The following is a 115,343-nucleotide window of genomic DNA, read 5'->3' as shown; positions in this document are numbered from 1 at the left end:
TGTTAAATTCACTTCTGAGCGAGTTAAGTAATATTGAGGCGGTTGAAGATGGAAAGGAAACAGTGAGAGCCTGTAATAGCAAACGCTATAATCTTTTGCTTCTCGACTTGCAAATGCCGCAGCTTAGCGGACTGGAAGCCGCACAGCAGATACGCCAGCAATCCATGTTGAATAAGCTAACCCCCATTGTAGTTATCAGTGCCAGCGGCAATGACATGAATAAAGATAAAATGAAAAAGGCAGGCGTAGACCTTTGTCTGCAAAAACCTATTGATGAAAAGCAATTATTGACTCATCTGCTGCGTTTACTGAAAAAATCAAAAAACCAGGCAATTGACTGGCAATTATGCGTACAAAAGGTATCCGGTAATCAGGCTTTGGCTGAAGAATTTTTAAATCGCTTTGTGGAGGAGCTGCACAAAAGCCGTGTCGAGTTTTTTGAGCTATATAACAAACAGAATATCCAGGGCTTACAGAATGCAGCCCATAAACTATACGGAGCCTGCTGCTTTTGTGGCGTACCTCATCTGCAAACTCAGGTTTCCAAACTGGAAAAACAGGCTAAAGAAGCGAAAAAAATTGATGAAATGAAAACTGCTTTTGCTGAATTAATCCGCAATATTGATGAAGTCATCGATGAATATGATAGTCTTTACGCCACTTAACACGTAATTATTTAGGGAGTCCTAATGTCAGTGAAAAATGCAATTTATGCACAATCCGGGGGAGTTACCGCAGTTATCAATGCATCGGCCTGCGGGGTCATTCAAACTGCGCGTCAACATCCTGAAAAAATCGGCAAAGTATTTGCCGCCAAAAACGGCATCATTGGCGCTTTAAACGAAGAATTAATCGACACCTCACTTGAAAGTGATGAAGCTATTGCCGGATTAATGTTTACACCAGCCGGTGCATTCGGCTCATGCCGTTATAAACTGAAAGACAGCGGCTCGGAATATGAGCGCCTGATCGAGGTGTTCAAAGCCCATAATATCGGCTATTTCTTTTATAATGGGGGCGGCGATTCTCAGGATACGGCCAATAAGATTGCCAGGATGAGTAAAGAGATGAATTATCCCATTACCTGTGTCGGCATTCCCAAAACAGTAGATAATGATTTACCCTTCACAGACAACTGTCCGGGCTTCGGTTCTGTCGCTAAATATGTCGCTGTTTCAACGATGGAAGCAGGTTTTGATGTTGCCTCAATGGCCGCTTCCTCGACAAAAGTGTTCATTCTTGAAGTCATGGGACGTCATGCTGGCTGGATCGCAGCCGCCAGCGGACTGGCTTCACAAAAACAAAACGAGCCGCCACACATCATTTTATTTCCCGAAAACGTTTTCGATGAACAGAAATTTCTCGCTAAAGTAGACGCCTGCGTAAAAGAATATGGCTATTGTGTAGTCGTGGTGTCGGAGGGAATTAAGAATCAGGAAGGAAAGTTCCTGAGTGACGCCGGTCTTCGCGATGCGTTTGGACATGCTCAGCTAGGTGGGGTAGCGCCTGTGATTGCGCAATTGATAAAAAGCAGTCTGGGTTACAAGTATCATTGGGCGGTCGCTGATTATCTACAACGCGCAGCGCGTCATATAGCATCCCAGGTTGATCTGGAACATGCTTATGCCTTGGGCAAGGCTGCTGTTGAACTTGCAATTAACGGGCACAATGCCATTATGCCAATCGTTAAAAGAGAACAGGATTCACCCTATCGCTGGTCAATCAGTCATGTTCCATTAAGTGAAGTGGCTAATCAGGAAAAAGCCATGCCTGCGGATTTTATCAGCGAAGACGGTTTTGGGATTACCGAGGCGTGCCGGCGTTATCTGAGTCCGTTGATTCAGGGTGAAGCCTATCCCCATTATAATAATGGCCTGCCTGTTTATGTTCGATTGAAGAATCAGCTTGTTGAGCAAAAGTTATAACCAGTTACCACCGTGCCTGGGTACTGCGGCTTGGCGCAGTACCCAGGAATGTTCTAAGGAGATTAGAAATATATCAGCTGGTTTGATCTGGTAACACAAGCGTCTCGAAATTACTCACTCTGCCCAGGAGTAATACTTCTCCCCTTCTCCAACTCTGCAGGCTCCTCTTTATCTAATTTCGTAGCAGTTTTGAAAACACCGACTGCTCCAAGAGACTTGCTTTGCTTATATTCGTAATAATTAACATCGGCTCCCAATTTACTAGCAACATATTTTATTCCATTGCCGATAGCTCTGAAAAAGTTTTTGAGTTGTTCTCCCCAGCCAATTCCAAGTTTTGGACTGGCAATTTCTATTGCATTCTTGCAGCTTTGCTTGAATGTTTTCCCCGCATCATTGATTAGTTCCTTAGAGTGATTAGCACCCACAGCACTAACTAAAGCTTGCTGGTATTGGCTAAAAGCATTATCCAGGCTTTGTATTAGAACGCTTGCGGCTTTAAACGCCTCTGGCTGCGCTTTCTGATCAATGGCAGCCAGTTCTGCTTTTAAAGTTGTCAGTGCATCTTCAATTGGTTTTAAAATGGAGTTAATTTCCAGGTGAGATTCCTCTAGTTTCTGTCTGGCAGCCTCCTTCTCTGCTTCCAAAGCTTTTTTCTCTTCCTCCAAAGCCTCTGCCTTGACTCTCTGAGCCTCTGCTTCTGCTTCAGCCTGCAATTTTCCTGCCTCCAGGTCTTCGAGCTCTGCCTGTTTTTCTCTTGCACTTTTTAACTCGACAATCTCCGCTCTTAATTTTACAAGGTCCTCAACTATCTTGTCGCGAGCTGCCGATGCTTCGTCACAAGAGAGAGATTGCTTTCTCTGGCTTCCCTCAATTTGCTCACATTCAGCCTGTAATTTTCTCTTTTCAAGAACAGCATCCTCTTTATTGAAATCTAAATCGACTCTCGCCAATTTGCTTCTAACATCATCAAGAGTCTCTTCTAAACCTTTAAGTTCCCTTCTTCGTCCTAAAAGGAACGCATCCTGTTGTTTCAACTCTTTTTCTTTTACAGAAATATCGTTCTGTTTTACCCGGATTCTATCATCATATTCTTTTACGCTAGCCATTTTTACACCCAATTGATCGATATTCAATCATATAAGTATAATGTAAAAATCAATTTCTTGCGGTTGAGGATTGAACATCGGTTCCATTGCCATTAAGTTAAGGACTTTTTCTTTCCCGCGAAGGGGGAAATCCATTCCTCAATTGGCATTATAGCTAGCAAAGCGATGGGTCCCCGCCTTGGCGGGGAAGACAGTTTAATATACAACTGAGCTTAATGGCGGGTGACGAGCCCTATCCCAACCTGGGAGAGGGGTTTTCTCATGAGAACTAAGGATTGGCTCTAAAGTCAGCATTCTAATTAATGCTATCGACAACTCGCAGGCCTGTATTTAGCTAATAATGTTCCACCCGTACAAGTCCAGGTCAAATCGCCATTCGCTTGCAGGGTTGGTTGTAAAATAATGGTTCCATTACCAGCAGCAGGAGTGTATGTCACTGTAATCAAGCCATTATTTCCAATAGTAATCGATGAGACATTCGCAGTGGCTGCAGGGGATACATAACCTGTTGCAGCCTGTGTTGCCGGTAAAGCATTGCGAGTTATAGTGGTTTCTGAAACCGCGTGTTTTGCAGAAGATGCCAGACTTAATCCTTCGACCACTCTGGCGCGGATAGTGTAATCCTGATAAGCAGGAATCGCTATGGCAGCTAAAATTCCGACAATTGCTACGACAATCATCAATTCGATTAGTGTGAAACCTTTTTCTTTGTTGTTCATACCAAACTCCTTATGCAATAAAACGGAGGATCCTGAAAATGCAGACGGGAATCTTGAAGATTCCCGCCAAAATAAGCTAGTGACTAGGCTCTGCAGCTTGCAGGACGATATTTAGCGAGTAAAGTTCCGCCAGTACAGGTCCATGTCACATCCCCATTTGCTTGCAGGGTTGGTTGCAGAATAATTGTTCCTCCACCCGCTGCAGCAGTGTAGGTAACCGTTATTATTCCGTTGGCGCCAATGGCAATGGACTGTACATTCGTTGTTGCAGCAGGGCTAACATATCCTGTAGCAGCTTGTGTAGCCGGCAAGGCATTATTGGAAATTGCCGTTTCGGCGACCGCCGCTTTTGCAGAGGAAGCTAAACTTAATCCCTCTGTCACTCGAGCGCGAATCGTATAGTCTTGATAAGCAGGGATTGCAATCGCTGCTAAAATACCTACGATAGCCACAACAATCATTAACTCAATCAATGTAAAACCTTTTTGCTTCATGCTACTCTCCTTCGATTAATTTCAGCATTCTGATTTAACTAAGCAAATTAAATGCCAGTCTTAAAAAAGATTGATATTTCAAACATCTATTATTAATTCAAATGTAGAGCAACTTGTCAAATGGAAATCTGGCAATAATTTTTTATAAAAATGGACCAATCCAGTCACTAAATGACATAGTTTTCAGTTGTAAATGGATTATAATTGTTGCACCCCCTTTTTTAACTGGCAACAATGAATCGTAAATTTCGTATTGAATCTATTTTAAATCGGGAGCTTCCTGTTTATCACATGGAAGTTTTAGATGAATCCAGCCAGCATCATGTACCAGAGGGAGCAGAAACTCATTTTAAGCTTGTTCTGGTCTCTGATTCATTCAAAGGCCAATCGAGAATCGCCCGGCATCGTTTAATCAATAAACTGTTAGCTGAAGAGTTTAGCCAGGGTCTGCATGCGCTCAGTATGCATTTATTCACTGAGGATGAATGGAAAGAACGACAAGGGGAAACAAGCAATTCTCCTCATTGTCGGGGAGGATTCAAGCATGGCTGAATCCATTTACTGGCAAACCGGCATTCAACTTCCAGTCAAATCGCGCGGCTTTCATTTGATTACAAACGAGGTCATTGAATCGATGCAGGCGGCACCGAGGATTAAAACTGGCCTGGCCAATCTCTTCCTTCAACATACTTCCGCTTCGCTGGCGATAAGCGAAAATACCTGCCTGGATGTACCATTAGATTTGGAAACCCATTTTAATCGCTTGATTCCTGACGATGATCAATTGTTTCGTCATACTCTTGAGGGTTCAGACGATATGCCAGCTCATATTAAAAATGTGATGCTTGGCTCAAGCCTTACCATTCCACTAAAGGACGGGCGGTTATTGCTGGGTCGCTGGCAAGGAATTTACCTTTGTGAACACCGGAATCAGGCCGGTGCTCGCCAATTAATAGTGACCATTCAGGGCTGCTAAGCTGATTTAAGTGTCATTGCGAACTTACAATTGCTTCACTTTGTTCGCAAGACCATAAAATCAGGAAGGTTTTAATTCTGCAGCCTGCTTCTGTTCCTCTTCTGGCGTATTTAAAATAGCAGTCCCCAGATTTACTCCATCCATTACGCTCAGCACATAATTGACGCTATCAGGAAGGCTGCTGCACATTGTTAATGCGGAGTAATCAGTTCCCAGCGCCATTCCATTTAATATGACGCTTGAAATATAAGCCAGCGTGCTGTTATTGTCGCGAAGACCCATAGCAGTAACCAATTGCACCAGCATTTTAAAGGCTAATTCGCTGCCCTTTGCATCTTCACTGGCTAGCAGGTAGACTGCAGCGGCTACTGTTGCTGCAAGATTGAGTCTCTGCAAGGCGGCCCGCCAGGAACTATTTGCACTAAAAAAACCAGACATGTTGAACTCCTGTTAATATAGAACCTCCATTAAACATCATGAAAAAAAGAGATACAAGCATTCGGATTTAAGTTTTTTATATGGAATTTTAAATAAAATCAGTTTCTTCAAAAGGCTCAATCCCCTATAATGTATATCTTTTTGTCAATCTCTGTTGTTGGAACTTTTTTTAATGAAAGCCTGGTCCTCCGAAAAAATATCTGTGTTAGCACTTGTACTCTTAATTACAGGAGCGATCGATAGTATTCGTAACTTACCCGCAACAGCCCTTTTTGGCTCCAGCCTGATATTCTTTTTCAGTTTTTCAGCTATTGTATTTTTAATTCCGGTGGCACTGGTATCCGCCGAATTATCCTCGACCTGGTCAGAAGAAGAAGGCGGGGTTTTTTCCTGGGTAAAACATGCCTTTGGAGAAACTCTCGCTTTTTTCACCATATGGCTGCAATGGATCAATACGATGGTCTGGTATCCGACCATTCTCTCGTTTATCGCCGGCACGCTGGCCTATCTGGTTAATCCTGCTTTGGCTCAAAACAAATACTATCTCATCGCAGTCATTCTGACAGTGTTTTGGTCTCTTACATTGCTGGGATTAAGCGGTCTCAAAGCCTCTGCCCGTTTTGCCAGTTTTTGCGCCATTTTTGGAATGATTATTCCTATGGCCTTTATAATTCTGCTGGCAATTATCTGGCTAATTAAAGGCCAGCCGATTGCGGTTGATTTAAGCCCTGCTCATCTTCTTCCTCACTGGGGAGATACTCAATCCTGGGTTTCACTAACGGCTATCATGACGTCTTTTCTGGGGATGGAGCTAGCTGCAGTCCATGTCCGAAATGTGGAATCGCCTCAACATAATTTTCCTAAAGCCATGTTTTTTTCAGTGTTGCTGATTTTGTCTACCATGATTTTTGGCTCCCTGGCGATTGCCTTTGTCTTGCCGCAAGACCAAATCAGTCTTGTCGATGGTGTTATGCAGGCATTTAATAATTTCTTTCAGGCTTACCACATGACCTGGCTAATGCCGCTGATTATCGTCATGCTGCTTTTAGGCAGTCTCGGCGGAATGGTGAACTGGATTATTTCGCCCGCCAAAGGCCTGTTACTGGCCGCTGATAACGGTTTTCTCCCTCATTGGCTTTATCGGCTGAATAAACATGGGATTGCTTCCCGAATTCTGATTCTGCAAGCGATTCTTGTCACCTTATTGTGCAGTGGGTTTTTATTATTTCCGAGTGTGAATGCCATCTATTGGCTGTTCACCGACTTAAGCACTGAATTATATATTATGATGTACGTGTTCATGTTTATCGCCGCCTGGCGTTTAAAAAGTAAAGCCGCAGGCATGCCGAGAACCTTTCAGATTCCTGGCGGTAAAGCAGGTTATTATGCAACCTGCCTCCTGGGTCTAATCGGCTGCTTCATTACCTTGGTCGTAGGTTTTATACCTCCTGAAAACAGTATGGATATTGGCGGTGCAGATCGTTTTCGCCTTGTTTTCAGCTGTGGAATATTACTAATGATCTTTCCTGCTTTTATTCTTTATCTGAGGCGTCGAATCCTGCTTGCCAAGTGAGTGATAAAGCAGTGTAGGTTGGGCACCTTTGCCCCGCAAACGGCTTGAACCAATCCCGAACTCAATGTTGGGCCAAGGGCCCAACCTACATGTAATTGCAGAACTCCCTAACTTAATGGCCATCATAAATTTACACTTCAGTTACATTTCTTTAATATTTTCTTAAGAATCGGATGGTAATTTGTGATCACTTGAATGAGTCTTGAGCTTCCAAATGCGTAGAAACAACTCAAAAAAACCCAGACAAGTCATTATTCTCTCCCCTGATACCGACGAAAACTGCAGCCAATCTGCTGAAATTGATGAATTAATGAAGCAGTTCCACTCCCTTGCAAAAATACATAGGAATCTTAAGCTGGAAGATGCTGTTTCCAGGGTGGCTGATAGAGAATTCAGTTTAAATCAGTACGTCACTGCCTTTCAGAAAATGACAGCCAAAGCCAATAGTCTCATTGAACAAATCCTGATGCATTATCGAAACCGAATTGATCATCCTGCCTACCATCAGTCTCTCATCAAAGAAATCACTGAGACCATCCTGCAATTACAGAAACTGGCAATCCAGCGTACTAGCCTGCAGAATGCAATAGAGCAGCGGTTCGCGCAAGTATTCCCTGATACCAATAATATGGATGAACTGCAGGTTCATAGAAAGTTGGCAGCCGAAGCGCTTCAAAAGCAGTTGGACAAATTCTTTCCAAGCATTTTTATACTCAGGATAGGGAATAAAAAAGATCCGACCAGTAGCAAACTTACCAAAGAGTTAATTAATTTTCTGAATGATACCTTTCTCTTACTCAAAGACAAAACTACCGGTTTGAATATGGAAACTGTCAAGACATTAGAGCGTTCAGTTTATGCTCATCTTGGAGTAAAGAGCTGGTTTATGAAAACAGCAGCCTCTCAAAACACCAGTGAATTGATTGCCAATCTGTTTTACTGGCAAGGTCAGGAATCCATAGTCACTTTAAAAAAGCAGCTAGTCGCTCTGCATCATCTGAACACTAAAATTGCTGCTTTTCCTCTTCACGCTATTAAGGAATTTGACATGCTAAGCCAACTCACTGAACAAAATGAACAAACGATTAAAGCGCATGCCCTGAAATTACCCGCAGAACTCAGTGAGTTTTCCAGGGACCTGAATGAGCGGCTCAGATTTTTTAGCAGTGAAGACAGCGAAAAACCGATTATTGCTAAAGCCAGAACAAAGCGGCCTCTATTGAATGAATGGTTAAATCAAGTCGATGCCATTCTGGCAACCTATCAGCAGCAATGCAGTCAGCTAGCGCCATCGCTATCCGCATTAGAACGATTGCAATCCATTTGCGAACAGCAGGAAATCTGTATACAGGCACTTCAGAATATTGAGAGGCTGATGGAGCAGTACCGGCCTGAACACTCGATGCTCAAACAAAAGCTTAGTCTTGAGTATGAATCTCAAAAGAAAATGCTTTTTCATAAGCTTAGTCAAAGCATTCAAGAGACGAATCAAGCCTTACTATTAATCAGGGATAAAGTAACGGTCGATTTCGAACTTTCAGAAGCCCGTTCATTTTGCGAGAAAATTTTGCAGCAGCAACAACCACTCTATGCGCTAAGAATGCATGCCGATTACATTGCAAACAAATTAGAGAAGCAGGTAAGTGCCGTAAAACAGCTGATTAAGAATAAATGGCAGCCAGATCTTCAGCAGCTTTATGAGGCCTATTATACTCCTCATTCCGGTTACACCCAGTACAGTAAAACTAACCCCTGTCAACCATTGCTCGAACAGCACTATCTGGCAATGGCCCGACAGAAGAGGAGTTTGGATAAGCACTGGAGAAAGCTGGAAACAACAGGGGGTGCTGAAATACGAGCCTGGCTTGGCAATCTCCAATCGCATCGTGATGAACTATATTATGATATCCAGTATAGAAATTCTCTGGAGCGTCAGGCGAAAATTATCCAGCAACGCCTGGAGCATCCTACTTATCAGGCTTCCATTAAAATCATTAATGCCCTGGATAAAGAGATTATTCGTCTTTTGCAAAAATACAGCCCTAAAATGCGGAATTTTTGCAATGAAGAGGAGCAATCCATGCTGGCTGATATCACACAAAATCCGGATTTGTGTCTTGAAAAGAAAGAATTCAGTGATGATGAGAACATCATGTATGACAAAATCGATCGCCGTATCATGAAATTAATTAATATTCGCTTACTCTTTATTAAGGAAAATAATAGCTACATCAGCATCAACCCTCATCTGACTGATCCTAGGCAATACAGGGAGGCTTTAATAAAACATGTGAATGACCATCTTCATAATGGCAATATGGAACATTATTCTGACGGCACACGTCATTCTTTTACGCAATGGATTAGAACTTATGTGCTCAGGCCACTACAAACCACCGCAATTGGTACCTATGATTATTTTGCCAAACGAGACAATAAGCACCAATTCTTTTATGCGACTCCCGGCGCTTCTTCGACTGAGAAAAACCTGATTGCATTGGGCAATGAAATGTCCTCGGAGCTGGCATCGACAGCTCCAGCGGCCTGACTCTTTATATATGAAAGGTCCTCCCCGCCAATGCAGGGAACCATCTCCGGGCTAGCTATAATGCCAATTGAGGAATGGATTCCCGCCTTCGCGGAAAGGGGTTGTTGCGTGAATGGAACCAAGCGACTTATCTGTCGTCTTTGCGAACGAAGTGAAGCAATCCAGATCGGAATTTGAACAAAGCAAGGAGCAATTGCTTCGCTAACGCTCGCAAAGACAGTTTTTTGTCCACCTATCTTCATTTACGCAACAATGCCTCGCCTATTCTGATTCAAGCATCTGCCAGGCTGCATCGAAATCTTCTCGGGTATTAATATCCTGTCTGGGTTTTACGCAGGCCTGCTCTATGCGAATTTTATGACCTGCCCACAAAACACGTAGCTGCTCTAGTGACTCCGCCACTTCCAGAGGAGCAGGCTGCCATTTGACATAATCAAGAATAAAGGAAGCTCGATAGGCATATAAGCCAATGTGGCGAAACACATGCTCCAATGAATCCTGATTATCCCTGTTGAAAGGAATCGCGCTTCTCGAAAAATACAGGGCGTTATTAAATTGATCGCGAACGACTTTCACCACATTGGGATTATTTAATTGCTGGCTGGTTTCTATCGGCCAGCAAAGAGTCGCCATTGGCGTTTCAGCCTGTTGTAAACTGGCGGCTACCTGTTTTATTAACTCAGGATGAATGAAGGGTTCATCCCCCTGCACATTCACAATGATATCCTGAGGCTGATAGTTATTTTTTTTAACTACCTCGGCAAGGCGATCGGTACCCGTTGGGTGAGCACTATCCGTCATCATCACCCGAGCTCCGAAACCAGACGCATGATTGGCAATTAACTCATGGTCTGTGGCGATAATAACAGAACGAGGCTGTGCCAGAAGCACCTGCTCGTACACTCTCTGAATAATTGTTTTACCGGCCAATTCCAGCATCAGTTTGCCTGCAAGCCTTGATGAGCTATACCGTGCGGGAATAATGACATGATAATCAGGACTCACAACTGCTCCTTTTCTTCCAGGGGGATTAACCGCCCTTCCTGCTCTAGCATAACCGGTATATCTCCGCGGATAGGATAGGCAATTCGATCAAAAGCGCAAATTAATTCCTCATCTTTCAGAATCAGTTTGCCCTTGCATAAGGGGCAAACCAGAATTTCAAGCAAACGTTTATCCATTGAGACTCCTTACTGAGTAATCTTGTTACGGATATAAACTGGGGCGGCTGCTGCGACATCCACTGGCACAATCTTTCCCGCCTGAACCAGATGAATCATTGACAAGGCATCAGGATAGGCTTCAACCTGCCTGCTAATAATTTTACGAGTGGCTTCCGGCATAAGAGGCAAATAGGGCTCAAAGCCAATACCTGCTATAACGACTGGGGTTTCAGAATTCAGATAGATTTCACCAGGGTCAGAAACCTGCTCCGCCGCCGACTCATCCTTAAAAAACCCCCAATAAACCTGCTGCATTCTGGCGTCAATCATCGCTATAACCGGGCATTTGCTGTCAAGGCCTCCAGAATGACGTACATTCCAGGCAATGGCCTGAAGACTGCTTACAGGAAATAAAGACAGATCATGAGCATAAGCTAAAGCTTTGGCTATTGCACAGGCAATTCTTAAGCCGGTAAAGCTTCCTGGCCCCTGTCCAAAGACAATACCATCTAACTGATTAAGGCTGAACTCATGCTCAGCAAGCAATTGCTGAATCATAGGCAGCAGAGTTTGAGCATGTTTTCGCTGAACGCTTTGTTCAATTACGGCATCACTTCCGTCAATGCTGAGTGCTACAAACGCATGGGTAGTGGACGTATCAATGCTCAATAATTTCTTCATCTAATGCCAACTGTTCAATAAAACTTAATACGGTTTTCTCATCGCGAGTTTTACGAAGACTGGGCAAACTGGAAAATATTTGCCTTCCATAATCCCTGCCTGTGAGACGAGGATCGGCTATCATTAACACCCCTCGATCATCAATATCACGGATTAGCCTTCCTACGCCCTGCTTCAGAGCCAGTACCGCATTGGGAAGTGAGAGCTCATCAAAACCGGATAAGCCCTGTGATTTCAGGTAAGCCATCTTGCCGCGAATCACCGGATCCGTAGGGCTGGCAAAGGGTAATTTGTCAATAATAACACAGGACAACGCACTGCCCTTCACATCAACCCCTTCCCAAAAAGTGGCCGTACCTAACAACACGGCATTGCCCAATTGGCGAAAGCGGGCCAATAGTATTGGTTTGGCCTCGTCTCCCTGAATGAGCAGCGGGTAGTTTAATGTATTGCCAAGCAACTGAGCAACCATTTTCAGCGCTCGGTGACTGGTAAACAGAAAGAAACAGCGGCCTTTGCAAGCATTGATAACAGGCAATGCTTTTTCCAGCAAAGACTCATAATAACGACTATGTTTTGGATCGGGCAAATCCCTGGGTAAATACAATAAAGCCTGTTCCTGATAATTAAATGGACTGGGTAGAATCATTGTTTCAGCATTCTCTAATCCCAGTGGTTTAAGAAAACAGTTAAACGAAGACTCAAGCGTTAAGGTAGCCGAAGTAAAAATATAAGCCGCCTGTTGCCGGCTGATTAATTTCCTAAACGACTTAGCCACTTCAAAAGGAGTCGCATGGCAGGTGAGGCTGTGTTTAAATCGTTCAATCCAGCGAATAAATGGCTGGTTGCTATCACTGATACGCAGAATAAGTGACTTAAACTCTTTTAATCGCATCAGACAATTGCCGATTCCTTTCTGCTCCTGACTCCCGGACTTCTCAATCGCCGTGATGAAATCATCCAGAATGGTCAGCAGAGAATCCCAGGATTTTTTAAAGAGCGGCTGCCTGATAACCTGTTCCCAAGGCATTTTTTCGTCTTCCCTGGCAATGGCTAAAAGCAATTGATCAATTGTTTTATCCAGTTCAATAGTCAGTTCCTTGAAAGGCTGATTGGGCAGATCAAGAACCGGCCATTCAAGCATCAACTCATTGGCTGCGTCAATTAATTGTCTGGTGCTAAATCGCTCACTATTAAACAAAGCGGCTATTTCAGCGAGCTGATGTGCTTCATCAAAAACGACCACCTCTACTCCTGGCAGCAGTTCGCCAAAGCCTTCTTCTTTCAGTTGCGAATCAGCAAAAAACAGGTGATGGTTGATCACCACCAAATCAGCATCCAATGCTTTTTTTCTGGCTTTTACCAAAAAGCAGTCTTTATAGTATTCGCATTCACTGCCCAGGCAATTATCCGCTGTTGATGTCGCATAGGGCCAGACGGCGGCATCCTCGTTAATTTCTGGTAATTCAGAACGTTCGCCAGACTGTAGTAAGGGCAGCTTTTCGCGGATGAAGATTAAATCATGTACCGCCTGCGGGTGTGAAAAACGTCCTTCCTGAGCATGCAATTCGGTTCGATGCCGGCATATATAGTTGGCTCGTCCCTTTAAGTTCTGAACCTGCAGCGATAAGCCTAGGGCTTTAATCAGGTTGGGCAAATCTTTTTGATATAATTGATCCTGCAGTGTTTTGGTGGCTGTAGAAATCAGTGTTTTTTTACCGCTTAACAGACAGGGAACAAGATAGGCAAAGGTTTTTCCTGTTCCAGTACCCGCCTCAGCAATCAGTATCGAGCTTTTTTCGATACTCTCTGCAATAGCAACGGCCAGATCTATTTGCGCAGTTCTTGCCACAAAGCCGGGAATGGCAGTTGTTAATCTGCCATTTTCACTAAAAAGCCGTCGACAATGAGCAATGGGATCGCTGTTTATTGAAATAGTACTCACCAGTCTTTTTGTAAATACTGAAGCTTATCTTTCACATCTTCCCAATCCTTTGCATCTGGAGGACCGTCTTTTTTCACAGTAATATTAGGCCACTTTTTGGATAGGTCGGCATTCAATTCCTTGAACTCTTTTTCTTCATCCGCCAGGTCATCTTCAGACTTTATGGCCTCCACAGGACATTCCGGCTCGCAAAGCGCGCAATCGATGCATTCATCAGGATTAATCACAAGAAAATTGGGGCCCTCATAAAAACAATCCACAGGACAAACTTCAACACAATCTGTGTACTTGCACTTGATACAGCTTTCAGTAATTACGAAGGTCATTTCTCGTCTCTCAATAAAAATGATGCTTATTAAAACATAGAACTTACGAATTAATCCAGATAAAGAAGCGGGCCCTCAGGCACAATCTGGGTCGGATTAATCATGCGGTGACTGAAATAATAATGTTGCTTGATATGTTCAAAATTCACCGTTTCGGCAATTCCAGGATAATGATACAGGCGCTTAAGATAGGCAAATAAATGAGGATAATCCATAATCCGCTGACGGTTGGTTTTAAAGTGCCCAAAATAAACGGCATCAAAACGAATCAGCGTCGTAAATAACCGCCAATCCGCTTCTGTTAATTGTTCACCAACCAGATAATTGCGGCCTGATAAATGCGACTCCAAAAAATCAAGCGTATCAAATAACTCGAGAAATGCCTGCTTATAAGCATCTTGTGACGTGGCAAAGCCGCAGCGATATACGCCATTATTGACTGTGTGGTAAATGCGTTCGTTGATTTGATCAATATCAGCACGAAGGGCCTGAGGATAAAAATCCTGCGTATCCCCTGTCAGCGCATTAAAGCTGCTGTTAAATTGACGGATGATTTCTGCCGATTCATTTGAAACGATCGTTTCTTTTTGGGTATCCCAAAGTACCGGCACTGTAACCCGGCCAGTATAATCTGGAACAGCCTTGGTATAGAGTTGATGAAGAAATTTGCGATTATATAAGCGGTCGCCCGTAGCACCCAGGCCGCTCTTTAATTCCCAGCCATTTTCCAGCATATGGGGATGAACTACCGACACCTCAATCAGGGAGTCAAGTTTTTTTAACTTCCGGAAAATCAGTGTTCGATGAGCCCAGGGGCATGCTAAAGAGACGTATAAATGATATCTCTTGGCCTCGGCGGGAAATTCAGCCTTTGGATCAGGACTAATCACCTGATGAAATTTAACATTCTCGCGCTTGAACTCACCTTTATTTTTACTGGTGTCATACCATTGATCCTGCCACTGACCGTTTACTAATAATCCCATAGTAATCTCCTTGATAATTATTAGCCCAGCAAGAAGCTGAACCCCTTGGAAATTTCCGCCAGACTGAATTTATTGAGGAACAATGAAAAGCTCATCCAGGCACTTAAAGCGGCCAAATCCCGAAAAGGCGGCGGCAGATAGACCGGAGGGGCTAAAAGTTCATGATTCCGTAAATCTCTCAACAGAGGGATATCGTCCAAAACCAGTTTGCCGCAAAATAACAGCGGAATTGCGTCAACCCGCTGCTGGCTGATAGCAAAACGGATAAAATTATAAATAAGAACAAAGCCTTTGGAATAGGATAAATCCTTGGTAAATGGTCCGCCAGTGGGTGTACTACCGCGAAACACCCGCACAGCATGATTATAACTATCCTCTTCTGTCAGGCCGCACTCGAGAAAATAACGATAAATATCAAGAAAATCAGCACCCTGGCGCACTTTGTCCAGCGCGATTACCCGATTGGTAATCTTGCGTACCCGTCCAGGGTAAGAAGAGAATGTCACAATCTCGGTAATGACTGCCAGTCCTTCCTGAATAACCGAACTGGAAGGAGATCCCTTGGACAGGAAAAAACAATAAGGCTGCATGGAACCATTCAGGGTAGTACCGACATGCACCCAGCCTTCATGCACCTCGAGATATTTCAAATCCCGATCGCTGAACATGGCATGCTGGCTTAATTTGATATTGTCGGCGCCCGCTGAGGCATCAGCGACCATGTCATCACTGACAACCACTGTCACTTTACCGGGATGCTGGTCAAAATAAGAGCCTAAACGGGTCTCCAGAATTTGCTGAGCCTGGAATGGTGTATGACGCTTTAAGTCCGCATCAGACTGTAATTGAACATCGAGAGCGGTTAACACATCAAACAGCAGAGTACCCAGTTCGGACAGACGCGGGCCGCCTGAATAAAACACATCATTGGGGCTGCCATATAATTCCATCGCAATTTCGCTGAAGGCCGGGGTGCCTCGCACCGCCAGCATCTCCACCGCGCGGCTGTATTCTTCGCATTGGCGTTTGATTAATCGAGTTACAGGAGAATATTGACCCAGGCTATTATTGGAGTCGCGCAGGATTAACCGGAACTCTTCTTTTTTTTCCTGCACATCAAAGGGGAGCGGCTTGTTATCATAGTAGGTTTTATCAACCAGAGGCAATTTTCGGGCTTTATTTTCAAAAAACTCCTTTTTGATCGTATCATCCCATTTGATACTGTCCAGGATACGAATTTTACGCTGTGCTTCCACCATACGCTTGGACAGCTCTTGAATCACTGTTAATTCGCTAGATTCACTGGACATTTAGTCAACCCTCTCTGTTAGCCTGCTTGTGCACCCGCTTCTATTGGCGGAACAATACTGACTACTGCATTTTGTTTTTGATCAGGCAAATCATAAAAATGACTGATATTATCACTGGTCAGGGGCGATGGTACGTTAAGTGATGGTCCATTTTGACTCCTTAAATACAAACTTTCACCATTACTGGCATAGCGTGAGCAAGAAGAAAGCAGCACCATTATTACCATAACTATAAAGCATTTTTTCACAACTATCCCCATTAACTTAAAGAAAAAACAACAATTTTTGAACTTTCTGACCCACATACAATCAATAATCGCAAATATCAGGACAGGCGGTTTCATTTTTTGAGTCAGCGATTAGTGTAGCCTGTTTGATACTTAAAAGTAACACACCCTAACCTCATTTTAAATTAACTGAAGCTCCTGAAGCGCTTTCTCCAGTTCCTCATGATAACTTTCTGACAGAGGGGTCAATGGCAGGCGCAATTCATTTTTGAGTAAATTCATTTTGCTTAAGGCCCATTTGGCAGGAATCGGGTTTGCTTCACAGAATAATAATTTATGTAAGGGCATCAGCTGGTCATTATAGCGAAGGCAAGCTGCCTGATCTTCATCAAAAGCAGCATCACACATTTTAGCCATTAACCGCGGAGCAACATTGGCCGTTACTGAAATAACCCCTTTTGCGCCCGCCAGCATCCAGCGCGCGCCAGTTTCGTCATCTCCGCTGTAGACATCCATGCGAGATTCACACAAACGAAGAATCTGCTGCAGACGGGTCATTTGCCCAGTGGCTTCTTTAATACCGATGATATTCGATATTTTATCCAGTCTGGCCACTGTTTCTGGCAAAAGATCGCAGGCCGTACGCCCGGGAACATTATAAAGAATGATAGGAATGGCAACATTCTCAGCCACATGGCGATAGTGCTGGTACAGACCCTCTTGAGTCGGTTTGATATACGCCGGTGTCATAATGAGGGCAGCATGAGCACCGCACTCCATTGCCATGCGTGTCAGTTCGATGCATTCTCGAGTGGCATTGGCAGCGGTTCCCGCAATCACCGGAATGCGCTCACGTGCCTGCTCAATTACCGTTTTAATCACCAGATGTTTTTCTTCTTTGTTTAAGGTACCCGATTCTCCAGTGGTGCCTGCTGCGACTATGGCATGGGTTCCTGCGGCAATATGAAATTCAACCAGTTCGCGCAGGGCTTTTATATCGACCTTGTCGTCAAGCAAGGGAGTGGTCAAAGCAACTATACTACCTCGAAACATAATATCCTCATTTTTTTAGGAATAATCTTGCCAATACTACTGGGGGAATTAGTTTTTCTCAAGATTTCTTCAATCATCCCAGAGGTAATTTTTAATCAACATGGTTAAATTTGAGCTATTATGATAAAGAAGGAATCTAAAAAGATGAGGAAAACATCATGAAAAAAACCTTACCCATTCTAGTGTTTGCGGGAGCTTCTTCCCTTATGACAGCCTGTACTAACACTGAAGTAGGAACCGCAACCGGAGCCGCTGCGGGAGCCGGTCTTGGTTATGCAGTCTCAGGTGGAAGCGGCTGGGGATCTGCCATTGGAGCAGGTGCGGGCGCTCTGGTAGGACATCACATAGGCCGTGAACAGGATCGACGTTATTATTATAATCGTTATTATTACTACTAATACGATCGTAGAATAAGAGTTGGTTCAAAGGTTTGTCACGCAACGCCTTAACAGTTTTCGATATGAACTGTGAAAGCAGACGATTGTTTGAAATTTAAACCTGCTTTCACAGATATTCAACTCTTGTTTGTGGCGGAATTCCTGCATACAAAACTAATTGAGCCCGTTCTTTCAAGATACGCTTTTTCAATGCTGGCAAAATCCTCAGTGTTTAACTGGCGGCGCATTTCGGCTATCAAATCATTTTGGGTAATATGAAGCCTGTTCATCGTATCCGTTTGAAACTCGCCCTGATTAAAGAGCAGATAACAGCGCCCTTTCAGAACGTGTTCACATACTTCAAAATTTAAGGTAAGCATGGCGATAATCCGGTGCAGCAGCATCAGACTGAATGTTGCTACCAGAGTGGACATCAAAGTAGCTGACCCATTGATACCTCTGCTGATTAATCCCCCCAAGATGATCAATAGAAGATAGTCAAACGAGGTTTGTAGATTAAAACGTCGATTTCCGTAGCGCAAAATTATCGTACTGATCAAAAAAAGGATTGCCGCCCGAATTATCATGTACAAATAAGCCTGATCCTCATTAATGTGTTCTATAACCATCATCCAATCCATTTGTGCTCCTGATTAATCATTCAATTACATTATTGGTTTTAACATAAGCCATTGCATCACTACAATCCGGCTAACAAATTAAGTTATTGAATGGATGCGCTAATTCAAATTACTGCTATACTTCTTCACAGACCATTTTACAAGGATTGTGTTATGAAACTTCAGAATAAAGTTGCTATTGTTACCGGGGCCGCCAGCGGAATTGGAAAAGAAATCGCACTGCTTTATGCAAGTGAAGGCGCAAAAGTAGTCATCGCCGATTTAAATCTGGATCAGGCAGAGCAGGTCGTTAGCGAAATAAAGTCCAAAGGCGGCGAAGCAATGGCAGTCGCTATGGATGTAACGAATGAGCAGCAAGTCGATGAAGGAATTGAATCGGTTGTCAAAAAATTTGGCAAGATTCACGTTCTGGTAAGCAATGCCGGTATTCAGATTATTGAATCAGTCGATAAATTATCATTGGCCAATTGGAAAAAAATGCTGGCTATCCACTTGGACGGTGCATTTTTAACCACCCGTGCCTGCCTGAGACACATGTATGCTTCAGGTGAGGGCGGCAGTGTTATTTATATGGGCTCGGTCCATTCCAAAGAAGCCTCCAAATTAAAAGCACCTTATGTGACTGCCAAGCATGGCCTCTTGGGTTTATGCAAGGTCGTGGCCAAAGAAGGCGCTGCCTATCGTGTTCGTTCTAATGTCATCTGCCCAGGCTTCGTGAGAACCCCGCTGGTGGATAAACAAATTCCGGAACAGGCCAAAGAATTGGGAATCAGCGAACAGGAAGTGATTAAAAATGTCATGCTGAAAGAAACCGTCGATGGGGAGTTTACAACTGTTGATGACGTTGCCAATACAGCTCTTTTCCTTGCGGCATTTGAAACAAACGCACTGACCGGTCAATCCATTGTAGTCAGTCATGGCTGGTTTATGGAGTAAGCCCTTACAGTAAAAGGAGTTTAACATGAAGGAATCTGAAGTAAGAGACAAGGCCTTTGCCATGCCTTTAGCGAGTCCCGCCTATCCGCGGGGGCCTTATCGATTTAATAATCGTGAATATTTGATCATTACCTATGAAACAGACATTGATCTGTTAAGGGAAGTAGTTCCGGCCCCCCTTGAAGTAACCGAGCCGCTCGTTAAATTTGAATTCATTCGCATGCCTGACTCTACAGGCTTTGGAGATTATACAGAATCGGGACAAGTCATTCCGGTTAGCTTCAAAGGCAGGAAGGGAGGATACACCCATGCCATGTATCTTGATGATTTGCCGCCAATCGCCGCCGGACGCGAAATCTGGGGCTTTCCCAAGAAACTGGCTAATCCCAAATTGTACGTAGTTCAGGAAACCTTAATGGGGATTCTTGACTATGAAACCACACGTATCGCAACGGCCACTATGGGTTATAAATACGAAAGCCTTGACCATAAGAAAATTCATAGTTCAATGGTCAGTCCTAACTATTTGCTGAAACTCGTTCCTCATGTGGATGGTACTACACGAATCTGTGAACTGGTTGAATATGAACTGCAGGACGTAGTCATCAAAGGGGCCTGGTCAGGACCTGCTCAGCTGGAACTATTCCATCATGCCCTGGCACCGATCGCCTTATTACCGGTAAAGAAAGTCGTAAATGCAGTACATATTCTGAGTGACTTGGTCTTACCTTACGGGAAAGTGGTATACGATTACCTGAAATAAGGAACTATATGCTGATTTTAGTTGGATATCTGATTATTCTGGCAAGTGTTTTTGGCGGGTTCGCGATGGCTGGTGGTCATTTAAAGGCAATTTTTCAGCCGATTGAATTACTGATTATTGCCGGTGCTGCGATTGGATCGTTAATTGTGGGAAGCAGCCCGGCTGTTTTGAAATCGATTGGGAAAGCACTGCCTGCTGCTTTTAAAGGCCAGAAAGCGCCTAAAGCAGTGTATATGGATTTATTGGGGTTGATGTATGCGTTGCTCAATAAAGCCCGGCAGGAAGGCCTGATGTCACTCGAAGCGGATATTGACGATCCACAGAACAGTACAATTTTTAGTAATTATCCGAAAATTGCGGCGAAACACCACATTGTCAGTTTTATCTGTGATTATTTTCGTTTGATAATCACTTCCAACCTGCAGCCTTTCCAACTTGAATCACTGATGGATGCTGAGATAGAGTCGCATCACCAGGAAGAGATGATCCCGGTGAATGCGATTACCAAGCTCGCCGATGGCATGCCCGCCTTTGGTATTGTTGCCGCCGTGCTTGGCGTAGTGCACACGATGGAATCGATTAACCTTCCCCCCGCGCAGCTAGGGGTTCTGGTCGCGCAGGCGCTGGTAGGTACTTTTCTCGGTATATTGCTGGGTTATGGTTTTATCGGGCCTGTAGCTCAAGCAATGGAGCAGCGTGCCAATCAAACACAAATTATGCTGAATTGCATTAAAGTAATCATTCTGGCAAGCCTGCATAATAACCCCCCTATTATTTCACTGGAGTTTGGGCGAAAGGTTCTATTCAATAATGACAGACCGTCATTTAATGAGTTGAGCGAGGAAATCAAAACTCCTAAAACAGCTTAAATTCGGAAAAATTACCTAAATGGCTAACAAAGAAGAAACCCCACCCATTATTATAAAGAAACGTCATGGGCATAGTCATGGGCATCATGGGGGATCCTGGAAAATTGCCTACGCCGATTTCGTTACCGCGATGATGGCCTTCTTTCTGCTCATGTGGTTATTGGCATCACTGAACAAAGCCCAGAAAGATGGCTTAGCCGAATATTTTAAGCAGCCTTTAAAGATATCGCTTATAAGCGGCGATAGCATGGGTTCCCGAGAGATAACCGTAAAAGGCGGTGGTGACAATTTAGAGAAGAAAGATGGCCAGATTTCTGGTAACAATCAACCGGCCAAGTCAGGCCAGCAATCCACCGCCGGCAATCTCAAACAGGAAGAAATGAAGCAGTTGAAGGAGCTGCAATCCAACATCATGCTGAGCATCGAAAATGATCCTGCTTTAACTGAATTAAAAGATCGCATGCTAATGGACGTGACTTCGGAAGGCCTGCGGATACAATTGATTGATAATGACGATAAGCCTATGTTTGGGTTAGGCAGCGATGAGATTGATCCAGCGATGGCACAGATCCTTGCGAAAATCGCCGTTTTGCTAAACTCTGTTCCCAATAAAGTAACCATCCAGGGACACACTGACGCCCATCCCTATCATAACCCGGAAGATCTGGAGCAAACCAACTGGGAGCTTTCAACGCAACGCGCCAATACAGCAAGACGTGCCCTGCTGAAAGCGGGGTTAAAGGAAGATAAAGTAATGCGGGTTACAGGCTATGCATCCACCGTTCTGCTGGATAAAAAAGAGCCGCTAAATCCCAAAAATCGACGTATCAGTATTATTGTGATGAAGAAAAATGCTTCCGCTAAAATATTAGAGGAAGATTAGTTTTGTGAACGATTTTATTTTTAGACTCTATTTCATAACGAGGACTGTTCCAAATCATGGATAGATTTCCGCCTGCGCGGAAATGACAAAGTTTGTATGAACCTGATGGCGAATTACCTGTCAGTTCCGCTCAGACTGAATAAACCGCTTCGTCAGGGAGGTTAATACCTGTTTGCTGTTCATCCTTATCCGGTTGAAAAAAGCTCGCTCGATTGTTCTTATCCTGATCGATATTATTTACAACCAGTCTGGCGTTAGCTAAAGCTATTTCTCGATCAATCTGAGAATATAATTCTGCGCTATTAATATATTCATTACCAAACCCTTTTTTGCTTATATTAAGATGAATACCGCTACCGATTTGACTGATGTAATCTTGCAGCTTATCTTTTTGCAAAGCTGAAACAGGAACAAGATCGGCAGGCCTTTTCTTTTTATATTCGTTTAGCAGCGCTACTACTAAACATCCGATAAGTGGTGTTATAAAACTACATGTCATCAATGTGCCGAAAGCGTTGTTTAAATTATGTCTGTTTGTTTCATCATCAACATATTGATAGGTCGTTGAGTTTAAAATATCACACATTGTATCCATTATATTTAAACATGCCTGAATATACAGATCTGGGCATACCAAATTTTCCAGAGGCGAATAACCTGCTTGAGTGCAGTTAGCCAGGGGCTTGGAACCAAAATTAAGAAAGTTGGGATAGTAACCCACACACCCCAAAGAAGCAGGCGTGCATCCATCATCATCTAGTGCCATAAAATCGAATCTTTTCCTATATAAAAGTTTATTATCTTCCCAGTAAGGATTAAAAAACTTATGATTTAGTCGACCGATTGCCCCTCCCCATACAGCAGTTAAAGCAAGGCTGCCCAACAAAGTTGAAGCTTGCCACCTGAAATAGGATTTTTCATAGGCACGCTCCATTTCCAAAATCTCTGCTTTAAGTTGTTGTAATTTTTCAACATGTGTCAGCAAATCCTGTTTTTCAGAGATTGGGATAACAGAGGGTAATTGAGGTTTTATATCTGGATTTTCCACATCTATTTTAGAATAGCTATTTTCTTCAGTGGGTTTAAAAAAACCTAAAAATCTGCGAAACATGAATTATCCTTATAACCGCTTGCTTACTTATTTTTTAGGCATTCTAGCTATAAGGATTACACTAAACAATATAAAAGCTCTAAAGTCAGCGTTCTTGCATGTTTCTTAGTCTCTTGCCTGCAACAGTTCCTGCAAAGGTTTCGGGAGCATGGACTGGAGTTTTATTCGTAATTTATCTTCGTTTTTATGCCATAAGGTCCCCAGGTAAATAATCAGAAGTCCAATGCAGGCCAAAGCCGCAGGAAATCCCAGGCTGTCTTTAAACACATTCGATGCCAGATGCCCCAGATAAAAAGCCACACCGATGCCTCCGAAAATCACAAATACCTTACGGTTCAAAACGACACCAATAATGATCATCACTAAATTAATACAGAGATAGAAAAATTTCGACAGCTCGCTGTCGGAACTTTGGCAGGTGAGACCTCCCCAAAAAGCAATAACACCAAAAATATAAAGCCAGAATGCATAATCCGCTGAATGACGCGAACGAACATCTACCCAGAAAGCAATCAAAACTATAACCAGTCCAAAATACATGGAAATAATGGCTCTGAATTCAAAATCCATAGAATGCGGATCAACAATCAATGCCGCCACATCCATCGAGAGATACCACAGGGTTACGGCGATGGGCATAATCATGAAAGGATAACGGTAGAGCCAGGCCATGATAATTCCCACAATTAATGTGCCTGCTTCCATATAAATCCAATGCCATTGAACCCAGTAATGAAATTCATTATATACACTGTCATCAGGCCACCATCCCATGCCTTTTTGTAGCCCATAAATAGCCAGCGGGGTTAGAGCGACAACAAAGGTTGCACAAATACCCGCTGGTATCGGAAAGTTCTTTTGGGCGAGTATATGGGCCAACCCCAGACCGACTGCTGCATAGAGCAGTGAAACATAAAATATACCCATGCCGCCGTAGTGTTCCCAGCTGACATTCATAAAAATGGTCATGGCCCCAATAGCGATTAAGCCGCCCAGGTAATAAAGAACATTGGTGAAATCAAAATGGGGTTCGTGTGCGGACTCTGCCTTGATAAATTCCAGTAAACGACTCGCCTGGTTTTCATCGATGATTTTTGCCTCGACTGCTTTTTGTAAAAGCCTGCCTGAAATTTTCATAGCCCCTCAAAGTGAACTGAGCTTGTCTAAATAAATTATAGGTGGCTTATAAGCGTTTGAAATGAAATCCAAAAAAAATTTAATTAAAATTATTTAACTGTGAATAAAATGCTGAAAAATAGCCAAAGCAGCAGACAAATCAGCCAGGTATAACGAAAGGGAAGTATTGTTTTACGCTTGCGTAATGTGATAAAAATAAATGGAGGCACGAGAGTTAAAATGAGAAGAAATAAAATCTGTACAGTTTCAGCGGCGAACTGTTCAAACGGAAAAAAGGATGCGATATAACTCATAGCGCTATGAAATGCATATTTATTGATCAGTAATATCCAGACGATCCAATCTTCATAAAGGGCTACGATGCATGAAGCAATTAACAAGGGCAGGATGAGTTTAACACCAGGAATTGCGAAAATTTTCTTAACGACGCCGCCAAACTCCTCCGCAAAAAAAACAATTATTGCCGAGCAAAACACAACCAGTGCCAAGGTTAATAACACAGTGCATTTCTCCAAAACGATGGAAAATTGATATTAATCAACTATAACTCTGTTGCGGCTTGCTTATCAAGGGGCAGTGTCATCGCACGATCACCTAACCCGCTACGTACCGCGACTTAACCTCACTGGCTGATTCAATCAAAGCTGTTACAAGCATTCCTGTATCCCTCGGACAAGCCGAGGGACGTAGGGGCTCTGCCCTTAAGTTACGGAATTATTGTAGGTTGGGCCACTCCAGAACTCAATGTTGGGCCAAGGGCCCAACCTACATGCTGCGGACAGCCGAGGATCCAGAAGACTCATAAAAACACTAACCCTCCAACTCCTCCCATCGAGAATATAATTTCGTGAGCTCAGCTTCATCTGCTTGAAGCTGCTGACCAAATAAGGCAATCGCCTGGGCATCCTGTTGGTAAAAATCAGCTTCCGTCATTTTTAACTGCGCTTCAGCAATTTTAGCCTCCAGCGTTTCAATCTGCTGCGGCAATTGCGAAAGTTCACGTTGCTCATTAAAACTTAGTTTACTGGAAGTGTTGGTCCGTTTTGGTGAAGTCTTCGCTGTTGAAGCAGCGGAGGCAGACTGTCGCTGAGCTTTCTTTTGCATCTGGTAATCATCGTATCCACCTACATACTCGTTAAACTGCCCTTCGCCTTCCCATACCAGCACACTGGTCACTACCTGATTAATAAACGCGCGGTCATGGCTAATCAAAATTAAGGTGCCGGGGTAATCTACCAGCATGGTTTCCAAAAGCTCCATGGTCTCTATATCGAGATCATTGGTTGGTTCGTCCATGACCAGAAAATTGACCGGTTTAGCCAGTAATTTCGCCAATAACAGACGATTTCTCTCGCCTCCGGACAAACTGGAAACAGGCTGATTGAAACGCTCCGAGGGGAACAAAAAATCCTTCAGATAACTGGCAACATGTTTTTGCTTGCCATTGATGCTGACATGATCCGCCCCATCCGCAACGTTTGCCATCACGGTCTGTTGCTCGTCCAATTGCCTTCTGAGCTGATCAAAATAGGCGACCGCCAGCGATGTGCCTTGTTTCACTCGACCTGAATCGGGGGTCAATTCACCAAGAAGCAGGCGAACAAGTGTGGTTTTACCACAACCATTAGGTCCAATAATACCCAATTTATCACCCCGGGAAAGCAGCAGCGAGAAGTCGCGTAGAATTGTCTTACCGCCTATCTGATAATTAAGCTTCTCTGCTTCAATGACCACATTCCCCGAGTGAGCAATCTCAAGATTAATGCCTTTGACTTTACCCTGCTGGTTTCGGCGTGCTTTATACTGTTCCCGCATCGCTTTTAAAGCACGAACCCGGCCTTCATTGCGAGTACGTCTGGCCTTGATACCAGTACGAATCCAGGCCTCTTCTTCCGCTAAACGCTTATCAAATAACTCATTATGACGCTGCTCGGTCACCCGCATTGCCTCACGCCGATCCAGATAGGTTTCATAATCACATTCATGGGTGTAGAGTTTGCCGCGATCGATTTCTACTATGCGATTGGAGACAGCGCTAAGAAACTCCCGATCGTGAGTTACCAGTAAAACGGCTCCCTGATAGCTTTTCAGATAAGATTCCAGCCATTCAATGGCTTCCACGTCAAGATGGTTGGTCGGTTCGTCTAGCAGTAAGAGATCAGGATTGGCAATCAGTGCCGCTGCAAGCAATGCCCGTCTTTTCATCCCTCCAGACAATTTGTCCATTCTTGCAGAAGGATCAATACCCAGACGTGAAGCCATTGTATCAACTCGAGGCAAAAGATCCCAGGCATGCAAATTGTCCATTTGCTGCTGGCAACGAGCCAAAGCCGATAAGTCCTCGCCTTGAGACAAATGGTAGAATTCGGCTAACACCTCACCCGTTTCTCCCAGACTTTTTACCAGAAAATGATACACTGTTTCATTATCATGCACAGGAACTTCCTGCGTTAATCCGGCAACTCTAAGACCGCTAAGACGGTTTATCTGTCCACTATCGGGCAGCATCTCACCCTGCAATAAGCGCAGCAAAGAGGATTTGCCTGCCCCATTTCGCCCCACCAGGGCGACACGATCCTGGGGCTGGATTTGCCAATCGGCTTCATCAAGCAGCTTGTTGCCACCCACATTCAAGATGACCTTGTTTAATGTCACAATGCTCATGTATTTCTCGTTTTATAAATCTAAGCCGTGGGGAAATGCCTTACTGCTCATCCGATTTCTTAATCACTAATGTCTTGTTTGTCTGTGTCAGGCTAAAATGCGATAACACATTCATACCCATCAATAACATATCATCCTCGGCACCTAAAATAATCACGGCTTTAACATCATATAAAGTAAAATGACCGAAAGAGAGTTTATTTACCCGTGTCAGTGAGCCATCAACGGCTCCTTTTGCAGTTTGCATACGGATTGGATAGCGCCCGCTTAAATTTAAATCCCGCGCAACTTTTTCTGGTATCGCTAACAGTGTCGCCCCTGTATCAATGATAAAATGGACAGGTTGACCATCTATTGCGCCATCGATGCGATAATGCCCCTGTGCATCCGCCTTGATGATCACCTTGCCTGGATGGCTTTCAACACGCCCTTTATCAGATTGGCCATGGTAATAAAAAAATATAAACAGCAAACCAAAAAGGAGAATCCAGGTAATAATAAACATCCGACGCCCGGTTTGGGCGTACTGATTATTATCCACTGAATTATCCTGTAACAGACTTATTAAGCACCATAATGCCATCCATTTCGACCTGGGAGTTACGCGGCAATGCTGACACGCCAATAGCAGCGCGAGCAGGATAAGGCTCGACAAAAAAGCGGCTCATTGCTTCATTTACCAAAGGAAAATGATTTAGGTCGGTCAGATAGACATTCAATTTGACAATATTGGCCAAGCTTCCGCCTGAGGCCTGACAAACGGCGGTTAAGTTATTTAACACCTGATCGATTTGCAGTCGAATTTCGTCACTACATAAAACACCGGTCGCGGGATCCAATGGGATTTGACCGGAAAGATAAACTGTGTCGCCGCAGCGGATAGCCTGACTGTAAGTTCCAATAGCAGCCGGAGCCTGTTCACTATGAATTGATTGCATTCTCATTCCCCTTGTTTTTTTCGATAAAGGCGCATGACGACATTGTTGGAACGAAGCCTTCTCATCACACGCGCCAAATGCGTTCTGTCACGCACACTGATAGAAAAAGTAACGGCATTGTGGCGTCCATCGCGAGGATCCACATTAATATTTCCAATATTGGATTCCGCTTCGGCAATCGCGGTTGCCAAGGCAGCGAGAACACCTCGCTGGTTGGCCACTTCAACGGTAATATCCACCCAGAACTCACCCTCAACCTGCTCATCCCAACGTAAGGCAATGAACTGCTCAGGACTGCGGACATGATGAATCAGTGGGCAATCACTGGCATGTACGATGATTCCCCGCCCCTGCTGAAAGCGCCCGACGATGCTATCACCTGGAATGGGCTGACAGCATTCGGCAAAATGAACCACCATTCCCTCGGTTCCCTTAATGGCCAGAGGGCGGCTTTTACCATTTTTATCGAGTTCGGCAGGCTCCGGGCGAACCACCAGACGTTTTGCAATGACCATCGGCATTTGATTGCCAATACCAATAGCATAAAGTAATTCTTCAGCGGATTTATAATTTAAATCATGGAGTATTGCCTGCAGGGATTCGGGAGGTACTTTGGCATAATCGGAAGACAATTCCGCAAGTGCCTGCTCCAATAAGCGTTTCCCCATCACAATCGACTCATTATGCTGCTGGCTTTTAAGGAAGTGACGAATATTGCTTCTCGCTTTCCCGGTAACCACAAAATTAAGCCATGCTGGATTGGGATGAGCCCCTGGAGCTGTGATAATTTCTACCGTCTGCCCATTCGTCAAGGGAATGCTTAAAGGCACCAGACGGCGGTTGACCTTGGCAGCCACACAGCTATTACCGACACCAGAATGTACTGTATAAGCGAAATCAACCGGAGTGGCTCCTTTGGGAAGCTCCATGATATGGCCTTTGGGGGTAAATACATAAACTTCATCCGGGAACAAATCAATTTTAACGTTTTCAATAAACTCAAGAGAGCTCCCGGTGCTTCGCTGCATTTCCAATAACCGCTGTACCCATTCACGGGCACGAAGCTGTGCCTCGTTCACTTCCAGACCAGCGGATTTATAAATCCAGTGCGCCGCCACCCCGTTTTCTGCTACTTTATCCATATCCCGCGTACGGATTTGTACCTCCAGAGGAACACCAAATGGGCCGAACAAAGTGGTATGCAGGGACTGATAGCCGTTCGCTTTGGGAATACCAATATAATCCTTGAATCGTTGCGGGACAGGTTTGTAAGTGCGGTGCAAAGCCCCCATCACACGATAGCAGGCATCGATATCTTCGGTGATTACACGGAAAGCGAACACATCAGTGATTTCAGTAAAAGAGGCCTTTTTCTGGCGCATCTTTCGATAAATACTGTATAAATGTTTTTGGCGGCCGAATACATGCTCGTAAGGAATATTTAACTGTCTGAGGGCTTCTTCCAAATCATGTTCTATTTTTTGTGTGAGCTCACGGCGATTGCCCCTTGACTTCTCAACGGCTGATTTAATTGCGCGAAATCGCATGGGATAGAGCGCCTGAAAACCTAAATCTTCCAGGCCCACATAAATAGCATGCATCCCCAGCCGATTAGCAATAGGCGCATAAATTTCAAGGGTTTCAATTGCAATGCGTCGACGCTTGGACGAAGGCATCGCCCCAAGAGTCTTCATATTGTGATAGCGATCAGCCAACTTGACAATGATGACGCGAATATCCTTCACCATTGCCAGAACCATCTTTCTAAAATTTTCAGCCTGGGCTTCCGCGCGGGACTCAAACTTGATTTTAGTCAGTTTGGTGACACCATCTACAAGGGCAGTGACTTCCTCACCAAACAACTGGCTTAGCTCTTCCTTACTGATGGAGGTATCCTCGACCACATCATGCAACAGGGTTGCCATGATAGTTTGATAGTCGAGACGCATCCGGGCGAGTATCAGCGCAGCGGCTACTGGATGGGTAATATAAGGTTCACCCGATCGGCGCATCTGCCCATGATGGGCTTTTTCCGCAACCAGATAGGCCTGATGGCACTTTTCAACCTGCTGTTGCTCAAGATAATGTTGAAGCTCTTCGTGTAACTCCTTAAAGTAGCTCACAGAGCACTCCCTTCGCTTAAAGCTGAAAAATTGTATTGCAACTGATACTGCGATTTGAATTAATCTTTATCCAGAATATCTGGTTTTACTAATCCAGCCGCAATTTCTCTTAAAGCCACAACCGTCGGTTTATCGTTTTCCCACTCCACTAAAGGTTGCTCGCCGCGAACAGCAATTTCACGCGCTCTTTTGGTTGCAACCATCACTAATTCAAAGCGATTCGCAACATGCTCCAAACAATCTTCAACTGTGACACGTGCCATTAGAACCCCCACAATACAAGTATTAAGTTATAGCATCAGACGAAATAGTAAGCCTGAATCCATTTCACCAAGGCCCGCAGTGACGATCTTAAGCTTATAACCAAAATAATCTATTTTACTTCGATGCTAATAAGAAGGAAAGTAATTTTGCAATCTTTACTGATTGCCGCTGTATGTTTAAGCGATTGGCAAGCACAATAGACCTCAGTTCATCGGCCGCGACCTCGAAACTGTCATTGACAATCAGATAATCAAATTCAGAATAATGGCTCAATTCTTCCTGTGCCTGTAACATTCGACTCCCAATCACCGCTTCATTATCCTGCTTACGGTTTTGAAGCCTTTGTTTGAGAGTTTCCAGCGAGGGCGGGATGATGAATATGCTGACAGACCCAGGAAACAGTCTTCTGATTTGCTGCGCCCCCTGCCAGTCGATATCCAGTACCACATCGATGCCCGAAGCCAGTCGGTCTTTAATCTGAATCACTGAAGTACCATAATAATGGTTGAAAACTCTTGCGTATTCAATGAAAGCAGAGTCATCAATCATGCGCAGAAATTCGCTTTCCGAAACAAAAAAATAATCGACGCCATTTTTCTCGGCCGGACGCATGGAACGGGTAGTATGCGAAACAGATACCTCAATATCGGGCATGCTGTTAACAAGCTCTTTCACGAGACTGGTTTTTCCCCCGCCTGAGGGGGCCGCTACAATAAATAAATTTCCTGTGCCATCATTCGCCATTTATCTTTACTCTATATTTTGAATTTGTTCTCGCATTTGCTCGATTAATACTTTCATTTCTACCGCAGACTGCGTCATTTCAATGGAATCAGATTTTGAGCTCAGTGTGTTTGCCTCGCGATTTAATTCCTGCATTAAAAAATCGAGCCGTCGTCCCGCGGGCTCTTTTGCATTGAGACTGTTATTCACTTCATGGATATGTACCGACAATCGTTCCAGTTCCTCGGTTACATCCATTTTACTTAAAAGAATCGCCAGTTCCTGTTCAATTCGACTGCTATCCACTTCCAGATTCAGACTCTGCAATCGAGTCAGCAGTTTATCGCGGGCAAGCAAGCTGTTCTTCTGAGCAAACTCGCGGGCTTTCCCAATCTCGGTTTTTAGCCGTGAAAGTTTATCCAGTACATGTTGATGCAGTGCCGCTCCTTCCGCAGATCTCATTAACTGCAGTCGTTTTAACGTATGATTGAACAGGTCTAAAATCGAAGCCGAATATTGCTCAAGAACAGGTTGCTCTATGTTTACAACTCCAGGCCATGCCAGCACCTTTGACAAACTCATATCATTGGCCAGATGGTTATCACTGGATAGTTTTTCAGCCGTACTCACTAAAGCATTCAATAATGGCTCATTAACTGCAATCGTTTTTTCAACACCGGAATTATCCTGATGTTTTAACTGACACTCGAGTTTACCGCGGCTAATCTGCCCTCTAAGCATTGTTCGCAGGTCATTTTCGAGAAAACGCCAGGCTTCTGGCAAGCGAAAGGAAACGTCCATATACCGATGATTTACCGAACGAATTTCCCAGCAAAAAATCATGCCGTCTACTTGAATCTGCTCGCGTGCAAAAGCGGTCATACTATTAGTCATAATCGAGTTTTACTACTAATTCTTTCTGAGGATGGCCGACTATAAACTAAATTTGTACAAATGCAAGTCTGCGTGCATCATTAGGAAGAAAGGGGTATACTTTGCAATTTTATCGAGGAGCAAGCCATGCGCCCCAGCAATCGTGAACCCAATCAACTTCGATCTATTCAGTTGCACCGCAACTATACGCAGCATGCTGAAGGATCTGTACTGGTAGAATTTGGCCAGACTCGAGTTATTTGTAATGCTTCAGTTATAGACGGTGTTCCACGGTTTCTCAAGGGAAAAAATCAAGGCTGGATTACTGCAGAATACGGAATGTTGCCCCGGGCCACTCACAGCCGCTCTGACCGGGAAGCCAGTAAAGGCAGACAAGGCGGCCGAACCCTTGAAATTCAGCGTCTGATTGGCCGCTCGCTTCGCGCCTGCTTCGATCTTAAAGTGCTGGGTGAAAATACCATTACCATCGACTGTGATGTGCTTCAGGCTGACGGAGGCACAAGAACAGCCGCCATTACAGGGGCTTGTCTTGCATTAAGAGACGCGCTGAACTGGATGGTTAGCCGGGAGAAAATTAGAAAAATGCCGGCGTTCACCTATGTCGCAGCAGTGTCTGTAGGCATTTACCGCGGACAATCCGTGCTGGATCTGGACTATGCAGAAGACGTGCTGGCTGAAACGGATATGAATGTCGTTATGAATGAGGCCGGTGACTTTATTGAAATACAGGGCACCGCAGAGGAAAACAGTTTCAACCGCGCTCAATTAAACGGCATGCTGGATTTGGCTGAAACCGGGATAAAAGAATTAATTAGTCTGCAGAAGTCAGCATAGTTCGGATAGCATCCAGGTTTTGCGGTTTTATTCGCAGACTCGAGGAATCTTGGCAAGGATTCCATGATCCGGCGAACAAGTCGCAGACGTAAGTATACAGGGTCGACGTAGGTCACCGCCGATGCGTTACAGAAATTTGTCATTCCCGCACAGGCGGGAATCCATTTCTTAATTGGCATTATAGCGAGCTCAGAGATGGATCCCCGCCTGCGCGGGGAGGACAGTTTATACAATGTATTGACCTAATTTGCAGGTCGAGAACGTAAGCATACAAGATTGTATAAGCCTGCAAACTTTGCTACCCTGCCCTTTTTGTTTTCGTTGATCAAAAAATGGATATTCTGGAAGTTAAAGCGTTAAAAATTGCCACTCGCATTGGAGTTCATCACTGGGAACAGCAAATTAAGCAAAATCTGTTTATTGATATCAGCATTCCCGGCGACTTTAGTCAATGTAATGACGATATTAATAAAACGATTGATTATGACGCGCTCTGCCGAAGCGTTACTGAATATGTTGAATCCAATTCATTTCAATTAATTGAAACGGTTGCAGACCGGGTAGCTGCTTTAATTAAAGAAGAATTTAAGCTGGAACAGGTGGTCGTTAGCGTAAGCAAACCACATTCTGTAGCCCACGCCAACGATATAAGAGTGACAGTCAAACGCTGAAAAATAACCTGCATGTACTTCAAGTATCCGGCCCCATTTCAAGATGGGGAAAGAGGCCGGTCATATCTCAGATTCTTTTCGATATTCTTTCTTCTTCAGGAGGATTCCTCCTTATCCCCTCCTTCGCTTCCACAACCATTTTTGCAGTTTCCAAAGGCGGCACTTTCAAGGTGATATTTCCCTTCTTGTCTATCCAGTTTAAATGAGTGATGCTGGCTCGCGTTCTATAGCCTTTTTCATACAGTGCGTGGCGAAAAATCTCTTCGAGACTGGCATTTTTATAATCAATATTGGAACGGTACAAGCTGCCAAAAAAGCTGTTTTTATCTTTAGCCAGACGTGTGCCGTATTCCTGGATGAATTGACGCCGTAATTCACTGATAGTGGAGCTGGCTTCTTTTCGCTGGCTTTCGGCCAGAAAATCAGGCGCAATGAAATTGTATTTAAACTGGTATTTCAGATAGAAATGATGGGCAAGAAGAGCATGCATATCGGCTGAAGGATGAATAGTATCCCAGAAAATGTAACCTTTTGCCGGAGAGCTGCCGTTTTCATTGTAAAAATCCTCGGAGCCGTAATATGGTGTACTCACCTTCTCCGGATCAAATCCCCACTTCAGAGGATGCTGAATTATATCTGTAAACAGTGAATTGATATCAAAGCATTCAATTGAACAATTGGGGTAGCGAATCTTTAATTCATTACAGGCTAGCCGTAACTGTTCATTAAAATAAAGCGAGCAGGATTGAGCATTATCTCTCTCATATTCACTTTTTTGCTGATACATGGGAGTAAATGACAAGTCCGGCAGGTTAAATAAAATAAAGTTGGAGTAGCCTTTTTTTATCAGTTCCTCAACATTCTCAACTCTGGCTTTTAATGCTTTTTTAGCTTCACCTATGGTTGGACGCTCATTCACTGTGATTAAATCATTGGCTCCAGACCATTCAATAACCAGGGTTGATTTTTTCTGTGTATTCGATACCTGATGAGTTTCGTCATATTTAATCATTTTCTCCCGCATTTCTTCCAGCGTAGAAACTACCATTCGATTAAAGAAACGGCTTAAACTTGAGCTTGGAACCCAGCTATAATCATGAGCGCTTAATCCTCCTTCGCTGTAATTTCTAACGAAATCAACTCCCTTATAGCGGACTACCAGATCATCATCCAAATCATAACTATCCTGAACATGTGCTCGAACCTTACTATCATGGGCAATCACGGCGTCGCTGATGTCAGTCGCATCCATTTTATATTCTTTACCCACCTCTTTGATGATGAAATCTTCAGCAATGCCGGCGCTCAGATGATCACTCCAGGCATAGCCATTGGTGAACCGTCCATCTGGTGATTTTTTGTCCAAACCAGTTATCCAGCTCATAGGAATACAACCCCATAAATATTTATTCGCAATAGTGCCACGGTCGGTCAGGCTGTCCCCCATTAATACAAAGTATGAAATCTTTTCCGGGCTCATGTTTTCTTCCTTGTTGTTATTTTAATCCTTTAATACAGAATGCGTTCCGAGGCTCGCAGCGGATGCCCAAATGATAATCAGAATGACATTTAAGATTCATATCGACATATTTTGGATTAGCCTTAGGATTGAATGAATTAAAGAGAGTGTTCATTAAACTGTGTCATTACTCACAGGCACGCCGTCATTTGAGAATAGGATTAATTGACAATCCATTTGATTATTTTTAGAACATTTTGCATTTACAGATTATAATTGACTATAGGTTTGTATCGAATTTCCCGTGCAATGGATTGCAGAAAATAACAGGACGACAATGCGACGATTACCCTTCAAAAAATCAGCTCTGGTGTCGATTGGAATAGAACTTGAGTTTCAATTAATCAATCCGAGAAGCTGGGGTCACAAATTTTGCTCAAAAGACATCATCCGGGATGTGCACGGAAGTAATTTTGAAACGCGTATTGTTCCGGAAATTACTCAGAGCATGATTGAAATTAACTCCTCAGTGCATCAGTCGGCTCAGACCATGCTTGACGAGTTTTCAGAACTGCAGCAATATCTTTTACAGGAAGCCGAGCGAGTCGGCGCTTATATTTGCGGCGGCGGCTCACACCCCTATGAGCGCTGGTCAAAGCAAAAAATTTTTCCAGCGAAACGTTACAAAAATCTGGCCAGAAAATACCGTTACCTTTCAAAAAGAGCCACTATTTTTGGTCAGCATATTCATATCGGCTGCACCAGCCCCGAGGATGCTTTGTATCTGACACATGCCTTGGGTCGATATGTTCCGCAACTCATCGCAATAGCGGCATCGTCTCCATTTTACCAGGGTGTTGACACCGGCTATTGCTCCTCCCGCTCCAGTATTTTTAGCGCCTTTCCCTTAAGCGGTGTAATCCCTTACTTAATTAACTGGAATGAGTTGTCTGAGTACTATTATAAATTTCGCCGACTGGGAATAATTGGCAGCATGAAAGATTTTTACTGGGATATTCGCCCCAAACCTGAGTTCGGCACGGTGGAAGTCAGAGTATGCGATACGCCATTAAGCCTTGGTAAAGCCATTCAAATTGCGGCTTATTTACAAAGTCTGTCACTGTATCTTCTCGAAGAACGTCCCACTCAAGTCAGTCATGATCTGTATTTTTTATACAGTTATAACCGCTTCCAGGCAAGCCGTTATGGTTTTGAGGGCGACATCATTGACTCCGATAATGGTCAGCATTATCTGCTTCAGGATGATATTCTCAATACGCTAAAAAAAATAAGGCCGCAAATTGAGTTTTTGAATAATCAATATTTTATGAATCTCCTCCAAAATGATATTCTTAACAAAATCAATGATGCTTTTTTGCTGAGGAAAGTTTTCAAGGAAAGTGGTTCTCTGAATCAGGTGGTCAAACTCCAGTGTGAAACCTGGAATCAGAAACTTGATAAATATTGCAACGAGGATCTTGATTCTCAAGAATGAACTAGCATAATGTCGATTTGGCATTTTAAATTACAGTTACCAGGGAGTGGTTATGAGTTCCAAAATTACTGCACGCGGCCAGGAAATATTAAAAGACCCCTTATTAAATAAAGGCACCGCTTTTACTGAAGCTGAAAAAGACTTGTTTGAGCTGCATGGACTTCTTCCCTGCAATACCGAGAGTATTCTCGAACAATTGAGACGCAGCCGCGATGCCTACGATGCCAAAGATACTCCTCTTGAAAAACATATCTACCTGAGAGCGTTGCAGGATCGCAACGAAGTCCTTTTTTATCGTTTTGTCCTGGATAATTTACTGGAAGTTTTGCCCATAATTTATACCCCTGTAGTAGGTGAGGCCTGTCAGCAGTTTCATCGCATTTATCGTCAACCCCGCGGTTTGTTCATCAGCTATCCGGAACGGGATAGAATGGAGAAGATTCTTTCGACTGTTGCGAAAAATAGACGGATTGATGTGATCGTTGTGACTGACGGCGAACGAATTCTGGGATTGGGTGATCAGGGCGCTGGCGGTTTGGGCATCCCAATTGGAAAATTATCGCTTTACTCCGTTTGCGGGGGCATCCATCCTGCACATACATTACCTATTGTATTGGATGTAGGTACCAATAATCAGGAAAAGTTTAATGATCCTGAGTATTTGGGCTGGCGTCATTCTCGTATTACTGGCGAAGAGTATGATCAGTTTATCGATCAATTTGTGCAATCCGTCAAAAAATGCTTTCCAAATGTACTGCTGCAGTTTGAAGATTTTGCCCAACAGCATGCCTATCCGATTCTCGAAAAGTATCGTGACCAGCTCTGTACCTTCAACGATGATATTCAGGGAACAGCCGCAGTTGCAGTAGCAGCTATCATTGCTGCAACGCGTGTTTCGGGTGTCCCATTAAAAGACCATCGTATCGCCCTGCTGGGTGCCGGTTCAGCTGGCTGCGGCATCAGCGAGCAATTGGTGCAGGCAATGATTAATCAGGGGCTGAGCGAATCCGAAGCACGATCTCGTTTTTATCTGGTTGACAGAATGGGTTTACTGCAGGAAGGCTTGGAAAATATTCTGCCCTTCCAAAAAGGCTTTGTTCAATCCAAAAACAGATTAAAAACCTGGACGGTTCAAAACAGTCAGCAGATTAATCTCCTTGAAGTAATCAATAACGCCAAACCGACTATCCTGCTCGGCGTTTCAGGACAGCCCCAGCAATTCAGCGAGCCCATGATACGCAGTATGGCGAGTTACTGCGATCGCCCTATTGTATTCCCACTCTCCAATCCCACTTCACGAGCTGAGGCGACTCCACAGCAAATACTGGAATGGAGTGCGGGTAAGGCCCTGGTTGCTACAGGAAGTCCATTTGATCCGGTGTTAATTGGTTCTCATCCCATTGAAATTTCCCAATGCAACAATTCCTATATTTTCCCAGGTGTAGGCTTGGGCGTCGTCGCTGGAAAGGCGCGTCGCGTCACCGATAAAATGATGATGGCCGCTGCAATGGCATTAAGCGATCTGTCTCCGGCAATGATTAAGGGTGAAGGCGCTCTCTTACCTGATCTTCGAGTCATTCGGGATGTAAGCCGACATATAGCCAAGGCGGTGATTCTACAGGCTATTAAGGAAAACCACGCGGATAAAATTAGTGATGCGGAAATTGAAACAGCGATAAAAGAAACCATGTGGTACCCTGAGTATGAGGTATTTACGAAGTAATTCCATCCTGAATACAAGCCTCCCGGCTTGTATTCCCTACCTTTTTTAAGAGGATTTAACTATGCGGCGCCAGTGGTATATTGGATTCGGGCTCATCCTGCTAAGCTTTATTTTTTTCCTAATCATGATGCACGATACCATCTGGTGCATTGTCTTTCTGGTACCAATCATTATCGTGGGAATCTACGATCTGATACAAACCAAACACTCCGTTCTCAGAAACTTTCCGGTCTTAGGTCATTTCCGGTTCATTATGGAATTTTTAAGGCCTGAAATTCAGCAATATTTTATTGCGGATGACCAGGAAGAGCTTCCCTATAATCGTGAAATCAGAAGCATGGTGTATGAACGGGCAAAAAATGTGCGTGATACGATTCCCTTCGGCACCAGCCGTAACATTACACAGGTCGGTTATACCTGGGTTTTACACTCACTCGCTCCCAAACATGTGTCAGAAGTTGAACCCAGAATTGTGGTCGGCGGGCCTGACTGCAGCAAGCCTTATAGTGCCTCACGTCTGAATATCTCGGCAATGAGTTATGGTTCCTTATCGCCTAATGCCATCATGGCGCTTAATAAAGGAGCAAAACTGGGGAATTTTGCTCACAACACCGGTGAAGGTGGTTTAAGCCCCTATCATTTGCAAGGCGGCGACATTATATTCCAGATTGGTACTGCCTATTTTGGCTGTCGGGATGAAAATGGCAATTTCGATGAAAAGGAGTTTATCGCAGAGTCGACTCGCGAAGAAGTCAAAATGATTGAAATCAAACTCTCGCAAGGGGCTAAGCCCTCGCATGGCGGAATTTTGCCCGCAGCTAAAGTGACTCCGGAAATAGCGAAGGTGCGTAAAATTAAAATCGGAGGCGATATTCTTTCTCCGCCAGCCCACACAGCCTTTGATTCCCCGCGTACATTATTGGAGTTTGTAAAACATTTACGACAATTATCCGGAGGCAAGCCTGTAGGTTTTAAACTCTGTATAGGCAAACGCCATGAGTTTCTGGGTATATGCAAGGCAATGCTTTTAACCGGCATTACTCCTGATTTCATTACAGTTGATGGCGCTGAAGGCGGTACAGGAGCCGCACCGGTTGAATATACCAATCGAGTGGGAGAGCCTTTGGAGGCAGCTTTGGTTTTTGTCCATAATGCTCTGGTCGGCGTTAATTTACGGGATAAAATCAGAATTATATCCAGTGGGAAAGTAGCCAGCGGCTTTGATCTGGTCGCCAATATTGCGATGGGAGCCGACATGTGTAACGCGGCACGTGCCATGATGTTCGCGGTGGGCTGCATTCAGTCAAAACAATGCAATGCCAATACCTGCCCTACCGGAGTCGCCACACAAAACTTAAGGTTACAGCGTGGACTCGTGGTCGAAGAGAAACAATACCGTGTGTTGAATTTCCATAATAATACCGTCAGGAGTTTTCTTGAGATGGTAGGTGCTATGGGATTATGTAACCCCAGCGACTTATCGCCAGAATATCTGATGAGACGGGTCAGTGCGGACTGTGTTAAACCCTTTAACGAAATCTATGATTATTTAACACCCGGACAATTGCTTGGCGAAGAGATTCCGGAATGTTTCAAAAAACACTGGCTAAAAGCAGATCCTGAGCGCTTTTAGCCAAATACGATATGGGAGAACGTCAAATGAAAAATGCTGGCGTTCTCAAACGATTATGTAACTCCCCAGCTACGTCATCCTGAGCGTAGCGAAGGATCTCAAACTGCTTGGAACTGAGCCAGATTCAGGAGATCCTTCACTGCGTTCAGGATGACGTACCTGGGGAGTTAAACGATTACTTATTAATCCAGACCTAACAACCTGGCCCTATCATCCTCATTAGTATTCACCAGACCAACATCTGCAGCCCGATACACATTTTCAAGCACATCCTTATAAAACTTTGTAGTAGAAGGCTGTCGGCCCTGCCGAGGATTATCCAGTGCTTCCTGGGCGATATCCTTAATCTGCTCATACAAGTCGTATAAATCATTTTCCGTTTTGTTTTGTTTGGCTTCATAAGTATCAATGGCTCTTGCCATTTCAGCGACTCGATGAGGTACTCTCAATGTTCTACCGTCGACATTTATATCCACCCCGCCTCGAATGAACAAGAAACCTGGTATGCTCCAGGGTTTGCTGCGAATTAACTGTTTGATGTTTTGAATCGCATTATTGTGCAATTCCTGTTTTTCGTCCAAGGCTTTTGTTCGCTCTTCAAAATAAGCTTCTACACCAGGAGCTTCTGCATCAGGAATGCGCGTGCTGAAATACTGATCTAATGCAGTTTTGTTAGTAATTACCTTTTGTAAATCCATAGAAATTGCCATTAACTCCTGAGGATTAGCGATATCATCAGTAATCAAGGGATTAAATATTTTGATGGCCAAATTACTATATAGATTTTGTTGATGCTCTACGCCTTTTTTTGCAGCGATACTTCTAATAATGTTTAGTATTTCTACTGTTTTTTGATCAAACACATGTTCTTGGGGATAGACATGTTTATTATTGCTATTTTGATAAGCCGTTTTAAACGTATTATCTACATCCAGCTTTTTGATCAGCCTAAATAATACACCAGCGAAGAAATCTCCACTGGCCGCTCGAATAAATTCATGACCTTTGGCCTCAAAACAAAGATCAGTCATACGAGTAATGAACTGGGAAAGATTGTCTGGCGTGAGCTGCTCAGCAATTTCACTGGCGAATGCTTCTCTTTCGGATTTCGGCATTGCACATAATTCATCATAGAATTTTTTGTCCAGATAAGGATCATTTAAAAATTCAATTTTATTTGACGACTTCTTAAAGCGGCTGAGCTGGGACATGATTGACCTTATTTTTACCTAGATGCCTAATATTATAACTTAAGTAACATTCTAAAAACAGACCCACCTAAAATAAACCAATTCATTTTGTAACTCCCCACGTCATCCCGAGCACAGCGAGGGATCTCCCTATTGGAAAAGATTTCGAGAGTGTTCATTAAACTATGTCATTACTCACAGGCACGCCGTCATCTCGAACGCAGTGAGAGATCTCCGAATGCTGGCACAAACCAGGATTTGGGAGATCTCTCACTGCGTTCGAGATGACGTGGGAAGTGAATTATTTTCTACTAGACTAAATAGTAAGCAATCTACTTAACTAACTTACATGCCCAGATCATCCAAAGGTTTCATCGCGATTGATATAGACGGAACAACTTTAGTAGAAAAAATTGACAAGAATCCTCTTTATGGCCTTCGCAATAAGCAGAGTCATATGAGACAGGTATTACTGGAATATGTTCGCAGAGCTCAGAAAGAAGGCTATGATATCCTGATATTGACTGCCAGACCTGGCTTTGTGGATAGAGGATTGCAGGCTTTGAGTAGCTATTTAGGAACAAAACCCACCAATGAAATTGTCAATATTCTTGAAGCCTATGATGTCCATAATGTTGAAATAGTACGTGCGCCGGCAGGCCTTAAAGGCCATAAAATGGCTGAAATTCTTCAATTATATCATCAGGAGGGACATAATGACGCCATTGGCCTGCTGTTTGATGACCAATTGAAGCAAGTGAATGATGTGATCGCTCAGAATAATAGTAAACTAGTCGCTATTGATATAAACAGCGCGGCTGATCTTGACAAGTTCTGGATTGAAACGAAAATCCCTGTCACGGGTCGAAACCCTTTTCATCCTGAAAATCTGATAAAAAATATTAAAGAAACTCACCCTGAAATTAGCTTACTGTATAAGAACATTGAGCAAATAAGGTTTCCCAAAGAAGCTGAGTTAATCAAGAAAATTGTCGATGATTTATCAATACGTATCTACGAAGCAAAGCATAGAGCCTATCATCCCGAAATCAATTGGGTTAATAATGCGATCACGGGGATTCATACAATTATTAATAAGCTGAGCAAAGATAACCCCCATATTCGACAAGCTGAACTTGATGCAATTAGCCAGATAATATTTGGTACGGATGATCTATCAAAAGTTGTGCCCAACTCCCAAATAGAAGTATTACTGCAGGATCTCATGATCGATTTAAAAGATTTCGCCCTGCGTGATGAACTACTCAGAGCACTGACAGATTATCAGTCTCAGTTTCAATCCAATGCTCATGTTAGAGAACACCCTGGGTTGCTGATTGAAATTAATCGCCTTAATCAGCTTATTGATACCTTACAAATCTACCCCCATGCAAGTGAAGCCCTGGCCGCTTTTGCAAATACACTGCAAAAAAATGAATCGGAGTATTCTACTTCATTATGGTGGCAACCCGTAAACAATCTGTTAAGCCAGTCGCTCACGGTTAACCCGCTCGCCAACATTAGTAAATCGCATCAGTTTAAACAGAGGATAAGCGAGATGAAAGATGATTGTATACCCAATGAAGGTTCAGGCTTAAAACTTTGACCTGCCATAAATTGCCAATGTGAATTTCTCTTAATCATAATGAAACCTTTGGCGACAAAAATTTTCAAAAATATGAAGAACATAGCTTGATCAAATGCGCCACTCTAATATAATTAAATTGACCTTTTGAAACTGTAAGCAAGCTTTAACTGCGGCTCACAAAGTTCCGAAGGAGTAAATGTTGCCAGATACTGTTTCTGGTCCTTAACTGTGTTTCAAATTCTAAACTTTTTCAAAGGAAGGATTCATCATGAAAAAATCAACTTTAGCCGTGGCCGCATTACTGACTGCCCTTTCAGCTGCTTCTGTTGTTCCTGCTGCCTACGCTGATTCAACTACTACTCAAGCAAGTGGCTGCGCTGGTTGCAAAGGCTGCAAAGGTTGTAAAGGCTGCAACGGATGCAAAGGTTGCAAAGGTTGCAATGGCTGCAAAGGTTGTGGCGGCTGCAGCGGTAGCTAATATTTTTAAAGGAAGCGGAAACGCTTCCTTTTTTTTCTAGCGTGTATTTATGTCTGAATTTTCTTTACCTTATTTGAGTAAAACGAAACAATCCCGCCTTTTGGCCTATGCGTCTCAGATTCTGGAAGCCCAGCAACAGATGACCACTGCCAAAGGAAAAAACATTATTCATTACACTTTACAAAAGAAGCGTCGTCATGAATCGATGAGCCATTATCCCAAGGGAGATCGTATTGATCGCCAAACGGGAGCTCAGTATTTTTATCATTGCCATCGTGAAGATTATGAAAGCATGGAGCATGGCCATTTTCATTGTTTCCTTCGTTATAAAGGGATCCCCGCCAAAATAACTCCTACTCCTTTATCCGATTGGGATAAAAACATGGATAACCCGATGACCCATATCGTGGCTATTTCCATGAATTGCCTTGGTCAGCCGATACGCCTCTTTACCGTAAACCGTTGGGTGTCCTCCGAGATTTGGTATGATGCAAAACACGTGTCCAGTTTCATCAAAAAATATGAAATGACACTGGAAGATGACCCCTACTGGATGATTCTGGATCAATGGGTTGAAGGCATGCTTCATTTATTTGAACCTCAGATTGTCTGGCTGCACCAGGAAAGAGATAAGCAAATTGCCCGTATCAAAGCAGAGGATCCCGAGTCTAATCCCTATGAAGATCATCGCTATGAAGAGCTTTCCTACATTGACATTGACCTTTCCAGCCAGGTTCAATGGGTGTTAAATGCAATCAATCAAAGTGAAACCCCTGCGGAAGTTTAATCTTTTTAATGTATGGATCGCGTAGGTCGGGCGCTTCGCCCGACGCTCGTTTTTTCACGCAAATGGACAAATTAGACACAGCCACTTGCCCAGGGAAATGTCGGCGAAGCGCCTGACCTGCATAATATTAATAAGCTAATGACATCTCCTTTTGTTTTACTGTATAATAGTCGTTCTACTTTTTGCTTCAGGTATTATGAAATGAAAAAAATCGTCGTAGTGTAAAAGAAAACTAATTCATTTTTCACAATGAACTGCTTTTTTAAAAGCAGATATGTTTTATTTTATAAACTTCGAGGATTTTATGAATTTTATTATGCCGCCTGTGTGGCTTATTGTACTTATCGCGGGTTTACCCCAACTGTCTGAAACAGTTTATACGCCCTCCCTGCCTGTCATTGCGCAGAGCTTGCATACCTCTGCGTCAATGATGGAATATACGCTTACCATTTATCTATTCGGCTTTGCCATTGGCACGCTGGTATGGGGAAAATTCTCCGATCGATTTGGGCGAAAACCCGGAATTCTACTGGGACTGCTGATATTCATCATAGGCTGTACGGGATGTTACTATTCGACAACTATCAGCGGGTTAATGCTCAGTCGTTTTGTTCAGGCCTTTGGCGGAAGTATCGGCAGTGTCCTGGGACAGGCAATTTGCCGGGATGCCTTTCAAGGCAGTGCCTTAGGTAAAGTCTATTCTATAGTCGGCAGTGCACTGGCTGTTTTCCCTGCGGTAGGTCCTGTCGTAGGTGGGCTTATTGCAGAAAATCTTGGGTGGCGAAGCATTTTTACGGCTTTGACGTTTTTTAGCTTGCTGCTAATCATTCTGGTAGCGAGAAAACTGCCTGAAACGCATCTGCCGGAGCAACGCGCCCGGATTTCAATTGCCAAAGTGGCTATCCAATTACTGAGTAACAAAAAAGTGATGGGATCCGCACTTCTGGTGGCAGGTTGTAATGGCATTTCATTTAGTTATTTTGCTGAAGGACCTTTTTATTTCATCAAAATGCTAGGTTTGTCACCCAGTCAATTTGGTATGAGTTTCATTGCCATTGCCATAAGCACCATGTCAGGCGGTCTCCTGTCCAAATATCTGCATGCCTATCGTTCTTCCGGCAAAATCATGCAATACGGCTTAATGATTATTTTGATTGCGACGATAATATACAGTTTTATCGCTGTTTATTTGCATCTTTCTGCAATGCTGATGATTATTCTGAGCCTGGTAATGCAAATGAGTATTATGTTTGGTGTTTGCATGGTCACGACCAACGCCCTGGCGCTCGCTCTGACTGACTTTAAATGGTGTATTGGCACCGCATCCAGTGTGTTTGGTTTCTTTTACTACTGTTTAATTTCCGTCTTTACTCTGGGAATGGGATATTTTCATAATGGCACACTGCAGGCAATGCCCTTATATTTTTTAGCCATCGGTCTGTTCATGTTTTTAATAGAAAAACGGCTGATTAAGAACTAACTTATTAAATTGAAGTCGCTTCCCCGCGAAGGCGGGGAAATATCTCTGAGCTATTTATAGTGCTAATTTAGGAATGAATCTATTATTAATTTTATCTATGATTTTGATAAAAATTATTGATTATGAAAATGCGTTTATTTGCCTTAAGCTGTATATCACTTTTTCATGGAAGAAATCAGATGATCCGATTTTTAAAATGCTTGGTTTTCTGCTTACTATTTCAGAATGCAGCAGCCCAGAGTAATTTTTATTCATATACTGACGTTGGCGAAGGCCCTGCGCTGGTATTAATTCATCCTTTTCCTGCCGACCAGGACATCTGGAAAGCCCAGAGAGAAGGACTAAAGCACAGATTCCGTGTGATCACTGTGGATTTATGGGGCTTTGGTCAGTCTGGTGAGGTTAATGGTAAGGCGGTCTCTATGAATGAATATGCCGAGGAGATAAGGATGGTTCTTGATCACTTGCAACTTCCCAATGCGATTGTTGGCGGGGAGTCAATGGGTGGTTACGTTGCACTGGCTTTTTTAAAAAAATACCCCCAACGCGTTAATTCCCTGCTCTTATCTGGCACGCAATCCATTGCAGATAACGAGGACACAAAAACACAGCGCGAGCTTGCAGCCCAGGAAATCTTAAGCAATGGCACTTCGTCATTTATCCAGGCATTTATCAGCAAAGCACTTTCCTCGCAGGCGTCGGAACCAATAAAGGCAGAGCTTCTCGAAATTCTCGAATCCCAGAAAGCCACTGCCCTGGCCTCGGCATTACGCGGAATGGCGCAGCGAGAAGACACTTCCTCCATTCTTGCAAGTGCGGAAATCCCTGTGTTAATTCTTAGTGGAGAATACGATTCAGTCATCCCTCCACGGCAAAGTGAGAATCTGCATGAGATCGCCAGAAATAGCGCATTGGTAATAATTGAGAATGCCGGCCATCTGGCCAGTCTGGAACAACCGCAGCAGTGGAATCAAGCGGTGCTTGATTATTATGCTTCGTTCGCAAAGACGACAGGTTATGAACTTAATAAAGAAAAAGATTAGCTCCTCTTAGGGAGCTGCTCTTCTATACGCTTAATCATGTAGGGAAAAAATGGATTGGATGAAAGTCGAAGAATTGAGTCCAGACTGACGATAAGCACTTGCCGTTCACCATGCGAAGCAATGGTTCCTAATTGAACACCATAGTCCATTGAATCAGGAAAAAGACCATACAGACTATCGTTCATTGGAAAAGGAATTGCAACATGTGATAAAGAATAGACATCACGCGGATAAGTCAATCCTAGAGGAAGAACACGTTCATTGACAGTTCCAGCATTAGTAACGCGCTCAACCACATCAACACTGTCATTATTCGCATTAGTGATAATGACGCTGCGGTAGTTTCGCGGAGGAGCATTTAGTAGCCTTTCCACTGCAGTATCAGCTGAAGGACGTAATAAAAGACCCAATTTTGAAGCCCTGTTCAAATCAAATAATACTAATTCGCTACCATTTGCTGGAAGATTCGCATAAAACGATCGGATTATCGCGCGCGTACTGACTGTAAAATCCATCACAGATTGGAAGGTCAATACAGGAGGCAGTTCAATTAGTCGATCCTCTTTAGCAAGGCGTATGATTTGTTGTTGTAATACAGTAGTTAAACGATGAGACTGACTTGCCGCATTAACCGGAAAAGAGTTGTATTTAAATGGATTGAACTCAGGAAGTATATTGAGCCAGGCTGCTTTTGCAAAGGGGGGCAAAATCGCGGGCAGTGCAGCAAATCCCGCAAAACGCGCGAAGCGGGTAATGCCAATCATTGGTGAAATTAAAACTATCCTGTCGGGTTTTGTTAATTCTTTATTTTCAAGAGAATCAAGCGCATATTTTAATGCCAGTGCACCGCCATTTGAAAAACCCACAAGATGGAGAGGCTGCGATGGACCTATGCGCCTTCGCGCTTCACGTACTGCTAACCGGGTGGCCGCCAGCCAATCTTCCCATTTCACATCAGTTAAGGCAGCCGGTACTGTGCCATGAGCTGGCAGTCGAATTGCTATTGCAACATAGCCATGAGCGACATATCGTCTGGCTATGTGACGCAGGCTATAAGGTGAATCAGTCAACCCATGCAATAAGACTACAGCGCCCACAGCTGGACCCTGGGGTTCAAGGATATAAGAGCGATTCCAGTCAGTAGAAAATTTTTCGGGATAAACCGGGCTGCCGGAGAAATATCGATTACCGGGGGTATGCTGTTTACTAGTTAATTTTTCAGTAACTTCAGCGCGCACGGCATCAAAAAGAGAGTTTTCTGTGTCGGTGTATTGTAACCAGTTGAGCTTATCCAGTTCTTTAGCATGCTTTTCCTTTGGAACATAAGTATGCCATAGCTCCAAGGCAGGACCCCGCTGTAGCTCAAATATTCTTAGCCCTAATAATATTAAAAGGGATAAACAGACAAGCTTGGTTAGTGATTTTAACCATGTAAATAATTTAACTCTCATTGAAGGGACTCTTTGGGTATCACATCCAGGATACATCCATCAAGAATATCATTTAGCTATGTTGCTTTGGAATCTCTTTAAGGAAATGTGGAGCCCCAGGGCCCTCTTTTTGTAAATTGAGATATTTCTCAAGTGGCGCGCATACAGTTTCTTAATGATCAATTGCCAAGTCAAAGCTACACTTTAGGGTAAGGATAGTTGCAAATTCAGGAACAGGAAGTTCCAGGAATAAGGAAACAGCGCAAGGACGCGCTGGTCCACAAGGATGTGGATTTGCAACTTCCACACCTCTTTCCCCCTAAGCAGCCCGAGTTGAGTTATCAGCCTCTACAGGAAGACAGGCGTCCACCAGTTCAATATGGTGTTCTTTCAGAACTTCACCCAGAAAAATCTCTCCTACCGTCTGGAAACGACGAATAGAGTCAGTGACCAGATATTCGATATTTCCTGGAGAAGCAGAGTCTGTTTGCAGATGATGCGAATACAATAACTTTTGAAAAGCATATGCAGTTGCCTCGGCAGAATCAACCACCGCGACTGATTCGGGCAGCAGCGTCGCAAGCAAGGGGCGAAAAACTGGAAAATGAGTACAGCCTAGCAGTAAGGTATCCTCGTTTTTGAATTCAGACAGATAATAGAGCAGCGCTTCGCGTGCTACCGCATTATTTACCATCCCCTCTTCCGCAAGCGCTACCAAAACGCTGCAGGCACGCGCACTGATAGTCGCCTGGGGAAGCTGTTCAGTAATTAAGCGTTGATATGCATTGGAAGCAATAGTGGTCTCGGTAGCAAACACAGTAATTTGCTGGTTTCGCGTGGCGGCAACCACCGCTCCCGCTCCAGGCCGAACCACTCCAATCACCGGTATTTCGGTAAACATGGCCTGCAAATACGGCAAGGCGGCAGTGGTTGCTGTATTACAGGCAATCACTAGCGCCTTGATTCGTCTGGCTATCAATAATCTTGCCATCTGCACAGCATATTGCTGCACAGTTTCCGCGCTTTTCGTTCCATAAGGCAAACGGGCTGTATCCCCCAGATAGATGAAAGACTCTCTGGGTAATAAGCTTTTCAAGGCACGCAAAACGGTCAGTCCGCCCATCCCTGAGTCGAATACACCGACTGGCAAATTATTATTATTCATGTTGTCCTTAATTGCTCTTGTTATGGAGAACCAACCGAAGGGCTTTGAGGCCGATTGGCATTCTCTTGTTCTAAGTCCTTAAGCGCACGTCCATCCTGAATAGCCGTTTTATACATGTTTCCAGAACTAGTGACCTGCTTTTCCACAGGCTTCAAATCAGCCTGCGCCTTTTCCTGTTGGATTACCATCTTACTAAATCCCTGAGTTAAGGCTTTAAATTCAGGGTTGTTTTTTATTACTTTATAATTGGGGTCACTCCATACACTCGATCTTGGCGGAACATAAGCAGTAGTACCCATACGGATGCAATCTTCACTGATTTTAAATCGAGGATGCAGCTCTCCGACAGCCAGTAAAGCACCATACAATAATCTAACCTCATCGGCATTATCACCGGTCAGCAAAAACGGATGATCCTTATCAGGGGCTTTCGCTAAACCAGTAAGAGCTTTCATAGCCATAAATATGGCAACTTTCTCCATTTCACCTTCAGTACGTTTCTTACCAGGGGTTAAGGGCCTAGGAACTAAAGTCAGTGATTTTGAAGGATTATATGCCTCTTCTCCCTTGTTGGTTTTAGGGGCCATATCCTGCGGATAGCGTCTTTCGAGTATGGTACTGTTAGTGATGGTGACCGTACCATCATTGCCTTTGGCCTGGTGCTCAAGAATATAGGGCCGGACTTTGCCGACTGGAACCTTTTTCTCGATTTCATAATCCTTAATCTCCACCCCGATATCTAGCTGTAAAGCCTGACTATAGTTGGCCTGTTTTCTTTGCCCGTCTTCCTTCTTAATCAGATCATCAAAAGTACTGATATCTTCATCTTTGCCGACCTTTACCTTAAATTCACTGAACTGGATTGTATACTCGCCTTTTTTCGCTTCTTCAGCGGCTGCCAGCAATCCTTTTTGCATGCGTTCATCAGAGGCATTGGGGTTACCCTTCAATACATCCTCTATTTTGAGATACATATCCAATTCGGCTTTAATCTCGTTATAAGCCTTGGTAAGGAATGCTTTTTCTTTCGTAATTGCCTTGGCTTTTTTGCTATTAAGATCATTGTCTGGTAATGATTTGAGCTGCTCTTCAATCAGGGCCAAATGTGCTTTAAGTGCAGGGATTACAATATTACACATTTTTTCTGTGTTTATCAGATCCTCTTCTATTCGCACCGCATTGGTTTTAGACAATCCTTCAAATGCGGGATCAAGCCAGAGGGCCTCCTGTAGCTCACTGAAAGATTTTAAATGAGAATGGCCGGACTCTTTCTGCAAATTATGAAGCTTATCGAGATTCTTTTGAACTTCAAGATGGCTAGCGGTTATGGCAGTGCTTAGCTCTTCAAGACTCATGTCTTTGAATTTATCGCTCTTGATGCCCTGAGTCAGGAAACTATAGGTGCTCTCGGTCAATTGCTGGTTAAACTCAGGCGGCATTGCTCCGTTTAAAACAGCATCATTATTGATCAAACGAAGTAATTCAGCCCGATCCTTTGCTGCACCCAGATGCGTACACAATTGCTGAAACTGATTCGCTGTAAATTGCTGGTTTTTGGATAAGCCCAGCATAAAATCAGCAACTCTTTTCCTGCCAGCGGGATTTGCGCCATTCATAAAAGCGCGTAAATCCTGATTATGATCATGCTGATGTGAAATGTTATTCTTGGGATCATGCCGATTTAAAGCGCTTCTATCGTCATTGTAGCCGAAGGCTTGATTAAAGACTGCTTCTTCAACATGCCGATTAGCCCTTTCCAGAATTTCCCAAAGCTTTTTTACTGAAGCAGCAAATGCCGGTGGCTGTCCTGAAAGCTCAGCCGTTGTTTTAGAATCAATGTATTCATTGATACTGCGCACCAGGCTGGGGTCAATTTTTACGTTGAGGGCTTTTAAGGTATTCGCAATCGCGGCATTATGAATCTTGTGGAATAGCCCAAGACTTGTGTTTTCCTGAACCAGTGCATCGACATTCAGATGCTTGTCGTTCAGCAAATCCCTGATTTTATCAGCGTCAGTCCGGCTAGCCAATAATGAAATCAATTCGCCATTGGCAGCAAGGGAAGCCTGCTTTTTTGGTGGAAGATTCAGTATGACTTTTTTCAGTTCCGGTCTTTGATCAAGCGAAGCCCCGAGGATATTCTCGGCTCGAATAATCATGGCTCGTTCAGCGGCAACCTTTTGAACCGCCTGCATACGAGCTGGATTCACCCAGTCCTGGCGATTAATATGCAGAGCGCCTAAAGCCAGCTTAAAGTCTGCTTCTGTAATATCAGGCTTGGTTAAATTAACCAACAGATTCAAATCAGCATCAGCAGGGTATTTATTTAGCAAGGCCTGAATCAGCTCTGCTTCAAGATTCTGCGCATCGTTCTGACTTAGACCAGGAAGCACTGTCCGCATCAGATCCGGCAAGCCCTCCCAGCCATTTGCCCCTACAATCCGCGACAACTCATCGTAATTCCTGGTCGCCAGAAATTGCGGCATTTGGTAAAGATGTGCATAGGCACGAATCTTCAGATTATAGGGAGAATTCAAATCGTTATCGATCAAATCATTGGCTTTATCGTGTCCCAATACTGCAGCAACTGCCGTTTTCAATTTGTTAGTATCATCGGCGGCTATGATTCCATTTAAAAGCCCTGAATCGGCATTCTTCAGGGTAGCAGGCATTAAACCGGCCAGAGCCATTTTGCGTGTTTCCATTAAGCGCGCCGGATCACTGAAATAATCCTTGAACGATTGCAATTCCTCAGGTTTAGGATTGGCGGATAAGAATTGCGCAGCGTAATTGGCAGAGGTATAGGCGGGATCAAGCAGGGTGGCCAAACGATCAGCATGTACCCTGGCCTGCTCCCAGTCTTTGTCCGTCTGCGGTGTTTTAGGCAGTAAATTACTGCGAACATGAGCAATAGTACTCAGTTTTTTAATTTCTTCTAAATTGGTAAAGGCTTCACAGACCGATTTTTTAGCCGGTGTATTTAAACCAAAAGCCGAAACAGTCTCCAATACCTGAGAGAAGTCTTTCTGCGTTTTTGCCCTGGCCAGCGCTTCAAGGGCCGCCACATCATTCATCGTTGCAATTTTATGAGTCAGAGCTTTACTGGCTGCGGCTTGCCGGAAGCTGTTTATAGTGCTCTGGGTGACTGCTTCGACAATATACTGATTCAGCGCATCTTTATTACCTGCCTGGCTGCCATACTCATTGGCTAACGCTGCTTGCAAATCGCCAAGTATGGTCATTCCGGCAAGTTGCAATAATGTATCTTGCCGCTGCTCTGTGTTCAGCCTAGCTTTGAGATATTCTCCCCCCATCACGCCACGAAGTGCTTTTGCATCTTCAGCGACTACTTTCCCATCATAAGGAGCCCCAAGATGAGCAGCGAAATCAGCATCATCATTTCGTTGAATCATATCAAGCAGAGCATTGTGCTGATCTTGCTGACTTGCCAGAAGCCGCGCCTTGGCTTCAAGCGCTTTAAGCGCGAGGGAGTGTGTAATTTGGGCACCGACTCCCTCAGTAGTCATTTTATCAAGAGCAGGCTGGGGAATTTGCCAGTTCTGAAGCACGCGCCGAAATGCCGCATCATCATCGTCATCAATTGCCTGCAGCAAGGCATCTAATTGCGCGGAATCGTCGCTTGCTTTCAATTTGGATTCGAGATAGTAAGTCTGGGCAGCCAGGCTGATTTCAGCAGCTGCGGGATTGGAAATGACCCCCTCATTGCTGGCATCCCAGGGCAATTTTGATTTGGTCAGATCGCCAAAGTGGTTTTTATAAGGGTCTACTACCAGTTGTCTGCGTAATTCGACAGGATTATCGAGAATGAATTTTACGAGATGGCTTTCATGAATACCTAAGCGGCTAATCACCCGTTGTTTGGCAACCTGCTTGTACAGATCAACAAAATTGGGAGCCCCATTATTATCAAGATCATCAACCTCATCAACTAAGCCATTCTCTTTCCAAAAGTCCTTATGAGCCTTAACCGCCGCCTTAAAGGCGACTGGATCATTCGGATCAGCCGCAAAAATGGCATCAAGTGCTCGCTGGGCTTTTTCATGTTTTTCTTTATTATTGTTATGATGTAGTTTCTTTATGGCATCTTGTAATGTCTGATTCTGAGGCATGTGAATACTCCAATCGCAATTCTTTCGTCATTTTAACTATAAAAGCTTAAGAAGTCCTTAATATCGTATTTTTTAATTACTGTAAGCCAAGGCATGCAGATAAGTCACCGGGCCGTCTTACATTTTTACTAAAATCAACTATTCTTATCAGTATAGCAAGTGAATGGATCAAATAAGAATGAAAACAACAGCTCTTTTACTTGTTTTAATCCCCGCTATCAGCCTGGCGCAAGGCTGTATTATTGGCAATCCCCCTTCCAAAGCACGTTATGTCTGCATTGACGGGCGCTCTCTTAGCTGCACCGGCAAAGGCTTTGTCTGGAATGCCAAGCGAGGATGCTTTTTAAGCCGGCTGCCCTGCTGCGCTTATGAAGCGGAACACTACGGCTATTATCCGAATCCTGCGCGCATGTATAGAGCCTATGAACAATGCCGGGTTGATTATCCATTTCGCCTGGGCGAGATGCAGACTCATTAGGTGGTCAGGAACCCTCGGGAAAGTCTTCCTGGATGGTTAAATCCTGAATGTCATCAAGGCTTTTTTCGTCGGTCAGGCGGATTTGTAATCCCACGTTATTCTTGGAATCAGCAAAGCGTATGGCATTGTCTTTACTGATTTTTCCTGCTTTGTAAAGATCAAATAAGGCCTGATCAAAGGTCTGCATACCCTGTTCCCTGCTTTTAGCCATCACCTCTTTGATTTCATCTACTTTTCCTTTTTCAATTAAATCAGCAATATAAGGCGAATTGAGCATAATCTCGACTGCCGGTACTCTTTGTTTTTCGAGACCGGGTACGAGGCGAAGAGAAATCACGGCCCTTAGATTCAGCGAGAGATCAAGCAGCAATTGCTGTCTCGCGTCATCGGGAAAAAAATTAAGAATACGATCAAGAGCCTGATTGGCATTATTGGCATGCAGAGTTGATAAGCACAAATGTCCGGTTTCCGCATAGGCAATCGCATGCCGCATTGTGTTACGATCGCGAATCTCACCAATCAAAATTACATCAGGCGCTTCGCGCATGGCATTCTTAAGAGCTGACTCATAACTAAGGGTATCAAGCCCCACCTCACGCTGATCAACGATCGATTTTTTATGGCGGTACAGGTATTCAATGGGATCTTCAATGGTCAGAATATGACCTCTATGATTGTCATTTCGATAGTCGATCATTGACGCCAGTGTTGTCGATTTCCCGGACCCGGTGGAGCCAACGACCAATATCAGGCCGCGCATTTCAAGAATGATCGATTGCAGAATGGAAGGCAGTTGCAACTCTTCAATACTGGGTATAATCCCTTTGATATACCGCACCACCATAGCGACTTCACCGCGCTGGCGAAACAGATTAATTCTGAAACGGCCAACTCCGGTAAGAGATATTGCCATATTCAGCTCCATGGTGGCATCAAATTCCTTTCGTTGCTCATCGTTCATGATAGAGGAGGCGATTTCAGCCATTTGCTGGGATTTTAAAGGCGATTGACCAATCGGGGATGTGATGCCTTCAATCTTGATATGAGGGGGAGCGCCCACACTAAAAAATAAATCTGAAGCGCCGCGTTCAACCATCAGTTTGAAAAAAGGTGTGATATCCATATTCATCCGATTTTTTTCTTTTTTTATTATTTTAATTGTAGATAAATGAAATGAATTTAACCAATCTAGTCTAAAATTAAATAGAAGACTGTCGTTAATTTCAGTCTTAACTAATTAACTTGTCTCGGTTTTTCAAACCTTGGCTGTCATCAGGTTTAATACAGGAGACATGCTAATGAAAAAACGCAAAGACGATGCGCTATCATTACATAATCCCAGATTGCTATGCGCTTCCTATTACGCATTTCTTGCTGTTATCGGTACCATCCTGATTGATGCGTTTCTGTTTTTAATAGGATTTGAGCAAATCCTGCCTGTTTTTCTGGCCGTAGCTCTGGCAGGTTTTATCGCCTGCGTCTTTGGATTTCTATTTGGCAAACGAATAGTGCATTGCCCAAGGCCTTATCCTTTGAAAGTGTTTCTGTATGGCTTTTTCATGGTATTCGCAGCAATGCCGTTTTATGATTTTCTTTTCCTCTACTTTCTCAAAGAATATGATACCTATTTCAGTATTGTTCCCCATTCTCCAGACTGGCTGAGCATCTATTTTTTTGTTTTGAGGAACAGCATTATCATAGTAGGATGGTGGCTGGCGATTTTATCCGGGTTTGCAGCGGTATATTTGCGTGGTCATTTGGTATACATTATCCTGCATAGCGAAATGGAACAGCGTGATTTCCAGCTGAAAAGAAAAACGATAAGCAGACAAAAAAGATTATGAACTCAACAAGTGAACCAAAACCAATCAGCGCTCGTTTTGCAGCCGCTGTTTTCTTTGGCATTTTTGCCTTTCTATTTCTGATATTTACTCGCTATACCTTGCTCCCCTTAAAAGCCAGCCAGGGCTTTCCCCTGGGATATGCCTTACTTGTTGTGCCATTTATCGGTATTCTGCTGGGCGCTTGGTTTGGAAATCAGCTAGCCAAACCTTCGCGCTGGTGGAGGCCTTTTTTGTTTGGAATTCTGTTAGCCTTCGTTTATCTGCTAATTATCAGTCTAGCCGTCCTGGTCAATTCCTATTGGAATGATCCTAATTTCGCCAGGCTCTCAGTCAAAGACTATATGGTTGTTTTTGGCGCAATTTTTTTGTCGGCCACTCTGATTATCGGACTTTGGCTAATTCCGGTTACCGCTTTGGCAGCAGTGTATTTTAATAAACACTTCTTTCCCGGTTTACGCGCAGTGGACAAGCGCCGACACAAGGAACTCTGAAGCGGATGATTGCTAAAGACAAACTGTTTGCCCTGATGGCAGACGGCGCTGTGGTTATAACGCCGACCAAGCGTCTTTCGATTGAACTTTTAGAGCAGTACTTTCAGTTTCATACCAGCAACACATTAAAAAAACCGCTTTGCATGCCTTATCAGGATTTTCTGCGCATGCAATATAACAGAATGTGTTTTGATAATTCTGATAAAGCTCATCCTTTATTATTGAATAAGACCCAATACGATTATCTTTGGCTAGATATTCTGAAACAGCAGACTGAAATTCCCCTGCACACAGGTCTGATTGATGCGGTTAAAGACGCATGGGCCAAATGTCAGCGCTGGAAACTTGATATCAATCTCAGCACATTTTCTCAGACTGCGCAGACTCAAGCTTTTGCAAAATGGTCTCTCCTGTTTCAGCAAGCTCTGGATAAAATCCCGGCTATCGTCGATGAGCAATTGGCGGATTATCTGGCCCTGGCTCTTAAAAGCATTCAGTACACAGCCAGCATCTGGGTTTGCTTTGAGGAATACACTCCACAGCAAAAGAATTTACAGATTAAATTAGAGAGGCTCGGCGCTAATGTGCTTCATACTACATTAAACCCCGCCACAAGCGCCACCAGTCTCTATCAAGCCAAAAATGCAAGCGATGAATATGAGGAAATGATTGCCTGGGCAAAAACCCAGCTTTCTGAAGCAAGGCGAATTGGGATTGTCGTACCCTCTCTGGAGACTGAAGGCAGAAAACTGCAGCGGCTGCTTCAGAACAGACTGCCCGATATACCTTTTAGCATTTCGCTGGGCAAGCCCTTGAGTGAATATCCACTTGTTGGGCATGCCCTTCAGTGGCTGAAACTGGATTGCCAGACACTTAGCAACCATCAGGCTCGATTGCTGTTATATTCACCTTATTTACATCAATCCAGTAAAGAATTTCTTAAGCGGGCTCAGTTCATACAGAACAGCGCTTCACTTCAGGAAGAGAGGATAGACTGGCATTTCTTTTTAAACGAACTTCAGTACAAGACGCCAGGATTATATAAAACCCTTTCTACAATCGAGACGTATCCTCAATCAGCCTCCCCTTCTCAATGGCTGCAGCATTTTAAGAACAGGCTGAATGATATGGGATTTCCGGGTGATCAGGCACTGGATTCGGAGACGTATCAGTGCCTGCAAAAACTGCTTCATATCTTCTCTGAATTGAAACAATTGCAGCTTTTTAGCTCTAGTTTAAGCCAGGAACAGGCACTTGAGGCATTGCATTCCATAGCCTCCAATACTATTTTTCAACCCAAAGCGGAAAAAAGCGGCCTGCATATAATGGGTGTACTGGAATCCTCTGGGGCACGTTTTGATGCGCTATGGGTGACTGGTATGACCGATGAATGCCTGCCGAAGAAAATTAAACCTTCTGCCTTTATCCCTTTGGAATTTCAAAGGATTTACACCAGCTCAGATTATGCCTTGCGACTGGCAGAAAAACAGTTCGACTCATTTCTGCGAAATGCGCCGCTGGTTGTCTTCAGCTACGCCTCTATTGATGAAGATAAACCCCAGCTTCCTTCTCCTTTGTTAAAAGACACGGTACAAAGAACCGGTCAGGGTGCTAATAATATCAAACCTCTGATTAAACTTGAAAAGATGGAGGAGACCTATCAGATTCCTCATAGCAAGCCACAAATCAAAGGAAGTACTGCTTTATTGGCTAAACAATCCAAATGCCCTTTCCAGGCTTTCGCAGCTCATCGTCTTCATGCTCAGCAAGGCCAGGCTGCCTTTGATGGCTTAAATCCACTGGAGCGCGGGCAGTTAACTCATAAGGCTCTTGAGTATTTTTGGCAACAGGTTATCGATCAGGAACGTTTACTTGCTTTAAGCGAAGAGGAACTCGACACATTAATTACCAATTCCATTGACTCTGCCATTGAACCTTATCGGCGACAGAGAGTGTATTCTTTTTCACCGCTGATACAGCAAGTAGAGATTAAACGGCTGCACCGTTTACTGTCTCAGTGCCTCGAATGGGAAAAAGAGCGTCCTGAGTTTAAAGTGGAGGCTCTTGAAAAGGACTTTAGCTTAACCCTGCAAGGTATTGAGTTTAATTTGCGTGTAGACCGAATAGACCAATTGGCTGATGGAAGCAAATGGGTTATTGACTACAAAACCAGTATACCCTCCAGCCTTCCCTGGAATGAAGAACGACCGCGCGAACCCCAGCTTTTGGTGTACGCTCTGCTGGATCAGGCCATCAATACCCTGATTTTCTCGGCACTCAAAGAAGGACAGCATGTCTGTAAAGGCTTAAGCGAGAACGATTATGAACTGAAAAATATCCAGAGTCTTTCCGAAGAACACTCCTGGGCAGAAGCGAGAGCGTGCTGGCAAGAGTCTCTCGAACAACTGGCCAAAGAGTTTGCAGAAGGTTTCTGCCCTCCAAAGCCTGTCAATCGTTCGGTCTGTCAGCAGTGTAACTATGCCTCGCTTTGCCGGATTAACCACCGTTAAAGCCTATTGCAAGTCTTTGATTTATCTTTTAAGCTTTTGATTTTTTGGAAAAGGATTTTATCTGATGCCCACCTCTGCCAAATGGCTTTTCCCTTTGCTTGTCGGATTTGGAACAGCCGCGTATTCTGACCATCCCTCGAGTTACATGCCAGTCGATATTAAAGAAGACTTTCAGTCGATTATGAAGCGAATGGTTGATCAGAAAGAAGCGGTTGAAAAAAAACATGCTGATTTGCTCGAACAGCGTTATGACCTGAGTAATAAACCAGCAACCGGCACCACCATGACTGGCGGGAAGCCGATTCAGGAAGGAGTCCGGGTTAAATTACCCGCTGGTCTGACCTGGGAAGCCCTGGCAAAAATGACCCCGGAAGAGATTAAGGAAAAAGGCGTATACCCTCTGGGTTTTCTGCCACTGCCCCACCCCAATCACCCGGAAGGCGGGATGCTATTTCCAAAATTTGTTATTGATGAATTCAATAAACAGGAACAACGTGATTTAACCCGCTTTGATTTGGATTTCGATATTCCCGATCATTTTCTACCCATTTTTCCTGCACCGATTTTTCTGACAACCCGTCCCGATCTTGGCGATGTTTCCAAAGGAAAATTGGTCAATATCAATAACTATTATGAATTGTTTAATGGTCTTTTAAATCCAAAACAACTGGAAGGATTGCGATTGCTGGTAACCCCTTTCCCGCAGCAGCAATTTAATCAGACAGAAGACAGACGAACAGTAGCCCCTAGCCGCGGCGTTGCCTGTTTCGACTGCCATTCTAACGGCCATACCAATAAAGCGACCCACCTGGTGGGTGATATCAGACCTCAGGAATTCAGACATCGGATTAACACGCCCAGTCTGCGCGGCGTCAATATCCAGCGTTTATTTGGCTCGCAAAGAGCATTAAAAACGGTGGAGGATTTTACCGAATTTGAGCAGCGAGCAGCCTATTTTGACGGGGATCCGGTGATTGCTACCAAGAAAGGGGTGAATATTCTCGAACGGGGCAGCCAGGTTCATTTTATGTCAGAGTTTCAGGAAATCCTGGATTTTCCACCCGCTCCAAAGCTGGCAGTAGATGGGAAACTGGATCCTGCCAAAGCAACCGCAGAAGAGTTGCGCGGCCAGGAGCTCTTTTTTGGTAAGGCACAATGTTCAACCTGCCATATGCCTCCCTATTACACTGATAACACCATGCATAATCTGCAAACAGAGCGCTTCTTTAAACCGGTTATGATTAATAACATGATGGCAGTGGGTGACGGACCGATTAAAACCTTTCCTTTGAGAGGTATTAAGGATTCTCCACCCTATCTGCATGATGGCCGCTTGCTGACCCTGGATGACAGCGTGGAGTTTTTTAATCTGATATTGAAACTGCAACTCAATGATCAGGAAAAGAAAGATCTGGTCAGCTTTATGAAAGCCCTCTAGCTATCCCTGCTATTGTAGGTTGGGCCCTTGGCCCAACAAACGGCTCGCACCACTCCAGAACTCGATGTTGGGCCAAGGGCCCAACCTACAATTAATTGCTAATGGCGCTGCCTAAAGTCTGCGGCAGAGTATTTACAGTAACATCCGTTGCCAGGGCCTGAGGTATATACGCAAATAGCGGATTTCTCTTATCAGAGCTATACCCCATCGAAACACCTGGGGTATTTTCAAATACACTCACTTTAGAAGGCTGAATATGAACTCTTTTTGCAAACTCATCCGCCAGAGAGTGAACAGTGACTTTGTTCTTCAGTTGTTCTAACTGAGAGGTAAATCGGTCAAACTCACCCTTAAGGTACTGAGGTGAATGATCAGGAAAGCTTTCAGCAATATTCTTTTTAAACCATTCTGAAACCTGCTCTTTCACTTGAGTTTCGCTTAAACCTGCTTTTTTAGCATAGGTCTGGATGAGATCATCATAACCAGTTGCCAGACTACCCATTTCCTGAGTATTACTGAAATGCAAATCACTCACACCCATGTACAGGAATCGGGATAAACATAGCTGTCGCTGCAGCCAGTTCAAAGGCATATTGTTATGAACCACGATAACCGATATATTATTAGCGCCCTGCTTCTTTAAGTTACTAATGGCCTGGCACAGGGTATTGCCAGTCGCGGTTTCATCATCAGTAATTAAATACCTGTCCTGTGCATTAATACCCAGCTCACCCGCATTCATATTATTGATCAAAGCACTTGTGTCCTGATGAGAATCCCGCTGCTTTTCACCCAGCACGCGTGATGAGCACAATTTATCACCCAAAATGCTTTGCAAGTGCTGAGTCAGTTCATTGGTTCGTTTGGCCGCCCCAGCATCCGGAGTCACCAGACGTAACTGACCTTGTCCCGGATTACTGAGCCATTCTGTAGCAACCCGGGTAGCAAGAATGGTCAGTGCGGGTACTGCCGAGCCCCTTATTTCTTTGCCTGTGTATGTTCCAGATAAAGTATGATTATCATGACACTCCGCGGTAACCACATTATTTACCCCTGCCGCCTCAAACAGTTTTCCATTATGCTGAACATAAGCGCCAGTTTTTCCCTTTGGATTATCTTCTGCCTTATCCGACCTGGCGCTAAATTGGTAGGGATTAATCAGGTTGATATGCAGGGCGCCGCGTAAATGTGCCTGCCTTGCAATCATCGCAGCTTCAAAAAAGCAGGGGGAAGCGCCATTTTTCTCGTATTCGGCCGACACCGTAAAATCATCAGGATTAGGGCGTGTGGATTGCACAATAGTCACTACCGAGCCGGCGATAACAGCCTCGTCAGGAATTGTGGCCCCGATTCCAGCTCCATTGATGCAGTAGAGTTTAATTTCCTCACCATTCTGACGAAGATGTTCCGCGATTTCTTCAGCTAAAGGCCGATTGGCTGAACAGCAAATTAATACATGTCCCTGTTTTTTTTCAGGAACCTCAAGACTTACCGGCGCACCCTCACAGACCCTCTCCATGAGCTTACTATGAGATAAATTGAGTTTTGACCAAACGGCATTTAAATAACTTCGTCGAGTAAAATGAAGTACTTTAGCGTCTATAGTTGACTCGCTCGTCTGGTTAGCGGGTAACTCCAGGTAAGATGATAGTTCGCTTTTGCTGACCTGGTATTCTTCAGGCTTTGAGTGTTGGGATACTTTAAAAGTGATATTTGCGTCAATATGATTTTCATCCAGAATACCCTGATAATTCTTATCATAATAATAAAGCTTATTGGCACCGCTGGCCTTGAATAATTTAATCAATAGTAGATTAAAATCATCAGGATATAGCACTGGATGAAATTGCTCGGGTAATGCAAGGGTTATTCGCTCGGCGCCATGCTCATGTATTGCGCGGCAAAGCTGCAATGCTTCATGAAGTAAGACTGACTTCGCATAGGTACCCGAGGACACCCCGACATGGATATTGATGTTCTCACCGCGAATGGCAACATTCGGGGATAGAACAGAGAATGCGTCGCCGGTTGAAAATACTTTGAACTGGTTACGCGCGACTTTTTGGGGGTCAATATTCCATGCTTCTACTGGACAGCCATGATTATAAAAGTTAATAAATTTGCTGGACAATGTTTTCGCAACTGGAAAAAAGATTCCGCGACGAGCAAAATTTTTGATGGGACGATTATTGCTAAGATTCAATAAGCGGCTGATAGTAAATTCCTGCGTATCCCCTTCAGGGTTTTCATTATGCATAGGTAAAGCCGAAATAGCTTGTCCATCAGTATTAACAGGGGTTTTAACGGAAGGTTGCATGCTTGTCTCCTCATGATTGAATAACGTCATGTTAATAATCTCGGAGATTTAATGCACTCCGTCCTGGATACGGGGTTGTCAGGTCATTTACACATCAAGCACTTTTTGAATCATCTCGCGTTTAGTACTGACACCCAGTTTTATTTTTACCTGATTGATATACTCCTCTACCGTACGGGGTGAAATCGAGAGTGCTCTGGCAATCTCCTTGGCTGTAAATCCCTTCACAGTATATTCCAGACACTCCTGTTCTCTCGGCGTTAATGAGGCATCTTCCAGATTCAGTTTAATCGCTGGGTTATCAGAGGTTTTTTCAGGCAAAAGACCTGCATCGGTCAGGCGCATGATGGCATCCGCCAGTGAATGCTCACCTAAAACAATCGATATTCCCAACGTACCCTGTAATTGACAAGCCGAGTCATAACAGGGAAATTTTACGGATAAAAACTGCAGTGATTTACCATCCAGACGCGTATTAAACTCATCAAAAAATTGAATGGTCTCCTGTTTTAAAATCGATTCACAATTATCCAGCAAATGTCTGGCACTGTCTGTGGATACATCGAAAATTGTTTTCCCCACTGCCTGCTCGGGTGACTTGTAACCACAAACTGCGGCCCCTATTTCATTGATTTTAACTGTGGCGCCTCTGGCATCCAGCAAATAGACACTGTAGGGAAGATCAAATAAATCAGCGAAACTGAGCAGCAGTTCAGGGCTTTTATTTTCCATGTTATAAAGCATTAAACCATTTTGATGTTTCGCAACGCCAATAGCATTTAATTCAATAGAATTTGGGAAATAAGGTTTCACATTTTTCTCGTAATGGAGGGAACAATCTTGGCACAGTCTGGTATTCTAACAAATAATGTATTGAGCTGGGTAGCCTCGCATATGATCTGGCACAATACAGTGGATAGGAATAGATTCCCGCATTTGCGGGAATGACAAACTCCTTTCATCAATAACATCTACTTTAAAGTCATCTCCGGAGAGTTTTCAGTAGGAAGAATGGTAAATTTTTTATTTATCTCATTTAATGCCCGATCTTTACGTCTTTCAGCAAACTGTTCTGCTGTTTCCTGAATGAGCTTGGTAAATAATGTGGTGGTTGCAGCACTTGAAGGAACTGCAGGAGACCTCGATAGCGGCTCAGGCGTGACCGGCCAATTACTTACAACATCTCCATTACCTTTCACAAATAATTGAGCCTGCGAGGTATTCCTGAAATAATCTTTGGTAAATTGATGATAAGCAGCTATTAACCCTGAATTTCGGTCGTTCAGAAGGTGAATGTTGTGAGCTATTTCCATGACAAACCGGGCGTCATTATATTCGCTGTCATCTACACTGATTCGATATAGCCACTGCTTTAGATGGCGATGAAGATTTTCAAAGTCCCTATCTTCCAAACCAATTTTTTGATAATTCAGAATCATTTCTTCAAATGATTTACGGCACAGATCACTGACAGGCATTCCCTTACTCCATCGATGTGTTCTTTTTCATTAAATATCAAATTGTGTAAATTTACAACCAAATTGGCTGTTTTAATTAGAAATCGTTCAATAAAGTGAACATAATCTATTGATTTTTTAAATTTTTATTGAATAATGAAAGGTTTATTTTCCAAGTCATTATGCATCATCTAATTCTCGGTTATGGCTATTGCGGATTCTATCTTGCGCAGCATTTATTAAAACAGCATGGGGAAGTCACCGCGGTTTCCAGACATTACGATCCTGCATTATACCTTCCTGGTTTACAGCATGTAGCCGGCGATTTGCTCGATCTCGATATCGAGCAGAAAGAAGAGTTGACCGTCTATTATCTTATTCCTCCTCCTCCCTCTGGAGATTATGACTCGCTTCTTCAGGACTTTTTAAGTACTACAAGCTTAAAGCCCACTAAAATTGTTTACTTCGGTTCCAGCGCTGTCTATGGCAACCATCAGGGTAAATGGGTGGGTGAGCGTGCTAAATGTCGTATACAGCATGACAGGCAACTAAGACGCCTGGATGCGGAACAGCAATGGAAACGCTTTGCCAGAAAAAACAAGGCAGCGTATGTTTTGCTGCGTATTGCCGGAATTTACGGACCTAATCGACTGCCAATAGAAGCAGCGCGCAGCCAGAGCCCCCTTTTATTCCCACAACAAGCCCCTTATACTAATCACATACTAGTCACCGATTTAGTTAAAATTGCCTCACAGCTTGCTGCCAAAAGCAATGTGCAGGGTATTTTTAACATCGCAGACGGGCATCCCAAAAAGATGGGCGCATTGCAGCAACTGGTGGCTCACCATCTCGATTATCCAGCGGCCTCTTTTCAAGCCTGGAATGAGATCTGGGAAACTGCCAGTGACATGAAACGGGAAATCATGCAAAGCTCCAGGCGATTAAGTATAGAATTACTAAAAAAGGAATTAGGGAATGATTTAGTGTTCACTCCCATGACAGCAGGCATTCTTCAAAGTCTGTCATTAATGGCTTAAGGATCATCATGAATATACTGGTTGCAGGAGCTTCCGGGCTTATTGGAAAAAAGCTGGTTTCATCTTTTTGTAACGAGCATCAGATCACTGTATTGGGTCGTAATCTGAAAGCTCTGCAAACGCAATTTCCCAAGCCAGTTAAACACTTGTCCTGGGAACAGCTCGATAATGTTGATCCGAATAGCTTTGATACCCTGATTAATCTCTGCGGCAGAAATATCTCATCCCTTCGATGGAATAATACCATTAAGCAGGACATCATTAATTCACGCGTTCAATCCAATCGCACCCTGGTCAATTGGCTATTAAAATATCAGGCACATCCCCACTACTTCTGCGCCAATGCCGTTGGAATTTATGGTACACAATCACAAAATGACAGCCAGGCCTTTGACGAAAACAGCGCTATTGACGATGAAACACCTCATGATTTTCTAAGCGAGGTGGGCATCCGCTGGGAACAGTCTTTACAGGCAGCCATTGAAGCAGACATACCCGTGACCATCACCCGCTTTGGGGTGGTTCTATCGCCAGATGGCGGCATGTTAGGTCAGCTTGCCCCGGTTTTTAAATTGGGGATTGGAAGTATTTTAGGCAAAGGCCAGCAAGTAATTTCCTGGGTCGATATGCAGGACGTTATTGGGGCTTATGAATTCCTCCTCGCGAATCCAGGCATAACGGGTCCGGTGAACATTTGCTCTCCCGAGCCCGTTACTCAGGAGATTTTTGCAAAAACATTGGCACGCGTTCTGAAGCGCCCTCTTTTATTTCGGATTCCGGCATGGGTTATCAAACTGCTTTTCGGTCAAATGGGGGAATGCCTTCTGCTCAGCGGACAAAGAGTTCTCCCTAACCGCCTGATGGATAATGGTTATCAGTTTCAATATCCTGATCTGGAGGATGCACTGAAACATCAACTCATAAATAAATAATTTACTCACATTGATTATTTTTTTACCAAATGCTATATTCCCCCTCTTCGGCTTCGTCTAATCCATAACGTTTATGACCAGAAAACATTCTCATAAAAAACGCAATCGCCAACTTCAGACAAATACTAAAGCAAAAACTATAAAAACCCGTTCAGCCCCAATTGAGAAAGCCAAGGAAGGTAATGAAATCTTTATTTGGGCAAGTATGCTCACCTTACACAAAACGACTTACGGGGTTCTTGAGAAAAACCACCGGGATGTTGCCATTCTTGATAATACTTTGGCAAAAATCAGAAACAGGGAATGGGCGGCACTAGATCTGGAAGTACTGGCCGGTACTAATCCCAAAATCTACAGCGTTCGGATGAACCACTCCGACAGGCTCTTGCTAACCACCGAAATACTCAATGCCAAACCCCGCCTGCTTGTTTTAGAAGTTATTCTTAATCATAAATATGAAACCTCACGTTTTTTAAAATCCCAGGTCTTAAAAAACTATTTGCATAACCACAAAGATCAGCTTTGGGAAAAAGTAAACGCTGAGGATTTGGAAAGTACCGGTCTGGAAGAATTGATTCCTGAGCACCCAAGATTCAAGCCGGTAGAATACCATCACCGATTTATCGAGTTGAGCGAGCTGCAGCAATCTGTCTTTGAACTTCAAACCCCAATTCATGTAGAGGGTATACCTGGCTCCGGTAAAACGATTCTGGCTGAAACCTTTATCAGAGAAAAGCGCTGGCAAAACAGAGGGTCGCAACAGCCCATTATTTATCTTGCCAAATCAGCGGCGCTTGTTAATCAGGTCAGAGATAAATTATCGGAGTTAATTGATAATACTGATCCCGAGCTCCCTCCCGTCTGGGTCATGACCTATGAAGAATTCGCAGCACTGGATGTACCAGCCGATGAAAATGCACCAAAGCGAACTTTGTTTACTGAAAAAGAAGCGGATAATTTCTTTAAAAGCTGGTACGACACGTTCTATACAGAACAAAAGGTATTGGCAAAAGCGAATCAACAGAGTTTGCATCCATTCATCGCTGATCCGGTCAGACTTTATAATGAATTCAAATTAATCTCAGGGTATACAAAAACTCAGTATACCGATAAAGCCAAACGAGTAAGCGAAGTCCCAGCGGAGTTTCGTGAGGCCTTTTTCCAGCATTATAGAAAATTTGAAGCCGCTATTCACAAAGATAAAATCCATCCGCATTTTTCCTCTCTCAATATTGGAATTCAACCTTCATTTATAGCCGTTGACGAATGCAATGATTTAACCGGCAAACAATTAGCCAATATTTTTGACATTTCTAAAGGTGAGGTAGTCTTTTTAGGTGATGGCAATCAAAAGCTCGACGGCAATAAATCCAATACGAGGCTTATCCAGGCACAGGCGCAGAAATTAGGGCATCATCTCAATATCCTGAAATTATCCACTACGCACCGCAGCGCCAAACTTCATAGTAAATTTTTAAATTTACTCTTACAAATCAAGTATGAATTAACTGGTGGCATCGGCGAAAAGAATGAAAACAGTTTTATTAAATCTGCAGAAGACGCTGCTGAAGGCGAATTAATTTGGGTTGATCACCTAAGCCCGCTTTTAATCAGCGAGATCAATGAGCTTAAAAAATCGCACAAATTCTGTATTATTGCAGATGATATTCATAAACCCATGCTGGAGAAGCATTTCCCCGGCTCCACCTTTATTTCACCTGAGGCGAGTAAAGGCCTGGAGTATACCACTACCTTACTGGTTGAACCTTTTTCAGAAGAGGTTTATGAGAAAATCAGTAAAAATTTGCCGAGCGATTTTGAATTTGATGAGAATCAACAACAATTTAACCGCCCCGCTCAAGACCGTGGTGATCCAGAATTTAGCGCTCCCATGCATAAACTGGTGGTCTTATTCTCAAGGTCGACCGCCAATATTATTGTTTTGCGCTCTGGTAATAAAAAGCTGGCGAAATTACTTTCGCCCATGCACAAACTGGGGCGAAGGCTCGCAGAAAATGAAAGCCTCAATATCAAAGACCATAGCGCCTCCACCGAGGAAGAGTGGCTGACTCAAGCTAAGGCTTATCATTCAGAGAATGAATATTTATCGGCCCTTTCCGTCTTGACGAAAGAATTAAACTATTCTGAAGAGAAGTCAAAGCTCATACTGCTCAGTTGGGATAGACCAAAACCCGGACCCGCTTCTCTCGCATTTTCACCAAGCCCATCAAATACTATCCCAAACCAGGTGCCAGAGGGAAACTCAGAGGAAGCAGCCGTCATACAATCTTCTTTGGTGAATCAAGAGCTCGAAGAGGAGCGCATCAATACTGAAAAAGTCATTGACAGTTTACTGCTTGCTCAAGAAATAAAGACACTTCGTCAGAATTATTTAAATTGTCTTAAAGGTCTTGCTCCTGATGAAAAAACAGCAGAGCAAAATCAGGAGACCATGGATTGTGTGTGGAATGAAATTTTCACCCATCCCCAATCGATGCAGCTACTGACCGAAGAGGGTATGGAGTTTCTGAAAGACGTTTTTTCCTCTTCGTATTTAGTTAGCAGTTTGTTTAATTATTTTCCCCCGATAGAAAAGGATGATGATACAACTGCTCTGAGTCCGACGGCGACAGAGCGAAAGGACCACTTCTCAGACGCGCTTATTCTCAAAATAGCCCCCCTGATGATAAACCATAAAGATCTCAAGGTCGTTGAGATTCTTAATATCCTGCTTCGTGGTAAACCGCTGACACTATTCAACAAACTATGTTCTTTATACAGAGAAAGTTATCTGAGACGATTGAACCAGCTGGCACCTATTGCAACCTCTAATTGGCGGGCTGGGGAGGAGTTGTATAGCCTCTGGGAAAATATATTTTCTCATCCGCACTGCACTCAGCTACTGACCCATGATGGAAAAAAGACGAATATGGATTTCTTAGACACTATTCTCTCTTCCAAACCTTTAATGCACAGTCTTCTTTATGATTATTTTCCCGTGGTGATAAAGGATTCGGAAAGCTATCCCATTATAACTCCGGATGCGATTGAACATGCAGTCAAGCTTCCAGATGAGCTGGTATTGAAAATTGCACCGCTTATGCTTACACACAACAATCCCTTAGCTATTGGTATCTTTCTGATCCTGCTCCGCTGCAAACCTCATTTGGTCAGCTCCGTCTTTCCTTTATTATGCAAAAACGAAGAGACCAGGAAACAGCTTGATCTACTTGGGTATCCTGATGTCATCAATGGGCGGCCATTGCATGCTTATCTTGATATGAAAATGCTATTTCCTCAAATCCCTAAAAGGCAGCCTCCCCTCTTTCCCAAACTTTGCGAAGATGCCTATGGTATTTATACCTTGCATGCTCTCCAGGGCTATGCGGAACTGGAATGGGATGAAGGCTATCTCAGATCAATTTTTACAGGCACTGAACAAGGGCATCTGCTGGCACAACTTTTTCATTATAATGTTGGCGCAGATCTTGTGCTCAATTGGGCGGCAAGATATCCCAGCCTGACACTGTCGATGGAGCGGTTAAGGAAGAAGTACCCTTGTAAAAATGCGCTGCAAACGCCTAAATCCGAAATAGGGTACATGCCTTATGTGGCATATCACGGCAGCAATTTATTCTATCACATGATTTCTTTTCCAGCCGGTCGAATGTTGTTTGGCATGCTCTCGGTCCCTGAGTTTCAGGCCACTATAACGAAAGAGGATTTATTTACAAATAGCCATCATGATGTCTCTGTCTTTCATCACTTATTTATGAATATAGAAAGTCAAGGTGCTTTATATTGTCTTCTTCACAATCGCCCAGAGTTAATTTCTTTCATAGGCAATAGTCATTTTCATATTCCCAATCCAAAGAAATCAATGCCTCGTTCTTTTGGCGGTATATTGATGTTTGGATTTTGCAGCGAAACGGGCAATAGACTGGTAAATGTCATTCTATCTCACAGACAGGAAGTCCTGCACATGCTCGATACTAGGCTGCTGATAACCCGGCGATCCGATACCCAACTCTTCCCGCCGGAAGAGTACTTTTTTGAAAATCTAATCGCTATTCTGAACCTGGATCTGTTAAAGCTTTTTTTACAAAGCAAACACACAAAATTTCTCACTGAAATTAACCCAAAGACTGATAAACCCTATATCTATCGCACACTGCAGATCTGTTCCGCCCAGCAACTTGAAGCCATACTGGAATGCCCCTGGATCGCTTTGAAAAATATTTCCGGACAAGGCAGCCATTCTGTTCTCAAAATAATTAGCGAGCGTCCGGATAAAGCGCAGCTCCTGCCGATTGTGGAGAAACGCATTGCAGTCTTAATTGAGAAATTAAAAGAGACTTTGCAAAAGAAAACCCCATCTCCTGTGCTCACGGAGGGATTATTCAGCGAGAAGAACTCAACCAGGTCATCCGGGAGAAAAGCGAAAAAAATGGCAGTGGGGCAAACAGAAAGAAATGAGTCAGCGGTTAACGAGCTGAGATAAACATCAGCCTGGAAGCGCAGGGGAGTTCCATTTCAAAAAGGCACTGGGCCAAACGATCAATAGATTTCCGCCTGCGCGGAAATGACAGTGTATTTTTATGTGCAGAACCAAGCCATTTCACATGCAATCTTTGTCATTCCCGCGCAGGCGGGAATCAATTTTCATGGCACGATCCTAATAGATTTTATTCAAACGTTCAGTTTAAATAATCCACTTCAATAATGTCATATTCCACCCTGCCCCCAGGTGTTTCAACGACCACTGTATCGTCAATCTGTTTGCCAATCAACGCGCGGCCGATGGGAGAGCTGTAGGAAATTTTATTAGATTTAATGTCAGCTTCGTCTTCACCAACTATCTGATAACTGAGTTCATTACCTGTCTCTGTATGACAAATCGTTACAGTCGCGCCGAAAACTACCTTGCCGTTATTTTCGAGCTTACTGATATCCACAATCTGAGCATGAGAAATTTTGGCTTCAAGCTCCTTGATACGCCCTTCTGTAAAGCTTTGCTGCTCACGTGCTGCATGATACTCTGCATTTTCCTTTAAATCGCCTAGCGCTCGGGCAGTTGCAATCGCCTCGATGATTTGCGGGCGCACAACGCTTTTTAAATGAGATAATTCCTTCTTCAGTGCCTCTGCACCTGCAATTGTCATTGGATGCTTATGCATATCCACCTCTAATGTAAATCTTGTAAACGAGTAACCGTTTCACGGTCTTCATATTTCATTGCCAGACAAGCTGCCTCCGCACCTGACAAAGTCGTCGTATAGCTCACTTTATGTTGCAAGGCATTTCGACGAATTGCAAACGAGTCAGCAGCGGCCTGCTTTCCTTCTGTGGTATTGACGATAAAATCAATTTCATTATTCTTGATGAAGTCCACCACATGCGGTCTTCCTTCTGCCACTTTATATACTCTGCGGCAGTCAATCCCTGCTGCATGCAATACCAGAGCTGTACCCCGGGTTGCGATAATTTCAAACCCCAATTGAATTAAACGCTTTGCAATTTCCCCAATTCGTGTTTTGTCGGCATCCCTCACTGACACAAAGGCACGGCGTCGTTTAACGATGTTACCACCAGCTCCAAGCTGTGCTTTCGCATAAGCCTGCCCAAAACGCCTTGCAATTCCCATTACCTCACCAGTTGATTTCATTTCAGGTCCCAAAATGGAGTCAACCCCAGAGAATTTAATAAACGGAAATACAGGCAGCTTAATGGAGTAAAAAGCCGGCATCGGATAATGCTGACTCAATCCTTGCTGCCTTAGAGTTTGCCCTAATTTGCAGCGCGCTGCAATTTTTGCCAGAGGAAGGCCGGTGGCTTTGGAAACAAAGGGGACCGTTCGAGAGGCTCTTGGGTTCACTTCCAGCACATAAATATCATCGGCCTGAATAGCAAACTGCGCATTGATCAAGCCGACTACCCCTAATTTCAGAGCCATTTGTCTGATTTGTTCAATCAAGTCCTGCTGAACTACCGAACTCAGGCTAAAAGGCGGTAAAGTACAGGCTGAATCACCAGAATGAATACCGGCCTGCTCAATATGCTCCATGATCCCGCCAATCATGACATCCTGCCCATCACAGACGGCGTCAATATCTACTTCAATGGCATCATTTAAAAATTTGTCCAGCAGTACCGGAGAATCGTTGGAAACCGCTACAGCGTGCTCGAGATAATAGCGTAAGTCCTCTTCCTGATAGACTACTTCCATTGCCCGCCCACCCAAAACATAAGATGGTCTTACCACCAATGGATAGCCGATGCGTTTTGCAACTTCCAGAGCTTCTTCCGTACTGCGTACTGTACCATTAGCTGGTTGGTGCAGATTAAGCTCCGCTACCATTTTCTGAAAACGCTCTCTATCTTCCGCCATGTCGATAGCGTCAGGTGATGTTCCTACAATGGGTACACCATTCGCTTCCAGATCCCTTGCCAGTTTTAGAGGGGTTTGGCCGCCGTAATGCACAATAACACCCATGGGTTTTTCAACATCCACTATGGATAACACATCTTCCAGAGTAAGGGGCTCAAAATACAGACGATCCGAGGTATCAAAGTCGGTTGAAACAGTTTCCGGATTACAATTGACCATGATGGTCTGGTAACCTTCTTCTCTCAATGCCATCGCCGCGTGGACGCAGCAGTAATCGAATTCAATTCCCTGACCAATTCGATTGGGTCCCCCTCCGAGAATCATCACTTTTTTTGCATCAGATTCAGCCCGGGCTTCACAACCGTCCTCATAGCATGAATATAAATAGGCGGTGGAACTGGGGAATTCGCCAGCACAGGAATCGATGCGCTTGTACACCGGTTTCACCCCTAAGGCCAGCCGATGCTGACGTACCTGCTCTTCCCGGCAATATAAAATTTTCGCAAGAAACGCATCAGAAAATCCATGCCGTTTTAATTGCAGAAGCTGCTGTTGATCGAGATCAGTAATCGTCTTTCCGTAAATTGCCCGCTCCTGCATAACCAGATCCTGAATCTGGTACAGGAACCAGGCATCTATTTTGCTTTCCAGCTGAATTTCTTCCAGCGTTAAATCCTGACGAAATGCATCGGCAATATACCATAGGCGATCCGGAGTAGGCTCGCGTAAATGCCCTCTAAGCCGGCTTAAATCTTCCCCTTTCTTAAACAGACTGTTTAAACCATTGCGCCCAATTTCCAGACCACGTATTGCTTTTTGCAATGACTCCTGAAAATTACTGCCAATCGCCATCACCTCACCCACTGATTTCATTTGAGTGGTCAGGGTTGTTGAGGTCTGGGGGAATTTATCAAAGTTAAAGCGCGGAATTTTAGTTACCACGTAATCAATACTGGGTTCAAAGGAAGCTGGCGTCTTGCCGCCAGTAATTTCATTATCCAACTCATCCAGGGTATAACCAACCGCCAGTTTTGCCGCAATTTTAGCAATTGGAAAGCCGGTTGCTTTTGAGGCGAGGGCCGAACTTCTGGAAACCCGCGGATTCATTTCAACGATCAGCATTCTGCCGTCTTCAGGGTTGATGGCAAACTGGACATTCGAGCCTCCGGTATCCACACCCACCGCCCTTAATACCTTAACGGCGGCATCACGCATACGCTGGTATTCTTTATCGGTCAATGTTTGCGCAGGAGCGACAGTGATAGAATCCCCGGTATGCACACCCATTGGATCAAAATTTTCAATAGTACAGACGATAATGCAATTGTCGTTTTTGTCCCTCACAACCTCCATCTCGAATTCTTTCCAGCCGAGAACGGATTCATCGAGTAATAACTCATGCGTCGGCGACATATCCAGACCGCGCGTACAAATCTCTTCGAATTCCTCGCGGTTGTATGCGATACCGCCGCCACTGCCGCCCATAGTGAATGAGGGTCTGATAATGGTTGGAAAACCTAATTGAGCCTGAACCTGAATCGCCTCCTCCATGCTATGAGCGATTGCCGATCTTGGCATTTCCAGGCCAATTTTTTTCATCAGCTGACGAAAACGGTCACGGTCCTCGGCGCGATCAATCGCCTCCTTGGTCGCACCAATCATTTCAACAGCGTATTTTTCGAGGATACCGTGCTTTGCCAAATCAAGGGCACAGTTTAAAGCGGTCTGACCACCCATAGTCGGCAAGAGTGCATCGGGCCGTTCTTTTTCAATAATTTTGGCTACTTCGGGCCATAGGACAGGTTCAATGTAAGTTGCATCGGCCAGTTCCGGATCGGTCATTATGGTTGCTGGATTGGAATTAACAAGAATGACGCGATAGCCTTCTTCTTTCAAAGCACGCACAGCCTGCGTACCGGAGTAGTCAAATTCACAAGCCTGACCGATTACAATTGGGCCTGCACCGAGAATCAAAATGGATTTAATATCTGTACGTTTTGGCATGACAACTTAGAAAACGGTTTGAGTGACCTATTCTAACGATTTTAGTTAAAAGATCCTATCTTATCTTTATTTTTATAACGAACCTCTAATCCTTCCCCAAGCCAGCCCCATCAGTTCATGCAAGGCAATATTGAGGAACACCATATTCTGCGCATTAGGGATGATTGTTTTTTGCCAACGCTCATCTCCCCAATACAAGGTAAAATCGGTAGGTGCGGCAATTGGATGCAAGCCCTGGGCTTTGCAAAGTGCCATTGCTCTTGGCATATGAATAGCCGATGTCACCAGATAAAAGGGTTTATCCCTGACCCAGGCTTTTATGGCGGCAGCCTGATCGGCGGTATTCAATGAGCCTGTTTCTATCTGCAGCCTGCTGGTATCCACTGGATATAGCAATGCGAGTTTACGCATGCGAAACGCTTCGGCTTTTTCCTGACCATAGCCCCCGCCTGAGAGCAGCAGATTTATGGAAGCGCTTTGCCGCCACAAACGCAAGCCTTCAAGGACGCGTTTGACCGAGGCCGAATAGAGTAAGGATTGTGGCGGTAAGCCTTCGATTTCGGTCTGTCCGCCGCTAAGCACCACTATCCATTGGACTTCCGGGTTAATTTTCTTAACCGGGGGATATTGTTTTTCGAGCGACTGGGTAAGAAACTGCGGCAACCAGCCGGTGCTTATCACTAGCAAAAGAATAAAAAAAATACTAAATCCAATAAAAAGACGCCGTGACTCAGTCGATTTTCCCAGTTTATAAAGTAAAAAAGCAAAGAATAAAATCAATAAAAAAAATGGATTAGCCACTGCTTCAATCAAATGACGAATAACCATTATCTAACCCGTTTCATCAGATACAGGCCTAAAAAGGCGAATAAAACTGTTGGTCCAAGTGCCGCTACCACAGGAGGCCATTGGAGTACCTGGCTCACCGGACCAAAAAAACGGTTAATGATATGAAAACCAAAACCCATAGTTGCTCCCGCCAGTAATTTTGACCCCATGGTTGAAGAGCGCAGCGGCCCAAAGATAAAGGGAATGGCAAGAATCATCATTACCACAGTGGTGAAAGGCTGAATAATTCGCTGCCAGAAGGCGAGTTGGTAATTTAATGCCGTCTGATGATTTTGTTTTTGAGCCCGCAGATATTGCCGGAGTTCCTTCAAAGTCATCTCATCCGGTTCACTGCTGCTGACATTGAGAATAGACGGTTTAACAGCGACATCCCAGGGCATTTTATCGATATGCTGAATCACTGTATGGTCTTTACTGATCAAGGTCTGCGAGATATTCTCTGCCCACCAGCTATTATCATAAAATTTTACCGTCCAGATCTGACGTGCAAAAACCATCTGGTGATGTTCGTCGAAATGATACTGTCTCACATCAACCAGCGTATTATCCTGCTGCACGGTTCCAATGGTAATAAAATCATTCTGATAACGAAGCCAGACGCCGTGAGAGGTTCTAAGAGCCTGTCCGCCGCTAATGGCCTGCACTTTGACATCATTCGCATAGTAAGCAAGCTTTGGCACTATGGTTTCGCCAATAAGTGTGACCAGAACAATCAGGATGAGCGACGCTTTTAGAACTGCCGTTGTAATCTGGCCAATCGACATCCCTGCCGCCCGCATTACCACCAGTTCACGATTGTTGGCCATAACCCCAAGCCCAATCAGTGATCCTAATAAGCTTGCCATTGGGAAAAAAAGATAGACCTGATAAGGCATTTGCAATAACACATAAATGGCCGACTGAATAATTCCGAAATCCCCGCGGCCCAAATCTTCAAGCTGGTTGACCATAAGAATAAAGATTTGCAAACCCGCGAGTAGCAGCGTGACCAGGCCAATAGCCAGCAGAACATTTTTAGCGATGTAGCGATCCAGTAATTTCATGCCAGCTTCACCCTGTTTCGCCAGATTAACAACAAACCAATTGCAGCCACAATCAAATGCAGCCACCACATCCCTACCCAGATCGGTAATTTTCCAGCGGCAATCCAGTCACGGGCGACAAACATGAAATTGGCATAAATAATAAACAGTACAATGGCGGGTAAGAGTTTGGCATATTTCCCCGAACGCGGATTGACGCGGCTCAGCGGCACTGCAACCAGCGTTAATGTCAGCACCATCAGCGGTATGGAAATCCGCCACTGAAGCTCAGCCGCTTTTTTGGGATCAGAATTAAACCAGGGGAATAAGGAAGCAGTCGTCGCGGTACGCATGTCGTTGTCAATTTTAATATCAGGATGCGGCAGTCTGGCCTTGTATTCCTTAAACTCAGCAACCTGATAATCCGCATGCCCGGGTTGCCCCTGATAAATACTGCCATTTTGCAAAACTAAATAATCTTCCAGGGTTTCGGGATCGGTCTGTGCATAGGCCTGCTCTGCCCACAAAATATCCCACTGAAACTGATAATCCTTAATGACCTGCTTAGCCAGAAAAATATTTTTTGCCTTGCTGTGATCGCGGCTCATTGATTCCACATAAAACACTTCCTTGCCGCCGGAAATACCGCGAAAACGCCCGGGAACAATCGTCTGGATTAAGGTTTGTATTCCAGTTGTACGCAGTAACTTGCCTCTTTCTGTGGCGATTACAGGACTCACCCACATGGTCAGCGCGGTGACTATGAGGGTGACAATAATTGCCAGAATGAAACTGTGTTTCAATAATTGTGAATTCCCATATCCGCAAGCCTGCAATACGGTCATTTCACTCTCCGCGTAAAGGCGGCCATAAGCAACAAGAAGTGCTACGTAAAAGCCCAATGGCAGAAGCAATCCCATCAGATTAGGTAATTCAAGCATCATCAGTTTCATGATAATGACAATCGGGATTTGCCCGCTGGCAGCGCGATTTAAATAACGGACAAACTGATTACTCATAAAAATGAGCATTAAAATGCTGGTAAGTGATGCCAGTGTAATAAAAACTTCTTTTGCCAGATAACGGAATATAAGCACGACCTTCGGTCTCTATATTAATTAAGCATATTACTGAGACGAATTCCTGCTCTGCGGCAGGCTGCAATTTAATGCCTGGTCTCGAATAATTAAAACCATTTGAATGATATCCAAGATTGGGTAAACTACCAGTTTTTGCGTCTTATAGGAAGTCAAATGAACTACGGATTAATCCAATCATTGCAGGATGCGTCAGATCAATGCCTGGTGCTCGGTGTTTTTTCGGAAAGCAGAGCCGATGAATTTTCAACTATCGAGGATGCCGATCTGCTCGCCTTGCTGCCTCGGCTTATGACTAAAATTAACGAAGCAGGTGACAGTGTCTGGCAAAGCGATATCAACGGCCGCTCCTTATTGCTGCTGCATTGCGGTAAGCAGGCTGAGTTTAAAGCCTCTTCACTGCGAAGACGTGTTGAAGAAATCACAATGGCACTGTTAAAGCAGAAAATCAAAAAAGCCTGTATAGCCCTGCCTGCTATTAACAAACAGGATGCTGACTGGCAGCTGACCCAGATGCTGCTTGCAGTGGACAGCCTTTGCTATCAGTTAACTGATTATAAAACCCGGCAAAAAAAACCGCATAGCCTGGAGGCGATTGATTTTTATCTGCCAAACACCAGTGATACCGCATTGGCGACTGCGCAATCAATTGCCGAAGGTATCCGGTTAACCCGTCGTCTGGCCGACTTGCCGGCCAATCACTGCACTCCCAGCTTCCTGGCAGAGCAGGCTCAGAAATTGGCCGAAGACTATTCACAGATAAAAACGCGTGTCCTAGGTATTCCCGAAATGACAGAATTGGGCATGGGCGCCTTGCTGGCCGTCAGTAAGGGAAGTACTGAAGAGCCTCGCCTTATTGAACTGGCTTATAATGGCAATGGTAATCAGGCCCCTGTTGTTCTGGTAGGCAAGGGCATTACTTTCGACTCTGGCGGACTGTCGATTAAACCCGCCAATGCAATGGATGAAATGAAATACGATATGGCGGGAGCAGCCAGTGTCCTTGGCACCCTGAAAGCCTGTGCAATGTTAAAATTACCGCTTAATGTGATTGGTTTAATCGCGAGCGCTGAAAATATGCCAAGCGGCAGCGCTGTCAAGCCCGGCGATATTGTGACCAGCATGTCCGGTCAAACCGTGGAGATTTTAAATACTGATGCCGAAGGCCGTTTGGTGCTGGCTGATGCCCTCACTTATGCTGAACAGTTTAATCCCGAACTGGTCATTGATATTGCCACACTAACTGGTGCGATGGTTGTTGCATTAGGCACAATCACTACCGGATTTATGACTTCTGATGAGGCATTGGCAGAGCAAATTATTGCCGCCTCATCACAAAGTGGCGACAAATGCTGGCGCATGCCTCTTGATGAGGAATATCAGGATGCTCTCGATAGCCCGCTGGCGGATATGATCAACGCCTCATTTGACCGAAGCGCCGGAGGCATCACCGCAGCCTGCTTTCTCTCCCGTTTCACTAAAAAATACCGCTGGGCGCATTTGGATATCGCAGGTACAGCCTGGGTTTCCGGCAAAAAGCGCATCGCAACCGGCCGGCCCGTTCCTTTATTAATTCAGTTCTTACGCCATGTCGCCAGTTCGCGTTGATTTTTATTTATTAGGCAGCAGTGACAAGCAAGCCGCTTTGCAGTTTGCTTGTCGTCTGTTAGAAAAAGCCTATTTACGAGGTCATCAGGTGTTTGTTTTTTGCAATAACCGGCAAGAAGCAGAAAGCCTTGACGAGTTGCTGTGGACTTTTAAGGATGACAGCTTCATTCCTCATAATCTACAGGGCGAAGGTCCTGAGCCTCCACCAGTCATTCAAATTGGATATCAGCAGGAGCCACGGGGGTTTCATGATATTTTGCTGAATCTGTCCGATGAAATTCCAGCCTTTTTCACAAAATTCAAACGCGTGATTGAATTGGTTGTTGACGAGGAACAGGCTAAAACACTAAGCCGTTCTCATTTTCGCCAGTATCGCAGCGCAAATTGCGAAATAAACACCCACAATGTGTAGAGGAAGCGGGTGGCTTCCTCAGATATATTCATTATTCAATACAATTTGTAAACCAGCAGCCGTCAGCGATAAGAATTTATAACCGGGATCAATAGTGGTACGCTCAAGCCATTCATTGGCGATACAGGCATCTGCCAGCTTCTGCATCGCTTCTACTGAAACGGGCGTTCCAAGTTTGTCACTCAATCTGCTGGCAGCCTCCTCTTCAAGGTCAAGAAATACCTGTTCGCGAGTGACCCCTCTGTCAACCATTTCGTCGTAAAACATTTTTAAAATATCCACTTCGTTCATGATTGTTTTTCCTGTCTTTTTGTTAATTGTAAACCAATTTTGAGAAAACAGCCGGTCGAGTACAAATCAGGACTTGTCAGCCCTTTTATATTGGTCCAAACTGAGAAGTTGAACATCATAGAATAAGGTAGATCAGATGAAAAAGGACAGTCTAGCTGATGTACGTAACACTCAGTCCAGTCGCGGATTTTTCGGACAAATCGATAACCGCCAGGCCTATCTGGAAATCAAAATCAGCGATGAATATCGAGGAGTGATCAAACAATATTATCAGGCCACCCATTATGTGACGAAAAATTTTATTGTCAGTCAGCTTTCGCGTTTACGCTTGGAACACGAGCAAGAGGCGCAAGCCTATCTTGAGTGGTTTGAAAACAACCTGGAGAATCTGACGGTCAGCGACTTTGGAAAATTCGAGCTGTTTGAGCAGGCAAAGCCTATGGAAAAAACAGCCTGAGGTCATGAATTTTAAGTATAATCAGAGCAAACCAGACCCATATAGGCTCACAGCCAATCTGGTTTGTGTCAAAACTTGTAAAAACAAGCCTTCTTGTTGAAAAAAATCGTTTTATAGTCAACCATTAAGTTATAGCGCCTCAGAGTAAAACCTTATGAGTGAATCTCGACTGGTTTATATTTTAAAACGGCTTCGATATTTTATTTCTCCGCCTACAGATATCTACGCGTCAAAAATTCCCATGATTATTGAAAAGGACGTGAAGATACGTCTGCGAGACGGGATTTTGCTCAGTGTTAATGTGTATCGTCCAAATGACAATTTAAAGCATCCGGTAGTGATTTGTTTTCATCCCTATGACAAAGACCAGTTACCCAAAAAATCATTATTTGGGCGTTATAAGCCTCTAAAAGCCTTTCGATTCATGCGTCAGCCAAGCCCTTCGCATTTCTCCTCTTTAACTGGCTGGGAAGCCCCCGATCCCGATTTCTGGGTCAAAAATGGGTATGCAGTCATAAATGGGGATATGCGCGGCGCCGGAAAATCAGAGGGAAAACTTGATTTACTCAGTGATACCGAAGCGCAGGACTATTATGAACTTATCGAATGGGCGGCAGAGCAATCCTGGTCCAATCAAAAAATAGGTTTAAACGGCGTTTCCTATCTGGCATTGAGTCAATATCGGGTCGCAGCCTTGCATCCTCCCCACCTGGCCGCGATTTGCCCCTGGGAGGGATTCAGTGATGTATATAAAGACCTGGCACGCCCGGGCGGAATTCGTGAGGATGGCTTTTATGCATTTTGGACGCACATGATAAACCCTGAACTGCGAACGCAGCAAATGCAACGCATTACAAGAGATAGCTGGTGGCAAGCCAGGGTACCTGATCTAAAGGCGATTGAAGTGCCTGCGCTTATCTGCGGAAGCTTTTCAGATCAATGTCTGCATACGAATGGCTCATTTCGTGTGTATGAACAGATTCGGTCAAAACATAAATGGCTGTATACCCACCGAGGGGGTAAATGGTCCAGTTATTACAGTGATGAAGCACTTGAAACTCAACTGCATTTTTTTGACTTTTTTCTTAAAGACAAGGAAAACAACTGGCTATCAACACCAGGTGTTCGCCTGGAAGTTCGTGAAAACCGTGATCAGATACATAGTACCAGCTACCACAATACCTGGCCTTTGCCTGACACTCAATGGCTTCCTTTATATTTGCATAACGAAGAGCAAACATTAAGTGAAAATCTCCCCGCTGAAAAGAATCATCGGGATTTTTCTCTGCCTGATAATAACTTGCATTTCACTTTTATCTGCCCTTTTGATTTACAGGTTATTGGCCCGATGAAACTTAAATTGTGGCTAGAGCTGATCGATACTCAGGATATGAACCTTTTTGCAGGCATTCGCAAGTTTCATCAGGATGAGGAAGTTTTCTTTGAAGGAAGTTATGGATTTGGCTTTGATATTGTGAGCAAAGGCTGGCAAAAAGTATCCTTGCGTAAAATTGACGAAATTGAAAGTGTTTTCTGGAAACCGGAACATCGCTTTGAGGAGCAACAGTTTCTGAAATCAGGCGAGATTGTATTGGTGGAACTTTCACTGCTTCCCTCCGCCACTTTCTTTAAACAGGGTGATCAATTGCGACTGGAACTGCGAGGAAAATGGTTTTTCTCCCAGAACATTTTCTTATCCCAACTGGGTAAATATGAACCGAGTCAAACAGGCTTATGCCGCATTTATGGCGGAGAAGAATATGACAGTCATTTACTGATTCCCTTAGTTAAACCGTTTAATTCCAATTCATAGTGGAGAAGGCTTATGTCTTACGCGCAACGTTTTCATGCGGGCTGGCAATTTCTGGTATCCTGCTTTCGTTTTCTAATGAAAAACCCGGCCTTGCTTATATTGCCCATTCTCAGCATGCTGGCGGTAATTATTGCGGTGGCAGGTTTGTTTGTGGGTTCATTTTTTGAATTTAACAATATTATGCACCTCTACCAGTACCAAAAACCCCTGTTCTTTATTGTTATTCTCGCTTTTTATTTTTTACTGGCTTTCATCACCATATTTTTCAATGCTTCTTTAATTACTTGTGTGATTCATCGCCTGCAAGGTCACAAGATGAATATTTTCCAGGCAATGGGCAGCACATTGAAAAAAACGGTTCCTTTACTGGGCTGGACTTTAATCAGCGCTACCATCGCTACCTTTTTCCACTACCTTGAACGAAGCCATAGTACGGTTGCTGATATTCTCAGTGCGATTTTCGGATTCTCCTGGTCAGTGATTACTTATTTTGTCATGCCGGTGATGGTCGCTGAAAATGTCGGTCCGATTACGGCAATCAGGCAATCGGTCAGAATGCTCGGTAAAGGATGGCGCAAGCTTCTGATTGTTAATTTCATTCTTTTTCTGATTATAGCCGCTATTGTGGCCGTCTTTTGCCTTATCGCTAATCTGCTCAAGCCACAGATTCAGGCAGTAGCTAATGAGTATAGTATGGCGTTTATTCTGATTTTTATTGGATTATGGCTGATTGTAAATACGACCTTTAATGCCATTTTTAACAGTGCCTTATATCTTTATATTAAAGGAGATCATCCTCCTGAGTTTGATAGCCAGGTGATACGGGATTTGATCGTTAATAAAAAAAATATTGAACTGCCTGTTAATTTGAAGAATAGATAATGTCACTGCCAGGAAAAGTCCCCCTCTGCGTTCCCTACTCTCTAGGTCCCGCGACTTGTTCGCGAGATCCAGACAATCCAGTAGACTCTCCCAATTTCCATAATATTTTCTTAAGCTTTGTACTGTAAATTGGCGCCCTGTTTATTAAAATCTCAAAAGAATGTCTAAATTCATTGCCATTTTTGCTCAATGCCAAAGTCCTATCGCCGCAGGTGACTACATGCTGGCGATACAGATTGCCAAAAGCTTACAACAAAGCCTGGTAAATAATAATCCGGAAAACATCCAGCTGGTCTTGACCTCAACTCGCGAAAACCTGCATCACTACGAAACACTGTGCGGTTCTCACTTAACTGAGTTAGGGATATTTGTTATCGCTCTCGAGGACCTGACTGATGAGCAAAATACCATGCTTGCATTTATTGATGCAAACCGTTGTAAGCCGGCAGATGGTGACTTGATGCTCGCAGCATTTTCTCCTGAAACGAAATACATTTTTGCAGGAGCACCCAATGCACCCGATTTCTCCGAAGAATGGATGACGCAGGAGGTGGATTTTCAGAATTATATAGACCAGCCTGAATTGTTCTTCTACCTTCCACCTTCACAAAAATTCTTCAGCTCCACAGGTCTTGGCCCGGACAGACTAGGTATCACCGCAATAACACCACTTGATCAGTTGCCTCTTTTAAATGCAGAACAGGCGGCTTTAATTCCCAACACTGCTTATAGTTTTGCCTATGTAAATAATCATAATTTTAATGCAAGCTGGAAAGCAATTACGAATTACACCGAAATCACAGGTCAGCATCAATTAATGCTACTAGGTGATTTTTCAACGCAGGAGATCGAGTTTCTGCGAGGGAAAATGAACGAAATTTTATGGGCGCAGGGTAATATTGAACCGGCCGTCATTCATCACCATGCCACGGTGAAAAACCAACTGATGAGACAATTGATGTCTCAGTCTACCGGCGATTTGATTGTTACCACAGGTACCCAGAGCACTCTGGAAGCGTTCGTAGATCAAAAACTGCCATTTTATCAATATACACAGCACAATGCTGATTTTGTTGACTCCTATCTTGAAACACTTAAGTCGCTAGTAGCATTGAGGCTGAGCGCTTCGCCTCAGGCCAGTCAAATAATGCTTCGATTCGCTGAGATATTATTTGCAGAGAAACCTCTTGGGCAAGCGGATAGAAAATATCTTAAAACCTGTATAGAGAAACCATCACTCTGTCGAGCCATGCAAAAGGCAAACGCCGAAATTGTAGCAACAGCCCAAGGGCGTCTAGCTACCCGATTACTTGGTTTTATGAACCAGGACAACCCAAATGCGCTTCAAGAGCTGGAAGAAAAGTACCTGCGAGTTTGTGTTACCCTGCTGAAACGCGGAGAATCAGAGTATCCAGATCTGGACGAAGCCTTACGCCGCGCCGCTTCAAAAGGTATGGTTTTTGAATTAAAAGTATTGCTCCAGAGGATAAAAACTCACAATGAGGAATTGGATGAACCCGATGAACTCTTTGGCCGCTCGGCTCTGCTTTGGGCTGTAATTAAAAAGCAAGCCACCTGTATGCGTCTTTTATTGAAAGCAGGCTCTGATGTGAATTTTCAGGATGATATGGGAGAAACAGCTGCTCATTATGCGGTCCGGCTCAAGCGAAAAGATTTACTGGAAATCTGTATTCGTGAAGGCGCCGATCTTTCTGTCAGAGACAAGAAACACATGACCGTATTACATCACGCCTCGCGCCTGGGCCTGGATGATATCGTTGCGTTTCTGATTGCCTCAGGAGCAAAAGTAGATGTCATGAATAAACAGAGAAATACGCCTCTTCATCTCGCTTTGCAGGGCAAGAAGAAAACTGAAGTTATCAAACATTTAGTGGATGCGGGAGCTAATCCCAGAATTCGTAATTATCTGGGGAAAAAAGCCTCTGATAATCCTGTATTCCAGCAGTTTATGAAAACTCAGAACAATAAAGGAGAAAACAAGGAGGACGCGGCTCTCATAGCACTGAATGAATCTCTCCCAGTTTCCAGCACTCACGCGATGTCCTGCTAGTTTTCCTTTAAATCCTCTCATCAGGGAGAATCAATCTCCCTGCACATCGTGGTTTAAACGCAACGTCTGCCTCAGTCTACAAATTCTTGCGTAAATAATAGCGATCATGCTTTAGCAGATAGGCTTTAATCTCAGCCACTAATTGAAACCCCTGTTTTAAATAAAAATCCAGAGCCTGAAAATCAAAGGTATCAACAAATAAGGCTGACAGCTTTTGTTTTCTGGCATAATCGTCAACTACCTTCATGATTGCAGAGCCAATACGCTGCTGGCGAAACGCTTCCTCAATCCACAAAATATCGATGTAAGCCGCGTCGCTATGCACCCAAAGAGTTGCCCCTCCAATAATCTTCTCATTCTCATCACGCGCAAACACACTGCAGTTGTGAGCTTTTTCTCCCAGATGAGCGACATTGAAATCAATAATTCCGCGTCTCAGGATACCGTTATTCTGTTCAGAGGGCTCAAGATCCAAAACAATATTAATATTCGTCATATAAACCCTGTATAATTAAAGAGATGGGTTTAAGAATACTCTTGGTCGCTTTTACATAGCAAGCGCGCTGATTTCCAGAAGTAATATTACGAGGCTTAATGTATGGCTGAAGACAATTTATCCGATGAAGATAAAGCATTATTTAGAAATGCAATGCAATCGGTTACACCGCTTCGCCAATCGAACAAAATAGCCGAACATCCTGCAAAGCCCCTGCCGGTTGTTTCCAAAAGGACAGCCTCTGCCCAGCCTCCTCGGCCAACGGTTTTTTTATCTGATTCCTATCGTGACGAATTGCAAAGCGATTCTGTTTTATCCTGGTCGGCTCATCCAATTCCGTCAAAAAGGATGCGCGAGTTAAAAACCGGGCTCATCCACATTCAGGCGAGGCTTGATTTACATGGCAAGAGCCCGGATTCAGCCCGTGAAGCGCTTATTCATTTTATCAGCAAAGAAACCTTAGCCGGTCATCGTTGTGTATTGATTATCCATGGAAAAGGCGGCTTACGGGGAGAAAAGCCTATATTAAAGAATCTGGTTAATTACTGGCTGCCACAACTATCTCAAGTCCTTGCATTTCATAGCGCTTTAGCGAGAGACGGCGGCAATGGCGCAGTGTATGTTTTGTTGAAAAAAATAAAAACGGAGCCATGAGTCCTCAAAATTAATACACTAATTTCAAGCTATAAACATTGAATTTCGATTGATAAACGCTTACCATCAGGCCCAAAGTTATAAAGCCTGACATCATGAGTAAACAACCCATTATTATTGGCATTTCCGGACCTTCAGCTTCCGGTAAAAGCCTGCTTGCAAATACTATTGTTAACGAACTCGGTTCTCAGCAAGTTGTCGTCATTTCCGAAGACGCCTATTACAAAGATAATAGTCATCTTCCTTTTGCCGAACGTGAAAAAATCAATTACGACCATCCGGACGCTTTTGATCATGCCTTGCTTTGTGAACATTTAAAACTGTTGCGTCGCGGCGAATCCGTTAACATTCCCATTTATTCACACTCAAAACATCTCCGTTTACCAGAAACCCGCTCAGTCGGCCGGCACGCCATTATTGTTCTCGAAGGCATATTACTATTCTCCGACAAGGCACTGCGTGAGATTATGGATATTCGTATCTTTATGTCAACGCCTCTTGACGTTTGCCTGACTCGCCGCCTAAAACGAGATGTGGTAGAGCGTCATCGCTCTTTTGAGTCTGTGGTGCATCAATATGAGACCACTGTACGGCCAATGTATTTGCAGTTTATCGAACCATCAAGCCGCTATGCCGATATTATTGTTCCTCGTGGCGGTGAAAATCGAATTGCGATTGATATGATTCAGGCAAAAATGCGTGAGCTTCTGGCCATGCATAACAATGAATAAAGGAGAGTCTTATGGGTTTCTTAAACGGCAAAAAAGCATTAATCGTTGGTCTTGCCAGTAATCGCTCCATAGCTTATGGAATTGCCAAGGCATTCCATGAACAAGGCGCGGAACTTGCCTTTACTTATCAAAGTGAAAAACTGCAAGGTCGTGTGGAATCAATGGCGGCTGAATTTAACTCACAACTGACTTTCCCCTGTGATGTTGCTGATGATATGCAGGTGAATGCGGTATTTGAACAATTGGGTACCCACTGGGATAAACTGGATATTCTGGTTCATTCTGTAGCCTTTGCACCTGCCGATCAGATAAGCGGTGATTTTATTGAATCCTGCAACCGTGAAGGGTTTCACATTGCCCACGATATCAGTGCCTATAGTCTGATTGGCCTTGCCAAAGCGGCTCTGCCAATGATGGAAGGAACGGAAGGCTCTGTGATCACACTCAGCTATTACGGCGCTGAAAAAGCAGTTCCGAATTACAATGTCATGGGCATAGCCAAAGCAAGCCTTGAAGCCTCTGTACGCTATCTCGCTGCAAGCCTGGGACGCCGCGGTTTACGAGTGAATGCGATTTCTGCCGGCCCCATCAAAACGCTGGCAGCAGCAGGCATTAAGGATTTCCGTAAAATGCAAAATGCCTATGCGAATACAACGCCTTTAAAGCGGAATGTTACCGCTGAGGAAGTGGGTAATACCGCAGCATTTCTAGCGTCTTCCCTTTCCTCAGGTATTACAGGTGAAGTGATTCATGTGGATGCGGGTTATCATGCCGTTTCCATGTCGAATCTCGAAGAGTAATTGCGTTAATTGTATTATCCCCCCTGCCAGGTGCTGTGCATTATGCACAGCATCCAGACAATTTAAAATAAATGTTGTATTTAATTCCATATTGTGTAAAATTACACCGATGAAAAGAAAAGTAGTTTACATAATTCTCGCAACCATTGGCATTTTTAGTAGCGCGCTGGGTTTTTTACCCCAGAAAAAGTTGCAAGCTCCATCGCTGAATGCTTTGGTAAGCGAAATCCCATCCATACCATACACCAATAACTCTGGGCATTTACCCCTTATCAAAGCGCCTTTGGCCAAAGCGATGGTTAATCAAAAACCCGCTGCCCCAATGGTAGTTAATCAGCTGACACTTAAACAAATTCCCTATTACGAGCTGCCAGGCTGGCAGGAAGCGGATGTTAAGAAGTCCTTGTTTGCTTTCAGAAAATCCTGCGAAACATTTCTGAAAAAAGATCCTGATCATCCAGTGGGTTCAAAGCAAATTAATTTAAAAGCTGAAGACTGGCAGCCGGCGTGTAAAGCTGCGCTATCCATGAATAATGTCTATGAAGAAGAAGCCAGACAATTTTTTGAAAAATGGTTTTACCCCATCGAATTTGGTAAGAAAAAGCCTGGCAAAGGTGTTTTTACCGGCTATTACACACCGCAGGTTAAAGGCAGCCTGACTCGCTCTAAAGTCTACAATACGCCTATTTATGGAATGCCGGCCAAGCGAAGCGCTTCTTATACCCGTGAACAAATTGATAAAGGGGTTTTAAACCATAAAGCTCCTGTTATTGCCTGGATCAACAGCCCTGTAGATCGCTTATTTCTGGAAATTGAAGGAGCTGCTGTTGTCAGACTAAAGAACGGTAAAGATCTCTATCTTAGCTATGCAGGGGAAAATGGAGCGCCTTATACGTCAATTGGCAGCGTTCTAATCAAAAAAGGCATTATGAATAAAGATAATGCGTCCAAGACAGCTATTAAGCACTATCTGTCAAATAATCCCGGAAAAGTAAACCCAATTCTTCACCAGAACAAATCCTTTGTCTTTTTCCAGAACCTGAAAAAACCAGCGGCACTGGGTGCCCAGGGAATGGCTTTAACACCGGGTTATTCCCTGGCAATCGATCGTCAATGGATTCCGCTGGGCGCTCCCCTCTGGCTGGTTACCAAAGTTCCTGTACAAAATGAGCCGCAGAAGCAATTTAAACGCCTGATGATTGCTCAGGATACGGGAGGCGCTATTCGTGGATTGGTACGAGGCGATATTTACTGGGGAGCCAGTAAGAAAGCCGCTTATCTTGGCGAGCACATGAAGAATCAGGGCCGCTATTGGCTTTTATTACCTAAACATGCCATTCATAAAATTCAGTACAATTATTTCTCGCCTAAAATAAAACAGGTCATTCAGGCCGTTAAACGATGGCCTTCATGGATTAGACATTCGATTGGCTAACCCCCCCTCTCTAACTCTCACTCCCATTAAGTTAAGGAGTTATGTCATTCCCGCGAAAGGCGGGAATCCATTCCTCAGTCGGCATTGTAGCTAGCTCAGAAATGGATCCCCGCCTTTCGCGGGGATGACAGTTCAATAGACAGTTGAGCTTAACTAAGGAAAATAATATCCCTATTTCTTCTATTACTTAGACCATCTTACTTAGTTACCATCTGGTAACTAATTGACTGATTAATAAAACATTTATACTCTCATTAACGATTTCAACAAACAGGAGAGTTCCATGAAAGAAGCTATTATCAATAAGATTATTCAAGCGAAACTGGCAAGTATTAGTAAAGGATGGTGTGGGCCTGGCACCTGTGCTGGCTAGGAATAGCGCATGCACCATGTTAAAAAATGGTGCATGCAAAAATTAAGGAAGAGTATTATGCGTATGCCAGAATTGAATGTACTGATCAATTATAAAAATAATAAAATTATTTCCCGATACACCAGAGACTATCCTGAAGCAGTCTTACAGGCAGAAGATGCATTGAAAGAATTGATGAAATATATCTGGCTTTGCCTGAAACACAAAGCAGAAAAGCAGATGAATCCGAACAATGATTTATTAAATTTTTCCTGTGTCATTCATTCGGAAATGTCGGATATTGATAACATGTGGCACACTTTCCTCTTATTCACTAAAGATTATCAGCATTTCTGCAATGAATACCTGAACGGTGATTTCTTTCACCATGAACCGATCATCGCAGAAGAAAATATAAGCAGCGACAATTATGAACGGGAACTCTCAGATTATTTATCTTATATCTATGATAATTTGGGTGAGGAGACGTTGCTTAAATGGTTTAAACAATAGCTAGAGCTTCCTTGTTTCATCAAACTGACTGCTGGAAAGCATTATTGCCTCCATATTAGACTCAGTCCACTCCCTTAAAGTTCCAAGAATTTTACCTAATTCATTCCCTAATGCAGTTAATGAATACTCCACTTTTAGAGGGAGAACAGGAAAGGATTGTCTGGCTACAAAACCAAGGCGCTCCAATTTGATTAGAGTCTGAGTAAGCATTTTGGGAGAAATTCCCTCAAGCTTTCGTTTTAATTCCCCGAACCGACAAGTTCCATCCAGTAAACAGTTAATTATCAAAATTGACCATTTGTCACTGATTTTTTCAAAGACATTTCTTGATGGGCATTGTTCACTATAGATTGAGAATTTTTGCTGCAGAGACATAGGCGACAACTTCCTTATCAAGCTGGGTCAGTTGGGCCATAAAGCCCAACCAACAGCTAAAAGTTTTACTTCTGAGGAACTTCCATTGGCGGTGCCGAAGGTCGGACTTCACCATATAGATTAGGATACAAAGCAGAAGAAGGATTATAAGCATAAAGCGTTGGCTCATTAGACGCTGCCAAACCCTGCTGAGGAGCTTGTTGCTGAGCACCGAAGAAACCAGCTCCGCCCGTGTGCTGATGCGGATATTGATTGGAATATTCAGCGTATTGCTGTGACGGATAGCCATAGAAGCTGCCGGGATGACTGTGCATTCGAGGAGACTCCAGAGTATAAATGCGCCCATCCAGCTCAAACACCCGATCTACACCGTTGCGCAAACGACTTATTTTTTCGAGGAAAACATCCTGATCACGCAAATAATCGTCCTGGGTAGGTTTAGCGTAAAGAAGAGTATCATCACGAAACGCTGCGATTCGCTTCTCGATTTGTGTAAACACATGCTTTAAAGCATTTTCAACTGAATCTGGGTTCAATCCTTTCCTAACTAAATCAAGTTTTTCTTCATTAGTCAGGCCATGCAGATGCATGAGATTTTTGATTTTGTCGCCTATTTTTACATAAATCAAACGCCCAGCCCGCAAGTCTCTGATTGTATTTAAAAGCGCGTCACTTTCACGGCCCGCTTCAGTAAACCATCGCGCCCAGATGGAAGGAATTTTTTTATGATTTGATCCAGAATGTTTCTTATCAAGAGCTGCCATTTCATGTCGTACTGCGATAATCGCCTGAGTGACCTCAAATGGATCGATACCCTTTGAAAGCAATTTACCAGTCTCTTCATCAGTTAATTCAGCACGAATCCGAAATGGATCAGCGCGGTCAGCGGCATGCGGATTGTTTTTATTAATGTAATATTCCTGAATGGCATTGGTTATAAAAGCAGCCCCTGCAGCCCCCAGAATAGTCATGACGACGATTCCGGTAATTGCTATACCGATAGGATTGCTAATTCCTGCAGTAAACGCCAGCCACATTAAGGGAGTAGATAACAGAAAAGTACCTACAGCAGCACCAACCGCAGCACCAGCAAGCATACTGGCCAGAGAAATAGTCGCTTGCAGCCATCCTTCATTGAAAAGCATACGTTCAACATTACTGCATATTTTTTGCAGCAGATAATATAGAGCAATAAAAGTTAATACTGCAGCAATGGCAGCTAATAATATTAGCAAAAGCATTGCCCAGGCTTCACCATTATTTTCATGATCATGATTATAATGACCACAGCAACCATCCATACCACCATGATGGTTATGATGATTCAGCATGGCGTCCCACATTAACCAGGTAAACAGAAAATCATTGTGACGTGCATAGTAACAATCGTATTTATGATGGTGATCATAGTGCACATTGATTTGCAGAAATACAGGATAGGATGAGGATGCATAGTTAAAATAATGTCTGCGATAGTCATCGTCTAACTTGGCAAATTGAGGAAGAGAATTACAAAATGAGTATAGAACACGAAAGACTTTATTTTTTTCCTCTGAAGGAAGGGTATACCAGGGACTGTTTGGGGCATTCACAGCTTGATAAACACGTCTGGCCAATTCAGAGAAAATTTGCTGCTGGTCCATTCGTGGATAACTGTGGTTTTTAAGTTGCTCGTAATCTCCTGATAAATTCAAATACAACTTCGCCATATCATTATTGGTAAATACCGCCATAAACTTACCTCACATTGCGAGTAAACTTTAGCCTAAGATAAAATACTCCTCCCTGGTTTCGTATCTCGGGTATTGTTTATAGGTTAATGTTTGTCAACCTTGGCCTTGGCAACCAGTTGATTGACATAAAGATCGTAATCCATTAATCCATAATTTGCTTCTATTTGCTGCGCCAAACTGGCTTGTTGTTCTTTATCCAAATTCTTTAGTTTGCCATCAGAAATCTTTTTTAAACGAACGATTACAAAATCACCATTCATTAATTTTCTACCATCGACACTATTCGGCTTGGCCAGGCTGAAAGCAAGATCATTAATCATTGCTTCGGCTTTGTCAGTATCACGAGTGGCATTATCAATTTCTTGCCATTTTAACTGATTTGCGGCGATGAGCTTCTCATCTTCAGAGGAGTCCAGCTTGGTAGATAACAGATTAGTACCTAATGCTTTGGCCTTATTCGTTGCATTTTCCAAAGCGAGGCGTTCGATTATTTCATCGCGAACCGCATTCAGAGGTTTTTCACTGGCGGCTGTATGTTTTTTAACACGCAAGACAATCACACTATCACTATCCAACTGAATTGGTTCGCTATTATTCCCCAACTCCATAACATCATGGCTAAACGCAGTATTAACGATCTGTTTATTCTTGCCAATTTCTGTATCATCTCCGCCCCGTGTTAATGGCTCAGATTTCTCAATAGTCAATTTTAATTCCTCAGCCACAGGCGATAAGGAATCAGGGCTTTGATAGCTTAAGTCAGTGAGTTGTTCCAATAATTGTGCATAACGGGCTTGTGATAACTCGGTTATCAATTGATCGGCAATCTGCGCTTTGACTTGTTCAAAAGGTTTTAACTGCGCAGGTTTGTAATCAATTAATTTGAAAATTTCAAAACCGTTTCCGCTGCGAAAGGGAGCTGAGATCTGTCCTGGAGTCGTTAAATCAGAGAGGGCTTTATCAAACTGGGTGTGCCCTGCAACTATCCAGGGTAAAACACCCTCATTCTTGATTGATAACTTGTCGGCAGACATTGTCTTAACCCATTGCGAAAACTGCGTTGGATTATTTTGCAGTGCCTGGTAAGCTTCCTCTGCATTTTGTTTAACCTGTTCAGCCGCTTCATCAGAGGAATCCGCGGGGATGGCAAACAGAATATGGGCTACCTTCCACTGAGCGGGGGTCAGAAAGTTGTTCTGGTTTTCTTCGTAGTAGCGTTTGACCTCTTCATCATTAATTTTCAGGTTTTTACGAACATCCTGCATTGAAAGACGGACATAGTTAATAACTACTTTTTCTGGTGCGATAAATTCTTTTTTATGACTGTTATAATAAGTCTCTATCTGATCATTGGTAATTTGAGATTTATCCATGAACAGCTTGGTAGAAATTTGCAGGTAATCGTAATCCCTGGTTTGCATGTATAGCTTCACAAAACGCTTCACTTCACTGGGCAAGGCAAATGCAGTACCGATAAAAGCAAAACGCTGCTGATTGAGCAGCATTCCCTGACGGACTTCCTTTTGGAAAGACTCTGGAGTAAACATGGCTCCGCTTAAAGCCTGCTGGTAGCGCTCAGCCGAAAAATGACCGTCCTGCTGGAACTGTGGGATACTCTGAATTGCAGCATTCGCCTGCTCGATACTGACTCCAAAGCCAGCGGCCTGTGCGGCTTGTACTGTAACTTCATTCATCACCATCCCGTCCAGTACTTCTTTTTTCAATGCCACATCACTTTCAGTAGACATTTCGGACGGATCGCGTTGCTGACGGGCACGTCGATAGTTGAGTTCAAAGGCTTGTTTGCTAATGGGCTGATCATTTACCGTTACTTCTGCGTCAGAAGCCTGGTGTGATTGCATGTAGTAGTCGACCCCGAATAATGTAAATGTTACGGCAATCAGAATTATAACTATCCAGGCCACAAGACCTTGTATACGTTCGTTCAGCTTCTGCAACATTATTGGAGTTCCATTTTTGATAGTTTACAAGAAATTAATACGCTAAAAACAGATAAAAAAAACGCGCCATACGGCGCGTTAATTTGGCGGAGTGGACGGGGCTCGAACCCGCGACCCCCGGCGTGACAGGCCGGTATTCTGACCAACTGAACTACCACTCCAATTCTTGGTGGGTGCTGCAGGGATCGAACCTGCGACCCTCGCCTTGTAAGGGCGATGCTCTCCCAGCTGAGCTAAGCACCCGAAAACTTACGCTTCTTGTACAGCCTCTTTAAGAGATTTGCCTGCTTTGAACTTGGCAACTCTTGACGCTTTAATCTCAATTTGTTCGCCAGTTTGTGGATTTCTTCCAACACGGGCAGAACGGTTACCAGTTGAAAAAGATCCGAATCCTGGTAAAACCACCTGATCACCACTTTTCAGTGCATCAATAATGGTAGACATAAACACTTCAAGAACTCGTCCAGCGTCGGCTTTAGTAACACCAGAACCGCTTGCAATTGCTTCTACCAATTCAGTTTTGTTCATCTTTTCCCCTATCAGTTATTCATCCTTCCATGAGGCGAATTTAATCAGATTCTTATGCCCCAGTCAAGCAGTCACTTCCTTGGGTTGCCCGCCAGTAGCGGACAACGGAGTGAACTATACTCGGTATTAATGGGTATGTAAATCCTTATTTTCATTTTTTTTTGCAGTTTTTTCAGAAACCACATCTTTGGCTTCTGAATTCTCAGAATCTGGTGCTGCAGCAAGAGGACTACGCTGCAATGCCAGCTCTAAAACCTGCTCTATAGTCTTCACAGGATGAATGCTTAACTTCTTCAGGACATTATCAGGGATTTCTTCAAGATCCTTGCGATTTTCCTCAGGAATAATGACATGCTTGATACCCCCACGATGAGCTGCCAGGAGCTTCTCTTTCAATCCGCCTATTGGAAGCACCTGCCCCCGCAGGGTAATCTCTCCAGTCATAGCAACATCAGCCCGGACAGGAATATGAGTAACCACCGAGACCAGAGCCGTACACATTCCAATACCTGCGCTGGGTCCATCTTTTGGAGTAGCCCCTTCTGGTACATGCACATGAAAGTCATTCTTGTCATAAAAGTCATCGGGAACGCCAAACGATTTCGCCCTGCTTCTGACTACTGTCATTGCAGCATGAATCGATTCCTGCATCACCTCGCCCAACTGACCGGTATGAGTTGTTTTTCCTTTGCCAGGCATCATAGACGCTTCAATTGTCAGCAGTTCCCCGCCCACACTGGTCCAGGCCAGGCCAGTTACCTGTCCGACCTGATCAAACTCCTCAGCAAGTCCATAACGGAACTTCTTAACCCCAAGATATTTTTCAATATTGGTTTTTGAAACCGTTATTTTTTTTGTTTTCTTATTGCTGAGAATATCTTTAACTACCTTACGGCAAATACTGGCGATATCGCGCTCCAGATTACGCACCCCAGCTTCTCGAGTATAGTGACGGATTATCTCGCGCACTGCACCTTCATTAATAGTTAACTCACTTTCTTTAAGACCATTAAGAATAGTCTGTTTGGGGATAAGATAAGTTTCAGCGATATTTATCTTTTCATCTTCGGTATAGCCGGCAAGACGAATCACCTCCATCCGATCAAGTAAAGGTGCAGGAATTTCCAATGAGTTGGCTGTGGCGATAAACATGACATCACTCAAATCATAATCCACTTCCAGATAATGATCGCTAAAGGTGTGATTCTGTTCGGGATCAAGCACTTCCAGCAAGGCGGATGCCGGGTCGCCACGGAAATCCATTGCCATTTTATCGACTTCATCAAGCATAATCAGCGGATTTTTGACCCCTGCCTTACATAGTTTCTGAATGATTTTTCCAGGCATGGAACCAATATAGGTGCGGCGATGTCCTCTGATTTCAGCTTCATCCCGAACGCCTCCCAGGGCGATACGGATGAATGTTCTTCCTGTCGCATTTGCTATCGACTGTCCAAGAGAAGTTTTACCAACCCCAGGAGGTCCAACCAGACAAAGAATAGGTCCTTTCATTCGTTTAACCCGCTGCTGTACTGCCAGGTATTCAATGATGCGCTCTTTGACCTTCTCAAGACCATAATGTTCTTTATTCAACAAGTTTTCAGCTTTGCGCAGGTCAAATTGAATTTTATTTTTACGTTTCCAGGGAACGCTTAACATCCAGTCCAGATAGTTGCGAATGACTGTAGCCTCAGCCGACATAGGCGACATCATTTTTAACTTGTGCAATTCCGATAAGGATTTTTCTTTGGCTTCTTTGGGCATTCCGGCTTTCTTGATAGAGTTTTCAAGCTGCTCTATTTCGCTTCCTTCCTCGCCCATTTCACCTAATTCTTTTTGTATCGCCTTCATCTGCTCATTGAGATAATACTCTCTTTGGCTTTTTTCCATCTGGCGTTTCACGCGGCCGCGAACTCGTTTTTCAACCTGCAGCAAATCGATCTCGCCTTCGATTGCTCCCATTAAGCGCTCAAGGCGTGTGCCAATCACTAATGTTTCTAAAAGATCCTGTTTATCATCGACTTTTAAGGTTAGATGAGCAGCAATGGTGTCTGCCAGGCGGCCCGGCTCTTCAATACCAGCCAGAGAACTGAGTACTTCAGGCGGTATCTTTTTATTTAACTTAATATACTGCTCGAATTGTGACATCAATGAGCGCATTAATATTTCAATTTCCTGAGGATCAACTTCCCCAACGACTTCTTCAACCTCTTCAAGTCGGGCTTCAAGAAAACCCTGTTCTTGCTTATATTCTTTGACACGTGAACGTTTCTCGCCTTCTACAAGAACTTTCACAGTACCATCGGGTAGTTTAAGAAGCTGTAGGACACTCGCAACGGTACCAATATTGTAAACATCAGCTGGCGACGGGTCATCGTTGGATGATTTGCGCTGGGCAACCAGAAAAATCTGTTTGTTATCAACCATTGCAGCTTCCAATGCCTTGATTGATTTTTCCCGCCCGACAAATAATGGAATCACCATATGGGGATACACTACGACATCTCTAAGAGGCAGGACTGGCAGAAAAGAGAACTCATCATTCTCCGGGGATGGCATCAGTTCGTTTTCACTTGACATAATAAGCCCTTATTCAGACTACAATCCGTTTATTCCCTTGGCCTGCAGAATTTGCAGCCGCTGGAAAATACAATTTAAATCTTCTGAATCTAATACTAACATTCTATGCAGGCTAGCAGATAGCTTTTGAAACATCAGGTCGTATTTACCCGCCTGGTTCGTATGGATTAAGGAAGTTGAAGCATGAACCATGCCATCAACCTGCTTAATTGACAAGTATGAAGCTGGCGTTTGCCAACTCCATACTCAGGAATTAATCTCCCCCACCAGCAGCAGAGTGCTTATCGTCTCTCTCTTCAAAAATCATAAGCGGTTTATTAGTGTTGCCGACTACACTCTCGTCTACAACAACCTTTTTGATTCCCTCGAGTGACGGTAATTCATACATGGTGTCTAAAAGAAGATTTTCAAGGATCGTTCTTAAACCACGAGCACCAATTTTTCGCTCCAATGCTTTTTTAGCGATTTGCCGTAAAGCGTCATCACGAAATTCAAGCTCAACTGACTCCATTTTGAACAGAGCTTGAAATTGCTTGGTTAAAGCATTCTTTGGACGAGTCAGGATATCAACCAGGGCATCTTCATCCAGTTCATGCAGTGTTGTTACTACAGGAAGACGGCCAACGAACTCTGGTATTAATCCATACTTCACTAAATCTTCTGACTCAAGCCCATCCAGTATTTTCTCATTGACTTTGCTATCCTTGGAGTTTTTGAGCTGCGCGGCAAAGCCGATACCGGATTTATCGCTTCGATCACGAATTACTTTTTCCAGGCCAGCGAAGGCGCCTCCGCAAATGAACAATATGTTGGACGTATCAACCTGCAAAAATTCCTGTTGCGGATGTTTGCGTCCACCCTGTGGTGGTACTGAAGCGATTGTACCTTCAATCAGCTTAAGCAGTGCTTGCTGTACCCCTTCGCCAGAGACATCCCGGGTGATCGATGGATTATCTGATTTACGGGAAATTTTATCAATTTCATCAATGTAAACTATACCTTGCTGCGCTTTATCCACATCGTAATCGCATTTTTGCAATAACTTCTGGATAATATTCTCAACATCTTCACCTACATAGCCTGCTTCAGTCAAAGTAGTAGCATCTGCGATGGTGAATGGAACATTGAGTAATCGGGCAAGTGTTTGAGCAAGCAAGGTTTTGCCGCTGCCTGTCGGGCCTATCAGCAGAATGTTACTTTTACCCAGTTCAACACCATCCTGTGGCTTGTGCTGCAAACGCTTGTAATGATTATATACAGCAACAGACAGCACCTTTTTTGCATGAGGCTGTCCTATGACATATTCATCAAGAAACTTTGAAATTTCCTTTGGTGTCGGCAAATGGGTTTCGGTATCCTCAATTGTCTCCTGCGTTTCTTCACGAATGATATCATTACATAATTCAACACATTCATCGCATACAAAAACCGAAGGACCTGCGATTAATTTTTTTACCTCATGCTGGCTTTTGCCGCAAAATGAGCAATATAAAACTTTTTCACCATCACCTTTACCGGTTTTACTCATCAACAAACCCTCTCGTGCCGATTCCTCATAAGGAATGCAATTTTAAATTTATTGGAATTGACCTCAAAACAATTTTTGCTGCCAAACTCTCTTATCTATATCCTGTATAGTGCTCCGCATGACTATCCTCAACTTCGCCTGTGACATGATAATTGACAGAACCTAGTAAAATTTTAGACAATCAATAAAAATAAGCCAAGTGGATAATGGCCTCTTTTTAAGAGGCCATTGAGTCAAGAGTCCTGAACTCTGAATTATTCTGCAGTTGTAAATGCATTACGATCGTAAAGCACTTTGTCTATTAATCCATATTCTTTGGCTTGAGACGCACTCATGAAGTTATCCCTTTCCGTATCACGCATGATTTGATCAGGCGTTTTGCCGGTATGCTTTGCCATGATGCTGTTTAAACGCTCACGTACAGCCAGCGTTTCACGGGCATGGATTTCGATATCAGTCGCCTGACCACGGTATCCGCCTAAGGGCTGATGTATCATTACCCTGGAATTGGGCAAGCAGAAGCGCTTGCCGTCAGCGCCGGCACAAAGCAACAAAGCAGCTGCACTGGCAGCCTGGCCAATACAGAGAGTGCTTACATCCGGTTTAATAAACTGCATCGTGTCATAAATTGCCAAGCCAGCTGTAACAACGCCTCCAGGCGAATTGATATACAGATAAATATCTTTATCCGGGTTCTCTGATTCAAGAAAGAGGAGCTGCGCCACTACCAGGTTAGCCATATGGTCTTCAACTTCACCTAATAGAAAAATAATGCGATCTTTCAAAAGTCTTGAGTAAATATCATAGGAGCGCTCTCCTCTTGACGTTTGCTCAATAACCATTGGAACCAGGCCGCTGGCATTTCTAATCAGGTTATCGGGATGACCTGCCATTTATCACTCTCCTTTCTCTGTGTTTTCCTTTTTGGGATTCATGACTTCATCGTAGCTCATTGATTTTTCGATGAGTTTAGCGTTTTCACTAATTTTTTCTGCAACCATTTCTTCCATAACAAGGGCTTCAACCTCAGCAGTACGTTCCTTGCTATTTCGGTACCAGTTACGTAACTCGTCCGGGTTTTCGTAAGCACTGGCAAATTTTTCAATCATCGCATCAACACGATCTTTATCCGCTTTTAATTCATGTGCCTTGACGTATTCTGAGAATAACAGACCCAAATGAACGCGGCGTTTAGCTTGCTCTTCAAATAATTCTCTTGGAAAGTCAGGAATCTTTTCATTCTCATGATGCGCATGCCCAAAAAGGCGATGATACATATCATGTTTAAGATGTTCGATTTCCTGATCAATCAGAGCTGCAGGTAAATCGAAGCTATTAACAGACATCAATTGATTGAAAATACGCTCGCGATTAGTAGCGCTGACGCGACGCTCCAGCTCACGGGTCATATTTTCCCGAATGTCTTTTTTGAGTGCGTCGACACCGCCTTCCTTAATGCCAAACTTTTCAGCAAAAGCATCGTCCAGTGCAGGCTGTTCACCTTCCCACACATTATGGATGGTGATTTGGAATACGGCATCTTTGCCGGCTAATTCTTTGTGGCCGTAGTCTTCAGGGAAGGCAACCTTAATATCAAAGGACTTGCCAATTTCGCCGCCGATAATTCCTTGTTCAAAACCAGGAATCATAGAACCGGAACCAAGAACAATTTCGTATTTCTCAGCACTGCCGCCTTCAAAAGGCTGATCATCAATGAAGCCTTTGAAATCGATACTGACTTTGTCTCCCTCTGCAGCAGCACGAGAAACATCTTTCCAAACTTTGTTTTGATCCCGTAACTTGCTAATCATTTCATCAACATCAGCATCACTGATCACTGACTTAATAATTTCAATTTCCTGGCCGTTCAGCTCAGTAATTTTAATTTCAGGGAATACTTCAAAAGTTGCGGTGAATTTAAAGTCTTTACCTTCTTCGAGCTCTTCTGGCTCAACATAGGGAGAACCGGCTGGAACCAACTCATTGCTTTTCAAGGCTTCATATAGAGTTGATTGCACCATCTCACGGGCAACTTCTTCACGAACACCCTTTGAGAAGCGGCTCTTGACTACATCCATAGGGACTTTTCCTGGTCGAAAACCGGCAACTTTGGCTTTACGTGCAAGATCACGCAAACGCGATTTGACCTCATCTTCAACTTTTTCGGTAGGTACGCTAACGGTAATCTTACGCTCCAGACCATTCAGGGCTTCAACAGAAATTTGCATCTAGTCACCTCTTGGATATTTTTGTCATGTAATGGTGCGAAAGGAGAGACTCGAACTCTCACGGGTTACCCCACTGGAACCTAAATCCAGCGCGTCTACCAGTTCCGCCACTTTCGCAAAACAGGGTGGAATTATCGAACAGTATGACTTGGTTGTAAAGACTCGAGATGCGAATCTTTAGACTTTGGATTCTGAATATAGCCAAAAAATTGTTTCGACTATATATTATAGCCGTTTTTCAGCATAATCTACTTAACCAACTCAGACTCATTGATGTTTTAAAATGGGGTGAACGATGGGACTCGAACCCACGACAACCGGGATCACAACCCGGGGCTCTACCAACTGAGCTACGCTCACCATATCGGAATACTGCACAAAGGCTGGCACGCCCGGCAGGATTCGAACCTGCTACCCTCGGCTTAGAAGGCCGATGCTCTATCCAGATGAGCTACGGGCGCAAATATATTGGTCGGGGTGGAGGGATTCGAACCCCCGACATTCTGCTCCCAAAGCAGACGCGCTACCAGACTGCGCTACACCCCGCAAACCCGTCCTAGGACAGAGCGCAGATAATACCGCTTGCTTTTCCTAAGGTCAATATATTCGAGAACTAATTTTTTATTGATTGAAAAATCCATAGATTAAGTGAACCAATTCAACCCAAACTGTCTTTGATTCAAATATATAGATCATTTTTAGATCCCGCTCTCAATTCCTGATAAACAGGCAATGATAACTCACAAATTCAAATTGCCAGCCGAATGACGCTAAGTTAACATAAATCAGGAATGCTTTCGGGTTTAAGTCATGAAAAAACTGTTGTTGCCGCTGTTCGATAGCCTGGATCAATTAAGTAAGAATTCAGATCACGTCATACTGCCTTCTCCAGACTGTTATGCCGATTTCATCCATGTATTAAATTTTTTAAGAAGTTATTGCGGCAGCCTGGGCACATTTAATAGTTATCGGAGAGAAGCCGAGCGTCTTTTGCAGTGGTGCTGGTTAGTCAGAGATTGCCGCTTGCCGCAATTAAAACGAGAAGACATTGAAGCCTTTATACGATTTTGCCAGCATCCTCCTGCAAGCTGGATTAGTCTGAAAAAAGTTCCTCGATTCATTGAAAAAGAAGGTAAACGACAGCCCAATAACGAATGGCGTCCATTTGTAGCAACTGTCAGTAAGCTGGCTCGCAAACAGGGACATGAGCCTGCTATCAATCAGTTCTCATTATCTCAGGGTGCTATTCAGGAAATTTTCGCAATTTTAAGTACTTTATTTAATTTCTTAATTGCAGAAGAATACTTATTTTCCAATCCAGTTGCCTTAATCCGCCAGAAAAGCAAATTTATCCGCAAAAGGCAGCAAAATGCGCCGGTAAGAAGACTTAGCCTCTTGCAGTGGCAGGCGGTGCTGGATGCTGCCGAGACTTTAGCCGCAGATAATCCTGAAAAACATGAACGCACTCGCTTTATCCTAAGCATGCTTTTTGGAATGTATTTGCGTATTTCAGAGCTTGCCGCAAGTGATCGCTGGGTTCCTAGCATGAATGATTTCAGCAAGGATAGTAATGGATTCTGGTGGTTCACAACCATCGGAAAGGGTAACAAAGAGCGTCAGGTGGCGGTAAGTGATGCAATGCTGGATAGTCTGAGCCGCTGGAGGCGCTTTTTAGGTTTAAGCAATCTCCCCACTCCCGCCGATAATACGCCTCTGATCCCCAAAATACGCGGTAATGGCCCTATGACCGACACTGCCCCCCTCCGTCGTCTCGTCCAGACTTGCTTTGATCTCGCTGCTGAAAAGCTGCGCCGCGATCATTTTATAGAAGAGGCCGATGGTTTAGGAGCGGCCACCGTGCATTGGCTTCGTCACACCGGTATTTCTGAAGACGTTAAAATTCGGCCACGGGAACATGTGCGAGACGATGCCGGTCACAGTTCAAGTGCAACAACCGATCGCTATATTGATATTGAAAAGGCAGAGCGTTATCGCTCGGCGAAAAAGAAACTTATAGAGCCCTGTGATTAAACCTTGAGTTTAAAATCAACCCTCTCTCAACTTGGGAGAGTGATCTTCTTGAATTGATGCCTAGGCCGCAACTACTACAGTTTGTGATGGAATGGTATAAATAGATGTGGTGTTGGTTGTATTTGACGTACCATTCGTTATCCCAACATTGCAGGCAGGCAATCCATTGAGTAACACATTCGGCAGACCTGTGAGTGGCTGAAACACTCCCTGTGTGGTTCCTGACTTTACTCCGCCCTCTTTGCCAGGCTCATCACCCGTTGAGATACTGATAGAGGTAAGGATATTGCAACTGGGCGCCATCAAGATCAATATTTCCGGAACGAAACCTATACTGTTTAACCAGGTCGCAATGTTAGGAAATGGTGTTGGAATCTCAGGCGGAACGAGGCAAACATCCGTGTTTCCCGTTGTTGTAACCGAACCGCCCCACATACATGCCATAGTCATACTATTTACCCCAAATGAATTTGCCTGGCTTTTATTTTTGCGTCGTCTTCTGTGATGATTGTCAGTTCGCCGCAATCCAGTCGATAGTTCTTTTTTACCCTGCTTCGTAAACGCCCCAACACCTGATGCTCCAAATCCTCTACCCATTGGAAAAGGCGAATAGTCTGCAGATTCAAGGTGTCGCAGATTTTTTCAATGGTTTTGGCAATGAATTTCAACCTTTCAAAATGAAAACTGCATTCTTGTCCCTCAAGCCGACTGTGTTGCAAATTCAGGCGGGCTTTTTCAGAATTTATTGCCAACTCAGTGGAATTTAAACCAATTGAAGACGCATTAACTTCAAGCCCATGCTGCATATTGATGCATGCATGATTTTCACTTCTTCGATTCAAAATCGCTAAAACATAAACCTCTTCCTCCCCCAGATAAGCCATGATTTCATCATCAGCCAAGGGCTCCAACAGGCAGGAAAACGCTTTTTTGGCTTTAATGGTGGAGTTGCTAAATGAAAATTTTAAATGAAAATTATCGCCTTCGATAAATTTTATCGTAGCGGGATAACATCCGCCGGTACCGGCCAATCGCATTATTTCATTTTCTTTTAACATAGTGCTCTCCTCGTCCGGATTTATGCCGATATAAAATAAAAGAATCCAGTCCTCTCAGTAACTCTCCGCTCGAAGTCATGGAAGGGAGACGTTTTGATCTTAAACCTTAAATCATGTGCTCCACTGTTCTGCTCTCAATAAATCCGGATCGGTTTTTTTCATATACTCACCGCTTTTAATATTCCAGTTCACCTGATGCTCTCTGGTGTCATGTAAGGATGCGCTGTTCATTTCCGATTGTGAAAAATCGCAATGACTAAGCTGACTATAATTAAACCTGGCAGCGTTTAAGGAACTGTGCTGAAAATCACAGTCCTTAATAATTGCAGATTCAAAGTTAGCATTGTTTAATTGGCAGCGATTAAAAAGACAATCGTCTATTGTCGCACTGATAAAATTAGCGGTATTTAATTGGGCCTGGCTAAAATCCACAGCGGTTATTTTCGCTTCCTGAAAAACAGCAGCATAAAAAGTTAATTTCTCCAGTGAGAGCTGGTTAAGTGTCGCTTGCAGGCAATTGATATGCCTGATATCCGCAGGATCCTGGAAAGCGACTTTATCAATTTTCGCTTTAATCAGTAAGCAGTGAAAAAAGTTGCATTGTTTAAAATGTACACTGGAAAGCCTGCTACCGGTAAAGTTACAGGCAGTCATATCGACCTTTAAAAAATTTCCACGTTCAAACGACGCCTCAGTTGCTGTTGAGCGCGACCATTGTATATTTTGCATTTGTACAGCAATTAATCGGCATTGTGAAAAACTGCTTTGACTTAAATCACTATTAAGGAATTGACAGTTCTCCAATACCTCTGCCTTGAAATCACTTAGCGCAAGATTGGAATCACTGATAATTAGTCCATCAATCTTGTTCTGGTTAAATACGGCACTTTTCCAATCACTATGTACAACATGGACCTTGTTGAATGTGCAGGCAGTGAATGTATTGATAGTCATCTCGACTTTCTCGAAATACACCTCATCAAAGCGGCAATTCTCAAAAATAGCAGCCTTGAATTTTATATTTTTAAAAGCACATTTCTTGAAATGACTGTTTAGAAAGATGGGTCTGAATATATCCAGTTCCTTAATTAAAGTACCATCAAAGGTCTGATCTTCAATTACTTTTCGTTCTGACAATGCGTTCTTTAACTGAGCTAAATCCATTACTAGCCTTCTATTTTGTCAAAATAACTTTGCTGTTCAAGACAATGCTGTTTTTGAGTGTCAATTAATGTGCAACTATTAAAGGTAGTTCCATATAAATTAGAACGATTAAATTCGGACTCAATAAAACGGGTTTGATCAAAAGTTGCCTGAAGCAAATTGGTATTTTTAAAATCAACCCTCTTCATTTCACTGCCTGAAACTCGTATTTTCCGGGCGTTACATTGGGTGAGTTCTGAGTTAAGCCAAATAGTATCAGTGACATGCATGTTTTCCATACTACAGGCTGACCAGGAAATATTTTCAAAATGGCCGCCTAGTAAAGCTGCCTTTTTTAGATCTGTATTAATGAATTTTGTTTTACTAATTATTGTTTCTGTATTGGTACGCCAGTTTTTCATATTTGAGTGGGCAATTCGGCAATTTATTATTGTGGAGCCAGCAAATGTTGCCTTCTCCAAATCGCAATGTAAAAATCTGCTTTTCTCGAAATGAGAATTGGTCAGTTCAAAAGAGGTTAATTCGCAATAATCGAAGAGACAATTACTCAATTTACAATCTCTCATCACCATTAATTTGGCTTTCAGTCGATTGATGCTGATACCTTCAAATTGGCTATGTCGACAATCTGTATAAGCCCAATCAGCTTCTGATAGTTCGGCATGGTCAAACACACAGCGTTCTAAATGGCTGTATTTCAGAATGGATTGATTCAAATTGCAGGTTTTTAGGGAGCAGTCATTCATTATCAAACCCTCAGCGTTTAAGCAGGTTAATTTACACTGTCCAAAGCTGGATTTGTTAATTTTTGTATAATAAAAAATGGCTTGTGTGAAATTGCAGTTTTTAAGCTCGCAATCAGCCAACTCAGCTTTTGAAAAATTCGCAAGCTTCGCTTCCACATTACATAATGAGCAATCTTTAACATAGGCAGCAGTAAGATTGGCGCCCAGCAAATCTGTTTGATCTAGCCGGGTACGTATTAAAGTGGCCTGCTCAAGTTTAGCCTTATTTAATTTGGTATTGACAAGCAAACAATGGCTCAAATTACAGCCGGTTAAATCAATCCCTGACAAATCCAGTTCAGACAAGTCAATACCAGCCAGATTTTCATATTTAAGATCCGTCTTTTCCTGATAAGCCCTGATAACATCATCTCGCGTGTACACTGAGGGGCTGGCTGTTTCAAAACGGTATTGCGCCATTTTTCCTGTGGAATCTAACATGCCAAGCCGTTTTTCCAATATAACCGCTTCATCCAGCAGTTTCTGTTTCTCCTTGCTGGAGTGGTTCCCATTAGCAATCTCTTCTTTATATTTGGATATATAGGTAAATAATTGTTTGGTCGCCTGAGGAGATGGCTGCGACTCATTCAATTTTAAATGGTTAATCGTTTGTTTGGAAAAAGCTTTTGCCGCAGTAATTTTTGCCTGTGGCGATAATCCGTCCAGTAGAGTAGCTAGCTTCACGCGAAGCTTCGCTGATTCGGGATCGTCGTCTTTTTGAATCCGTATCTTCTTCAGCTGTTCAGCGAGATCATCAGCAACATCTTGTCGTGGAGGGCTTTTCTCCCGAGGCGAAGAAGCAGGAAGAGGGAGTGCACCAGTCGGGTTTTTTAAACGCTTGGAATAGTAAGCAAGTGTTTTTTTTGGTTCATCGAGCGCTTCATGAACACTGTGAAGGAAAGCTGGCTTTTTACCCTGAATCAAATCAATCTGTCCATGCCATATTAAAATCCCCTTTTCAAACTCTGGTATAAACCATACAGTATCAAGATTAAGAGAGACCTCCTCAAGTTTTGCCTCTGGATTCTGATCTTGATAAAAACAGCGGGTACGCATACCGGGCAAATTGCCAGTCAGCAATTTTTTTCCTGGGTGCATATTTTTAATGCTGAAGCTTTCATCCCCTTTAAAATACCCATCACGTTGTTGATCAGGAAGCGCACGATTAAAATAAGTCCAGTCAATATTTTTGGGATAAAATGGCCTTTCATTTTCATACCATTCCCGATCAAAAGTTCCCAGCTTTGAATTATTGGCCTGAGAATCAGGTGAATACGGTAGAAGCAAAGCCGGTAAAGGCTTGTCTGTCTCATCTATAAACTGGGTATCAGGCAATTCTATATTGGGTAATTTATTGGACTGTTCAGAGTTACTGGAACTCCTGTCGCCTTTCCCGCGGGGGTTATAAATGTTGCCTTCTCCCCCAAATGCATTTTCATAGGATAAGGGCATGGTTTGAAATACAGCGGGTTGTGAAGCTTGTTTTACCAAGCCATTAATAATCCAGTAGCGATCACCAAAAACTAGTAGCTTTTTTTCAAGCGAGTCCAGAATCACTTCTACTTCAGATCGACGTGTCTCAGGATTATAGGCAAAACAACTACCCTTCACAAAATACTCGGCCCTAAGCTTTGGAAGATAGAAATCAAGCATTTCATTGTCTGAAAAATTCTTTTTAGCAATGGTCCAGAACTCCTGAAAGCTCAGGAATACTTTGGGTTGGCTGAAGGAGAACATGGCCATCAGGCTAACAGCCAGCTTATCTTTATTATCACGACGATAAAAAACAGGGATTAATGTATGAGTTGGATCACGTAGTATTTGCATTGCACTCTTTAAAGTTTACTTAATTCCAATACCATTTTTGAATCAATTCGAGCGACTCTATCAATAACCTGTTCAAATAAATCATCACTGATTTTATTTCTAATAGTCTTCATTCCCCGATACACCAGACTTAAGGCATCCAGTGTTAAAACAGAATCCCAGGTTCCCAGCTGATGTTTATCAATAATCTCAAGAATGAATAATAAATAAGGCCTGATGATTGTTCGATTTCCTGCTTTCAGTAACTCTTCGCAGATCGCCATATAAGCAGTCAACCGTACACGCTCGGAAACCGCTTGCTTGTTTATCTGTTCCAGCTGGACAATTTCGAGTTCTATATTTTTTCTACTGAATGCTTTACAAAGAGTTTTAATGTCATCAATTTGCTGTTGTTCAGCAGATGACAGATGACTCATTCGGTCGGTAAAACTCATTGAACTTGTTGTCCTTAATTCGTTTAGCTGATCTTGCGCCCAATCACTTAGAAAGGCACTGTTATTATTGAACTTTAATTTCTCAATGCCAGGAAAACGCTGGAGAAACTGAATAAATTCGCGTTTAACTACAGCGAATGCCTCTTCGTAACGTTCGCCGAGCTTTTTCAACATATCGAGACTGAGAATTTGCAGATCAAGCCAGAATGGCTCATCGGGAATAATTTCTTCAACCAATCTTAAAACTTCGAGAGGATCATTGCCGTCCTGAATCGTATTAATTCTTTTTACACTAAAAAAATCGGGGGGTGAAATGCTGGTTACTCCGTCTTCCACATCTGGCAGCACGGCAATGCTACCCCAGGCAGCGAGCCGGTTTAAATAATAGGGATAAGGGAGGGTCAAATCCGCTTTCATCAAATCGCGGGCTCCCCGAGTCAAGGTCAGAAAGCCTTGTTCAAGCGGCAAACTCTCATCTTGCTGAATGGTTTTGACGCTATCTTCCAACTTGACAGGTTTTTCCTCTTTTTGAGGTTCAACCATTTTAAAATCCAATTGGCGAAGGTACTCATTCAGCGTAGCTATCAGATTGTTGAACGACTCAAACTCAAGTTCCCGTTCGCTGAGAAAGTCTCTGATTTTGTTAAAATACTTGACCGATTGCTGAATATCCTTAACGTTGTCGACAGGCTTGATATATTGAATATAATTAAAACACTGGGAAGCATACCAGTTTAAGAAATTAACCTTAACACGAGGTCGGTCCTGAGGATGAGAGCTATCCCAATATCGTTCCAGCATATTGGTCAGAACATTCGCTCCAACTTTCAGACCTGGATATTGATACTGATGAAAAAGAGCATAGGCAAGATAACATGCAACCTGAAAATCCTTGGATTTTTCAATCAGCAAAAAAAGTGAATTGTTGCTGACAGTATTCCACTCAATGCCGCTGGACTGACCTGCACGTGATAGTTTTTGCATTTCATTACGCAGGCTGATGTATTTGTCATCGTCCTGACAGTTTGCCCCGGCGGGTTCACTATCTGTGATAGGCTTGGCGACTAATCCAGCGATTTGATCAAGTTCAAGCATATTATGACTCTTGTTCCCAACAATCAGTAATCACACGCGGGACTTTCACCACTTGATCCAACTTAACTTTATCCACCTTGATTTGTTTCAGGGCGGCCAAATATTGTCCAATTTGCCAGGTGACGTCGTCTGCTCCGCTTAAACTGTAGTAAACATGTATGGCATTGATTCGATTAGCCCTCAAATATTTCGCTTGATCCGGAAATAAACTTACAGGATAAGTTACAATGCCTTTACTATAATCCTGCAAAAATCTAAGAAAACCGTCATTACCGGCGTACTGGATAGTTAAGGTTGCCGCAGGAAAATAAATATCGATTTCAACCGGCCCACAAGACTCCAAAGTCCATTTGCGAATTGTTCTTTGGGATGGATAGTTGAAGTTTTCCAGTGAAACCATATCATCATTGCATTTGACATTAAGTACTGTTTTATAAGGCAAAGCGGTTGATCCCAACTGTAAATTAACTGGTTTGGCTCTGATGGTAATATCGGTGGGCAGTTTCGCATCCAGCTCTTTCTTAATTTTAACCAGGCTGTTATCACCAGTATCGAGATTTAATCCTGACTTCAGGAATTGGTAATACTCAGTGGAGAGAGGAAACTTGTGTTTTAATACATAAATGGGGACGAAGTTGTTGCCTACCTGCTTAATAAACGGTTTGGTGTATTTTTCATGGAAGGCATACACTACACTGGCTTTACCAAACAGCAGATCATTTAAGTCTTCCCCTTCAATTGTGGCTGTTCGCAAATACACTTCATCCAGCCATTTTTGCTGAATATAACAAGAGGCATAACGATTTGTATAATCAATATAGAAATCCAGGGGGCCACGCATCAATACCCAGAACGCATTGGTTTCATCCAGTTGATCATAATGATCCAGAGTGCGACGTATACCGAGTAATGCCTGATAGGCTTGAATTACATTGGAAGTATCTCTGCTCAGACTCGATTGGCTTTCATATAAACTCTTGGCACTTGCATAGGCTTTAACCGATTGAACAAAAGGTTTGGCATACAATTTTCTCAATAAGCCGCGGTAGGTCAGGAATGCTTTGGCAGCATCAACCTGATTGTCAAAACTCAACTTGTTACTGACTGCTTTAATTTCATCAGGCGAGGCATCATTGGGCACTGGCTGGATGGTCTGAGTTGTTTTCATTGTTTGCACAGGCTGATTGATTTGCGAAGGCCGCGCATTAAGTACTTCACCCCATTTTGCTAGAGTGTTGGACAGCTCTTTAAGTTGTACTCCTTCAGTGCTTTCATATTGGTAATTCAGCAAGCCCGCAAATTGATGAATCATCTCAATCCATCGCGGATTTTTAATGGATAATTTATGAGAAAATTCATTGTTAATACGGTCCATCAAACTGAAATAAACCCCATTGGGAGTCATCATATTATCGAAGGTTTGATCCCATTCAAACTGATAAGCCAGGGTCCTCTGCCCTTTTGAAAAATCAAAGGAAAACTGTTCCCATTTATTAACGCGATTTTCTTCGTACCAGACTTTGAAATTACTTTCCTGACGAGAAATGTCAATATAAACAGGCAGTGCATATTCAATTTGCTCCAGCAATTGCTGAATTGCCAGATCACCCTGAATGGTGAAGGCAGGTTGAATATCATACTCCCGTATGCTAATACTGCCCGGCCAGAAATCATTAAGACCAATGCTGTAAGCTCCTGGACGTGTATTACCCCATTCCACCAGCCAATGCAGATTTGAATTCAGATAACGAGAATCCTCAAGCCAGCGTAATAACTTAATCGATTCAAGTCGCAATCCCTCAGTATTAGAGTTCCAATAAATATAATCTTTATATAATACGCCAAACGCATTTTGTATGTCTTCAGAAATGTTGTTATAACCTAAATACCGTATTTCTGGATTAGGCATACTCATCAATGCTTGCCGATCAGAGCCACCCATTTTAGCCTGAACTGTATTTACCCGGGTTACCATGTTTTGTACCAGATACGCTTTCTCGCGATCTGAAACTGCATCACCCTGTCGCAGTAAGCTCAGAATCTTGGCATCCAGAATATCTAACGCATGTGATTTGAATTGTGTAACATAGAGATCAGCAAAAAAATCATACAGCCTGTCCAGTCCCCCCCTATAGGGAAGGATTTTTATTTGCCATTGATTTTTAAACCGATCTACAGCATTCATTAAAATATGAAACTCATTGAATTCAACCAGATTTGCCTCAAGACTGGTTCCATAAACTTCCTCCGCTGGTAACAACTGAACTAAATCAAGCAACCGCTTGGAAGTTTGTGTGTAAACATAATATAAATAGCCCGCTAATCCAAAACACGCCAAATACCAAAGTCCAAGTTTTATGTATTCACGTCTTTGCTGTCTAGCCATTTCACTTTTCAATGGCATCATCGGACACATGAGTCGAGTCTGTATCTTGTCAATCAAATCGTAGGCAAAGGCCTGGTCTTCCATTCCCTTATTGAAAATCGTTCCTGTCATGTAAACACCCAGTAACACCGGGGACTCACTGTAGGAGGTGGCTGAAAAAAATATTTCACTAAAGACCGTATATTGCTCTTTCAGATCACCAATAGACAAAGGAAAGCGGTATGCTTTCGAGTCAAATGATTTTTCGCGGTTAAACAGGATGATATCAATTACATCTTGTGCGCGCTCACTTAAATATTGGATAGGTTTGCTGGACGACGAATTGCGCATGGGATCATCTACCACATATCCCATCGCCTGATTCAGCATATTTTCAGGAATTATCTGTACATAGGAGTCAAACCCTTCCAAATGCTGACACTCTGTAATAATGAAGAGAACTTGTTGACGATATCCTGTTATATTGCTGACCTGATTAATTCGGTCTCTTAGAGAACGAGCATAAAAAGATAACTCGCCTTTATTACCACCTGTTAAAAGAGAAGCGGGGATTTCAACTACAATTTGCTGGACCGCTGGTTGTTTCTTTTTACCCTTTCGTATTGTTTCAAGAAAAGATTGCCATTGCCGTTCTATCTTTCTGGGAGTGTTGGTTTGAAGTAAAGTGTCATCAACATACCAGATAACATAATCTTCCAGGACTACTGCTTTATTTCGTTGCAGTTCGATATCATCAGTATCTCCAACACTGAAATGTGTATGGAGTTTGAACACATTCATTTGCGAGGCTTTAGGGCTACCAAAAAACAGAACCCAGGGCATATGCCAAAAACGCTTTACTCCTCCAGCCACTGAATTTTGATGAATGTAGTTAACCGCGTTTTGCAGAGTCAGGCTTAATCCGCCAGTCTCCACCTTTTCACCTACGGCTTTCTGTTTTTCATTTTTGCGGTTTCTCCACCATTTCTCCAAACCATAACTCATTGAAGTCAGAAGGTAAAAAACCAACGATATTCCGACAAAAATCAGCGGTCCCATCCAGATTGGAAAATCATGGCCTACTACCAGAAGCGTCGATAGGAAACCGAAGACTAGCAGCGTGACCATCCAGAAAATTGTTTGCCCGATTAACCTCATTTAATCTCTCGGTTATTTAATCATTTGTAAATAATTATCAACAGTGTTGTTGATAACAAAATAGAAAAAGAAATAAATCAATAACAAGACGGGAATGGGTATTAGCCATAGTAGCCAGCGTTTCCAAGCCGATCGTCCCATTTGCATACCTCCACCAACCTTGCATTCATAGGCATCAGGAAAAGCGATGAAGTGCTCCACATTGTCAACCATTGCATGATCGGGTGTGATATGTTCCAATGCGTATGCTTTATATTTGATTAAGTCCGGTTTGTCCAAAGGACTATGGTATTCTCCTCTGAAACCCAGACTAAGACAGCGATAAAAAATACGGAAAAGATCAACCTGTTTTGGTGGAATTTTGGATAAATAAATAAAGAATTCTTTTCCCGCATCCGTAGTATTGAAAAACTCAGTTTGCAAAAAACGGTGCTGCCATTCTTTTTTTCCTTCCCACATAGAATTTTGCACGAGTTCATCAATCCAGGCGATCACAGCAAATAATGCAGTATTCACCTGGTCTTTATCCAGTGACCCGCTGCGATTTCGGATTTCTTTGATACGAATAAGCACTTCTTCTCTGAATTCACTAAAGCTTGCCGTAGAAAATTCGCTGTCTTTCAATTCGCTCACATAATGGAACAAATCATAAAATAAGGATTGAAGGTTCAATTTATGCTCCCACAGCAACAATATCTATGACGACATCAATTGGAGCCTTACCCATATATAAGGCCACTTTCAATTCACGTTCAATTTTCAACCACATCGACGACTGGTTATCAATTTTATAGTACAGACAGCTTGCGCCGCGAGGGATACCTTCTGGTGCAGCACTTAATTTTGAAATAGGAACACCGGGTAAGGCATATTCAATATAAGTGACAATATCTGAATATGCACACAGTTTGCTGGAGTCTTTGACAATACTGGCAACTTCTTCCTGATTATTTTCCGCATATATGACCAGATAATACCTTCTCTCCGGCCTTATAAAATAGGGACCCAAGTCTGCATAGTAGTAATTATGCTCCTTAATCATTCTATGAATGCGGCCTGGATCAGCAACAATGGTGATAATTAATTTCTGTAGAAGAGCTCTTACCGCTGCAAAACATGTTGTCAGATTCTGGTGGTTATAATCCGGTAATATAGTGGTATTTTGTTCGCTACTACTAAACAAATTTACCTCGGTACTAAAATAACTTAACTCACAGGCGATTGTTTCAAGCAGGGTAAATAAGTGCCAGGGATGTACATTACCCGTTTTTACATATTGCTTTAATACCGGGACGCTCCGGAGAAGGGAGCGTAAGGAGAATAACCGCCCGAAATTAGCCTTGTCAATATGACTGGCATACCAGTCAATCGGCAATTTAAACTTTTCAAGCTGGCTGCAGACCCCCATCAAATTTTCAAGCAGCGCTCGCATTCCAATAAACAAATTCTCCGCAGCGGCGATATTGACACAGGAGGGAATGTAGACAGGGTTATTTTTAATCTCATTATCAATTCGCTTCAGTTCAGCAATTTGTATCAAGGTGTAATTATGGGTGTTTTCAAGTTCAAATTCCCAGAACAGTTTAACGACAAACTGCAGCGTTTTTAGTTGCGCCTGAGATTCCTGATGATAGAAATCAGCGGTTTCCACACCCGAGGCATAACTGATATATCGCGTGGTTACACCTGTTAAGTCCTCCAGTTGGTTGACGGATGTCACATTTTTCTTGGACAAGGATAAATCTTTTACGCCCACATATACCTTCATTGAGTCAGAGTTGGCAGGCCAATCCTTTAAAAATGAGCGTGGTAAAAAAACCGCATTGGAATCTATTTCAACATATTCACCGCCAGGAAGAAACAAGGCCATTTTATCGACTTCAAAACGGCCATTTTTCAGCGCTTGATGATTTAATTTTAACTGGGCAAATCCCCAGAAATAAGGCGTGACATTCAGCATCAGCTGGTTTAATAGAAACTGTTGATGCAGCTCAGAACACTGAAAATGTTGTGGTTGTAGAAAAAGTCCATGCTCCCAATCAACTGCTGTTTTCCAAACCATTTTGGCTTATCCTATTTCAGAGATTCACTAGTTGTTTCTTTTGATGTGCTGTCAGTAAAATTAATTCCTTTCGCTCCCAGCATTAAACATATGGCAATACGGCCCATTTTACGATTCATTTCCCAGAAGGTTACAGGCTTCCAGTTTTCAAATACAGGAATTTCAAATACTCGGACTACCTGATTGGGTACCAGATCATAATATCCTGCAACTACTATAATTCGCCTTGCACCAGCCAAGCGGGGGAAGGTATACACTTTTTTGCTGCCCGGTGTGATAAACAAGGTGTGCATGTATACTTGCTTGTCGCCGGCCTTGTTCTTGGAGTCTTCAGAATCATCAGCGCTGTCAAGAAGTTTGGCGATAGAATCAGAAGACATCAACTGCTTTTGAACATCTTCAACTTTTTCTACCTGGATAATTACAAGCTTCAGGGTATGTTTTTGATCGTTATACAGATTGAGATCTTTACTCGCCTCAATACGCATAAGGATAGCATTATCCTGATAAGAATCTGCCAATTGGGGTTGTTTCGTATTGCCGCCCATTGTGCAGGCAGTTAGCAATACCACAGAGAGTAAACATATTTTCTTGAACACCGACATTCCCTTTCTTATTTTAATTATTTGCAGGTAATGCTAGACAACTTAATGATATCAATAGAATATCTTAAATAGCAAGCAACTTGCCACGACTATTCGCTTATCACTATCTCATCGTCCACAATTTCAAGGAGTAAGGCATTCAATTCTCTGTTTTTTGTCATTGCCTCAAGAATATATTTAGCCAGGGCAGGCATTATTTGAGCATGCAAGGTTAATTCAATTTCTCTTGCCCCTAATTCAGGCTCATTATAACTATCTACCAGATAATCAATTATTGCTTCTTTAAACTGGAGCTTGATAGCATGCGTGCGAACCAGTTGCATTTTAAACGCCTCAAGTTTCTGGCGAGTAATGTCCTTTAAAGTGGCCCGCGACAATGCACGATAAACGACGACAGTCATTCTGGCAAGCAATGCAGGCTGAAAATGCGCGGATAAAATTGGCCAGATTAGTTTGGTTAATTGCTGCTGTGATAAATTATCAGACCGAAGAATCAGATCACTGCCTAAATTGCTAGTCAAAAAAATTACTGTATTTTTGAAATT

Annotated in this window: 98 protein-coding genes, 6 tRNA genes and 1 pseudogene (2 of these 105 cut by a window edge); 41 read left to right on the top strand and 64 right to left on the bottom strand. The window is 43.4% G+C overall.

The features are described 5' to 3' along the window. Positions 1-665, top strand: partial view of a two-component system sensor histidine kinase LetS gene (letS, locus tag LXA66_RS13450; RefSeq protein WP_233013565.1) — the 3' portion only. 2,062 nt of this gene lie to the left of the window's left edge; only the last 665 of its 2,727 coding nucleotides appear in the window; its start codon lies beyond the left edge, outside the window; the stop codon is at positions 663-665. A 24-nt stretch (positions 666-689) separates the two neighbouring features. Then, positions 690-1,925 (top strand): 6-phosphofructokinase, encoded by a 1,236-nt coding sequence (locus LXA66_RS13445; RefSeq protein WP_233013564.1) that lies wholly within the window; start codon positions 690-692, stop codon positions 1,923-1,925. Positions 1,926-2,035: 110 nt separating this feature from the next. Here LXA66_RS13445 and LXA66_RS13440 read toward each other — a convergent pair whose 3' ends face one another. The 3 genes from LXA66_RS13440 to LXA66_RS13430 all read right to left on the bottom strand — a co-directional run bounded on the left by LXA66_RS13440 (position 2,036) and on the right by LXA66_RS13430 (position 4,247). Continuing rightward, positions 2,036-3,034, bottom strand: coding sequence for a hypothetical protein (locus LXA66_RS13440; protein ID WP_233013563.1), 999 nt, complete (start codon positions 3,032-3,034; stop codon positions 2,036-2,038). Between the two features lie 305 nt (positions 3,035-3,339). After that, positions 3,340-3,753 (bottom strand): pilin, encoded by a 414-nt coding sequence (locus tag LXA66_RS13435; RefSeq protein WP_233013562.1) that lies wholly within the window; start codon positions 3,751-3,753, stop codon positions 3,340-3,342. 83 nt (positions 3,754-3,836) lie between these two features. Beyond that, positions 3,837-4,247, bottom strand: a complete 411-nt coding sequence (locus LXA66_RS13430; RefSeq protein ID WP_233013561.1) for a pilin — start codon at positions 4,245-4,247, stop codon at positions 3,837-3,839. 234 nt (positions 4,248-4,481) lie between these two features. Between LXA66_RS13430 and LXA66_RS13425 the strand changes: the two genes are divergently transcribed. Together LXA66_RS13425 and LXA66_RS13420 are read left to right on the top strand one after the other, a co-directional pair. Continuing rightward, positions 4,482-4,799: a BolA family transcriptional regulator gene (locus LXA66_RS13425; RefSeq protein ID WP_233013560.1), complete on the top strand. Its 318-nt coding sequence runs from the start codon at positions 4,482-4,484 to the stop codon at positions 4,797-4,799. Then, positions 4,792-5,223: a secondary thiamine-phosphate synthase enzyme YjbQ gene (locus LXA66_RS13420; RefSeq protein WP_233013559.1), complete on the top strand. Its 432-nt coding sequence runs from the start codon at positions 4,792-4,794 to the stop codon at positions 5,221-5,223. Before LXA66_RS13425 ends, LXA66_RS13420 begins: the two co-directional genes overlap by 8 nt. Positions 5,224-5,283: 60 nt before the next feature. Here LXA66_RS13420 and LXA66_RS13415 read toward each other — a convergent pair whose 3' ends face one another. After that, positions 5,284-5,661 (bottom strand): hypothetical protein, encoded by a 378-nt coding sequence (locus LXA66_RS13415; RefSeq protein WP_112220313.1) that lies wholly within the window; start codon positions 5,659-5,661, stop codon positions 5,284-5,286. 172 nt (positions 5,662-5,833) lie between these two features. Here LXA66_RS13415 and LXA66_RS13410 point away from each other — a divergent pair, with 172 nt between their 5' ends. Both LXA66_RS13410 and LXA66_RS13405 read left to right on the top strand, forming a co-directional pair. Beyond that, positions 5,834-7,234, top strand: coding sequence for an APC family permease (locus LXA66_RS13410; RefSeq protein WP_233013558.1), 1,401 nt, complete (start codon positions 5,834-5,836; stop codon positions 7,232-7,234). A gap of 214 nt (positions 7,235-7,448) precedes the next feature. Next, positions 7,449-9,782, top strand: coding sequence for a hypothetical protein (locus tag LXA66_RS13405; RefSeq protein ID WP_233013557.1), 2,334 nt, complete (start codon positions 7,449-7,451; stop codon positions 9,780-9,782). A gap of 261 nt (positions 9,783-10,043) precedes the next feature. On the opposite strand, the gene kdsB is transcribed toward LXA66_RS13405, so the two are convergent. The 9 genes from kdsB to dapA all read right to left on the bottom strand — a co-directional run bounded on the left by kdsB (position 10,044) and on the right by dapA (position 17,473). Then, positions 10,044-10,787 carry a 3-deoxy-manno-octulosonate cytidylyltransferase gene (gene kdsB / locus LXA66_RS13400; RefSeq protein ID WP_233013556.1) on the bottom strand — a complete coding sequence of 248 codons (744 nt, stop codon included), beginning with the start codon at positions 10,785-10,787 and terminating at the stop codon, positions 10,044-10,046. After that, a complete protein-coding gene (locus LXA66_RS13395; protein WP_233013555.1) occupies positions 10,784-10,963 on the bottom strand; it encodes a Trm112 family protein in 180 nt (59 codons plus the stop codon). The genes kdsB and LXA66_RS13395 overlap by 4 nt, the downstream gene beginning before the upstream one ends. 9 nt (positions 10,964-10,972) lie before the next feature. Continuing rightward, positions 10,973-11,626: a tRNA (adenosine(37)-N6)-threonylcarbamoyltransferase complex dimerization subunit type 1 TsaB gene (gene tsaB, locus LXA66_RS13390; protein ID WP_233013554.1), complete on the bottom strand. Its 654-nt coding sequence runs from the start codon at positions 11,624-11,626 to the stop codon at positions 10,973-10,975. Then, a complete protein-coding gene (locus LXA66_RS13385; protein WP_370637271.1) occupies positions 11,604-13,571 on the bottom strand; it encodes an ATP-dependent DNA helicase in 1,968 nt (655 codons plus the stop codon). Before LXA66_RS13385 ends, tsaB begins: the two co-directional genes overlap by 23 nt. Further along, positions 13,568-13,897 carry a ferredoxin FdxA gene (fdxA, locus tag LXA66_RS13380; protein ID WP_112220308.1) on the bottom strand — a complete coding sequence of 110 codons (330 nt, stop codon included), beginning with the start codon at positions 13,895-13,897 and terminating at the stop codon, positions 13,568-13,570. The genes LXA66_RS13385 and fdxA overlap by 4 nt, the downstream gene beginning before the upstream one ends. 50 nt (positions 13,898-13,947) lie before the next feature. Next, positions 13,948-14,883 (bottom strand): glutathione S-transferase family protein, encoded by a 936-nt coding sequence (locus LXA66_RS13375; RefSeq protein WP_233013553.1) that lies wholly within the window; start codon positions 14,881-14,883, stop codon positions 13,948-13,950. A gap of 20 nt (positions 14,884-14,903) precedes the next feature. Then, the gene (locus tag LXA66_RS13370; RefSeq protein ID WP_233013552.1) at positions 14,904-16,193 is read right to left on the bottom strand and encodes a flavohemoglobin expression-modulating QEGLA motif protein; all 1,290 of its coding nucleotides are present in this window, start codon (positions 16,191-16,193) and stop codon (positions 14,904-14,906) included. Between the two features lie 17 nt (positions 16,194-16,210). Next, positions 16,211-16,420: a hypothetical protein gene (locus LXA66_RS13365; protein WP_233013551.1), complete on the bottom strand. Its 210-nt coding sequence runs from the start codon at positions 16,418-16,420 to the stop codon at positions 16,211-16,213. Positions 16,421-16,600: 180 nt separating this feature from the next. Beyond that, on the bottom strand, positions 16,601-17,473 hold the full coding sequence (gene dapA / locus LXA66_RS13360) for a 4-hydroxy-tetrahydrodipicolinate synthase (protein WP_112220305.1): 873 nt from the start codon (positions 17,471-17,473) through the stop codon (positions 16,601-16,603). 158 nt (positions 17,474-17,631) lie between these two features. On the opposite strand from dapA, the gene LXA66_RS13355 reads away from it, so the two are divergent. Beyond that, on the top strand, positions 17,632-17,871 hold the full coding sequence (locus LXA66_RS13355; protein ID WP_233013550.1) for a glycine zipper domain-containing protein: 240 nt from the start codon (positions 17,632-17,634) through the stop codon (positions 17,869-17,871). A gap of 116 nt (positions 17,872-17,987) precedes the next feature. On the opposite strand, the gene LXA66_RS13350 is transcribed toward LXA66_RS13355, so the two are convergent. After that, entirely contained in the window at positions 17,988-18,491 is a 504-nt protein-coding gene (locus LXA66_RS13350; RefSeq protein ID WP_233013549.1) for a YetF domain-containing protein, read from the bottom strand. Positions 18,492-18,644: 153 nt separating this feature from the next. On the opposite strand from LXA66_RS13350, the gene LXA66_RS13345 reads away from it, so the two are divergent. The 4 genes from LXA66_RS13345 to motB are packed head-to-tail and all read left to right on the top strand — an operon-like array spanning position 18,645 to position 21,942. Beyond that, positions 18,645-19,427: a 3-hydroxybutyrate dehydrogenase gene (locus LXA66_RS13345; protein ID WP_233013548.1), complete on the top strand. Its 783-nt coding sequence runs from the start codon at positions 18,645-18,647 to the stop codon at positions 19,425-19,427. Between the two features lie 25 nt (positions 19,428-19,452). Continuing rightward, positions 19,453-20,190 (top strand): acetoacetate decarboxylase, encoded by a 738-nt coding sequence (locus tag LXA66_RS13340; protein ID WP_233013547.1) that lies wholly within the window; start codon positions 19,453-19,455, stop codon positions 20,188-20,190. A gap of 8 nt (positions 20,191-20,198) precedes the next feature. Continuing rightward, complete coding sequence (gene motA, locus LXA66_RS13335) at positions 20,199-21,059, top strand: flagellar motor stator protein MotA (protein ID WP_112220301.1); 861 nt, start codon at positions 20,199-20,201, stop codon at positions 21,057-21,059. A gap of 19 nt (positions 21,060-21,078) precedes the next feature. Further along, the gene (gene motB, locus LXA66_RS13330) at positions 21,079-21,942 is read left to right on the top strand and encodes a flagellar motor protein MotB (RefSeq protein ID WP_112220300.1); all 864 of its coding nucleotides are present in this window, start codon (positions 21,079-21,081) and stop codon (positions 21,940-21,942) included. Positions 21,943-22,072: 130 nt separating this feature from the next. Here motB and LXA66_RS13325 read toward each other — a convergent pair whose 3' ends face one another. The 10 genes and pseudogenes from LXA66_RS13325 to LXA66_RS13280 all read right to left on the bottom strand — a co-directional run bounded on the left by LXA66_RS13325 (position 22,073) and on the right by LXA66_RS13280 (position 31,796). Further along, positions 22,073-23,053 carry a hypothetical protein gene (locus LXA66_RS13325; protein ID WP_233013546.1) on the bottom strand — a complete coding sequence of 327 codons (981 nt, stop codon included), beginning with the start codon at positions 23,051-23,053 and terminating at the stop codon, positions 22,073-22,075. A gap of 105 nt (positions 23,054-23,158) precedes the next feature. Next, a complete protein-coding gene (locus tag LXA66_RS13320; protein ID WP_233013545.1) occupies positions 23,159-24,190 on the bottom strand; it encodes a DUF2157 domain-containing protein in 1,032 nt (343 codons plus the stop codon). 89 nt (positions 24,191-24,279) lie between these two features. Beyond that, positions 24,280-24,690 carry a hypothetical protein gene (locus LXA66_RS13315; protein ID WP_233013544.1) on the bottom strand — a complete coding sequence of 137 codons (411 nt, stop codon included), beginning with the start codon at positions 24,688-24,690 and terminating at the stop codon, positions 24,280-24,282. Between the two features lie 310 nt (positions 24,691-25,000). Continuing rightward, positions 25,001-26,854 (bottom strand): ATP-binding cassette domain-containing protein, encoded by a 1,854-nt coding sequence (locus tag LXA66_RS13310; RefSeq protein WP_233013543.1) that lies wholly within the window; start codon positions 26,852-26,854, stop codon positions 25,001-25,003. A 40-nt stretch (positions 26,855-26,894) separates the two neighbouring features. After that, positions 26,895-27,395 carry a retropepsin-like aspartic protease gene (locus tag LXA66_RS13305; protein ID WP_233013542.1) on the bottom strand — a complete coding sequence of 167 codons (501 nt, stop codon included), beginning with the start codon at positions 27,393-27,395 and terminating at the stop codon, positions 26,895-26,897. A gap of 4 nt (positions 27,396-27,399) precedes the next feature. Further along, entirely contained in the window at positions 27,400-27,792 is a 393-nt protein-coding gene (locus LXA66_RS13300) for a RidA family protein (RefSeq protein ID WP_233013541.1), read from the bottom strand. Positions 27,793-27,794: 2 nt separating this feature from the next. Beyond that, positions 27,795-29,915, bottom strand: a complete 2,121-nt coding sequence (spoT, locus tag LXA66_RS13295; protein WP_112220294.1) for a bifunctional GTP diphosphokinase/guanosine-3',5'-bis pyrophosphate 3'-pyrophosphohydrolase — start codon at positions 29,913-29,915, stop codon at positions 27,795-27,797. A 65-nt stretch (positions 29,916-29,980) separates the two neighbouring features. Beyond that, positions 29,981-30,178, bottom strand: a pseudogene (gene rpoZ / locus LXA66_RS13290) (DNA-directed RNA polymerase subunit omega); the annotation flags it as partial. A gap of 115 nt (positions 30,179-30,293) precedes the next feature. After that, entirely contained in the window at positions 30,294-30,923 is a 630-nt protein-coding gene (gene gmk, locus LXA66_RS13285) for a guanylate kinase (protein WP_233013540.1), read from the bottom strand. Positions 30,924-30,929: 6 nt separating this feature from the next. Continuing rightward, positions 30,930-31,796: a YicC/YloC family endoribonuclease gene (locus LXA66_RS13280; protein ID WP_233013539.1), complete on the bottom strand. Its 867-nt coding sequence runs from the start codon at positions 31,794-31,796 to the stop codon at positions 30,930-30,932. 126 nt (positions 31,797-31,922) lie between these two features. Here LXA66_RS13280 and rph point away from each other — a divergent pair, with 126 nt between their 5' ends. Both rph and folB read left to right on the top strand, forming a co-directional pair. Next, a complete protein-coding gene (rph, locus tag LXA66_RS13275; protein WP_233013538.1) occupies positions 31,923-32,630 on the top strand; it encodes a ribonuclease PH in 708 nt (235 codons plus the stop codon). Between the two features lie 332 nt (positions 32,631-32,962). Beyond that, a complete protein-coding gene (gene folB, locus LXA66_RS13270) occupies positions 32,963-33,301 on the top strand; it encodes a dihydroneopterin aldolase (RefSeq protein WP_133139004.1) in 339 nt (112 codons plus the stop codon). Positions 33,302-33,368: 67 nt separating this feature from the next. Here the strand turns inward: folB and LXA66_RS13265 are convergent, their stop codons facing one another. Next, positions 33,369-34,781, bottom strand: a complete 1,413-nt coding sequence (locus LXA66_RS13265; RefSeq protein WP_233013537.1) for an SGNH/GDSL hydrolase family protein — start codon at positions 34,779-34,781, stop codon at positions 33,369-33,371. Between the two features lie 316 nt (positions 34,782-35,097). Here LXA66_RS13265 and LXA66_RS13260 point away from each other — a divergent pair, with 316 nt between their 5' ends. The 3 genes from LXA66_RS13260 (at position 35,098) to LXA66_RS13250 (ending at position 39,611) form a co-directional block, all read left to right on the top strand. Beyond that, complete coding sequence (locus LXA66_RS13260; protein WP_233013536.1) at positions 35,098-36,255, top strand: YbdK family carboxylate-amine ligase; 1,158 nt, start codon at positions 35,098-35,100, stop codon at positions 36,253-36,255. Positions 36,256-36,307: 52 nt separating this feature from the next. Continuing rightward, positions 36,308-37,978 (top strand): NAD-dependent malic enzyme, encoded by a 1,671-nt coding sequence (locus LXA66_RS13255; protein ID WP_233013535.1) that lies wholly within the window; start codon positions 36,308-36,310, stop codon positions 37,976-37,978. A gap of 61 nt (positions 37,979-38,039) precedes the next feature. Continuing rightward, positions 38,040-39,611 (top strand): FMN-binding glutamate synthase family protein, encoded by a 1,572-nt coding sequence (locus LXA66_RS13250; protein WP_233013534.1) that lies wholly within the window; start codon positions 38,040-38,042, stop codon positions 39,609-39,611. Positions 39,612-39,793: 182 nt separating this feature from the next. Here LXA66_RS13250 and LXA66_RS13245 read toward each other — a convergent pair whose 3' ends face one another. Continuing rightward, positions 39,794-40,822, bottom strand: coding sequence for a hypothetical protein (locus LXA66_RS13245; protein ID WP_233013533.1), 1,029 nt, complete (start codon positions 40,820-40,822; stop codon positions 39,794-39,796). Positions 40,823-41,258: 436 nt separating this feature from the next. Here LXA66_RS13245 and LXA66_RS13240 point away from each other — a divergent pair, with 436 nt between their 5' ends. The 5 genes from LXA66_RS13240 to LXA66_RS13220 all read left to right on the top strand — a co-directional run bounded on the left by LXA66_RS13240 (position 41,259) and on the right by LXA66_RS13220 (position 46,177). Further along, positions 41,259-42,407, top strand: coding sequence for a hypothetical protein (locus LXA66_RS13240; protein ID WP_233013532.1), 1,149 nt, complete (start codon positions 41,259-41,261; stop codon positions 42,405-42,407). Positions 42,408-42,715: 308 nt separating this feature from the next. After that, complete coding sequence (locus LXA66_RS13235) at positions 42,716-42,907, top strand: hypothetical protein (protein WP_233013531.1); 192 nt, start codon at positions 42,716-42,718, stop codon at positions 42,905-42,907. A gap of 9 nt (positions 42,908-42,916) precedes the next feature. Further along, a complete protein-coding gene (locus LXA66_RS13230; RefSeq protein ID WP_233013530.1) occupies positions 42,917-43,654 on the top strand; it encodes a hypothetical protein in 738 nt (245 codons plus the stop codon). A 304-nt stretch (positions 43,655-43,958) separates the two neighbouring features. Then, on the top strand, positions 43,959-45,134 hold the full coding sequence (locus tag LXA66_RS13225) for a multidrug effflux MFS transporter (protein WP_233013529.1): 1,176 nt from the start codon (positions 43,959-43,961) through the stop codon (positions 45,132-45,134). A gap of 179 nt (positions 45,135-45,313) precedes the next feature. Next, the gene (locus LXA66_RS13220) at positions 45,314-46,177 is read left to right on the top strand and encodes an alpha/beta fold hydrolase (RefSeq protein ID WP_233013528.1); all 864 of its coding nucleotides are present in this window, start codon (positions 45,314-45,316) and stop codon (positions 46,175-46,177) included. On the opposite strand, the gene LXA66_RS13215 is transcribed toward LXA66_RS13220, so the two are convergent. From LXA66_RS13215 to LXA66_RS13205, 3 genes are all read right to left on the bottom strand, one after another. Continuing rightward, positions 46,174-47,628: a carboxylesterase gene (locus LXA66_RS13215; protein WP_233013526.1), complete on the bottom strand. Its 1,455-nt coding sequence runs from the start codon at positions 47,626-47,628 to the stop codon at positions 46,174-46,176. The genes LXA66_RS13220 and LXA66_RS13215 overlap by 4 nt on opposite strands. Positions 47,629-47,926: 298 nt before the next feature. Continuing rightward, positions 47,927-48,772: a glutamate racemase gene (murI, locus tag LXA66_RS13210; protein ID WP_233013525.1), complete on the bottom strand. Its 846-nt coding sequence runs from the start codon at positions 48,770-48,772 to the stop codon at positions 47,927-47,929. 20 nt (positions 48,773-48,792) lie between these two features. Further along, on the bottom strand, positions 48,793-52,902 hold the full coding sequence (locus LXA66_RS13205; protein ID WP_233013523.1) for a hypothetical protein: 4,110 nt from the start codon (positions 52,900-52,902) through the stop codon (positions 48,793-48,795). A gap of 178 nt (positions 52,903-53,080) precedes the next feature. Between LXA66_RS13205 and LXA66_RS13200 the strand changes: the two genes are divergently transcribed. Beyond that, a complete protein-coding gene (locus LXA66_RS13200) occupies positions 53,081-53,380 on the top strand; it encodes a hypothetical protein (RefSeq protein ID WP_233013522.1) in 300 nt (99 codons plus the stop codon). A gap of 4 nt (positions 53,381-53,384) precedes the next feature. On the opposite strand, the gene LXA66_RS13195 is transcribed toward LXA66_RS13200, so the two are convergent. Next, on the bottom strand, positions 53,385-54,503 hold the full coding sequence (locus LXA66_RS13195; RefSeq protein ID WP_233013521.1) for a PilT/PilU family type 4a pilus ATPase: 1,119 nt from the start codon (positions 54,501-54,503) through the stop codon (positions 53,385-53,387). 175 nt (positions 54,504-54,678) lie between these two features. On the opposite strand from LXA66_RS13195, the gene LXA66_RS13190 reads away from it, so the two are divergent. The 4 genes from LXA66_RS13190 to LXA66_RS13175 all read left to right on the top strand — a co-directional run bounded on the left by LXA66_RS13190 (position 54,679) and on the right by LXA66_RS13175 (position 59,663). Beyond that, complete coding sequence (locus LXA66_RS13190; protein ID WP_233013520.1) at positions 54,679-55,224, top strand: hypothetical protein; 546 nt, start codon at positions 54,679-54,681, stop codon at positions 55,222-55,224. Next, on the top strand, positions 55,221-55,715 hold the full coding sequence (locus LXA66_RS13185; RefSeq protein ID WP_233013519.1) for a SoxR reducing system RseC family protein: 495 nt from the start codon (positions 55,221-55,223) through the stop codon (positions 55,713-55,715). The genes LXA66_RS13190 and LXA66_RS13185 overlap by 4 nt, the downstream gene beginning before the upstream one ends. 5 nt (positions 55,716-55,720) lie before the next feature. After that, complete coding sequence (locus LXA66_RS13180; protein ID WP_233013518.1) at positions 55,721-58,225, top strand: PD-(D/E)XK nuclease family protein; 2,505 nt, start codon at positions 55,721-55,723, stop codon at positions 58,223-58,225. Positions 58,226-58,289: 64 nt separating this feature from the next. Further along, positions 58,290-59,663: a cytochrome B6 gene (locus LXA66_RS13175; protein ID WP_233013516.1), complete on the top strand. Its 1,374-nt coding sequence runs from the start codon at positions 58,290-58,292 to the stop codon at positions 59,661-59,663. A gap of 91 nt (positions 59,664-59,754) precedes the next feature. Here the strand turns inward: LXA66_RS13175 and LXA66_RS13170 are convergent, their stop codons facing one another. From LXA66_RS13170 to LXA66_RS13160, 3 genes are all read right to left on the bottom strand, one after another. After that, positions 59,755-61,980 carry a phosphoribosyltransferase family protein gene (locus LXA66_RS13170; protein ID WP_233013514.1) on the bottom strand — a complete coding sequence of 742 codons (2,226 nt, stop codon included), beginning with the start codon at positions 61,978-61,980 and terminating at the stop codon, positions 59,755-59,757. 87 nt (positions 61,981-62,067) lie between these two features. Further along, positions 62,068-62,793 (bottom strand): helix-turn-helix transcriptional regulator, encoded by a 726-nt coding sequence (locus LXA66_RS13165; protein WP_233013512.1) that lies wholly within the window; start codon positions 62,791-62,793, stop codon positions 62,068-62,070. A gap of 158 nt (positions 62,794-62,951) precedes the next feature. Further along, complete coding sequence (locus tag LXA66_RS13160; protein ID WP_233013511.1) at positions 62,952-63,458, bottom strand: hypothetical protein; 507 nt, start codon at positions 63,456-63,458, stop codon at positions 62,952-62,954. 161 nt (positions 63,459-63,619) lie between these two features. Here LXA66_RS13160 and LXA66_RS13155 point away from each other — a divergent pair, with 161 nt between their 5' ends. From LXA66_RS13155 to LXA66_RS13145, 3 genes are all read left to right on the top strand, one after another. Next, the gene (locus tag LXA66_RS13155; RefSeq protein WP_233013510.1) at positions 63,620-64,474 is read left to right on the top strand and encodes an SDR family NAD(P)-dependent oxidoreductase; all 855 of its coding nucleotides are present in this window, start codon (positions 63,620-63,622) and stop codon (positions 64,472-64,474) included. A gap of 8 nt (positions 64,475-64,482) precedes the next feature. After that, on the top strand, positions 64,483-65,406 hold the full coding sequence (locus LXA66_RS13150; protein WP_233013509.1) for a TIGR01777 family oxidoreductase: 924 nt from the start codon (positions 64,483-64,485) through the stop codon (positions 65,404-65,406). A 73-nt stretch (positions 65,407-65,479) separates the two neighbouring features. After that, complete coding sequence (locus tag LXA66_RS13145; RefSeq protein ID WP_233013508.1) at positions 65,480-69,907, top strand: hypothetical protein; 4,428 nt, start codon at positions 65,480-65,482, stop codon at positions 69,905-69,907. 196 nt (positions 69,908-70,103) lie between these two features. On the opposite strand, the gene greA is transcribed toward LXA66_RS13145, so the two are convergent. From greA to lptF, 5 genes are all read right to left on the bottom strand, one after another. Continuing rightward, entirely contained in the window at positions 70,104-70,583 is a 480-nt protein-coding gene (gene greA, locus LXA66_RS13140) for a transcription elongation factor GreA (protein WP_058507908.1), read from the bottom strand. Between the two features lie 8 nt (positions 70,584-70,591). Further along, positions 70,592-73,798 (bottom strand): carbamoyl-phosphate synthase large subunit, encoded by a 3,207-nt coding sequence (carB, locus tag LXA66_RS13135; protein ID WP_112220267.1) that lies wholly within the window; start codon positions 73,796-73,798, stop codon positions 70,592-70,594. Between the two features lie 72 nt (positions 73,799-73,870). Next, a complete protein-coding gene (locus tag LXA66_RS13130) occupies positions 73,871-74,626 on the bottom strand; it encodes a YdcF family protein (protein ID WP_233013507.1) in 756 nt (251 codons plus the stop codon). Continuing rightward, positions 74,626-75,690, bottom strand: a complete 1,065-nt coding sequence (gene lptG / locus LXA66_RS13125) for an LPS export ABC transporter permease LptG (protein ID WP_233013506.1) — start codon at positions 75,688-75,690, stop codon at positions 74,626-74,628. Before lptG ends, LXA66_RS13130 begins: the two co-directional genes overlap by 1 nt. Further along, positions 75,687-76,766: an LPS export ABC transporter permease LptF gene (gene lptF, locus LXA66_RS13120; RefSeq protein ID WP_233013505.1), complete on the bottom strand. Its 1,080-nt coding sequence runs from the start codon at positions 76,764-76,766 to the stop codon at positions 75,687-75,689. The genes lptG and lptF overlap by 4 nt, the downstream gene beginning before the upstream one ends. Before the next feature lie 156 nt (positions 76,767-76,922). Here lptF and LXA66_RS13115 point away from each other — a divergent pair, with 156 nt between their 5' ends. Together LXA66_RS13115 and LXA66_RS13110 are read left to right on the top strand one after the other, a co-directional pair. After that, positions 76,923-78,374, top strand: a complete 1,452-nt coding sequence (locus LXA66_RS13115; RefSeq protein ID WP_233013503.1) for a leucyl aminopeptidase — start codon at positions 76,923-76,925, stop codon at positions 78,372-78,374. Continuing rightward, entirely contained in the window at positions 78,355-78,786 is a 432-nt protein-coding gene (locus tag LXA66_RS13110; RefSeq protein WP_233013502.1) for a DNA polymerase III subunit chi, read from the top strand. The genes LXA66_RS13115 and LXA66_RS13110 overlap by 20 nt, the downstream gene beginning before the upstream one ends. An 18-nt stretch (positions 78,787-78,804) precedes the next feature. Here the strand turns inward: LXA66_RS13110 and LXA66_RS13105 are convergent, their stop codons facing one another. After that, entirely contained in the window at positions 78,805-79,077 is a 273-nt protein-coding gene (locus tag LXA66_RS13105) for a hypothetical protein (RefSeq protein WP_133140072.1), read from the bottom strand. Between the two features lie 136 nt (positions 79,078-79,213). Between LXA66_RS13105 and LXA66_RS13100 the strand changes: the two genes are divergently transcribed. From LXA66_RS13100 to ankY, 4 genes are all read left to right on the top strand, one after another. Then, positions 79,214-79,534 carry a hypothetical protein gene (locus LXA66_RS13100; protein WP_233013501.1) on the top strand — a complete coding sequence of 107 codons (321 nt, stop codon included), beginning with the start codon at positions 79,214-79,216 and terminating at the stop codon, positions 79,532-79,534. Between the two features lie 154 nt (positions 79,535-79,688). Next, the gene (locus LXA66_RS13095; protein WP_233013500.1) at positions 79,689-81,347 is read left to right on the top strand and encodes a CocE/NonD family hydrolase; all 1,659 of its coding nucleotides are present in this window, start codon (positions 79,689-79,691) and stop codon (positions 81,345-81,347) included. Between the two features lie 12 nt (positions 81,348-81,359). Next, positions 81,360-82,229, top strand: coding sequence for a DUF6159 family protein (locus LXA66_RS13090; RefSeq protein ID WP_233013498.1), 870 nt, complete (start codon positions 81,360-81,362; stop codon positions 82,227-82,229). 160 nt (positions 82,230-82,389) lie between these two features. Beyond that, complete coding sequence (gene ankY, locus LXA66_RS13085; protein ID WP_233013497.1) at positions 82,390-84,300, top strand: Dot/Icm T4SS effector AnkY/LegA9; 1,911 nt, start codon at positions 82,390-82,392, stop codon at positions 84,298-84,300. Positions 84,301-84,376: 76 nt separating this feature from the next. Here ankY and LXA66_RS13080 read toward each other — a convergent pair whose 3' ends face one another. Beyond that, positions 84,377-84,796: a GNAT family N-acetyltransferase gene (locus tag LXA66_RS13080; protein ID WP_233013496.1), complete on the bottom strand. Its 420-nt coding sequence runs from the start codon at positions 84,794-84,796 to the stop codon at positions 84,377-84,379. Positions 84,797-84,898: 102 nt separating this feature from the next. On the opposite strand from LXA66_RS13080, the gene LXA66_RS13075 reads away from it, so the two are divergent. From LXA66_RS13075 to LXA66_RS13055, 5 genes are all read left to right on the top strand, one after another. After that, positions 84,899-85,450: a Smr/MutS family protein gene (locus LXA66_RS13075; RefSeq protein WP_233013495.1), complete on the top strand. Its 552-nt coding sequence runs from the start codon at positions 84,899-84,901 to the stop codon at positions 85,448-85,450. Between the two features lie 95 nt (positions 85,451-85,545). After that, the gene (gene udk / locus LXA66_RS13070; RefSeq protein ID WP_058507657.1) at positions 85,546-86,181 is read left to right on the top strand and encodes a uridine kinase; all 636 of its coding nucleotides are present in this window, start codon (positions 85,546-85,548) and stop codon (positions 86,179-86,181) included. A gap of 11 nt (positions 86,182-86,192) precedes the next feature. Then, complete coding sequence (locus tag LXA66_RS13065; RefSeq protein ID WP_112220253.1) at positions 86,193-86,981, top strand: enoyl-ACP reductase; 789 nt, start codon at positions 86,193-86,195, stop codon at positions 86,979-86,981. Positions 86,982-87,090: 109 nt separating this feature from the next. Then, the gene (locus LXA66_RS13060) at positions 87,091-88,416 is read left to right on the top strand and encodes a murein transglycosylase A (RefSeq protein ID WP_233013494.1); all 1,326 of its coding nucleotides are present in this window, start codon (positions 87,091-87,093) and stop codon (positions 88,414-88,416) included. A 430-nt stretch (positions 88,417-88,846) separates the two neighbouring features. Further along, positions 88,847-89,281 (top strand): hypothetical protein, encoded by a 435-nt coding sequence (locus tag LXA66_RS13055; RefSeq protein WP_233013493.1) that lies wholly within the window; start codon positions 88,847-88,849, stop codon positions 89,279-89,281. On the opposite strand, the gene LXA66_RS13050 is transcribed toward LXA66_RS13055, so the two are convergent. The 14 genes from LXA66_RS13050 to LXA66_RS12985 all read right to left on the bottom strand — a co-directional run bounded on the left by LXA66_RS13050 (position 89,282) and on the right by LXA66_RS12985 (position 100,760). Further along, a complete protein-coding gene (locus tag LXA66_RS13050; RefSeq protein WP_233013492.1) occupies positions 89,282-89,656 on the bottom strand; it encodes a helix-turn-helix domain-containing protein in 375 nt (124 codons plus the stop codon). 65 nt (positions 89,657-89,721) lie between these two features. Beyond that, positions 89,722-91,389, bottom strand: a complete 1,668-nt coding sequence (locus tag LXA66_RS13045; protein WP_233013491.1) for a hypothetical protein — start codon at positions 91,387-91,389, stop codon at positions 89,722-89,724. 83 nt (positions 91,390-91,472) lie between these two features. Further along, entirely contained in the window at positions 91,473-93,350 is a 1,878-nt protein-coding gene (locus LXA66_RS13040) for a SurA N-terminal domain-containing protein (protein WP_233013490.1), read from the bottom strand. Between the two features lie 84 nt (positions 93,351-93,434). Next, positions 93,435-93,511 (bottom strand) — tRNA-Asp (locus tag LXA66_RS13035). A 6-nt stretch (positions 93,512-93,517) separates the two neighbouring features. Next, positions 93,518-93,593: transfer RNA gene (locus LXA66_RS13030), tRNA-Val, on the bottom strand. Positions 93,594-93,599: 6 nt separating this feature from the next. Then, positions 93,600-93,878, bottom strand: a complete 279-nt coding sequence (locus LXA66_RS13025; protein WP_058507663.1) for an HU family DNA-binding protein — start codon at positions 93,876-93,878, stop codon at positions 93,600-93,602. A 126-nt stretch (positions 93,879-94,004) separates the two neighbouring features. Beyond that, positions 94,005-96,458 carry an endopeptidase La gene (gene lon, locus LXA66_RS13020; RefSeq protein WP_233013489.1) on the bottom strand — a complete coding sequence of 818 codons (2,454 nt, stop codon included), beginning with the start codon at positions 96,456-96,458 and terminating at the stop codon, positions 94,005-94,007. Between the two features lie 253 nt (positions 96,459-96,711). Beyond that, complete coding sequence (clpX, locus tag LXA66_RS13015) at positions 96,712-97,986, bottom strand: ATP-dependent Clp protease ATP-binding subunit ClpX (RefSeq protein WP_133140085.1); 1,275 nt, start codon at positions 97,984-97,986, stop codon at positions 96,712-96,714. Positions 97,987-98,240: 254 nt separating this feature from the next. Next, positions 98,241-98,879: an ATP-dependent Clp endopeptidase proteolytic subunit ClpP gene (gene clpP / locus LXA66_RS13010; protein ID WP_058507666.1), complete on the bottom strand. Its 639-nt coding sequence runs from the start codon at positions 98,877-98,879 to the stop codon at positions 98,241-98,243. Positions 98,880-98,882: 3 nt separating this feature from the next. After that, the gene (gene tig, locus LXA66_RS13005) at positions 98,883-100,214 is read right to left on the bottom strand and encodes a trigger factor (RefSeq protein WP_233013487.1); all 1,332 of its coding nucleotides are present in this window, start codon (positions 100,212-100,214) and stop codon (positions 98,883-98,885) included. Between the two features lie 32 nt (positions 100,215-100,246). Beyond that, positions 100,247-100,331 (bottom strand) — tRNA-Leu (locus tag LXA66_RS13000). A gap of 167 nt (positions 100,332-100,498) precedes the next feature. Further along, positions 100,499-100,574, bottom strand: a tRNA-His gene (locus LXA66_RS12995). A gap of 24 nt (positions 100,575-100,598) precedes the next feature. Next, positions 100,599-100,675: transfer RNA gene (locus LXA66_RS12990), tRNA-Arg, on the bottom strand. An 8-nt stretch (positions 100,676-100,683) separates the two neighbouring features. After that, positions 100,684-100,760 (bottom strand) — tRNA-Pro (locus LXA66_RS12985). 264 nt (positions 100,761-101,024) lie between these two features. Between LXA66_RS12985 and LXA66_RS12980 the strand changes: the two genes are divergently transcribed. After that, on the top strand, positions 101,025-102,245 hold the full coding sequence (locus LXA66_RS12980; protein WP_233013486.1) for a site-specific integrase: 1,221 nt from the start codon (positions 101,025-101,027) through the stop codon (positions 102,243-102,245). Between the two features lie 60 nt (positions 102,246-102,305). On the opposite strand, the gene LXA66_RS12975 is transcribed toward LXA66_RS12980, so the two are convergent. The 10 genes from LXA66_RS12975 to tssH form a co-directional block, all read right to left on the bottom strand. After that, the gene (locus LXA66_RS12975) at positions 102,306-102,695 is read right to left on the bottom strand and encodes a PAAR-like domain-containing protein (RefSeq protein ID WP_133140088.1); all 390 of its coding nucleotides are present in this window, start codon (positions 102,693-102,695) and stop codon (positions 102,306-102,308) included. 5 nt (positions 102,696-102,700) lie between these two features. Further along, positions 102,701-103,303: a DUF3540 domain-containing protein gene (locus LXA66_RS12970; protein ID WP_133140089.1), complete on the bottom strand. Its 603-nt coding sequence runs from the start codon at positions 103,301-103,303 to the stop codon at positions 102,701-102,703. Positions 103,304-103,414: 111 nt separating this feature from the next. Then, complete coding sequence (locus tag LXA66_RS12965; protein WP_233013485.1) at positions 103,415-104,467, bottom strand: pentapeptide repeat-containing protein; 1,053 nt, start codon at positions 104,465-104,467, stop codon at positions 103,415-103,417. A 2-nt stretch (positions 104,468-104,469) separates the two neighbouring features. Continuing rightward, complete coding sequence (locus LXA66_RS12960) at positions 104,470-107,079, bottom strand: DUF2169 domain-containing protein (protein ID WP_233013484.1); 2,610 nt, start codon at positions 107,077-107,079, stop codon at positions 104,470-104,472. An 8-nt stretch (positions 107,080-107,087) separates the two neighbouring features. Further along, positions 107,088-108,608: a TssA family type VI secretion system protein gene (locus LXA66_RS12955; protein ID WP_233013483.1), complete on the bottom strand. Its 1,521-nt coding sequence runs from the start codon at positions 108,606-108,608 to the stop codon at positions 107,088-107,090. 1 nt (position 108,609) lies between these two features. Beyond that, on the bottom strand, positions 108,610-112,131 hold the full coding sequence (locus tag LXA66_RS12950; RefSeq protein WP_233013482.1) for a type VI secretion system protein: 3,522 nt from the start codon (positions 112,129-112,131) through the stop codon (positions 108,610-108,612). A 12-nt stretch (positions 112,132-112,143) separates the two neighbouring features. After that, positions 112,144-112,803 carry a DotU family type IV/VI secretion system protein gene (locus LXA66_RS12945; protein ID WP_233013480.1) on the bottom strand — a complete coding sequence of 220 codons (660 nt, stop codon included), beginning with the start codon at positions 112,801-112,803 and terminating at the stop codon, positions 112,144-112,146. 1 nt (position 112,804) lies between these two features. Then, the gene (tssK, locus tag LXA66_RS12940) at positions 112,805-114,193 is read right to left on the bottom strand and encodes a type VI secretion system baseplate subunit TssK (RefSeq protein ID WP_133140095.1); all 1,389 of its coding nucleotides are present in this window, start codon (positions 114,191-114,193) and stop codon (positions 112,805-112,807) included. A gap of 11 nt (positions 114,194-114,204) precedes the next feature. After that, a complete protein-coding gene (locus LXA66_RS12935) occupies positions 114,205-114,792 on the bottom strand; it encodes a type VI secretion lipoprotein TssJ (RefSeq protein WP_165483124.1) in 588 nt (195 codons plus the stop codon). Between the two features lie 95 nt (positions 114,793-114,887). Beyond that, on the bottom strand, positions 114,888-115,343 hold the end of the coding sequence (tssH, locus tag LXA66_RS12930) for a type VI secretion system ATPase TssH (protein WP_233013478.1). The gene runs 2,133 nt beyond the window's last position; the window shows 456 of its 2,589 coding nt (coding positions 2,134-2,589); its start codon lies beyond the right edge, outside the window — the gene reads right to left on this strand; the stop codon is at positions 114,888-114,890.

Origin of the sequence: Legionella sp. 16cNR16C (assembly GCF_021297775.1) — a bacterium.
GTDB classification, from domain to species: Bacteria; Pseudomonadota; Gammaproteobacteria; order Legionellales; family Legionellaceae; genus Legionella_C; species Legionella_C quinlivanii_A.
This window is presented reverse-complemented; position numbering and strand designations above follow the sequence as displayed.

What these genes read in the sequence shown, in the direction of transcription:
- LXA66_RS13435 (WP_233013562.1), bottom strand. Translation starts at nt 3,753, where the DNA reads ATGAACAACAAAGAAAAAGGTTTCACACTAATCGAATTGATGATTGTC.
- clpP (WP_058507666.1), bottom strand. Translation starts at nt 98,879, where the DNA reads ATGGCAGGTCATCCCGATAACCTGATTAGAAATGCCAGCGGCCTGGTT.
- LXA66_RS13115 (WP_233013503.1), top strand. Translation starts at nt 76,923, where the DNA reads ATGAACTACGGATTAATCCAATCATTGCAGGATGCGTCAGATCAATGC.
- LXA66_RS13040 (WP_233013490.1), bottom strand. Translation starts at nt 93,350, where the DNA reads ATGTTGCAGAAGCTGAACGAACGTATACAAGGTCTTGTGGCCTGGATA.
- LXA66_RS13130 (WP_233013507.1), bottom strand. Translation starts at nt 74,626, where the DNA reads ATGGTTATTCGTCATTTGATTGAAGCAGTGGCTAATCCATTTTTTTTA.
- LXA66_RS13340 (WP_233013547.1), top strand. Translation starts at nt 19,453, where the DNA reads ATGAAGGAATCTGAAGTAAGAGACAAGGCCTTTGCCATGCCTTTAGCG.
- LXA66_RS13205 (WP_233013523.1), bottom strand. Translation starts at nt 52,902, where the DNA reads ATGCCTCAGAATCAGACATTACAAGATGCCATAAAGAAACTACATCAT.
- LXA66_RS13370 (WP_233013552.1), bottom strand. Translation starts at nt 16,193, where the DNA reads ATGTCCAGTGAATCTAGCGAATTAACAGTGATTCAAGAGCTGTCCAAG.
- LXA66_RS13095 (WP_233013500.1), top strand. Translation starts at nt 79,689, where the DNA reads ATGAGTGAATCTCGACTGGTTTATATTTTAAAACGGCTTCGATATTTT.
- LXA66_RS13200 (WP_233013522.1), top strand. Translation starts at nt 53,081, where the DNA reads ATGAAAACAACAGCTCTTTTACTTGTTTTAATCCCCGCTATCAGCCTG.
- LXA66_RS13240 (WP_233013532.1), top strand. Translation starts at nt 41,259, where the DNA reads ATGAGACAGGTATTACTGGAATATGTTCGCAGAGCTCAGAAAGAAGGC.
- udk (WP_058507657.1), top strand. Translation starts at nt 85,546, where the DNA reads ATGAGTAAACAACCCATTATTATTGGCATTTCCGGACCTTCAGCTTCC.
- LXA66_RS13045 (WP_233013491.1), bottom strand. Translation starts at nt 91,389, where the DNA reads ATGGCGGTATTTACCAATAATGATATGGCGAAGTTGTATTTGAATTTA.
- LXA66_RS13170 (WP_233013514.1), bottom strand. Translation starts at nt 61,980, where the DNA reads ATGCAACCTTCCGTTAAAACCCCTGTTAATACTGATGGACAAGCTATT.
- LXA66_RS13105 (WP_133140072.1), bottom strand. Translation starts at nt 79,077, where the DNA reads ATGAACGAAGTGGATATTTTAAAAATGTTTTACGACGAAATGGTTGAC.
- LXA66_RS13225 (WP_233013529.1), top strand. Translation starts at nt 43,959, where the DNA reads ATGAATTTTATTATGCCGCCTGTGTGGCTTATTGTACTTATCGCGGGT.
- fdxA (WP_112220308.1), bottom strand. Translation starts at nt 13,897, where the DNA reads ATGACCTTCGTAATTACTGAAAGCTGTATCAAGTGCAAGTACACAGAT.
- LXA66_RS12960 (WP_233013484.1), bottom strand. Translation starts at nt 107,079, where the DNA reads ATGCAAATACTACGTGATCCAACTCATACATTAATCCCTGTTTTTTAT.
- LXA66_RS13025 (WP_058507663.1), bottom strand. Translation starts at nt 93,878, where the DNA reads ATGAACAAAACTGAATTGGTAGAAGCAATTGCAAGCGGTTCTGGTGTT.
- LXA66_RS13310 (WP_233013543.1), bottom strand. Translation starts at nt 26,854, where the DNA reads ATGAGCATTGTGACATTAAACAAGGTCATCTTGAATGTGGGTGGCAAC.
- LXA66_RS12950 (WP_233013482.1), bottom strand. Translation starts at nt 112,131, where the DNA reads ATGAGGTTAATCGGGCAAACAATTTTCTGGATGGTCACGCTGCTAGTC.
- lon (WP_233013489.1), bottom strand. Translation starts at nt 96,458, where the DNA reads ATGTCAAGTGAAAACGAACTGATGCCATCCCCGGAGAATGATGAGTTC.
- motA (WP_112220301.1), top strand. Translation starts at nt 20,199, where the DNA reads ATGCTGATTTTAGTTGGATATCTGATTATTCTGGCAAGTGTTTTTGGC.
- gmk (WP_233013540.1), bottom strand. Translation starts at nt 30,923, where the DNA reads ATGGCGAATGATGGCACAGGAAATTTATTTATTGTAGCGGCCCCCTCA.
- tssK (WP_133140095.1), bottom strand. Translation starts at nt 114,193, where the DNA reads ATGGTTTGGAAAACAGCAGTTGATTGGGAGCATGGACTTTTTCTACAA.
- LXA66_RS13415 (WP_112220313.1), bottom strand. Translation starts at nt 5,661, where the DNA reads ATGTCTGGTTTTTTTAGTGCAAATAGTTCCTGGCGGGCCGCCTTGCAG.
- LXA66_RS13425 (WP_233013560.1), top strand. Translation starts at nt 4,482, where the DNA reads ATGAATCGTAAATTTCGTATTGAATCTATTTTAAATCGGGAGCTTCCT.
- LXA66_RS13395 (WP_233013555.1), bottom strand. Translation starts at nt 10,963, where the DNA reads ATGGATAAACGTTTGCTTGAAATTCTGGTTTGCCCCTTATGCAAGGGC.
- LXA66_RS13220 (WP_233013528.1), top strand. Translation starts at nt 45,314, where the DNA reads ATGATCCGATTTTTAAAATGCTTGGTTTTCTGCTTACTATTTCAGAAT.
- LXA66_RS13350 (WP_233013549.1), bottom strand. Translation starts at nt 18,491, where the DNA reads ATGGATTGGATGATGGTTATAGAACACATTAATGAGGATCAGGCTTAT.
- lptG (WP_233013506.1), bottom strand. Translation starts at nt 75,690, where the DNA reads ATGAAATTACTGGATCGCTACATCGCTAAAAATGTTCTGCTGGCTATT.
- LXA66_RS12970 (WP_133140089.1), bottom strand. Translation starts at nt 103,303, where the DNA reads ATGTTAAAAGAAAATGAAATAATGCGATTGGCCGGTACCGGCGGATGT.
- LXA66_RS12975 (WP_133140088.1), bottom strand. Translation starts at nt 102,695, where the DNA reads ATGACTATGGCATGTATGTGGGGCGGTTCGGTTACAACAACGGGAAAC.
- LXA66_RS13410 (WP_233013558.1), top strand. Translation starts at nt 5,834, where the DNA reads ATGAAAGCCTGGTCCTCCGAAAAAATATCTGTGTTAGCACTTGTACTC.
- LXA66_RS13420 (WP_233013559.1), top strand. Translation starts at nt 4,792, where the DNA reads ATGGCTGAATCCATTTACTGGCAAACCGGCATTCAACTTCCAGTCAAA.
- LXA66_RS13320 (WP_233013545.1), bottom strand. Translation starts at nt 24,190, where the DNA reads ATGAAAATTTCAGGCAGGCTTTTACAAAAAGCAGTCGAGGCAAAAATC.
- LXA66_RS13430 (WP_233013561.1), bottom strand. Translation starts at nt 4,247, where the DNA reads ATGAAGCAAAAAGGTTTTACATTGATTGAGTTAATGATTGTTGTGGCT.
- carB (WP_112220267.1), bottom strand. Translation starts at nt 73,798, where the DNA reads ATGCCAAAACGTACAGATATTAAATCCATTTTGATTCTCGGTGCAGGC.
- LXA66_RS13180 (WP_233013518.1), top strand. Translation starts at nt 55,721, where the DNA reads ATGATTGCTAAAGACAAACTGTTTGCCCTGATGGCAGACGGCGCTGTG.
- LXA66_RS13150 (WP_233013509.1), top strand. Translation starts at nt 64,483, where the DNA reads ATGAATATACTGGTTGCAGGAGCTTCCGGGCTTATTGGAAAAAAGCTG.
- LXA66_RS13355 (WP_233013550.1), top strand. Translation starts at nt 17,632, where the DNA reads ATGAAAAAAACCTTACCCATTCTAGTGTTTGCGGGAGCTTCTTCCCTT.
- LXA66_RS13445 (WP_233013564.1), top strand. Translation starts at nt 690, where the DNA reads ATGTCAGTGAAAAATGCAATTTATGCACAATCCGGGGGAGTTACCGCA.
- LXA66_RS13050 (WP_233013492.1), bottom strand. Translation starts at nt 89,656, where the DNA reads ATGTCTCTGCAGCAAAAATTCTCAATCTATAGTGAACAATGCCCATCA.
- dapA (WP_112220305.1), bottom strand. Translation starts at nt 17,473, where the DNA reads ATGTTTCGAGGTAGTATAGTTGCTTTGACCACTCCCTTGCTTGACGAC.
- LXA66_RS13245 (WP_233013533.1), bottom strand. Translation starts at nt 40,822, where the DNA reads ATGTCCCAGCTCAGCCGCTTTAAGAAGTCGTCAAATAAAATTGAATTT.
- LXA66_RS13325 (WP_233013546.1), bottom strand. Translation starts at nt 23,053, where the DNA reads ATGTTTCGCAGATTTTTAGGTTTTTTTAAACCCACTGAAGAAAATAGC.
- LXA66_RS13065 (WP_112220253.1), top strand. Translation starts at nt 86,193, where the DNA reads ATGGGTTTCTTAAACGGCAAAAAAGCATTAATCGTTGGTCTTGCCAGT.
- LXA66_RS13215 (WP_233013526.1), bottom strand. Translation starts at nt 47,628, where the DNA reads ATGAGAGTTAAATTATTTACATGGTTAAAATCACTAACCAAGCTTGTC.
- motB (WP_112220300.1), top strand. Translation starts at nt 21,079, where the DNA reads ATGGCTAACAAAGAAGAAACCCCACCCATTATTATAAAGAAACGTCAT.
- LXA66_RS13375 (WP_233013553.1), bottom strand. Translation starts at nt 14,883, where the DNA reads ATGGGATTATTAGTAAACGGTCAGTGGCAGGATCAATGGTATGACACC.
- LXA66_RS13265 (WP_233013537.1), bottom strand. Translation starts at nt 34,781, where the DNA reads ATGAGCCCGGAAAAGATTTCATACTTTGTATTAATGGGGGACAGCCTG.
- LXA66_RS13365 (WP_233013551.1), bottom strand. Translation starts at nt 16,420, where the DNA reads ATGGTAATAATGGTGCTGCTTTCTTCTTGCTCACGCTATGCCAGTAAT.
- LXA66_RS13190 (WP_233013520.1), top strand. Translation starts at nt 54,679, where the DNA reads ATGAAAAAACGCAAAGACGATGCGCTATCATTACATAATCCCAGATTG.
- LXA66_RS13075 (WP_233013495.1), top strand. Translation starts at nt 84,899, where the DNA reads ATGGCTGAAGACAATTTATCCGATGAAGATAAAGCATTATTTAGAAAT.
- LXA66_RS13110 (WP_233013502.1), top strand. Translation starts at nt 78,355, where the DNA reads ATGTCGCCAGTTCGCGTTGATTTTTATTTATTAGGCAGCAGTGACAAG.
- LXA66_RS13145 (WP_233013508.1), top strand. Translation starts at nt 65,480, where the DNA reads ATGACCAGAAAACATTCTCATAAAAAACGCAATCGCCAACTTCAGACA.
- tsaB (WP_233013554.1), bottom strand. Translation starts at nt 11,626, where the DNA reads ATGAAGAAATTATTGAGCATTGATACGTCCACTACCCATGCGTTTGTA.
- LXA66_RS13195 (WP_233013521.1), bottom strand. Translation starts at nt 54,503, where the DNA reads ATGGATATCACACCTTTTTTCAAACTGATGGTTGAACGCGGCGCTTCA.
- LXA66_RS13255 (WP_233013535.1), top strand. Translation starts at nt 36,308, where the DNA reads ATGAGTTCCAAAATTACTGCACGCGGCCAGGAAATATTAAAAGACCCC.
- LXA66_RS13080 (WP_233013496.1), bottom strand. Translation starts at nt 84,796, where the DNA reads ATGACGAATATTAATATTGTTTTGGATCTTGAGCCCTCTGAACAGAAT.
- LXA66_RS13230 (WP_233013530.1), top strand. Translation starts at nt 42,917, where the DNA reads ATGTCTGAATTTTCTTTACCTTATTTGAGTAAAACGAAACAATCCCGC.
- LXA66_RS13185 (WP_233013519.1), top strand. Translation starts at nt 55,221, where the DNA reads ATGAACTCAACAAGTGAACCAAAACCAATCAGCGCTCGTTTTGCAGCC.
- tig (WP_233013487.1), bottom strand. Translation starts at nt 100,214, where the DNA reads ATGCAAATTTCTGTTGAAGCCCTGAATGGTCTGGAGCGTAAGATTACC.
- LXA66_RS13440 (WP_233013563.1), bottom strand. Translation starts at nt 3,034, where the DNA reads ATGGCTAGCGTAAAAGAATATGATGATAGAATCCGGGTAAAACAGAAC.
- LXA66_RS13055 (WP_233013493.1), top strand. Translation starts at nt 88,847, where the DNA reads ATGCGTATGCCAGAATTGAATGTACTGATCAATTATAAAAATAATAAA.
- ankY (WP_233013497.1), top strand. Translation starts at nt 82,390, where the DNA reads ATGTCTAAATTCATTGCCATTTTTGCTCAATGCCAAAGTCCTATCGCC.
- LXA66_RS13060 (WP_233013494.1), top strand. Translation starts at nt 87,091, where the DNA reads ATGAAAAGAAAAGTAGTTTACATAATTCTCGCAACCATTGGCATTTTT.
- LXA66_RS13100 (WP_233013501.1), top strand. Translation starts at nt 79,214, where the DNA reads ATGAAAAAGGACAGTCTAGCTGATGTACGTAACACTCAGTCCAGTCGC.
- LXA66_RS12980 (WP_233013486.1), top strand. Translation starts at nt 101,025, where the DNA reads ATGAAAAAACTGTTGTTGCCGCTGTTCGATAGCCTGGATCAATTAAGT.
- LXA66_RS12955 (WP_233013483.1), bottom strand. Translation starts at nt 108,608, where the DNA reads ATGCTTGAACTTGATCAAATCGCTGGATTAGTCGCCAAGCCTATCACA.
- LXA66_RS13175 (WP_233013516.1), top strand. Translation starts at nt 58,290, where the DNA reads ATGCCCACCTCTGCCAAATGGCTTTTCCCTTTGCTTGTCGGATTTGGA.
- LXA66_RS12965 (WP_233013485.1), bottom strand. Translation starts at nt 104,467, where the DNA reads ATGGATTTAGCTCAGTTAAAGAACGCATTGTCAGAACGAAAAGTAATT.
- rph (WP_233013538.1), top strand. Translation starts at nt 31,923, where the DNA reads ATGCGCCCCAGCAATCGTGAACCCAATCAACTTCGATCTATTCAGTTG.
- clpX (WP_133140085.1), bottom strand. Translation starts at nt 97,986, where the DNA reads ATGAGTAAAACCGGTAAAGGTGATGGTGAAAAAGTTTTATATTGCTCA.
- LXA66_RS13160 (WP_233013511.1), bottom strand. Translation starts at nt 63,458, where the DNA reads ATGCCTGTCAGTGATCTGTGCCGTAAATCATTTGAAGAAATGATTCTG.
- LXA66_RS13250 (WP_233013534.1), top strand. Translation starts at nt 38,040, where the DNA reads ATGCGGCGCCAGTGGTATATTGGATTCGGGCTCATCCTGCTAAGCTTT.
- LXA66_RS13260 (WP_233013536.1), top strand. Translation starts at nt 35,098, where the DNA reads ATGCGACGATTACCCTTCAAAAAATCAGCTCTGGTGTCGATTGGAATA.
- LXA66_RS13280 (WP_233013539.1), bottom strand. Translation starts at nt 31,796, where the DNA reads ATGACTAATAGTATGACCGCTTTTGCACGCGAGCAGATTCAAGTAGAC.
- greA (WP_058507908.1), bottom strand. Translation starts at nt 70,583, where the DNA reads ATGCATAAGCATCCAATGACAATTGCAGGTGCAGAGGCACTGAAGAAG.
- folB (WP_133139004.1), top strand. Translation starts at nt 32,963, where the DNA reads ATGGATATTCTGGAAGTTAAAGCGTTAAAAATTGCCACTCGCATTGGA.
- LXA66_RS13155 (WP_233013510.1), top strand. Translation starts at nt 63,620, where the DNA reads ATGCATCATCTAATTCTCGGTTATGGCTATTGCGGATTCTATCTTGCG.
- murI (WP_233013525.1), bottom strand. Translation starts at nt 48,772, where the DNA reads ATGAATAATAATAATTTGCCAGTCGGTGTATTCGACTCAGGGATGGGC.
- LXA66_RS13090 (WP_233013498.1), top strand. Translation starts at nt 81,360, where the DNA reads ATGTCTTACGCGCAACGTTTTCATGCGGGCTGGCAATTTCTGGTATCC.
- LXA66_RS13345 (WP_233013548.1), top strand. Translation starts at nt 18,645, where the DNA reads ATGAAACTTCAGAATAAAGTTGCTATTGTTACCGGGGCCGCCAGCGGA.
- LXA66_RS13300 (WP_233013541.1), bottom strand. Translation starts at nt 27,792, where the DNA reads ATGCAATCAATTCATAGTGAACAGGCTCCGGCTGCTATTGGAACTTAC.
- LXA66_RS13405 (WP_233013557.1), top strand. Translation starts at nt 7,449, where the DNA reads ATGCGTAGAAACAACTCAAAAAAACCCAGACAAGTCATTATTCTCTCC.